At 61.5% G+C, this 110,714-nt stretch carries 108 protein-coding genes and 1 tRNA gene (2 of these 109 cut by a window edge); 57 read left to right on the forward strand and 52 right to left on the reverse strand.

Annotation, left to right across the window (positions count from 1 at the left end; translation table 11 throughout):
* The 6 genes from V7714_RS00500 to V7714_RS00525 form a co-directional block, all read left to right on the forward strand.
* Positions 1–338, forward strand: partial view of an ATP-binding protein gene (locus V7714_RS00500; protein ID WP_335387278.1) — the final stretch only. 1,522 nt of this gene lie to the left of the window's left edge; only the last 338 of its 1,860 coding nucleotides appear in the window; its start codon lies beyond the left edge, outside the window; it ends in the stop codon at positions 336–338.
* A 394-nt stretch (positions 339–732) separates the two neighbouring features.
* On the forward strand, positions 733–1,848 hold the full coding sequence (locus V7714_RS00505) for a helix-turn-helix transcriptional regulator (protein ID WP_335387279.1): 1,116 nt from the start codon (positions 733–735) through the stop codon (positions 1,846–1,848).
* Positions 1,849–2,051: 203 nt separating this feature from the next.
* Positions 2,052–2,909: a DMT family transporter gene (locus V7714_RS00510; RefSeq protein WP_335387280.1), complete on the forward strand. Its 858-nt coding sequence runs from the start codon at positions 2,052–2,054 to the stop codon at positions 2,907–2,909.
* 219 nt (positions 2,910–3,128) lie between these two features.
* Positions 3,129–3,347 carry a hypothetical protein gene (locus V7714_RS00515; RefSeq protein ID WP_284196809.1) on the forward strand — a complete coding sequence of 73 codons (219 nt, stop codon included), beginning with the start codon at positions 3,129–3,131 and terminating at the stop codon, positions 3,345–3,347.
* A gap of 90 nt (positions 3,348–3,437) precedes the next feature.
* Positions 3,438–4,277 carry a squalene synthase HpnC gene (hpnC, locus tag V7714_RS00520; RefSeq protein WP_335387281.1) on the forward strand — a complete coding sequence of 280 codons (840 nt, stop codon included), beginning with the start codon at positions 3,438–3,440 and terminating at the stop codon, positions 4,275–4,277.
* Positions 4,274–4,846, forward strand: coding sequence for a thermonuclease family protein (locus V7714_RS00525; RefSeq protein ID WP_335387282.1), 573 nt, complete (start codon positions 4,274–4,276; stop codon positions 4,844–4,846). The genes hpnC and V7714_RS00525 overlap by 4 nt, the downstream gene beginning before the upstream one ends.
* Before the next feature lie 108 nt (positions 4,847–4,954).
* Here V7714_RS00525 and V7714_RS00530 read toward each other — a convergent pair whose 3' ends face one another.
* Together V7714_RS00530 and V7714_RS00535 are read right to left on the reverse strand one after the other, a co-directional pair.
* Positions 4,955–5,386 (reverse strand): GNAT family N-acetyltransferase, encoded by a 432-nt coding sequence (locus V7714_RS00530; RefSeq protein WP_335387283.1) that lies wholly within the window; start codon positions 5,384–5,386, stop codon positions 4,955–4,957.
* A gap of 29 nt (positions 5,387–5,415) precedes the next feature.
* Positions 5,416–6,354, reverse strand: coding sequence for a LysR family transcriptional regulator (locus tag V7714_RS00535; RefSeq protein ID WP_335387285.1), 939 nt, complete (start codon positions 6,352–6,354; stop codon positions 5,416–5,418).
* Between the two features lie 142 nt (positions 6,355–6,496).
* Between V7714_RS00535 and V7714_RS00540 the strand changes: the two genes are divergently transcribed.
* Positions 6,497–7,255: an SDR family NAD(P)-dependent oxidoreductase gene (locus V7714_RS00540; protein ID WP_335387286.1), complete on the forward strand. Its 759-nt coding sequence runs from the start codon at positions 6,497–6,499 to the stop codon at positions 7,253–7,255.
* Positions 7,256–7,362: 107 nt separating this feature from the next.
* Here the strand turns inward: V7714_RS00540 and V7714_RS00545 are convergent, their stop codons facing one another.
* From V7714_RS00545 to hemN, 4 genes are all read right to left on the reverse strand, one after another.
* Positions 7,363–8,466 (reverse strand): alkene reductase, encoded by a 1,104-nt coding sequence (locus tag V7714_RS00545; RefSeq protein WP_335387287.1) that lies wholly within the window; start codon positions 8,464–8,466, stop codon positions 7,363–7,365.
* Positions 8,467–8,559: 93 nt separating this feature from the next.
* Positions 8,560–9,150: a TetR/AcrR family transcriptional regulator gene (locus V7714_RS00550; RefSeq protein WP_335387288.1), complete on the reverse strand. Its 591-nt coding sequence runs from the start codon at positions 9,148–9,150 to the stop codon at positions 8,560–8,562.
* A gap of 85 nt (positions 9,151–9,235) precedes the next feature.
* Positions 9,236–9,685, reverse strand: a complete 450-nt coding sequence (locus V7714_RS00555; RefSeq protein WP_335387289.1) for a universal stress protein — start codon at positions 9,683–9,685, stop codon at positions 9,236–9,238.
* A 45-nt stretch (positions 9,686–9,730) separates the two neighbouring features.
* Positions 9,731–11,131, reverse strand: a complete 1,401-nt coding sequence (gene hemN / locus V7714_RS00560) for an oxygen-independent coproporphyrinogen III oxidase (protein WP_335387290.1) — start codon at positions 11,129–11,131, stop codon at positions 9,731–9,733.
* 84 nt (positions 11,132–11,215) lie between these two features.
* Here hemN and fnr point away from each other — a divergent pair, with 84 nt between their 5' ends.
* Together fnr and V7714_RS00570 are read left to right on the forward strand one after the other, a co-directional pair.
* Complete coding sequence (fnr, locus tag V7714_RS00565; protein WP_335387291.1) at positions 11,216–11,962, forward strand: fumarate/nitrate reduction transcriptional regulator Fnr; 747 nt, start codon at positions 11,216–11,218, stop codon at positions 11,960–11,962.
* A gap of 299 nt (positions 11,963–12,261) precedes the next feature.
* A complete protein-coding gene (locus V7714_RS00570) occupies positions 12,262–12,915 on the forward strand; it encodes a hypothetical protein (RefSeq protein WP_335387292.1) in 654 nt (217 codons plus the stop codon).
* A 248-nt stretch (positions 12,916–13,163) separates the two neighbouring features.
* Here the strand turns inward: V7714_RS00570 and V7714_RS00575 are convergent.
* The 3 genes from V7714_RS00575 to V7714_RS00585 all read right to left on the reverse strand — a co-directional run bounded on the left by V7714_RS00575 (position 13,164) and on the right by V7714_RS00585 (position 14,865).
* Positions 13,164–13,254, reverse strand: a tRNA-Ser gene (locus V7714_RS00575).
* Between the two features lie 60 nt (positions 13,255–13,314).
* Entirely contained in the window at positions 13,315–14,034 is a 720-nt protein-coding gene (locus V7714_RS00580; RefSeq protein WP_335387293.1) for a phosphoadenylyl-sulfate reductase, read from the reverse strand.
* A gap of 57 nt (positions 14,035–14,091) precedes the next feature.
* Positions 14,092–14,865, reverse strand: a complete 774-nt coding sequence (locus V7714_RS00585; protein ID WP_335387294.1) for a sulfite exporter TauE/SafE family protein — start codon at positions 14,863–14,865, stop codon at positions 14,092–14,094.
* 149 nt (positions 14,866–15,014) lie between these two features.
* Here V7714_RS00585 and cysB point away from each other — a divergent pair, with 149 nt between their 5' ends.
* The 3 genes from cysB (at position 15,015) to V7714_RS00600 (ending at position 18,455) form a co-directional block, all read left to right on the forward strand.
* Positions 15,015–15,950: an HTH-type transcriptional regulator CysB gene (cysB, locus tag V7714_RS00590; RefSeq protein ID WP_335387295.1), complete on the forward strand. Its 936-nt coding sequence runs from the start codon at positions 15,015–15,017 to the stop codon at positions 15,948–15,950.
* Between the two features lie 212 nt (positions 15,951–16,162).
* Entirely contained in the window at positions 16,163–17,038 is an 876-nt protein-coding gene (locus V7714_RS00595; RefSeq protein ID WP_335387296.1) for a head GIN domain-containing protein, read from the forward strand.
* A 190-nt stretch (positions 17,039–17,228) separates the two neighbouring features.
* The gene (locus V7714_RS00600; protein WP_335387297.1) at positions 17,229–18,455 is read left to right on the forward strand and encodes a head GIN domain-containing protein; all 1,227 of its coding nucleotides are present in this window, start codon (positions 17,229–17,231) and stop codon (positions 18,453–18,455) included.
* Between the two features lie 261 nt (positions 18,456–18,716).
* Here the strand turns inward: V7714_RS00600 and V7714_RS00605 are convergent, their stop codons facing one another.
* A complete protein-coding gene (locus tag V7714_RS00605) occupies positions 18,717–20,783 on the reverse strand; it encodes a putative bifunctional diguanylate cyclase/phosphodiesterase (protein WP_335387298.1) in 2,067 nt (688 codons plus the stop codon).
* A gap of 181 nt (positions 20,784–20,964) precedes the next feature.
* Between V7714_RS00605 and uvrB the strand changes: the two genes are divergently transcribed.
* The 5 genes from uvrB to V7714_RS00625 all read left to right on the forward strand — a co-directional run bounded on the left by uvrB (position 20,965) and on the right by V7714_RS00625 (position 29,667).
* Positions 20,965–22,983 carry an excinuclease ABC subunit UvrB gene (gene uvrB, locus V7714_RS00610; RefSeq protein ID WP_335387299.1) on the forward strand — a complete coding sequence of 673 codons (2,019 nt, stop codon included), beginning with the start codon at positions 20,965–20,967 and terminating at the stop codon, positions 22,981–22,983.
* 506 nt (positions 22,984–23,489) lie between these two features.
* Entirely contained in the window at positions 23,490–26,393 is a 2,904-nt protein-coding gene (locus tag V7714_RS00615) for a ribonucleoside-diphosphate reductase subunit alpha (protein WP_335387300.1), read from the forward strand.
* A gap of 797 nt (positions 26,394–27,190) precedes the next feature.
* Entirely contained in the window at positions 27,191–28,348 is a 1,158-nt protein-coding gene (locus V7714_RS00620; RefSeq protein ID WP_284196776.1) for a ribonucleotide-diphosphate reductase subunit beta, read from the forward strand.
* Positions 28,349–28,468: 120 nt separating this feature from the next.
* Complete coding sequence (locus V7714_RS20585) at positions 28,469–28,660, forward strand: MAE_28990/MAE_18760 family HEPN-like nuclease (RefSeq protein WP_442890282.1); 192 nt, start codon at positions 28,469–28,471, stop codon at positions 28,658–28,660.
* A gap of 683 nt (positions 28,661–29,343) precedes the next feature.
* Positions 29,344–29,667, forward strand: a complete 324-nt coding sequence (locus V7714_RS00625; RefSeq protein ID WP_335387301.1) for a hypothetical protein — start codon at positions 29,344–29,346, stop codon at positions 29,665–29,667.
* Positions 29,668–29,909: 242 nt separating this feature from the next.
* Here the strand turns inward: V7714_RS00625 and V7714_RS00630 are convergent, their stop codons facing one another.
* The 4 genes from V7714_RS00630 to V7714_RS00645 form a co-directional block, all read right to left on the reverse strand.
* Positions 29,910–30,500: a DUF6036 family nucleotidyltransferase gene (locus tag V7714_RS00630; RefSeq protein ID WP_335387302.1), complete on the reverse strand. Its 591-nt coding sequence runs from the start codon at positions 30,498–30,500 to the stop codon at positions 29,910–29,912.
* 739 nt (positions 30,501–31,239) lie between these two features.
* Complete coding sequence (locus V7714_RS00635; protein WP_335387303.1) at positions 31,240–32,052, reverse strand: GNAT family N-acetyltransferase; 813 nt, start codon at positions 32,050–32,052, stop codon at positions 31,240–31,242.
* A gap of 147 nt (positions 32,053–32,199) precedes the next feature.
* A complete protein-coding gene (locus V7714_RS00640; RefSeq protein ID WP_442890285.1) occupies positions 32,200–32,664 on the reverse strand; it encodes a Dps family protein in 465 nt (154 codons plus the stop codon).
* 150 nt (positions 32,665–32,814) lie between these two features.
* Positions 32,815–35,490, reverse strand: a complete 2,676-nt coding sequence (locus V7714_RS00645; protein WP_335387305.1) for a beta-1,3-glucanase family protein — start codon at positions 35,488–35,490, stop codon at positions 32,815–32,817.
* Between the two features lie 448 nt (positions 35,491–35,938).
* Here V7714_RS00645 and V7714_RS00650 point away from each other — a divergent pair, with 448 nt between their 5' ends.
* On the forward strand, positions 35,939–36,502 hold the full coding sequence (locus tag V7714_RS00650; protein ID WP_335387306.1) for a hypothetical protein: 564 nt from the start codon (positions 35,939–35,941) through the stop codon (positions 36,500–36,502).
* A 127-nt stretch (positions 36,503–36,629) separates the two neighbouring features.
* Here the strand turns inward: V7714_RS00650 and V7714_RS00655 are convergent, their stop codons facing one another.
* Together V7714_RS00655 and V7714_RS00660 are read right to left on the reverse strand one after the other, a co-directional pair.
* Entirely contained in the window at positions 36,630–37,022 is a 393-nt protein-coding gene (locus tag V7714_RS00655) for a RidA family protein (RefSeq protein WP_335387307.1), read from the reverse strand.
* A gap of 23 nt (positions 37,023–37,045) precedes the next feature.
* Positions 37,046–37,531, reverse strand: a complete 486-nt coding sequence (locus V7714_RS00660) for an FxsA family protein (protein WP_335387308.1) — start codon at positions 37,529–37,531, stop codon at positions 37,046–37,048.
* Here V7714_RS00660 and cutA point away from each other — a divergent pair.
* Genes cutA through V7714_RS00675 form a run of 3 tightly spaced genes read left to right on the forward strand, consistent with a single transcriptional unit; the run spans position 37,530 to position 40,191 of the window.
* Positions 37,530–37,859: a divalent-cation tolerance protein CutA gene (gene cutA / locus V7714_RS00665; RefSeq protein ID WP_335387309.1), complete on the forward strand. Its 330-nt coding sequence runs from the start codon at positions 37,530–37,532 to the stop codon at positions 37,857–37,859. The two genes, V7714_RS00660 and cutA, sit on opposite strands and share 2 nt — an antisense overlap.
* Entirely contained in the window at positions 37,856–39,640 is a 1,785-nt protein-coding gene (gene dsbD, locus V7714_RS00670; RefSeq protein WP_335387310.1) for a protein-disulfide reductase DsbD, read from the forward strand. The genes cutA and dsbD overlap by 4 nt, the downstream gene beginning before the upstream one ends.
* The gene (locus V7714_RS00675; protein WP_335387311.1) at positions 39,640–40,191 is read left to right on the forward strand and encodes a TlpA family protein disulfide reductase; all 552 of its coding nucleotides are present in this window, start codon (positions 39,640–39,642) and stop codon (positions 40,189–40,191) included. The genes dsbD and V7714_RS00675 overlap by 1 nt, the downstream gene beginning before the upstream one ends.
* A 30-nt stretch (positions 40,192–40,221) precedes the next feature.
* On the opposite strand, the gene V7714_RS00680 is transcribed toward V7714_RS00675, so the two are convergent.
* The 4 genes from V7714_RS00680 to V7714_RS00695 all read right to left on the reverse strand — a co-directional run bounded on the left by V7714_RS00680 (position 40,222) and on the right by V7714_RS00695 (position 44,997).
* Complete coding sequence (locus V7714_RS00680) at positions 40,222–41,391, reverse strand: acetate/propionate family kinase (protein ID WP_335387312.1); 1,170 nt, start codon at positions 41,389–41,391, stop codon at positions 40,222–40,224.
* On the reverse strand, positions 41,388–42,809 hold the full coding sequence (locus V7714_RS00685) for a bifunctional enoyl-CoA hydratase/phosphate acetyltransferase (RefSeq protein WP_335387313.1): 1,422 nt from the start codon (positions 42,807–42,809) through the stop codon (positions 41,388–41,390). The genes V7714_RS00680 and V7714_RS00685 overlap by 4 nt, the downstream gene beginning before the upstream one ends.
* Positions 42,810–42,832: 23 nt before the next feature.
* Positions 42,833–43,606: an enoyl-ACP reductase FabI gene (gene fabI / locus V7714_RS00690; RefSeq protein WP_335387314.1), complete on the reverse strand. Its 774-nt coding sequence runs from the start codon at positions 43,604–43,606 to the stop codon at positions 42,833–42,835.
* A gap of 155 nt (positions 43,607–43,761) precedes the next feature.
* The gene (locus tag V7714_RS00695) at positions 43,762–44,997 is read right to left on the reverse strand and encodes an MgtC/SapB family protein (RefSeq protein WP_335387315.1); all 1,236 of its coding nucleotides are present in this window, start codon (positions 44,995–44,997) and stop codon (positions 43,762–43,764) included.
* A 204-nt stretch (positions 44,998–45,201) separates the two neighbouring features.
* Here V7714_RS00695 and V7714_RS00700 point away from each other — a divergent pair, with 204 nt between their 5' ends.
* Positions 45,202–47,037, forward strand: a complete 1,836-nt coding sequence (locus V7714_RS00700) for a S8 family serine peptidase (protein ID WP_335387316.1) — start codon at positions 45,202–45,204, stop codon at positions 47,035–47,037.
* A gap of 56 nt (positions 47,038–47,093) precedes the next feature.
* Here V7714_RS00700 and V7714_RS00705 read toward each other — a convergent pair whose 3' ends face one another.
* Positions 47,094–47,483, reverse strand: coding sequence for an acyl-CoA thioesterase (locus tag V7714_RS00705; protein WP_335387317.1), 390 nt, complete (start codon positions 47,481–47,483; stop codon positions 47,094–47,096).
* A 3-nt stretch (positions 47,484–47,486) separates the two neighbouring features.
* A complete protein-coding gene (locus V7714_RS00710; protein WP_335387318.1) occupies positions 47,487–49,208 on the reverse strand; it encodes an alpha/beta hydrolase in 1,722 nt (573 codons plus the stop codon).
* Positions 49,209–49,370: 162 nt separating this feature from the next.
* Between V7714_RS00710 and V7714_RS00715 the strand changes: the two genes are divergently transcribed.
* Both V7714_RS00715 and V7714_RS00720 read left to right on the forward strand, forming a co-directional pair.
* On the forward strand, positions 49,371–49,895 hold the full coding sequence (locus V7714_RS00715; protein ID WP_335387319.1) for a peroxiredoxin: 525 nt from the start codon (positions 49,371–49,373) through the stop codon (positions 49,893–49,895).
* An 88-nt stretch (positions 49,896–49,983) separates the two neighbouring features.
* Positions 49,984–50,391, forward strand: a complete 408-nt coding sequence (locus V7714_RS00720; protein ID WP_290332477.1) for a DUF2721 domain-containing protein — start codon at positions 49,984–49,986, stop codon at positions 50,389–50,391.
* A gap of 142 nt (positions 50,392–50,533) precedes the next feature.
* Here the strand turns inward: V7714_RS00720 and V7714_RS00725 are convergent, their stop codons facing one another.
* The gene (locus tag V7714_RS00725; RefSeq protein WP_335387320.1) at positions 50,534–51,397 is read right to left on the reverse strand and encodes an endo alpha-1,4 polygalactosaminidase; all 864 of its coding nucleotides are present in this window, start codon (positions 51,395–51,397) and stop codon (positions 50,534–50,536) included.
* A 156-nt stretch (positions 51,398–51,553) separates the two neighbouring features.
* Here V7714_RS00725 and V7714_RS00730 point away from each other — a divergent pair, with 156 nt between their 5' ends.
* Both V7714_RS00730 and V7714_RS00735 read left to right on the forward strand, forming a co-directional pair.
* The gene (locus V7714_RS00730) at positions 51,554–52,708 is read left to right on the forward strand and encodes a hypothetical protein (protein ID WP_335387321.1); all 1,155 of its coding nucleotides are present in this window, start codon (positions 51,554–51,556) and stop codon (positions 52,706–52,708) included.
* A 151-nt stretch (positions 52,709–52,859) separates the two neighbouring features.
* Positions 52,860–54,305, forward strand: a complete 1,446-nt coding sequence (locus V7714_RS00735; protein ID WP_335387322.1) for a serine/threonine-protein kinase — start codon at positions 52,860–52,862, stop codon at positions 54,303–54,305.
* Between the two features lie 125 nt (positions 54,306–54,430).
* On the opposite strand, the gene V7714_RS00740 is transcribed toward V7714_RS00735, so the two are convergent.
* On the reverse strand, positions 54,431–55,951 hold the full coding sequence (locus tag V7714_RS00740; RefSeq protein WP_335387323.1) for a fumarate hydratase: 1,521 nt from the start codon (positions 55,949–55,951) through the stop codon (positions 54,431–54,433).
* Positions 55,952–56,021: 70 nt separating this feature from the next.
* On the reverse strand, positions 56,022–56,795 hold the full coding sequence (locus V7714_RS00745) for a substrate-binding periplasmic protein (protein WP_335387324.1): 774 nt from the start codon (positions 56,793–56,795) through the stop codon (positions 56,022–56,024).
* A gap of 154 nt (positions 56,796–56,949) precedes the next feature.
* Here V7714_RS00745 and V7714_RS00750 point away from each other — a divergent pair, with 154 nt between their 5' ends.
* On the forward strand, positions 56,950–58,530 hold the full coding sequence (locus V7714_RS00750; RefSeq protein WP_335387325.1) for an alpha-amylase: 1,581 nt from the start codon (positions 56,950–56,952) through the stop codon (positions 58,528–58,530).
* Here V7714_RS00750 and V7714_RS00755 read toward each other — a convergent pair.
* Complete coding sequence (locus tag V7714_RS00755) at positions 58,520–59,335, reverse strand: ferritin-like domain-containing protein (protein WP_335387326.1); 816 nt, start codon at positions 59,333–59,335, stop codon at positions 58,520–58,522. The genes V7714_RS00750 and V7714_RS00755 overlap by 11 nt on opposite strands.
* Entirely contained in the window at positions 59,335–59,607 is a 273-nt protein-coding gene (locus V7714_RS00760; protein ID WP_284196725.1) for a DUF1653 domain-containing protein, read from the reverse strand. The genes V7714_RS00755 and V7714_RS00760 overlap by 1 nt, the downstream gene beginning before the upstream one ends.
* Before the next feature lie 195 nt (positions 59,608–59,802).
* Between V7714_RS00760 and pnuC the strand changes: the two genes are divergently transcribed.
* Together pnuC and V7714_RS00770 are read left to right on the forward strand one after the other, a co-directional pair.
* Complete coding sequence (pnuC, locus tag V7714_RS00765; RefSeq protein WP_335387327.1) at positions 59,803–60,276, forward strand: nicotinamide riboside transporter PnuC; 474 nt, start codon at positions 59,803–59,805, stop codon at positions 60,274–60,276.
* Between the two features lie 3 nt (positions 60,277–60,279).
* Positions 60,280–60,810, forward strand: a complete 531-nt coding sequence (locus V7714_RS00770; RefSeq protein ID WP_335387328.1) for an ATP-binding protein — start codon at positions 60,280–60,282, stop codon at positions 60,808–60,810.
* A 56-nt stretch (positions 60,811–60,866) separates the two neighbouring features.
* On the opposite strand, the gene V7714_RS00775 is transcribed toward V7714_RS00770, so the two are convergent.
* The 5 genes from V7714_RS00775 to V7714_RS00795 all read right to left on the reverse strand — a co-directional run bounded on the left by V7714_RS00775 (position 60,867) and on the right by V7714_RS00795 (position 65,732).
* A complete protein-coding gene (locus V7714_RS00775; protein WP_335387329.1) occupies positions 60,867–62,099 on the reverse strand; it encodes a hypothetical protein in 1,233 nt (410 codons plus the stop codon).
* Positions 62,100–62,256: 157 nt separating this feature from the next.
* On the reverse strand, positions 62,257–63,408 hold the full coding sequence (locus V7714_RS00780) for a M14 family metallopeptidase (protein ID WP_335387330.1): 1,152 nt from the start codon (positions 63,406–63,408) through the stop codon (positions 62,257–62,259).
* Positions 63,409–63,514: 106 nt separating this feature from the next.
* Positions 63,515–63,967, reverse strand: a complete 453-nt coding sequence (locus V7714_RS00785) for a GNAT family N-acetyltransferase (RefSeq protein ID WP_335387331.1) — start codon at positions 63,965–63,967, stop codon at positions 63,515–63,517.
* 146 nt (positions 63,968–64,113) lie between these two features.
* On the reverse strand, positions 64,114–64,515 hold the full coding sequence (locus V7714_RS00790; protein ID WP_284196719.1) for a YchJ family protein: 402 nt from the start codon (positions 64,513–64,515) through the stop codon (positions 64,114–64,116).
* A 95-nt stretch (positions 64,516–64,610) separates the two neighbouring features.
* Entirely contained in the window at positions 64,611–65,732 is a 1,122-nt protein-coding gene (locus V7714_RS00795; protein ID WP_335387333.1) for a cupin domain-containing protein, read from the reverse strand.
* A gap of 193 nt (positions 65,733–65,925) precedes the next feature.
* Here V7714_RS00795 and V7714_RS00800 point away from each other — a divergent pair, with 193 nt between their 5' ends.
* From V7714_RS00800 to V7714_RS00835, 8 genes are all read left to right on the forward strand, one after another.
* Positions 65,926–66,402, forward strand: coding sequence for a peroxiredoxin (locus tag V7714_RS00800; protein ID WP_335387334.1), 477 nt, complete (start codon positions 65,926–65,928; stop codon positions 66,400–66,402).
* A 22-nt stretch (positions 66,403–66,424) separates the two neighbouring features.
* Complete coding sequence (locus V7714_RS00805) at positions 66,425–66,910, forward strand: FKBP-type peptidyl-prolyl cis-trans isomerase (RefSeq protein ID WP_284196716.1); 486 nt, start codon at positions 66,425–66,427, stop codon at positions 66,908–66,910.
* 1,119 nt (positions 66,911–68,029) lie between these two features.
* On the forward strand, positions 68,030–69,484 hold the full coding sequence (gene ccoN / locus V7714_RS00810) for a cytochrome-c oxidase, cbb3-type subunit I (protein WP_335387335.1): 1,455 nt from the start codon (positions 68,030–68,032) through the stop codon (positions 69,482–69,484).
* Between the two features lie 14 nt (positions 69,485–69,498).
* Entirely contained in the window at positions 69,499–70,113 is a 615-nt protein-coding gene (gene ccoO, locus V7714_RS00815) for a cytochrome-c oxidase, cbb3-type subunit II (protein WP_290332491.1), read from the forward strand.
* Positions 70,114–70,125: 12 nt separating this feature from the next.
* Positions 70,126–70,296: a cbb3-type cytochrome oxidase subunit 3 gene (locus V7714_RS00820; RefSeq protein ID WP_308447537.1), complete on the forward strand. Its 171-nt coding sequence runs from the start codon at positions 70,126–70,128 to the stop codon at positions 70,294–70,296.
* The gene (gene ccoP / locus V7714_RS00825) at positions 70,293–71,216 is read left to right on the forward strand and encodes a cytochrome-c oxidase, cbb3-type subunit III (RefSeq protein ID WP_335387336.1); all 924 of its coding nucleotides are present in this window, start codon (positions 70,293–70,295) and stop codon (positions 71,214–71,216) included. The genes V7714_RS00820 and ccoP overlap by 4 nt, the downstream gene beginning before the upstream one ends.
* A gap of 170 nt (positions 71,217–71,386) precedes the next feature.
* Positions 71,387–72,838 carry a cytochrome c oxidase accessory protein CcoG gene (gene ccoG / locus V7714_RS00830; RefSeq protein ID WP_335387337.1) on the forward strand — a complete coding sequence of 484 codons (1,452 nt, stop codon included), beginning with the start codon at positions 71,387–71,389 and terminating at the stop codon, positions 72,836–72,838.
* Between the two features lie 46 nt (positions 72,839–72,884).
* A complete protein-coding gene (locus V7714_RS00835; protein ID WP_335387338.1) occupies positions 72,885–73,415 on the forward strand; it encodes a FixH family protein in 531 nt (176 codons plus the stop codon).
* A gap of 51 nt (positions 73,416–73,466) precedes the next feature.
* Here the strand turns inward: V7714_RS00835 and V7714_RS00840 are convergent, their stop codons facing one another.
* Together V7714_RS00840 and V7714_RS00845 are read right to left on the reverse strand one after the other, a co-directional pair.
* Positions 73,467–74,363, reverse strand: a complete 897-nt coding sequence (locus V7714_RS00840; RefSeq protein ID WP_335387339.1) for an MBL fold metallo-hydrolase — start codon at positions 74,361–74,363, stop codon at positions 73,467–73,469.
* The gene (locus tag V7714_RS00845; RefSeq protein ID WP_335387340.1) at positions 74,360–75,886 is read right to left on the reverse strand and encodes an AAA family ATPase; all 1,527 of its coding nucleotides are present in this window, start codon (positions 75,884–75,886) and stop codon (positions 74,360–74,362) included. The genes V7714_RS00840 and V7714_RS00845 overlap by 4 nt, the downstream gene beginning before the upstream one ends.
* A 264-nt stretch (positions 75,887–76,150) precedes the next feature.
* On the opposite strand from V7714_RS00845, the gene cysE reads away from it, so the two are divergent.
* The 11 genes from cysE to V7714_RS00900 all read left to right on the forward strand — a co-directional run bounded on the left by cysE (position 76,151) and on the right by V7714_RS00900 (position 84,535).
* Complete coding sequence (cysE, locus tag V7714_RS00850; RefSeq protein WP_335387341.1) at positions 76,151–76,903, forward strand: serine O-acetyltransferase; 753 nt, start codon at positions 76,151–76,153, stop codon at positions 76,901–76,903.
* A gap of 139 nt (positions 76,904–77,042) precedes the next feature.
* On the forward strand, positions 77,043–77,534 hold the full coding sequence (gene iscR / locus V7714_RS00855) for a Fe-S cluster assembly transcriptional regulator IscR (RefSeq protein ID WP_335387342.1): 492 nt from the start codon (positions 77,043–77,045) through the stop codon (positions 77,532–77,534).
* A gap of 73 nt (positions 77,535–77,607) precedes the next feature.
* Complete coding sequence (locus tag V7714_RS00860) at positions 77,608–78,816, forward strand: IscS subfamily cysteine desulfurase (RefSeq protein WP_335387343.1); 1,209 nt, start codon at positions 77,608–77,610, stop codon at positions 78,814–78,816.
* A 129-nt stretch (positions 78,817–78,945) separates the two neighbouring features.
* Complete coding sequence (gene iscU, locus V7714_RS00865; RefSeq protein ID WP_284196705.1) at positions 78,946–79,329, forward strand: Fe-S cluster assembly scaffold IscU; 384 nt, start codon at positions 78,946–78,948, stop codon at positions 79,327–79,329.
* A gap of 2 nt (positions 79,330–79,331) precedes the next feature.
* A complete protein-coding gene (gene iscA, locus V7714_RS00870; protein WP_284196704.1) occupies positions 79,332–79,655 on the forward strand; it encodes an iron-sulfur cluster assembly protein IscA in 324 nt (107 codons plus the stop codon).
* An 88-nt stretch (positions 79,656–79,743) separates the two neighbouring features.
* A complete protein-coding gene (gene hscB / locus V7714_RS00875) occupies positions 79,744–80,280 on the forward strand; it encodes a Fe-S protein assembly co-chaperone HscB (RefSeq protein ID WP_335387345.1) in 537 nt (178 codons plus the stop codon).
* A gap of 165 nt (positions 80,281–80,445) precedes the next feature.
* Positions 80,446–82,308, forward strand: a complete 1,863-nt coding sequence (gene hscA / locus V7714_RS00880) for a Fe-S protein assembly chaperone HscA (protein ID WP_335387347.1) — start codon at positions 80,446–80,448, stop codon at positions 82,306–82,308.
* 106 nt (positions 82,309–82,414) lie between these two features.
* The gene (gene fdx, locus V7714_RS00885; RefSeq protein ID WP_335387349.1) at positions 82,415–82,771 is read left to right on the forward strand and encodes an ISC system 2Fe-2S type ferredoxin; all 357 of its coding nucleotides are present in this window, start codon (positions 82,415–82,417) and stop codon (positions 82,769–82,771) included.
* 39 nt (positions 82,772–82,810) lie between these two features.
* The gene (locus V7714_RS00890) at positions 82,811–83,302 is read left to right on the forward strand and encodes a YbaK/EbsC family protein (RefSeq protein ID WP_335387351.1); all 492 of its coding nucleotides are present in this window, start codon (positions 82,811–82,813) and stop codon (positions 83,300–83,302) included.
* On the forward strand, positions 83,299–83,493 hold the full coding sequence (iscX, locus tag V7714_RS00895; RefSeq protein WP_335387353.1) for a Fe-S cluster assembly protein IscX: 195 nt from the start codon (positions 83,299–83,301) through the stop codon (positions 83,491–83,493). Before V7714_RS00890 ends, iscX begins: the two co-directional genes overlap by 4 nt.
* A 178-nt stretch (positions 83,494–83,671) precedes the next feature.
* Complete coding sequence (locus V7714_RS00900) at positions 83,672–84,535, forward strand: isochorismatase family protein (protein WP_335387355.1); 864 nt, start codon at positions 83,672–83,674, stop codon at positions 84,533–84,535.
* Positions 84,536–85,003: 468 nt separating this feature from the next.
* On the opposite strand, the gene V7714_RS00905 is transcribed toward V7714_RS00900, so the two are convergent.
* The gene (locus V7714_RS00905; protein WP_335387356.1) at positions 85,004–85,399 is read right to left on the reverse strand and encodes a hypothetical protein; all 396 of its coding nucleotides are present in this window, start codon (positions 85,397–85,399) and stop codon (positions 85,004–85,006) included.
* Between the two features lie 189 nt (positions 85,400–85,588).
* Between V7714_RS00905 and V7714_RS00910 the strand changes: the two genes are divergently transcribed.
* Positions 85,589–86,188 (forward strand): YybH family protein, encoded by a 600-nt coding sequence (locus V7714_RS00910; protein ID WP_335387357.1) that lies wholly within the window; start codon positions 85,589–85,591, stop codon positions 86,186–86,188.
* Between the two features lie 148 nt (positions 86,189–86,336).
* Here the strand turns inward: V7714_RS00910 and V7714_RS00915 are convergent, their stop codons facing one another.
* The 3 genes from V7714_RS00915 to V7714_RS00925 are packed head-to-tail and all read right to left on the reverse strand — an operon-like array spanning position 86,337 to position 88,642.
* The gene (locus V7714_RS00915) at positions 86,337–86,630 is read right to left on the reverse strand and encodes a 2Fe-2S iron-sulfur cluster binding domain-containing protein (RefSeq protein ID WP_335387358.1); all 294 of its coding nucleotides are present in this window, start codon (positions 86,628–86,630) and stop codon (positions 86,337–86,339) included.
* Entirely contained in the window at positions 86,627–87,856 is a 1,230-nt protein-coding gene (locus tag V7714_RS00920) for a hypothetical protein (RefSeq protein WP_335387359.1), read from the reverse strand. The genes V7714_RS00915 and V7714_RS00920 overlap by 4 nt, the downstream gene beginning before the upstream one ends.
* 3 nt (positions 87,857–87,859) lie before the next feature.
* On the reverse strand, positions 87,860–88,642 hold the full coding sequence (locus tag V7714_RS00925; protein WP_335387360.1) for a sterol desaturase family protein: 783 nt from the start codon (positions 88,640–88,642) through the stop codon (positions 87,860–87,862).
* 89 nt (positions 88,643–88,731) lie between these two features.
* On the opposite strand from V7714_RS00925, the gene V7714_RS00930 reads away from it, so the two are divergent.
* The 4 genes from V7714_RS00930 to V7714_RS00945 are packed head-to-tail and all read left to right on the forward strand — an operon-like array spanning position 88,732 to position 92,422.
* Entirely contained in the window at positions 88,732–89,166 is a 435-nt protein-coding gene (locus V7714_RS00930; RefSeq protein ID WP_335387361.1) for a hypothetical protein, read from the forward strand.
* 18 nt (positions 89,167–89,184) lie between these two features.
* Complete coding sequence (locus V7714_RS00935; protein WP_335387362.1) at positions 89,185–90,213, forward strand: aromatic ring-hydroxylating dioxygenase subunit alpha; 1,029 nt, start codon at positions 89,185–89,187, stop codon at positions 90,211–90,213.
* The gene (locus V7714_RS00940) at positions 90,210–90,839 is read left to right on the forward strand and encodes an acyltransferase (protein WP_335387363.1); all 630 of its coding nucleotides are present in this window, start codon (positions 90,210–90,212) and stop codon (positions 90,837–90,839) included. The genes V7714_RS00935 and V7714_RS00940 overlap by 4 nt, the downstream gene beginning before the upstream one ends.
* Positions 90,836–92,422: a GH3 family domain-containing protein gene (locus tag V7714_RS00945; RefSeq protein WP_335387364.1), complete on the forward strand. Its 1,587-nt coding sequence runs from the start codon at positions 90,836–90,838 to the stop codon at positions 92,420–92,422. Before V7714_RS00940 ends, V7714_RS00945 begins: the two co-directional genes overlap by 4 nt.
* Here V7714_RS00945 and V7714_RS00950 read toward each other — a convergent pair.
* The 13 genes from V7714_RS00950 to V7714_RS01010 all read right to left on the reverse strand — a co-directional run bounded on the left by V7714_RS00950 (position 92,413) and on the right by V7714_RS01010 (position 105,588).
* Positions 92,413–93,291, reverse strand: a complete 879-nt coding sequence (locus V7714_RS00950; protein ID WP_335387366.1) for a ferritin-like domain-containing protein — start codon at positions 93,289–93,291, stop codon at positions 92,413–92,415. The two genes, V7714_RS00945 and V7714_RS00950, sit on opposite strands and share 10 nt — an antisense overlap.
* On the reverse strand, positions 93,288–94,112 hold the full coding sequence (locus tag V7714_RS00955; protein WP_335387368.1) for an SDR family NAD(P)-dependent oxidoreductase: 825 nt from the start codon (positions 94,110–94,112) through the stop codon (positions 93,288–93,290). Before V7714_RS00955 ends, V7714_RS00950 begins: the two co-directional genes overlap by 4 nt.
* A complete protein-coding gene (locus tag V7714_RS00960) occupies positions 94,102–95,106 on the reverse strand; it encodes an aromatic ring-hydroxylating dioxygenase subunit alpha (RefSeq protein WP_335387370.1) in 1,005 nt (334 codons plus the stop codon). Before V7714_RS00960 ends, V7714_RS00955 begins: the two co-directional genes overlap by 11 nt.
* Complete coding sequence (locus V7714_RS00965) at positions 95,094–95,822, reverse strand: hypothetical protein (RefSeq protein ID WP_335387371.1); 729 nt, start codon at positions 95,820–95,822, stop codon at positions 95,094–95,096. The genes V7714_RS00960 and V7714_RS00965 overlap by 13 nt, the downstream gene beginning before the upstream one ends.
* Positions 95,816–96,427 (reverse strand): phosphatase PAP2 family protein, encoded by a 612-nt coding sequence (locus V7714_RS00970; protein ID WP_335387372.1) that lies wholly within the window; start codon positions 96,425–96,427, stop codon positions 95,816–95,818. The genes V7714_RS00965 and V7714_RS00970 overlap by 7 nt, the downstream gene beginning before the upstream one ends.
* Positions 96,424–98,526 carry an amidohydrolase family protein gene (locus tag V7714_RS00975; protein WP_335387374.1) on the reverse strand — a complete coding sequence of 701 codons (2,103 nt, stop codon included), beginning with the start codon at positions 98,524–98,526 and terminating at the stop codon, positions 96,424–96,426. The genes V7714_RS00970 and V7714_RS00975 overlap by 4 nt, the downstream gene beginning before the upstream one ends.
* 39 nt (positions 98,527–98,565) lie before the next feature.
* The gene (locus V7714_RS00980) at positions 98,566–100,212 is read right to left on the reverse strand and encodes an ArnT family glycosyltransferase (RefSeq protein ID WP_335387375.1); all 1,647 of its coding nucleotides are present in this window, start codon (positions 100,210–100,212) and stop codon (positions 98,566–98,568) included.
* Between the two features lie 168 nt (positions 100,213–100,380).
* Positions 100,381–100,641, reverse strand: a complete 261-nt coding sequence (locus V7714_RS00985) for a type B 50S ribosomal protein L31 (protein ID WP_284196681.1) — start codon at positions 100,639–100,641, stop codon at positions 100,381–100,383.
* A gap of 277 nt (positions 100,642–100,918) precedes the next feature.
* The gene (rho, locus tag V7714_RS00990) at positions 100,919–102,169 is read right to left on the reverse strand and encodes a transcription termination factor Rho (protein ID WP_284196680.1); all 1,251 of its coding nucleotides are present in this window, start codon (positions 102,167–102,169) and stop codon (positions 100,919–100,921) included.
* A 267-nt stretch (positions 102,170–102,436) separates the two neighbouring features.
* The gene (gene trxA / locus V7714_RS00995; protein ID WP_284196679.1) at positions 102,437–102,778 is read right to left on the reverse strand and encodes a thioredoxin TrxA; all 342 of its coding nucleotides are present in this window, start codon (positions 102,776–102,778) and stop codon (positions 102,437–102,439) included.
* A 240-nt stretch (positions 102,779–103,018) separates the two neighbouring features.
* Entirely contained in the window at positions 103,019–104,383 is a 1,365-nt protein-coding gene (radA, locus tag V7714_RS01000) for a DNA repair protein RadA (protein ID WP_335387376.1), read from the reverse strand.
* A 12-nt stretch (positions 104,384–104,395) separates the two neighbouring features.
* Positions 104,396–105,040: a histidine phosphatase family protein gene (locus V7714_RS01005; RefSeq protein ID WP_335387377.1), complete on the reverse strand. Its 645-nt coding sequence runs from the start codon at positions 105,038–105,040 to the stop codon at positions 104,396–104,398.
* Between the two features lie 5 nt (positions 105,041–105,045).
* The gene (locus V7714_RS01010; protein WP_335387378.1) at positions 105,046–105,588 is read right to left on the reverse strand and encodes a M15 family metallopeptidase; all 543 of its coding nucleotides are present in this window, start codon (positions 105,586–105,588) and stop codon (positions 105,046–105,048) included.
* 193 nt (positions 105,589–105,781) lie between these two features.
* On the opposite strand from V7714_RS01010, the gene V7714_RS01015 reads away from it, so the two are divergent.
* The 4 genes from V7714_RS01015 to V7714_RS01030 all read left to right on the forward strand — a co-directional run bounded on the left by V7714_RS01015 (position 105,782) and on the right by V7714_RS01030 (position 110,400).
* Positions 105,782–107,212: an aminotransferase-like domain-containing protein gene (locus V7714_RS01015; RefSeq protein ID WP_335387379.1), complete on the forward strand. Its 1,431-nt coding sequence runs from the start codon at positions 105,782–105,784 to the stop codon at positions 107,210–107,212.
* A 191-nt stretch (positions 107,213–107,403) separates the two neighbouring features.
* The gene (locus tag V7714_RS01020; RefSeq protein ID WP_335387380.1) at positions 107,404–108,999 is read left to right on the forward strand and encodes a pseudouridine synthase; all 1,596 of its coding nucleotides are present in this window, start codon (positions 107,404–107,406) and stop codon (positions 108,997–108,999) included.
* A gap of 7 nt (positions 109,000–109,006) precedes the next feature.
* Positions 109,007–109,564, forward strand: a complete 558-nt coding sequence (gene greB, locus V7714_RS01025; protein ID WP_335387382.1) for a transcription elongation factor GreB — start codon at positions 109,007–109,009, stop codon at positions 109,562–109,564.
* 92 nt (positions 109,565–109,656) lie between these two features.
* On the forward strand, positions 109,657–110,400 hold the full coding sequence (locus V7714_RS01030) for a substrate-binding periplasmic protein (RefSeq protein ID WP_335387384.1): 744 nt from the start codon (positions 109,657–109,659) through the stop codon (positions 110,398–110,400).
* 18 nt (positions 110,401–110,418) lie between these two features.
* Here V7714_RS01030 and V7714_RS01035 read toward each other — a convergent pair whose 3' ends face one another.
* Positions 110,419–110,714: the end of a LysE/ArgO family amino acid transporter gene (locus V7714_RS01035; protein WP_284196671.1), read on the reverse strand. It continues 334 nt past the right edge of the window; only the last 296 of its 630 coding nucleotides appear in the window; the start codon falls outside the window, past its right edge; it ends in the stop codon at positions 110,419–110,421.

Raw genomic sequence — 110,714 nt, forward strand, 5'->3', positions numbered from 1 at the left:
TACAGAACCTGCTGGCCAATGCCTGGAAGTTCACTGCCAAGACGCTCAACGGCGAGATCAAGTTCGGCGCTACCCATATCGATGGCCAGAATGCCTTTTATGTCTCTGACAACGGCGCCGGCTTTGACATGGCCTATGCAGACAAGCTATTCGGCGCCTTCCAGCGCTTGCACAGCCCGCAAGAGTTCGAGGGGAATGGCGTGGGCCTAGCCATCGTGCAGCGCATCGTCAATCGCCACAATGGCCGTGTTTGGGCCAAGGGCGCGCTCAATCAGGGGGCCACCTTCTATTTCACACTGCCCCGCCAGGCAGACCGTGCTGCCGGTGTGGCAACCTAGCAAAGCCGGTAGGTGCGTGATGCGAGCAAACAGGCCAGCATATTGCTGGCCTGTGTTGTTTAACGCCTGGGACTACCTAATGATTGCGGGCAACCCGTAGATTGCCCGCTGTTTTATGTGTTTTGACGGTATTTGCCGGATTTTCTTTGACTTTACCCGATCAACCACCAAAACTTGCTACATGACTCGCGTTTGCACACGAGCCGGGAGTGGTTTTCCCCCCCCTCCCGAGATTTCCTCCTCCTCGGGCGGATAAGTCCAATATAAGGTCCGCCATGCAACGCCGTCATCATCCATATGGTGGATAGAGCGCATAAATGCTTGTATATGAGCGTTGGCTTGTAGAGAATGCGGTTCACAATTAAAACGCCCTGTCCGCCCAGGGAGCGGAAACATGGCTGAACTCAAAATCCGACAATACGATCTTCTGGTTACCTCCATACATGCAGTCGTTCTTGAGCCCACCAAATGGGACCATCTGCTACGCCGTATAGGCGAGGCCATCGACGCAAGCTCGGGTGGCTTCTATCTGCGCGACAAGCACGCCAGCAAGCCCAGGCAGTGGCATAGTTTTGGCCACAGCGAGCAGTCGCTGGCCAGCTATGCCGACCGCTATGTGGCGATGGACCCGTGGACGATGATCGTCAACCGTACGCCCGTGGGTGAGTGGGTGGCGGAGCATCAGCATTTCGATGATGCGTTCGTGGCGAAGAATGAGTTCTTCCAGCGCTATATGCTGCCCAATGGCTTGCGCCGGCTGATTGGTACCCGCGCCTTTGACGATGGCCGCATCGAGGCGCTGATCGGTTTTCAGCGCGGCCCAGATGCCGAGCCATTCAGCGATAGCGATACCGAACTACTGACCCGGCTCTCGCCACACCTGGAGCTGGCTTGCCGGCTGTCTACCGAGTTCTCGCGCCTGCGCATGCAGGCCGCCGTGGCACGGCAGGCGCTGGACAGGCTGGCGGCGCCCATATGGGTGCTGGATGGGGATGGCAGGGTACTATTTGCCAACCATGCGGCCGACGAAGGTGGCTTGCCAGGGATGGCAGTGCGCCAAGGCCGCCTGTTGGCGGATGCGCCGGCCGTACATGCCCGCCTTACGTCCTTGCTGACCCAGGCTACCTCGCGCACGGCGCAGAGCGGTGCACTGGCGCTGGAGCGGCAGGACGGTGGCCGTTTGACTGTGCTGGTGGCCCCGCTGCCGGCGGGCTCGCCACTGGTGGCGGATTCACAGCGCCCGCTGGTGCTGCTGATGGCCCACGACCCTAGCGCCAGCGATGCCCAGCCGCTGGATGTGCTGGCGGCGCTCTACGGCCTGTCGCCCGCCGAATGCCGGCTGGCGGCCTTGCTGCTGGAGGGGTGGACGCCTGCTGAATCGGCAGAGCGCCTACAGGTACAGGTTTCCACGGTCCGTACCCAGCTGAAATCCATGTTCTGGAAGACTGGCACCCATCGCCAGGGCGAGCTGATGAAGCTGCTGTCGGGCGCGCTGTTGCTGAAGGTTTGAGCGCTGCCATGACCTAGGCTGGTGACGCAGGCCCTGCGAGCCAGGCACGCGCCAACCCTGGCGGCAATCCTCTCACTCGGCCCTTTTCGTCGTCCCCCGGCACCTGAATATGGTGGGTTGCAGCCAGTGCTCGCGCCCTGTGGCGGGCCATATATTTGCCGGCGGGCGGCTGTAACCGGGTAGGCACCGGTAGAATCCGCGCCATGCCTCGATTGCCACACGCCTTACTCCACTCCGGCCCGTTCTGGATGCTGGTCGCCTCCGTCCTGTTCGCCTGCATGGGTGTGTTCGTCAAGCTGGGGGCGGCGCACTTCAGTACGGCAGAGCTGGTGTTCTACCGCTGTTTCGTGGGATTCCTGGTGGTGGGCGGCGTGGTACTGCTGCGTGGCGGCTCGCTGGCCACACCCGTGCTGGGCAAGCAGTTCACCCGTGCGATTGCTGGCACTATTTCCCTGATGCTGTATTTCTACGCCATTGCCCACCTGCCGTTGGCTACGGCGGTCACCCTCAACTACACCTCGCCGCTGTTCCTGGGCTTGTTGACCACCCTGTGGCTGCACGAGCGGCCGTCCTGGCAGTTGTTCGGCGGCCTGTTGCTGGGGTTTGCCGGTACCGTCATCCTGCTGCAGCCCACGTTCGAGCGAGACCAGTGGCTGGCCGGGGTATTGGGTCTATGCTCGGGTTTGGGGGCGGGCATTGCCTATCTGAATGTACGTATGCTGGGCGAAGCGGGTGAGCCTGAATGGCGTACGGTGTTCTATTTCTCGCTGATCGCCACCGTCGCTGCAGGTGGCTGGATGCTGTTTGATCGCTTCAGCCCGCTGACCTGGGGCAATATCTGGATCGTGCTGGGCATGGGCGCGTGCGCCACGCTGGCGCAATTGGCCATGACCCGGGCCTACAGCCGTGGCCGTACCCTGGTGGTGGCCAGCCTGGCTTATGCCACGGTGCTGTGCTCCAGCTTGTTCGGCATGCTGATCTGGGGGGATGCCCATGATCTTTCCAGCTGGCTGGCCATGGTGTTGATCGTCGCCAGTGGTGTGGTGGTGACGCGGAAGTAGTCCTTGGCGCCTTTTTGGGGAATCAAGTCATCCAGGACTCGCGTACATCGCAGTCCCTAACCGCATATCCGCGACATTTGCTGCTCACCCTGTCCAGGCACTACAGTGAGGCTAGAGCTGTATCGCCCATCCCCAGGCCATCAAGCCGGAATGAGGACCGCCGCCCTGCTTCTGGCAGGGCGAGCCCGCAGCCGACATGACATAGACAGGAGCCATACCATGGCAGGATTGAGCGAAGTACGCGGGATGAGCGCCAACCTATCCCAAACGCTGCAGGAGAGTACGCGGCTGGTCATGAACGATGTACAGCAGCAGGTAGACAGGCTGGATCGCAAGAAGATGGCCGTCGCGCAGCAGGGTGTCGAGCGCCTGCAGGAAAAAAATCAGATCGCCGCGCAGATTTCCCAGCATCGCGGCAAGATCGATACCTACGCTTAACGTGTCGATGAGGCCTGGCAGGCAAAAAATTTGGCTCGCCATGCGTGGCGAGCGCAAGCTTTGCGGGCGAGCGCCGTATAATCCGGCGCCATGCCAGATACCTATGCCATAGATCATTACGAGAATTTCCCGGTCGCCTCCCTGCTGCTGCCCAAGGCCATGCGCAGGCCGGTGGCCATTGTCTATCGCTACGCCCGCACGGCAGATGATTTTGCTGATGAAGGCGATCTCAGCCCGGCAGAACGCCTGACCCTGCTGAATGGCTATCTGGCCGAGCTGGATGGCCTGCAAGCCGGCATAGAGCCTCGCCATGCATTGTTCCGCGACCTGCGCGACCAGGTCATCACCCCGCACCAGGTGCCGCTGCAACTGTTCCGTGATCTGGTGGATGCGTTTGCTCAGGATGTGGTCAAGAACCGCTTCGCCGACTTTGGCGAGGTCATGCAGTACTGCCGGCGCTCGGCTAACCCGGTGGGCCGCATCGTGCTGCATCTGGCTGGTCGCGCCAGCGTCAAGAACCTGGCTTGGTCCGACGGTATCTGTGCCGCCCTGCAACTGACCAATTTCTGGCAGGACGTAGCCATAGACTGGCAAAAAGACCGGGTCTACCTGCCGCAGGATGAGCTGTCCCGGTTTGGCGTCAGTGAAGCCCAGATTGCCGAGGGCCGGGTGGATGACAACTGGCGTGCGCTGATGGCCTTTCAGGTCGACCGTACCCGTCGCATGCTGCGCAGCGGCTCGCCGCTAGGTATGGCCCTGCCTGGCCGCCTGGGCCTGGAGATACGGCTGACGGTGCTGGGCGGCGATGCCATACTCAGGAAGATAGAACAAGCTGGCTATGATGTTTTCCGCCATCGCCCCAAGCTGACAGCGCGCGACTGGCCCATGTTGCTGCTGCGCGCAGTCTTCCCCAAGGCCATACGCTCATGAGGTTGGCCCCCCTGTTTTTAAGGCTGCTCACCACCCGCAGCTGGCTTGGCCGACTCACCGCATTGGCAGCGCTGAGCATCGCCTGCTGGATGGCCTGGCAAGATCAGCAAGCGCCTAGCCCTGGCGATGCTCAAGCCCTGCGCGGCAGGGTGACCAAGGTCGCCGATGGCGATACGCTGGAAGTCATGCTGGCGAATGGCAGCACGCTGAATGTCAGGCTGGCCTATGTCGATGCGCCCGAATCCGCCCAGCCCGATGGTACGGTGGCTGGCCTGATGCTGGCCAAGCAGGTATTGGGCCGCCAGGTGTTGCTCAATCTACAGGGGCAGGACAAATATGGCCGCAGCGTTGCCGAGGTCCGCCTGGGCGAGGTGGATATCGGCTTGGCCCAGGTGCAGGCAGGCCACGCATGGCATTACGAGCAGTACGCCCGTGGCAAGCAGGCTGCGCTGGCTTATGAGCGATACCAGGCTGCCCAGTTGATGGCGCGGCAGCAGGGTAGCGGTCTGTGGGGCCGCGCCGGTGCGCAGGCTCCCTGGGACTATCGGCAGCAACAACGTGCACGCTAAGAGCCAGCGGGTCCACGCGGCACGGATGGCCAGTGCCAGGATTGCCCTGGCGCTTGCACCCCGCAAATCACCCATTCATGACTTGAGTCCATCACGGGCGCTCCCTTGCTAGGGGGCAAGCAGCACCTTGCTCATCAGATACTTGACGATGCCATCGGGAAACCCCGCCAGCTCGGCCTGCACCTGATAGCCGTGCTTCTGGTAGAAGCCGGGTGCCTGGAAGCTGAAGGTTTCCAGATAGCACAGCCGGCAACCGCGCTGGCGGGCATGGGCCTCGAATAAGGCCAGCAAGGCGCTGGCGATGCCCTGTTGGCGCTGCGCCGGATCAACCCAAAGCTGTTGCAGCTCGCAGCAGTGCCCCCAGGTCCGACCCACGGCGCCACCCACGGTAGCCTGATCGGCCGATTGCGCAAAGCAGGCCAGCGGGCGTACATCCTGCAACGGGGCGGCAGCGCTGTTGGCCAGGTCCAGCCCTTGGTCAACCTGGGCTGTGGGGGCTGCAGGCAGGGTGTCGAATACGTGAAGGGTGTGGGTATGCATGGTTGCTGCCTGGAGTGAGCGCTGCTGATCTATCGGCGCAGGGTATCTGCGGGCGTGGATGGTTTATCGAGGTAAGGCTGCAGGATGGCGGCCAACCAAGTCATGAAGGCCTGTACCCGCTTGGGTAGCTGGCGGCGGTGAGCATAGAGCAGGGAGACAGGCATGGGGGAGGCCCGATATTGCGGCATGACCTCGACCAGGCTGCCAGCCGCAAGATGATCGCGGATGCCGATCTCGGGTATCTGAACCAGGCCCAGGCCTGCCAGGCAGGCCGCCAGATAGGCATCGGCATTGTTCACTGAGATCTTGCCTGGCATGGGCAGGAAGCGGTTTTCTCCGCTGGCGGGATCGATGTACTCGAAGCCCGTTGCCTTGGCACCCAGGGTGGGCAGGTAGTGGATCAACTGGTGCTGGGCCAGCTCATGCAACTGCTGCGGCTGGCCGTGGCGGGCCAGATAGCTGCTGCTGACGCAATTGAGCAGGCGTAGATGTCCCAATGGGCGGGCGATGAGGCTGGAGTCGACCAGCGTACCTATCCGCAGGACGCAGTCGAATCCCTCACGCACCAGATCGACCCGACGATCGGTGCTGCTGAGCTCGATATCCAGCTGTGGGTGGGCTTGCAGGAATTCGGGCAGGCGCGGCACCACGATGTGCCGGGCGATGCCGCTGGACATGTCGACCCGGAGCCTGCCCGAAAGACCGCCCTGACCAAGCTGGAACATGCTTTGCAGCTCATCCATATCGGCCAGCAGATCGCGGCAGCGCTCGTAATAGGCTTGGCCGTCCGGGGTCATCTGCACCTTGCGGGTGGTGCGGTGCAGCAGGCGGGTGCCCAGCTGGTTTTCAAGCTGTTGCACGGCGGACGAGATGCTGGCCTTGGGCAGGCCCATGCTGTCGGCCGCCTGGGTGAAACTGGCGAGTTCGGCCACCCGCAGGTAGACCTGCATGGCGTGGAGCTGATCCATGGCTTGCCTTGATTGTTCGCTTTCTACGATCAGTCTAATCGCTTCTGGCTGGTTTATGGGGTTGAGTGGTGGCAATAGACTGCAATCACCCTACAGGCATGGCTGCATGCCTGCCAGTCAACCCTTTGAAGGAGCAGAGCAAATGAGCAGGAAGATCGCAGTGGTAACCGGTGGTAGCCGTGGCCTGGGCCGGAATGCAGCACTCAAGTTGGCGGCGACGGGTGTGGGCGTGATCCTGACCTATCGCCGCCAGGCCGACGAGGCACAGGCGGTGGTGGCCGAGATTGCCCGCCTGGGAGGGCAGGCTGTGGCCCTGCCGCTGGATGTGGCGGACAGTGGCAGTTTCACTGGGTTTGCACAGCGCCTGGCCGCTGCCTTGGGCGAGCATTGGGGCCGGGCGGATTTTGATTACCTGCTCAACAATGCGGGTATTGGTATCCATGCGGGTATTGCCGAAACGACAGAGGCGCAGTTTGACCAGTTGATGAACATACAGCTCAAGGGCGTGTTCTTTCTGACGCAGGCGCTGCTGCCCCTGATGGCCGATGGCGGCCGTATCCTGAATGTATCGACCGGGCTGACGCGCTTTGCCTTGCCAGGCTATGCCGCCTACGCCGCGATGAAGGGGGCCGTGGAAGTGTTGACACGCTACCTAGCCAAGGAATTGGGTGCACGCCGTATCAGCGTGAATGTGGTGGCGCCGGGCGCCATAGAGACGGATTTTGGTGGCGGCCTGGTGCGTGACAACCGCGAGGTGAACGGGTTTATCGCCGGCCAGACAGCGTTGGGGCGGGTTGGCATGCCCGATGACATAGGCCATGTGATGGCAGCCCTGCTGTCTGATGACTGCGGCTGGATCAATGGGCAGCGCATAGAGGCGTCCGGCGGGATGTTTCTGTAGGTGGGTGTGGCGGGTGGCGGTTTTGGCCAATCGCCAGCAAGAGAAAGCCCCTCGCCGATAGGAAAGGGGCAGTTCGGCAGAGCGCTGCGGGTTAAACTGGCTTGATGCTAGCCCGCCAGAGCAGGGTAGTCGGTATAGCCTTGCTCGGCGCCACCATACAAGGTGGCGGGGTCCAGCTGATTCAGCTCGGCACCCAGGGCAAAGCGGCGGACCAGATCCGGGTTGGCGATATAGGGGCGGCCAAAGGCAATGGCATCGGCGGTGCCTGCTTGTATCAGGGCCTCGGCACGTTCGGCGGTATAGCTGCCGCAGAACACCAGCGTGCCTTTGAAGGCTGCCCGTAGCTGCTGGCGGAAGGTGTCGGTCAGTGCCTCGCCGCCGGCCCAGTCGGGTTCGGCTATATGCAGATAGGCCAATTGCCGCTGCTGCAGTTGCTGGGCCAGGTAGATGGCCATAGCTTCGCCTTCGATGGGCGACATATCGCCAAACACGCCATTGGGCGACAGGCGTATGCCCACCTTGTCGGCGCCGATGGCGGCAACGATGGCATCCACGACCTCCAGCACAAAGCGGGCACGATTTTCGATACTGCCGCCGTATTGATCGGTGCGCTGATTGGCGCGGGCATCCAAAAACTGGTTCAGCAGGTAGCCGTTGGCGCTGTGGATTTCGACAAAGTCAAAGCCGGCGCGGACTGCGCGGCGGGCGCCCGCCACATAGGCGGCAACAATGCCGGGCAGCTCAGCCAACTCCAGCGCCCTCGGCAGGTCGGTGGGTTCGTTGCTGGGCGTGCCATCAGGCAGCACCACAAAGCTCTTGGCGCCTTGGGCCTGGATGGCGGAAGGGGCGACCGGGGCCTGGCCATCGGCCTGCAGCAGGTGGTGGGAGATACGGCCTACATGCCAGAGCTGCAGGGAGATATGGCCGCCGGCAGCATGCACCCGGTTGACCACCTGTGCCCAGCCGGCTTCCTGCTCGTCGGTATAGATGCCGGGCGTCCAGGCATAGCCCTGGCCCTGCTGCGAGATTTGCGTGGCCTCGGTCACGATCAGGCCGGCATTGGCGCGCTGGCTATAGTAGATGGCATTCAGTTCAGCCGGCAGATCGCCTGGCTGGGCGGCACGCGAGCGTGTCAGCGGGGCCATCCAGACACGGTTGGGGAGGGTGGTCTTGCCAACGATATGCGGGGTAAGCAGTTTGTCGATTCCCATGATGCGTTTCCTTTTGAGTAGACCGGTCGTCTAGTGTTTGTGCCAAATAAACCGGCCTTGCGGGCCGGATACTTACTACGGAGGTGCGATGAATCAGGTACTGAGCATACGTTCGGTGGCGGCACGGGCGGCATCGAGCGCGGCGCTGCCATGCTGGACCTTGGTGACCAGCGCGGCGCCCAGCCAGAGCTGGTACAAGGCAGCGGCCAGTGTCTCTGCCGGCATGCCGGGTGGCAGGGATTTATCGGCACGGCCGATAACAATAAAGGTGGTCACCCGCTCGATTATGCCGGCAATGCCTTGCTGCATCTGCCTGCGCATATCATCGGACAGGTCGCTGACCTCGCCGGTCAGCTTGACGACCAGGCAGCGCGAATTACCGCTGTTCTCGCAGGATACGCTGCACCAGCCGGCGAAGTAGGCGTCCAGCTTGGCACGGCCATTCAACTGCGGGTTGGCAACGATTTCATCGAGGATGGCGTGGTAGCGGCTGAAGAAACGCGACAGCAAGGCGACGCCGTAACCTTCCTTGGAGCCAAAGTAGTGATAGAACGAGCCCTTGGGTACGCCCGCCTGACCCAATATCTCGGCCAGGCCGACGGCGGCAAACCCCTTGCCCAGCATGATGCCCTCGCCAGTAGCAAGCAGGTGTTCGCGGGTGTCGTCAAAGTCTCGATTCAACATGGTGCGCAGTCTAAGCTCAATTAGACCGGTCGTCTAGTGTTTTATGCACGAGCATGGCCAGATCGTGTTGGGCCCTTTGCAGGCTCTAAGCAGACTGACCACGAACCAGCAGCACCGGCACAGGCGATAGCCTGGCCACCCCTTCTGCCGTGCTGCCCATGACCAGCCGCTGGAAACCCCGCAGCCCATGCGTGCCAATGACCAGCAGGTCGGCATGGGTGCGGCGGGCCTCCTGCAAGATCAGGTTGATGGTTTCGGCGGTGCGGCATTCTTCGGTGTGTACCTCGGCAGATACATCCTGCCTGGCGGCCAGGGCCTGTGCTTTGTGCAGCAGCGCCTGGCCTGCTTCACGCAGGGCATGGACATAGTCGGTCAATTCGGCGGTGCCGCTGTAGTCCATGTAGACCAGGTGCAGATCGACGACATGGAAGAGATGCAGTTTGGCACGCAAGGCGTGCGCAAGCCGGATGGCTTCTTCCAAGCCGCGGGTGGCGGTAGCGCTGCCGTCTAGGGGTACCAGAATACGTTTGTACATGGGTGGCCTCCACAGGGGGTGACGTTGGTACTCTGTCGGTGTTTGTTATATCAGGCTTGAAAACCGGGCGCTGTTGCGGGCCTCGCGCAGATGACGGTCAAACACCATGGCGATGCTGCGGGTCAGCCAGCGACCCTTGGGTGTGATCTCAAGCCCTTGGCGATGGAGTTTCAGCAAGCCTTGGCTGGCGAGTTGCTGCAATTGTTCAAGCTCGTAGGCGAAATAATGGTGGAAGTCGATCAGCCAACGGCTCTCCAGTGGCTCAAAGGCCACTTCGGATTGGCATAGCAGCGACTGGATGATGCTACGGCGGAGCAGATCGTCGGCAGCCAGTGTCATGCCGCGGGCGATGGGCAGGTGGTGGTGTGCCAGCGCATCATAGTAGTCCTCCAGCACCCTATGGTTCTGGGCGTAGCAAGCGCCGACCTTGCCTATGGCCGAAACACCCAGCCCGATCAGATCGCACTCTGCCTGGGTGGTATAGCCTTGGAAGTTTCTATGCAGCCGCCCCTGGCGCATGGCGACGGCGAGTTCGTCTTGGGGCAGGGCAAACTGCTCCAGGCCAAGATGGACATAGCCCGCGCCCTGCAACTGGGTGATGGCCTGCTGCAGCATTGCCAGCCTGTCGTCTGCTGTCGGCAGGGTGGCGGCGTCAATATGGCGCTGTGTCTTGAAGCGATCAGGCTGGTGGTTGTAGCGGTTGAGCGAGACGCGATCAGGTCGCCACATTAGCACTTGGGCCAGGGTGTCGGCCATGCTGGCCGGGGTCTGCCTTGGCAGGCCATAGAGCAGATCGATATGGATGGTGCGGTAGCCCAGGGCGCGGCCTTGCGCGATGGCGGCGGCGGTCAGGGACGCGGGCTGCATGCGATTGACGGCGAGCTGCACATCGGGGGAGAGATCCTGGAGGCTGATACTAAGGTGGCTGAAGCCATGGCTGGCAAGCAATTGCAGGCTTTGCGGCCCGATATGCCTGGGGTCGATCTCGACCGAGCATTCAGCGCCAGCAGCCAGCGGGAAATACCGCTGGAGGGCAGCCAGCAGGCGGCTTAGCTGCGCATCCTGCAGAAAGGTTGGGGTGCCACCACCCAGGTGCAGTTGGGTGACCTTGGGTGTCGCACCATAGGCCGTGCCTTGCAGGGCGATTTCCCGTTCGAGATAGTCCAGATAGGTATCGGCCTGGTTGTGATCGGCGGTGATGACCTTGTGGCTGGCACAGTAGTAACAGGCCGATACACAGAACGGCAGATGGACATACAGCGACAGGGGGCGAAGGCCACCCAGTGCGTGCGTCGCCAACGCATGGCGGTAGCGGTCTTCGTCGAAATCTTCAGAGAAGCGATCGGCGGTTGGATAGATGCCATAGCGCGTCACATCGTCATGGCGCTGCAGCAGCGGCAGATCGATCTCCAGCGGGGTCGTATCGGGTATGGCGGGGGCAGTCATTGGGTAGCGCCAGCGTAGGTCTTGGTTGCTGACACTGTAAGTAGCAGGCAGACTAATCGTATTGACCTTCATCAAGCACCAATCATGTCCGCTGCCCGCGAAATCATTCCCGTCCATGCCCTTAAAGCCGTGTGTTCGACCTGCAGCCTGCAGGAGCTGTGCCTGCCGCTAGGCCTGGCGCAGGAGGAAATGGTGCAGCTGGACGATGCTATCAACCAGCGCATGCCGGTACGGCGCGGTGAGGCACTGTTCCGCCTGGGCGACGCCTTTCGCTCGCTGTATGCAGTGCGCACCGGCTTCTTCAAGACCGTGGTGGTATCGGAGGACGGGCGCGAGCAGGTGACAGGCTTTCATATGGCCGGCGAACTGATGGGGCTGGATGCCTTCGGGACGGACCAGCACGGCTGCACCGCCATTGCGCTGGAGGACTGCGAGGTCTGCGAGCTGCCCTATCACCGCCTCGAGAACCTGGCACTGGAGATACCGGCACTCAACCGGCACCTGTATAAATTGATGAGCCGCGAAATCATCCGCGACCAGGGCGCCATGCTGTTGCTGGGCAATATGCGGGCAGAAGAGCGCCTGGCGGTGTTTCTGCTGAACCTGTCGCAGCGTATGGCGGCACGCGGCTTCTCCTCGCGCCAGTTTGTCTTGCGCATGACCCGCGAAGAGATAGGTAGCTATCTGGGCATGAAGCTGGAGACGGTGAGCCGTACCTTTTCACGCTTCCAGCAGGATGGCTGGATCAAGGTGCAGGGCAAGCAGATCGAAGTGCTGGACCTGGCGGCCATCAAGCAGCTGGTGTCGGGCTGCATAGGCTTGCAGCATTGAGATGGTGCACGTGCGGCATGGCTGAGGTTTTGGGCTGTGCGCGATGCGCCGCCCGATAGCTCTGGGCTTATCTCGGCCGGCCCTATAGCGCATGCCATGGACGCCTGAAGGGGGGGGCGCCGTCCTTCTTGGGCGAGGCGCCGGTATAGTATGATCAGCCCTTCGGCGTGATGGTCTGAAGCCGTCGTCTCGTCGTACACCTTATCCGTCCACTCACTCCTCGCCAGTGGCACGCGTGCTTTGAGCACACATGTTTATCTTCGTCGGTTTACCTCCATATCCGTTTATCAAGCAAGACCATGTCTTATATCCGAATTATCGCCAGCGCCTTGATCGCTTTGGCAGCTGTACCCAGCTACGCCAATAAGGAACCTTACTACGTTGAGGTTTGGGCCAATGTTCTCTATGGCACTGATGGCCATCCTCTTCAGTATTCGTTAGTGGATGAGGAGAAATATCCCCTTGCATTCGCTGACAACGTCAAGGCGCGGGTAGCCAAGACCAAGGTGCCACCCGCAGAGGCCGATGGCATGCCTGCAACGCTTCGAAGCGGCGTTCGGCTTGATTTTCTTGTCACCCCTAGTGCCGATGGTGGCGGACAAGTACGAATGGCGGGACTCTCGATGAGCCCAATACCGACCAAGCGCTACGCCGCGAGCTATCCTGATGACATCGCCCGATCGGGTGGCTGGGAGGGGGCTGTGGAGGCTGCCTGCACCGTTGGTATCGATGGCAAATGCCGTCTGATCGAGGTCAGGGCATTGCCAGGCATGCCGGAGAGTGTGCGTCGTTTTGCCAAGGCGTCGTTGGAGGGCTGGTCCTTCATTCCGCAAGAGCTTGCGGGGAAGCCCATCGAAGGGGAGTATGTTTTTCGAGTGCGTTTACACACCTTGGATACGTATCCAGAAGATTTCCGCCAGGATCGCTTCTTGCGGCTGCTGCACTCGCGATAACGACGCTTGTGTAGTGAATCCAAGCGAACGCACTTTCCGTGCGCTTGTTCTCATGGTGCACGACCCGCGAAAGCACAGGTAGGTCGGGCGCAGTGGACTTTAATTCCATCAAGCAGGTGAAACGCCCAGGTTTTCAGTGCTGAGCAGCTATTAGCGTGTAGCCCCACTGGGGCGGGAGGCTGAATCTGCAATGTACCGTGGTGAAAATAGAAAAGGCCCTGATCAATGATCAGGGCCTTTGCATTTCGTGGCGGAAAGGGGGGGATTCGAACCCCCGATAGGCTATTAACCTATACACGCTTTCCAGGCGTGCGACTTAAACCACTCATCCACCTTTCCGCGAAGCCGCGCATTATGCCGTAGCGGCCTTGGCTATGCAATCACCTGTACGCAAGTTTTTTATCGGGTCGGTAGCGCGCTGGTTTTGGCGTGCAGGCCGCACTCCTTGTTCTCGGGATTCTCCCACCACCAGCGGCCGGCGCGGACATCCTCGCCGGCGGCGATGGCGCGGGTGCAGGGGGCGCAGCCTATGCTGGGGTAGTGGCGGTCGTGCAGGGCGTTGTAGGGCACCTGATAGGCTTTGATATAGGCCCACACTTCTTTCTCGGTCCATTCCAGCAGCGGGTTGAACTTGGTGAGGCCGTTGGCCTCGTCCCATTCCTGCTCGGCCATATCGGTGCGGGTGGTCGATTGCTCGCGGCGCAGGCCGGTGACCCAGGCCTGCTTGCCGGCCAGGGCGCGGGCCAGGGGTTCCAGCTTGCGGATGCGGCAGCAGGCCTTGCGCGCTTCGATGGATTGATAGAAGGCGTTGATGCCTTGCTCATTGACATATTTCTCGACCGACTCGGCGCGCGGGAAGTAGACCAGCACGCGGGTGTCGGGATAGGCCTCGGCCGTGTGCTGCATCAGCTCGTAGGTTTCGGCTGGCAGGCGGCCGGTGTCCAGGCTGAAGATGCTGATGTCCAGCTGGTGCCGGGCGATCAGGTCGGTCAGCACCATGTCTTCGGCGCCCAGCGAGTTGGCGAAGACGGCGGGTGCGTGTTCACGCGCTACCTGTTGCAGCAAGGTCAGGGTGTGGGCCAGTTTGGCCTGGAGTTCGGGGCTCAGTACGGTTTCCATGGTTTCGGGTGTCCATGACGATGTTGGCGCCTCTGCGGGCGCTCATGGGGGGGTTATCTACCAGACCAGCTTGAGGCCGACCAGGGCGAGCATCAGGGCCAATGCCGGGCGCAGGGCGCCGTCGGGCACGCGGCCGGTCAGGTGGCTGCCCACCCAGATGCCGGGCAGCGAGCCGCACAGCAGGTTGGCCAGCAGCAACCAGTCTACGTGGCCGAGGCCGGCGTGGCCCAGGCCGGCGATCAGCGTTAATGGCACGGCGTGGGCGATCTCGGTGCCCACCAAGCGGGCAGTGGGGATCAGCGGGAATAGCAGGAATAGCGCGATGGTGCCGATGGCGCCTGCGCCGATGGAAGTCAGGGTCACCAGCACGCCCAGCAGCACGCCGACCATGAATGTCTTGAGGGGGAGTGAGGGCTTGCCGTCGGTGGATGTTGCTTGTTTGCCACGGGTCAGCGCCAGCAGGCGTGTCTTGAACAGGATGGCGAGGGCCGTGAGCAACAGGGCAATGCCGAGGGCGTGTTTGATCAGGGCATTGAGGGTGGTGACATCGGGATGCCAGACATGCAGCACCAGGACGGTAAGCAAAGCGGCCGGGACACTGCCTGCGGTGAGCCAGCCGTTGACCTTCCAGTCTATATTGCCAGCGCGCTGGTGCACGATAACGCCGCCGCACTTGGTGAAGGCGGCATACAGCAGATCGGTGCCGACGGCGGTGGCGGGATTGATGCCGAACCAGAGCAGTACGGGCGTCATCAGCGAGCCGCCGCCCACGCCAGTAAGGCCGACGATGAAACCCACGGCAAGGCCAGCGATGATATAGGCGAGATCCATACAGACAGTCTGGGGGAAAGCCTGCCATGCTAGCCCTACAGCCTAATAATCATTAAAGACTCATGTGTTAAGATTTTATACAACTCGGTTATTTCAATTTAGCGTTGCCCGGCAGCCTGGCTGGGCAGTGCGCAGAGTCAGGGTGGCACATGAAGCTTCAGCAACTGCGTTATCTCGTGGAAGTGGCCAAGCAGGGCCTGAATGTATCGGATGCGGCCGAGGCCTTGCATACCTCTCAGCCGGGTATATCGAAGCAGATACGCCTGCTGGAAGATGAGCTGGGGGTGCAGGTGTTTGTGCGCAACGGCAAGCGGGTGGTGGATGTGACCGCACCGGGCAAGGAGATACTGAAGATATCCGAGCGTATCCTGCGCGAAGCCAAGAACCTGAAGCGGGTGGCTGAGGAGTTTGTCAACGAGCAGGAGGGCGGGCTGGTGGTGGCCACCACGCACACCCAGGCACGTTATGCCCTGCCGCCGACCATACATGACTTCATGCAGCGCTACCCCGGGGTCAAGCTCTCGATCAAGCAGGGCAGCCCGACCCAGATCTGCGAGTTCGTGATGGATGGTTCGGCCGATATCGCCATTGCGACCGAGGGGATAGACCAGTTCCCTGAGTTGGCCATGCTTGATTGTTACAGCTGGAACCGCAGCATCATCGTGCCGGACAACCACCCCTTGCTGGATCTGAAAGGGCAGTTGCGCATAGAGGATGTGGCCAAGTACCCCATCATTACCTACGACTTTGCCTTTACCGGCCGCTCCAAGATCAATCGCGCATTTGAATCGTGCGGGCTGGCGCCTAACGTGGTGCTGACCGCCATCGATACCGATGTGATCAAGACCTATGTGGGCCTGGGCCTGGGCATAGGCATCGTGGCCAGTATGGCATTTGACGTGAAACGCGATGTCGGCCTGTTTGCCATCGATGCCTCGCACCTGTTCGAGCCTTCCACCACCCATATCGGCATACGCCGTGATGCCTACCTGCGCGGCTATACCTATTCCTTTATCGAGCGCTTTGCGCCACACCTGAGCCGTGCCGTGGTGGATGCGGCGCTCAACAACAAGGGCGAAGACTAAGCGCCTCTAACAAAACCCTTCTGGCGTTATTGTGCGAGCTTGCCGTACCCACGTACTGTCTGCTGCGCGCGCCAGCGTACGTACGCCTAGCCAGAACCGCTACGCTGGGTTTTGTTAGCGGCGCTAGGCTGCGGCCCGACAGGAGGGCGTGCATTTCCGGGGTAATGGATATAACATACCAATAAGAATGTTTACCTGAGAGGAGATGAGCAATGAAATACGGCTTGTTACTGGCACTTTGCGTGCCGCTGGCGGCTTGCAGCATCAATGTCGACAACGATGAGAAGACAGGTGATATCCGCAAGGTACACGTCTCTATCGGTGGCGTGGGTGGGATCAAGGGTAATGGTGTGGTCACCAAGGAAAGTCGCACCCTTGCGGCCGTAAAAACCGTGCAGTCTACGGGCAGCATGGATGTGGAAATCCGTATCGGCGATACACCCAGCATGGTGGTGGAGGGCGATGAGAATCTGGTCAAGCTGGTGGTGACCGAGCAGGTGGGCGACAAGCTGATCATCAAGACTGAGGGGGCTTTCTCTACCGACCGCGGGCTGAAGGTGAGCATTGTTACCCCGGCCCTGGCGAGCCTGGAGAATACTGGTTCGGGTAGCGTGGCGGTGCGTGGTCTGGCTGGCGGCGACCTGCTGGTGGAGTCGACCGGATCGGGCGAGACCAGCCTGAGTGGCAAGCTGGGCAAGTTGACGGTGCGCATGGTGGGCTCAGGCGACTTGGTTGGCGATGGGCTGTTGCCTACCGACGTGAAGATAGACGTGCTGGGCTCGGGCGAGGCCAAGCTTGGCCGTATCGAGGTGGACAGGTTCGAGGCGGCGATCAAGGGTTCCGGCGGGGTGGAGGCCAGTGGGCTTGCCAAGATGCTGGAAGGCAATGTGATGGGCTCGGGTGAATTGGACTTGCAAGGGCTGCAAAGCCAGGAGGCCAAGCTGGATCTGATGGGTTCGGGTGATATGCGGGTCCATGCCGTTGCTTCGGTGATTGCCAATGCCATGGGCTCGGGCGATATCACGATCTGGGGCAAGCCGGCCAAGCAGCAACTAAGTGGCGAGAACGCGAGGCTGGCCGCAGAGTAGGCGGCAGCATGCTGTATCTGGCACAACATGAAGCCAGCCCTAGAGGGGCTGGCTTTTTTGTTGCTGGGACTATGCCGGGTGCGGTCTGTTGTATTCATCGCATCGCCATGCCCAGAAGGTAATGCGGTGCTGGCTAACCGGCGATTTTCATATAACATACCAATAAGTATGTTTAATGATGAGGTGCGCGATGAAAAACGGACTCTGGTTGATGCTGTGCCTGCCCATGATGGCGTGTACCGTGCATGTGAATGGCGATGAAGCCACAGAGGGTGGCGGCAAGTGGCATGTCTCGGTGGGTGGTTGGGGCGGTGTGAAAGGCAATGGCAAGCTGGTGACCGAGACCCGTCCGCTGGCTGCTGTGCAAGGTGTAGAGCTGCGCGGGCCGATAGAGGTGAATGTGCGTGTGGTGGCGGGCAGTGCTGCCAGCATGACACTGGAGGGCGATGAGAATCTGCTCAAGTTCATCGTGACGGAACAGGTGGGCGACGCGTTGGTGATACGCACCAACGGCAATTTCTCTAGCACGCGGCCGTTGAAGGTCAATCTGGTATTGCCTGCCCTGGCGCGTATCAACAGCAGCGGCTCTGGCGATATTGTGGTGCAGGGCCTGGATGCGCAACGCTTTGAGCTGGAGGCATCTGGCCCTGGCGATACCCGGCTGGAGGGCAAGGTGGCCGAGCTGGATGGCAATGTCAGCGGCTCGGGCGATCTGGTGCTGGACAGGCTGGAAGCCGGCCGCGTGGTGCTGGATCAATCCGGCCCCGGCGATGTGACCTTGCGGGGGCGGGCCAGCAGCCTGCAAGCGACCGTATCGGGCTCGGGCGATCTGATGTTGGCTGGCCTGGAAGGCCCGGCGGAGCTGCGCCTGGATGGCCCAGGCAGCGCATCGGTGCGAGGCAAGGTGGCCGGATTGCTGGTGCAGAGCAGCGGCAGTGGTAGTGTGGCGGTGGATGGCATCAGCGGCGGTACGGTCAAGGTGGATGGTAGCGGCCCCGGCGATATACGGCTGGTGGGCCAGGCCAGCAACATCAAGATTGCCCTCACCGGTAGTGGCGATCTGAATGCCGGTGCGCTATCCATGCAGGATGTGGAGCTGGAGATGCACGGCCCGGGTGATGTGATGCTGGGTACCGTAGCGGCTGAGCGCTTTCACGCGCAGATGTCCGGTTCGGGCGACCTGCAAGCTGTAGGTAGTGTCCGCGATCTGCTGCTGCAGGTGGATGGCCCCGGCGAGGCGGGTTTGAGCCGCTTGGTGGCACAGAATGCCAAGCTGCAGAGCACGGGGTCGGGCGATATCAGCGCGGATGTGCGCAACCGGCTGGAGGCGCAATCTGATGGGCCGGGCGAGATACGGGTGCAGGGCAAACCGGCAGAGCGCAATGTGCAGGGCAAGCGGGTGCAGGTGCAGAGTTAGCGATAGACGGCCTTGCTGATGGATACCAATAGCCCGGTTTGATGCCGGGCTATTTGCTGGTTGGTTTGCTAAGAGCCTGTTCAAAGTCTTTTCGCCGCGCGCCGGCCCTCCGGGTTCGCAGCCTTGCCGGCGAAGGGCGGCGTTGCAAGCCGCTGACGGTACCGATACCGGAACCGGTACCGCTGCGCGGCTTGCACCTTGCCCTTCATCCGGCAAGGTTGCGAACGACGCGGCGAAAAGACTTTGAACAGGCTCTAAGGATCAAACTGGCTTTTTGCGCCACTGCGCCAGGAACTCCGGCACCTTGTCGGCGGGGATGGGCGGGGCGACCAGAAAGCCCTGCATTTCGTCGCAGCCCAGTTGCTCCAGGAAATCCAGCTGCTCGGCGGTTTCCACGCCTTCGGCAATGACCTTGAGCCGCAGGTTCTTGGCCAGGCTGACCACGGCGCCTGCAATGGCGGCGTCGTCTGGGTCGTCCAGTATGTCGATGACAAAAGAGCGGTCGACCTTGAGCTTGTCGAGGGGGAAGCGCTTGAGGTAGTTGAGCGAGGAGTAACCCGTGCCAAAGTCGTCGATGGACAGCCGCACGCCCATGCGCTTCAACGCGCCCAGGGTGAGGATGGCTTCGTTTACATCGTCCATCAGGGTACTTTCGGTCACCTCCAGCTCCAGCCATTCGGGTGCCAGGCCGGCATCCTGCAGGGCTTTGGTGGTGACGTCTTCCAGTTGCTCGGCAAACTGGCGGGCAGAGACGTTGACGGCAACCGGGGCGTGCAGCAGCCCGGCCAACTGCCAGGCCTTGTTCTGCCGGCAGGCCTCGTGCAGTACCCACTCGCCCATGGGCACGATCAGGCCGGTTTCTTCGGCCGCAGGGATAAAACGGTTGGGTGGAACCAGGCCCAGATCGGGGTGGCGCCAGCGCATCAGGGCTTCCATGCCGATGACTTCGCGGGTCTTGATATCGATTTGCGGCTGGTAGTAGAGCAGGAATTCCTTATTGACCAGGGCCTGGCGCAGATGGTTGTCCAGCAGCAGGAATTCGGCGCTGCGCTGGTTCATGTCCTGGGTAAAGAATCGGAAGGTGTTGCGGCCGGCCTTCTTTGCTGCCTGCATGGCGGTTTCGGCGTGCTGGATCAGCGTCTCGCGCTCGATACCATCGTCGGGGTAGACCGCCACCCCTATGCTGCCGGTGATGGTCAGGCTTTGCGAGCCGACCTGGTGCGGGGATGCCAGGGCCAGCAATAGGCGGCCGCACAGTGTAGAGGCCTGGTCGGGCGTATCCAGCTCGGGGTAAAGCAGCAGGAACTGGTCCGCGCCATAGCGGCAGACTGTCATCTCTATATTGGCGACATCGCGCAGGCGCTGGGCCACCGCTCGAAGCAACTGGTCGCCCTGGTGATTGCCCAGGGTGTCGTTGATGGCCTTGAAGCGGTCCAGATCGATAAACAGCAGGGCCATATGGCTGCCCATGCGCTCGGCCCGCGACATGGCCTGGGCGATGCGGTCGGACAGCAGCGCGCGGTTGGGCAGGCTGGTGAGCACATCGTAATAGACCAGCCGTTCCAGTTGCTGCTCAAAACGCTGGCGTTCGGTCAGGTCGGTGAAAATCGCCAGATAATGCTCTACCTCGCCGGCGGCATCGCGCACGCGCACTACGGTCTGCCAGGTGGGCATGAGTCTGCCGTCGCGGCGGCGGTAGATTACCTCGCCCTGCCAGGCATTGTCGTATTCCAGCGCGTGCCAGATATCGGGATAGGGGTTGGCCTCGTCCTGGCCGGATGGTGTGAGGTGTTCGGGTTGTTCGTTCAGCACATCGTCGGCGCTAAAGCCGGTCAGCTCGGTAAAAGCGGGGTTGACCAGCCGGATGCGCTTGTCCGCACCCAGTATCATCAGGCCTTCGGTGGTGTGCTCGAACATCATGACCGAGAGCCGGGCGCGCTCTTCTACCTCGGCCATTTCGGTGATGTCGCGTGCGCTGTGCATGGCGCCGGCGATATGGCCATCGGCGGTGAGGCAGGGCTCGAAGCGGAAATCAAGACAGCGGTGGCCTTGCGATGGGATATCCCGCCAGCCGCGATTGCGGGTGACCTGGCCACCCAGCGCGGCCTCCAGGGCTTTGTTGAACTTGTCTGCATGCTCGCTGGGGTAGAGCTGCATGGCGTGTTGTTCCAGCACGTCCTGCATCTGCCGGCCCAGCATTTCGGCGGCGGCTGTATTGGCAAAGCGGCAGACCAGTTCCTTGTCGAATACCAATACCGCATCCCCAAAGCGGTCGAGCAGCGCTTCTGCGTAAGACCAATCCGGCTTGGGTACTTGGGGTTCGGACATGACGAGTCTGATGCAAGGATGGTGTAAATACTTTAGCCGATTCTGTTGCTTCCGTCCGGTTTGCCTTGTGTGGCGCTACAATCGCTGGCGTTGGTAGAAAGGCTGCCCCCTTGTTTGTCCGGGCGGTGTTTTATCCGCCCTTATCTAATAGGTTCTCAATCAGGTTCTGCAAAAGGCCACCATGATCGTCACTTTTCCCGATAGCCCTTACCGCCTGCATCAGCCTTTTCCGCCTGCTGGCGACCAGCCCTCTGCGATTGATGGCTTGGTCGAGGGGCTGGAGGATGGCTTGCGTTTTCAGACGCTGTTGGGGGTGACGGGGTCGGGCAAGACCTACACCATGGCCAATGTGATTGCCCGCACCGGCCGGCCGGCCATCGTGATGGCACCTAACAAGACTCTGGCGGCGCAGCTGTATGCCGAGTTCCGGGAGTTCTTTCCCGAGAACGCGGTGGAGTATTTCGTCTCTTATTACGATTACTACCAGCCCGAGGCCTATGTGCCCAGCCGTGATCTGTTCATCGAGAAGGATTCGCAGATCAACGAGCATATCGAGCAGATGCGCCTGTCGGCCACCAAGGCCATTCTGGAGCGGCCCGATTGCATCATCGTGGCCACCGTATCGGCTATCTACGGTATTGGCGACCCCAGCGACTATCACAAGATGATTCTGCACGTGCGGGAAGGGGAGAAAATGCCCCAGCCCGAATTAGTGACCCGCCTGGTGCAGATGCAGTATGAGCGCAATGAGATCGACTTTGGTCGCGGTACCTTTAGGGTGCGCGGCGATGTGATTGATGTGTTTCCCGCCGAAAATGCCGATCTGGCAGTGCGTATCGGCATGTTTGACGACGAGATTGAGCAGATACAGCTGTTCGACCCGCTGACCGGCCATATCAAGCAACGGGTGGGGCGTTTTACCGTGTTCCCCTCCAGCCACTATGTCACCCCGCGCGCCACAGTGCTGCGCGCCATCGAGACCATCAAGGAAGAGCTGCGTACCCGGCTGGAGTTCTATCACAAGGAACATAAGCTGGTAGAGGCGCAGCGGCTGGACCAGCGGACCAAGTTCGACCTGGAAATGCTGCAGGAGATGGGCTTTTGCAAGGGCATTGAAAACTACTCGCGGCATTTCTCGGGCAAGCCGGCTGGCTCGCCGCCGCCCACGCTGATCGACTACTTGCCCGAAGGCGCCTTGATGTTCCTGGACGAGTCGCATGTGCTGATCGGCCAGGTGGGTGCCATGTACAAGGGCGACAGGTCGCGCAAGGAGAATCTGGTCGATTATGGCTTCCGCCTGCCCAGCGCGCTGGACAACCGGCCGCTCAAGTTCGAGGAATTCGAGACCATGATGCCGCAGACGGTGTTTGTCTCGGCCACCCCAGCCAAGTACGAGGCCGAGCACCAGGGCAAGGTGGTGGAGCAACTGGTACGTCCTACCGGCCTGGTGGACCCGGTTATCCATGTGCGGCCGGTCACCACCCAGGTTGACGACCTGATGAGCGAGATACGCAAGCGCACCGACGTAGGCGAACGGGTGTTGGTGACCACGCTCACCAAACGCATGGCGGAGCAGCTGACCGATTACTTTACCGAGCACCATATCAAGGTGCGTTACCTGCATTCGGATATCGACACGGTGGAGCGGGTGGAGATATTGCGCGACCTGCGCCTGGGCGAGTTTGATGTGCTGATCGGCATCAACTTGCTGCGCGAGGGCCTGGATATTCCCGAGGTATCGCTGGTAGCCATACTGGATGCAGACAAGGAAGGCTTTCTGCGCAGCGAGCGCTCGTTGATACAGACCATAGGCCGTGCCGCCCGTAACCTGAACGGCACCGCCATACTCTATGGCGACCGGATTACCGACAGCATGCGCCGCGCCATCGACGAGACCGAGCGGCGGCGGGCCAAGCAGGTGGCGTTCAACGAAGCCAACGGAATCACCCCACGGGGCGTGGTCAAGCGCATCAAGGACATTATCGACGGGGTGTATGACGAAGATGCCGCCCGCGCCGAGCGGCTGGAACGCCAGGGCCGTATCCTGCTGGAGGATATGGATGAGAAGACGCTGGCCAAGCAGCTCAAGCAGATAGAAAAATCCATGATGGAGGCGGCCAAGAACCTGGAGTTCGAGAAGGCGGCCGAACTACGCGACCAGTTGCACAAGCTGCGCGAGCGGGTTTTTGGCGCTGGTTGACGGCGTATCACCCCCGAAACAGGAGCGCCCTTGCGCAAGGCAAGGGCGCTTTTTTTATGCTGCGATTGCGGCATTGTTTGCCCGGTTTTGCCACCGTGCCGTAGTTGTCCCCAGAATTATCCACAGTCCCGCCAGGGGGCATCGGGCCTGCAAAAACGGCGGCCCTGGTGCCGATTGCGGCTGGCCTGTTGCGTTAGGCCCAGTATCTACGGGGTGGTAAAAACAACTGTTGCTTGCGGCGGGTCGCATCACTAGAATTAGTAGTCAGAGCAGTCAAAAAACACTACATATAGTGTTTTCCACATTTTCTACACAGAATTATGCACACCCCATTCCGGGCCTGCCGGAATGTACTTTTAGGGTGTGCGTTCAGGGTAGACGGGCTGAACAGGCATCTCCTGCCAGCCTACGCACCATCTGAACATCCCACCCAGCTCGGGGCCTTGGCGCGCATGGCGCCCAGGGTCTCGTAGGCAATCAACACCTAGAAAAGGGGAAGTCCTCACATGTACGCCACCACCGATACCGCCAGCACCACACGCGCCTCGTACCCACAGGGTAACGACAGCGTGGGTTCGACTGCCGCTCAGCAGGTTGCCGAGTACAAAACCATACGCCGCAACGGTGCCGTCGTGCCGTTCGAACCTATGAAGATCTCGGTTGCCGTGACCAAGGCCTTCCTGGCTGTGCATGGTGGTGCTGCTGCGCAATCGGCCTCGGTGCGCGAGACGGTGCAGCGTGTGACCGACCTGGTGGTGAACGCCCTGATGCGCCGCAAGCCTGAAGGCGGCGCCATCCACATTGAAGATATCCAGGACCAGGTTGAACTGGCCCTGATGCGCTCGGGCGAGCACGATGTGGCCCGTGCCTATGTGCTGTACCGCGAGCGCCGGCATCAGGAACGCCTGGCCAAGGGTGAGGCAGAGCATGCCCCAGTGGCCGGCATCAATATCAATGACGAAGGCGTGAGCAAGCCGCTGGATGTGGCCAAGCTGCGCGCCATTGTGCAATCGGCCTGTTCGGGCTACGAGACGGTGACCGACCCCGAGCACATCATTACCGAGACCCTGAAGAACCTGTACGACGGCGTGCCGGCCGAGGAAGTACGCAAGTCTGCCGTGCTGTCCGCCCGCCAGCTGATCGAGAAGGAACCCGCCTACAGCCGCGTGACCGCCCGCCTGCTGATGCACAGCCTGCGCCGCGAAGTGCTGGAAGAAGAAGTTACCCACGAGGAAATGGCGACCCGTTACGCCGAGTATTTCCCCAAGTTCATCAAGCAGGGTATTGAGGCCGAGCTGCTGGACCCGGAGCTGGCCCAGTTCGACCTGGCGCGCCTGGGCGCTGCCATGAAGTACGAGCGCGACTACCAGTTCGACTACCTGGGCCTGCAAACCCTGTTCGATCGTTACTTCCTGCATATCCACGGCCATCGTATCGAGCTGCCGCAGGCCTTCTTCATGCGCGTGGCCATGGGCCTGGCTATCCGCGAGATTGATCGCGAAGCCCGTGCCATCGAGTTCTACAACGTGCTGTCGACCTTCGACTTCATGTCGTCGACCCCGACCCTGTTCAACTCGGGCACCCTGCGCTCGCAGCTCTCCAGCTGCTACCTGACCACCATTGCCGATGACCTCGATGGTATCTATGAAGGCCTGAAGGAAAACGCACTGCTGTCGAAGTTTGCCGGCGGCCTGGGCAACGACTGGACCCCGGTGCGCGCCCTGGGCTCGCATATCAAGGGCACCAACGGCAAGTCGCAAGGTATTGTTCCCTTCCTCAAGGTGGTGAACGACACCGCCGTGGCAGTGAACCAGGGCGGCAAGCGCAAGGGCGCCGTGTGTGCCTACCTGGAAACCTGGCACGCCGATATCGAGGAGTTCCTCGAACTGCGCAAGAACACCGGCGATGACCGCCGCCGCACCCACGACATGAACACCGCGAACTGGATACCGGACCTGTTCATGAAGCGCGTGATTGAAGGCGGTGAATGGTCGCTGTTCAGCCCCAGCGAAGTGCCCGACCTGCATGAACTGTTTGGCAAGGCCTTTGAAGAAGCCTACGTCCGCTACGAAGCCAAGGCAGAGCGCGGCGAGATGCGCGTATACAAGAAGATCCCGGCCCTGCAGCTGTGGCGCAAGATGCTGACCATGCTGTTTGAAACCGGCCACCCCTGGTTCACCTTCAAGGACCCCTGCAATATCCGCAGCCCGCAGCAGCACGTGGGTGTGGTGCACTCGTCCAACCTGTGTACCGAGATCACACTGAACACCAACGACAACGAAATCGCTGTGTGTAACCTGGGTTCGGTGAACCTGGTCAACCACATGGTGAAGGGTGCCGACGGCCAGTTCAGCCTGGATGGCGACAAGGTGAAGCGTACCGTCCGCACCGCCATGCGCATGCTGGACAACGTGATTGATATCAACTTCTACCCGGTCAAGAAGGCACGCAACTCCAACCTCAAGCACCGCCCCGTGGGCATGGGCATCATGGGCTTCCAGGATTGCCTGCACATGCTGCGCGTACCTTACGCATCGGACGCCGCAGTCGAATTCGCCGACCGCTCGATGGAAGTGGTGGCCTACCACGCCTACTACGCCAGCACCGAGTTGGCCGAAGAGCGCGGCAAGTACCCCAGCTACGCCGGTAGCCTGTGGTCCAAGGGCATCCTGCCGCAAGACAGCATCGACATGCTGGCCGAAGCACGCGGTGGCTATGTTGAAATGGATCGCAGCGAAACCCTGGATTGGGCCACCCTGCGCGCCCGCATCGCCACCTACGGCATGCGCAACTCCAACTGCTTGGCCATCGCCCCGACCGCGACCATTGCCAACATCGTCGGCGTATCGGCCTCGATCGAGCCGAACTACCAGAACATCTTCGTGAAATCCAACCTCTCGGGCGAATTCACGGTGATCAACGAACACCTGGTGCACGACCTGAAGGAACGCGGCCTGTGGGACGACGTGATGATAGGCGACATCAAGTACTTCGACGGCTCGCTGTACCGCATCGACCGCGTACCGCAAGACCTCAAGGACATCTACGCCACCGCCTTTGAAGTGGAAGCCCAATGGCTGGTGGAATGCGCCTCGCGCCGCCAGAAGTGGATAGACCAGGCACAAAGCCTGAATATCTACATGGCCGGTGCCAGCGGCAAGAAGATGGACGACCTGTACCGCCTGGCCTGGGTACGTGGCCTGAAGACCACTTACTACCTGCGCACCCTGTCGGCATCCAGCGCCGAAAAATCCACCGGCCGTGGTGGTGAACTGAACGCCGTGCCCGTGGGCGGTGGCCAGATCGCCGCAGCCCCGGCAGCTGCCGCTAGCTATGCCGCAGGGGAGGGCGCCGCTGAGTCGGCAAAGTTTTGCAGCATTGACAATCCCGAGTGCGAAGCCTGTCAATGACAGGCTGAGCGTGAGGGATAGCGGCGAAGCCACAATCCCGGGCGGTCGTGAGACCGCCGCTGACGCAGTCGGTAGTGCAGAGTCTGTCAATGACAGGCTGAGCGCGAGGGATAGCTTTGAGGCCACAATCCCGGGCGGTCGTGAGACCACCGCCGACGCAGTCGGTAGTGCGAAGCCTGCCAGTGACGCAGTGGCAGGCTCGGCGAAAGCCGAGCTGACGCTGGGCGAGGTGCTGGCAGCTGCCCGCGCCGCCCAGCAGATGCCGACATCGCCGGGCCGGCTCAAGGCTTGGCGGGCCGCCTGGCCTAAGTGGTAGTAGTCAGTAAGTAGTTTTGAAGTCGCAGAAATGAGAAAGCCCGTGATGTTGGAGCATCACGGGCTTGATCTGAACGGCATGGTGGTGTGGGAGTCCCTCTGCCACCATTTGTGCGCATCCAAGACGAAGCCCGATGCTGGAGCCGACAAAGCAGTAAGGTAGGAAAGAAGGGTTCGGTAGAGCCCTTCCTGTTAAGCAAATCAGCTGATTGTTTGGTTTGCTTAACCGGAAGTGTTTAGTGGCTAGGCCGCGAGTGTTTTCAGCGGGAGTGCGTCCCGCAGCCGCCTTACTTTCTTTGCTTCGCCAAAGAAAGTAAGCAAAGAAAGGCGACCCGACGGTGTCGCCCGGCTGCGCCGGGTTCCCTGCTCGGCGACGCCGACGGGAGCTGGGCGCTCCGTAGCAAAGATTTTTGATCGTTCCTGCGCTGGAGCGGTCTTATTTGAAATTGATTGAGCAACGATAGAGATCGGGAGAAAACGACATGCTGTCTTGGGACGATACCCCCGCACAACCCGCCGCCAAGCCGGCCGCCCCGCAAGCCCCGGCCCAGCCGCAATATGCGTTCGCCGCCGCACCAGCCGCAGCCGACTACAACACGGCCAGCGTGCAAGCGCACACCACCAGCCGTGTCAGCGCCGTGGACAAACGCATCATCAACGGCGGCACCGACGTCAATCAGCTCGTCCCATTCAAGTACAAATGGGCTTGGGAGAAATACCTGGCCACCTGCGCCAACCACTGGATGCCGCAGGAAATCAATATGCAGCGCGATATCGAGCTGTGGAAGAACCCCAACGGCCTGACCGAAGACGAACGCCGCGTGGTCAAGCGCAACCTGGGCTTCTTTGTGACCGCCGATTCGCTGGCCGCCAACAACATCGTGCTGGGCACCTATCGCCACATCACTGCACCAGAGTGCCGCCAGTTCCTGCTGCGCCAGGCATTCGAAGAAGCCATCCACACCCACGCCTACCAGTACATCGTAGAAAGCCTGGGCCTGGATGAAGCCGAAATCTTCAACGCCTACCACGAGATCAAGTCCATCCGCGACAAGGACGACTTCCTGATCCCGTTCATCGACGCACTGACCAACCCCAACTTCAAGACCGGCACGCCCGAGGCCGACCAGCAACTGCTCAAGTCGCTGATTGTGTTCGCCTGCATCATGGAAGGCATGTTCTTCTACGTGGGCTTTGTGCAAATCCTGTCGCTGGGCCGCCAGAACAAGATGACCGGCGCTGCCGAGCAGTATCAGTACATCCTGCGCGATGAATCGATGCACTGTAACTTCGGTATCGACCTGATCAACACCATCAAGCTCGAGAACCCCCACCTCTGGACCGACGCCTTCAAGCAAAGCCTGACCGCGCTGTTCCAGCAAGCCGTGGAGCTGGAATACGCCTACGCCGAAGACACCATGCCCCGTGGCGTACTGGGCCTGAATGCCTCCATGTTCAAGGACTACCTGCGCTTCATCTGCAACCGCCGCATGCAGCAGATCGGCCTGGAACCGCTGTTCCCCGGCGCGACCAACCCCTTCCCATGGATGAGCGAGATGATCGACCTGAAGAAGGAAAAGAACTTCTTCGAAACCCGCGTGATTGAGTATCAATCGGGTGGGGCGTTGAGCTGGGATTGATTCGAAAGGCGGCCTTAGGCTGCCTTTCTTTTTACCCTTACAGAGCTGTAATAATAGGAATGTCGAAGATCTCCTGCTATCGTTAAGGAGCTAGTTGCCATGTTTTTACTGAATTATCAGATGGAGTGTCCATCTGATGAGCAGGATTTAAATATTTTACTGAGGTTTAGGAATAGCATAGCTCATGGTGATCGAAAGATGCCCATAGACTTTGATAGGATCGATAAAATTTCAAAAATTGCCATTAAAATTTCGACTGATTTCGCGGTCTCGGTTGATGAGGCTTGCAAACAAAAAATTTGGATGAAATAAATAGCTAATTTATAGATTATGGGTTGACCTGCCCGGGGATTTTCGGATCAGCTGAAACTTGAGAGGCTGGCCTCATGCAACCGGAGACTAGCAAAAGGGGGCAGGTCTCAATACTGTTCGGTTAGATTGATTTCAGCGGCCGCTGCCGCGGATGAATCAACTTGGGCTCAACCATGGCTACAGTGCAATCCAGTGGCTGTCGTCGTGGATAGCGGTGATCATGCGAGGCATACGGCGAATTGCGCCGAGTGACCTGTCGCGGCGCTCGCTGACCCAAGGTGCGCACAGCCCGCAGCTTTGCCGCAACGGCCAGCAACTCACGGAACCACTGCCTTCTTCATTTTGGCCGCCCCGGGGGGAAAGGCCTCAGACTGGGGTTGGCTGCGGCGCAGAAGCTGAACATGGCCGGTGAACGACAGTTCAGCATGAGACAGTCGATGCTCGCTGGCCACCTAGTGTATCAGCCAGCGGACAGCGTAATGCGCCAGCACCCAGCCATAGAACTCTTGGTATAGGTGAAATACGACTATCCAAACAGTATTGAGACCTGGCCCCAATTTGATCCCAATTCTGCATCTGAGATGGGAAAGTCCCTTTTATTCGTTAGAGTACATATGTCCTCCACCTACATTACTCGCTACGGATACTCCGCTTCGATCGACGAATCGAACCAGGAAGAAGTCATGTCCGAACTTCTGGAAGAGTTGAGAGAAGAGCAGTTTGATGAACCAGACGACGAACACTCCCAAGTGTCTATCGGCAATGAGCACTGGGCAGTTACTGCACAGGTATCAGGGCTCATCACCTTCGACAACATCGATCTCATAGAGGGGGTGCCTTCTGACCTCCCTGAGTGCATGTACCTTCGAAACGTCTCCGACGATACTCTCAAGACAATATGGCGCTCAATCGTCAATTCGGACGAGAAGACGCTTCTTTCATTCGCATGGGCTCAACTGAACGAACTCATGCCATACCAGAGGGATTACTACCGCAGTGCGCTCTAACCCTGCGGTCAACCGGACACCCCAACATCTGCACTTCGTTCCGCTGTCGGGCTCCCTCCGCGCTGCCTTCGTCGCGCCCCTTGGGCCATGCGGGCAGATCACATCCGCAACATCCGGGGTTGGCTTTGTGCTCGACATCATCCCAGTTCACTCCGCTAGCGCTGTGCGTCTTGACGGCTGAGGTGGCCTGCTACCACAAGATGAGGGCCGCTCCTGCACGCTTTTCTAGGAAAGGCAGTTGCTCAATCACTGGCGGCCAACCGCTTGCTTTCGATCTCGCGAGCCAAAGCGACGGCGTCTCGCAGATTAAGTTTCAGCATCGCCTGACCGCCAACATAGCCCACTAAGGCATTTGTTGCGCGACGCTCGATCTCATCTGCACAGGTCAGGCCAAGCCGCACCAAGGCGGCAATGTCATCCTTGTCGTTGTCGGCAAAGCGGGCGATTTTGCTCACCGCGAGATCGACGGGAGAAAGGACACGAACACGAATCTGATCTGTGCCGAGGTCCACCGGAATGGCGTCGTCCAAGTAATCCTCGTGCATCAGCGCAAAGGTCGAGTTGTAGTTGGTGTCGAGATAGATGACCTGCTGCGTGCCGTCCTCCAGCGTCACCTCAACCATCAGATCGTTTGGAAGGAAAACACGTGCTCCGAATTCCGCATCCACGTCAGTCGTAACGCGACTGGCCGTGTAGAGATGGACTGCCATCCCTCCGGCCAAGTAGACGTCTACCGGGCTGCTTAGCGAAAGCCGTTCCTCCAACTGCTTGAACAACTCTCGCAGACCTTCTGCCAGCGCGGTACGAGTATGAAATACGAGATTCGTCGCCATAGATTCAAGGCCCACAGAGTCGTTGGCTCAGCATGTCTCGCAGGCGAGGCAGGCTTAGAACCCAGCCCTTCCTGACGATATCTGCCGGAGCAAGTCTTTCGTTCGGGTGTGAGTCAAAGTAACGCTCGCTCGCTCGCATCAAATACATCGACTCGTTGGGAAATCGCGACTGGACGACCATCGCTGCCAAGCGGAACACATTGGCCTCGCGCTGATCTTGGGCGGATTGCGCAAGCTGCCGTGCGGCGGCAGCGCACCGGGTAAGTAGCGCAGATTCAACTTCTCTGGCAGTCATGGCTCAACCTCGGGACAACAAGAAACAACGATTTCTGATCCCCCAACTTTATAAGGAAGCGGTGAATGCTGCACCACTGTTTTGCGACTTTGGGTCGGCATGGCGTTTCCCGAATCATGGTCGGTGCCCATACACTTTACGAACAGCCAGATTTCATTCGAAGATTCCCCGTGGTTACGGGGAGAGTTGCATGAGTTGCTTCACCGCAGAGGCAAACTATTCACCGCCAGATTCGCGGTGAATAGCGGTGTATTCATCGCATTGTATGGGTGCGCGTTGGTAGAGATTGAGGAGAGATGTGCCTAGTTTTTAACGGCATTGACCACCCTGCTGGCCGCCTGCTGGCAACCGAGTTGTGCAGCTGAGCCAGTAGGGAGCAGGGGCGGCAGGCGTATGTGAGCGTGCTTCGTCGTGTTTTGATGGCGCCTTCACACTTAGTCGCCCCTACCGCAACGGCAACTTCAACGGCAGCGTGCGGTGGCTGAAGTGCTGGGGCAGCAGTGCCCTGCCATCTTCATGCTGAAAGCCCTGATGCCGGTAGAAGCCCTGTGCTTCGGTGCCTTCGGCGCCCAGGGTGATGGCGCGGGAGTTGTTGACGCGGGCGAGTTCGCGGGCGTGGCCTATCATGGCTGAGCCTACACCGGGGGTACGTTGGGGGTTTCTGATATTTCTGGGATGGGTGCCCAGAAAGCCGATGGCGGTGTTCTCGGTACGCTGCCCGGCCCAATCCAGATTGGTGCTTTGCATCAGCCCCTGTACGCGCCCACGCTTGCTGACGACGCTGAAGTCGGCCGGGAAGTTGTTCTGGGCGGCCATGGCGATGGTATCGAATACGCGGCTGGATTCCTCGAGCCGCCGTGCAGTTTGCAAATGGCCCATGACGGTGGCGCCATGAGTGGGCTGTGACCATGTGGGCTTCATGATGTCGGCCAGCCAGGCTCGCTGGGCGGCGTTGAGCGATTTGTTCTTGCCCAGTTGCGCTTCGCGGGCCATGGAGGTTGCGGCGCGGTCGACCAGGCCGCTTGCTTCGGCCGTATTGTTGAGCGTGACCGAGGTCAGCCTTTGGCCGCTTCGATTGACCATTGAGGTGCGATGGGCAACATTGGTCGGGTTGGCTGCGAATGCGCCCAGTTGTTGGGTGGCACTGCCGATGCCGCTGTTGTTGCGCTTGAAGTCGGCCAGTTGCACTCGTGTGGTGACGCGTTCCTGGTTTACCTGTTGCACCGTACTGGCAATGCCTCGATTCCGCGCGCCCATCGATCTTCCTCCAGTCATTCACTGTTTTTCTCTGCTCGGTTGACTACCACGCCTACGCTACCGGTGGCAGTCAGCCTGAGTACTATAGGCCAGCTTGGCATGGGCTGCGACCAGCCTCGTAGCAGCTATTCCGCCTGGTCGCTTGGCTTACTCTTCGAGCAGGCTACGTAGCATCCAGGCGGTTTTTTCGTGTACGTCGAGGCGCTGGGTCAGTACGTCGGCGGTGGGCTGGTCGTTGGCTTCGTTCACGATGGCGAACAGATTGCGGGCGGTACGGGCAGCGGCCTCTTGGGCTGATACGAGGTGGCGGATCATGTCGGTGGCCTTGGGCACGCCTTCCACTTCTTTGATCGAGGCGAGTTTGACGAATTCCTTATAGGTGCCCGGTGCGGGAAAACCGAGGGCGCGGATACGCTCGGCGATAATGTCCAGCGCGTTCCACTGTTCGGTGTACTGCGCCATGAACATATTGTGCAGGCTGTTGAACTGCGGGCCTGTTACGTTCCAGTGGAAGTTATGCGTCATCAGGTACAGGGTATAGCTGTCGGCCAGCAGGCCGGAGAGGCCTGCGGCGATCTTTTTGCGATTTGCATCCGAGATTCCGATATCCATGGCCATGGGCTTGGCTTTCTTTTCCTTCATGATGGTCTTTCCTTGCTAGGTGAATGGGATGACTGCGTTCGAAGTAAAAGTGTTTGAACAGGCTACGAGTGCGGGCTAGCCGAGGCTAACCCGCCGTGCCTGTTGCTACTGCTATCTGGCTCAGCTCACCTTCACCACGATACTCCCGGCGTTGTCGGCCAGGCCGGCGCCATACACATGGTTCAGGTCGTCGTTGATGCACAGATACAGCCGTCCGGTTTGCCCTGCGGGGGTGCTGGTTGGGCCATCTCCGACCAGGAATACGCCGTTGCTGCCTACCCGTGCGACCAATGCGCCCATGTTGACGCCTGTGAGGGGGTAGGCGGGCTGGGTGACGGTCAGGCCGGGGCAGCCGTTGGCATCGTACTGCTGGCCGGCATTGGTCTGTGGGTCGGCTGTCCAGGTTCCCGACAGGTACTGGATGGTTTTACCGCCGGTGGCGACGTTGACACCGGTGTCGTACCAAGCCTGGTTGGCCTGTAGCTGCACGATGCCCAGGGCGGGAGAGTCGTTGACGATGACTTCCAGCAGCACGGGCTGCAAGCCGCTGGGGGTGGGAGGCGGCGGGTTGAAGCCGATCAGCACACCGGATTCGAAGCGGTCGGTAAAGGCGAAATTGTAGGCGTTGGTGCCGCCGGCCACGTTGTAGAGCTCCCAGGCCCAGGTGTTCCAGAAACTGCTGATTGCTTGTCCGTTCCACTGCTGGCCTGCCCAGGCTGCGGCACCCCATACACCTTCGGTGTAGGGGTTGTTGCCGACAATAAACCAGTCGTCGGGCGAGTTGCCTACCGTCTTGCCGTTGGACCATTGCGCTGGCGAGCCGACCAGCCCGGCGTTGAGCGCGGCCAGCAGATCGGCAACGGCCCAGCCGAATACATCGTTCTGCAACGACAGGACATTGCCGTTCAGGCCGGCGTTGGTGCCGCTTAAGCCAGAGATGACATAGCCGGCATTGGCGCCGTAGATGCCGGCGGGCTGCGATAGCGTGGTCCAGGCGGTATTGGGCAGAAAGCTGGTGATCAGGCCGGCGCTGTTTACCTGCAGGGTGCAGCTGTCGCCGCTGGCGGGGGTGAGCGATAGGGTGGCGGGCTGGGTGGTATAGGTGGCGCTACTGAGCATGAAGGCATTACGCAGCAGGGGCATTTTTGCCAGGGTGACAGTAAAGGACTGGTTGTTGCCCAGCCCGGTGGCTGCGCTGGGGATAACCCACTGTGTTCCTTGCGCCATGGGGGATGACGTGCCGATGTCGTTGATCTGGAGGGTATTCAGGCTGCCGCTGGTGTTGGTGGTGATGATCAGTACGGCACCGCAGCTGGCTTGCTGGGTATAGGTTGCGCTAGCGGTGCAGGTGAGCCCGGTGGTGCCGGTCAGGCTGAGCCAGTCACCCTGGCCGCCTTGGTAGAGATCATCTAGCGTGTTGCTGAGCGGCTGGCTGTTCACGCTGTAGATCAGCTGCATCTGCGCCTTCCCCGAGGTCGGCACCAGGGCGGTGCCGGCGCTGTCCTGGGCCGTGACATTGACAGGGCTGTAGGTAGAGCTGGGCGCGGTGGGTGTGTTGCCTTCCAGGCTGAGCCAGCCTTGCGCCAGCGCATCGTTGGCCTGGGTGATGGTGGGGTTGGCGCGTAGGGCATAGGTGTCGCTGACCATGGCCCAGGGCAGGGTGATTTCAAAGGGGCTATCTGCGCTGCCCAGTAGGCTGGTGTAGCCACGCAGCACCACCTGGCTGGTAGGGGTGATCTGGGTGAGGTTGCCGCTGGGGTAGGTATAGCTGGCGGTTTGTATGGCGCTGAAGTCGATGGCGAGCGAGAAGGTCTGGGCCTTCAGTTGTACCAAGGTGGGGTGTTTGCCGACGCCGGCGAAGCTGCCATTCAGGGTGAACAAGCTGGCGTTGCTCCCCTGTGCTTGCTGCAGATAGCGCAGGTAACCATCCAGAAACGAATAGGGGAAGGGGTTGAGTGTGGGGTCGCTGTAGTAGCTGCCGGCAGCTGCCATGGTGGGTGCTGCCACACGGCGTGCCGAGGTGTTGCCGCCTGTGGTAGGGAAGCTGGTGCTGGGATATTGGTTGGACGGTGTATCGCCGCCGGTGGGGATCAGCAGGCTTTGCCAGATGGCGCTGCCATTGCCGCCGTTAAGGCTACTACCCGAACCGCTGCAACTGAGTGTGCCGGGTGTGCCGGTAAAGTCGTAGCTCCAGACCTTGAGCGTAACGGGGAAACTGAACCAGTCCACATCGGTGATATCGGCCAGATTGCCGGCGATGGTGGTGCTGCCCACTTGTGCGCCGATATAGGGCTCGAAGATGTCGTAGACCATGTCATAGGCCGGGTCGGTCGGGGCTGCCGGGGTAGGCTCGCCGCTGGCGCCCAACTGCAGGTTGCCGTTGCTGAGATAGACGCGGCCACCTGTGTATTGGCTCAGATACAGATTTGCGTAGGCAGTCTGGCCAGGGGAGGCCGCCTGGTTGGCAGCCCAGTTGCTAAAGGCCTGTGCCAGGCCGGTATTGCCCACGGCATTGGTGGGCAGCAATCCGGTGATGGGGCTGGCGGCATTGTTGAGTGGGTAGCTATTACCCAAGGTGAGGGTGTTGCTGCTACCGCTGCTGTAGCCATAGTACTGGTTGGCGCCAAGTTGCACGCCGTTACCGCCGGGCAGGGTCAGGTAGAAGCTGGCTAGAAAGGCCTGGTAGCTGGCGAACGCCTGCCCGCCATAGGTGAAGACGATGGGTATGTAGCCATTGGGGTTGGCGGCGTTTGTTTGAGTTGTGTCGGCCTGGGTGCCGGGGGCTGCCTGATTCATGGGTTTCCTCCTGGGTATGTGGGTGCTCAGGTAAGCAATGCAACGGCCCTTTGTTCTTCGATTGCGCTCGCCTGGGGCAAGCTGGTATGGCTGCATTGGTTCCGCTGATCAGCGTAGTCCACCGCAGGCGGCGCCGCAGAAATGCGCTGGACGGTGGGGCGGTCTCCCCCAGTTGGGTGACGTCAAGAGGCTATCCCACGAGTAGGCTTAGCGGCATAACAAAAGGTGGGTGTGTCAGGGGCAGGGCAGGGTGGCGATGGTTTGCTGCCTGGGCGCTGATTCGGGCTGGCGCAACGCTTCAGTTATTCATGTCGTTCCGCCATAGGCACAGCAATACACCTTCCTTTGCAGAAATCGGGACCGTTGGATCTCGACCCGACTGCGTGTTGCCCGCGTTTCAGGGCTCGCGCGGATATCTGTTAGGCATGTACAGCCAGGAGGAATTGACATGGCAACGATGAGTTTGGCGCTGATCAAGATTATTGCGCGCTTGCGGCCGCAAATCTGGGAGATCGTAGGGGGCGGGCCGCAAGGCTTGCGCGTTGGGGCGGTACAACAGGCGATGCAAGCTGCCCCGACGGAGATATTGCGTAGCCAGGTGCAGCAGGCCGACTTCTACCGTGGCGGCGATCCGCAGGAGGCTTGGCTGCTGAATGCGCAGCTCAGCGCGGTGGACTTGAGTCGGCGCCTGGCCGACGCCGCAGCTGTGATTTACTCGCAAGGTGGCGATCCGGCAGGTTTTTTGCGGACGACAGCGGAGGAGATGCGCGTTGAGGGCCAGCCGCCGGAACTGCGCCTGCCGGCCAAGTGGTGGTCGCTCTGGAAGGAGCCACCGCCGCGGCCGAACGATCGCGACCTGGCGTCGGTGCTTGCCACCATAGGGGTGACGTTGGCGACATTGGGCGATCAGGTCAAGGACGAGGTATTGAGCAAGGCCTTTACCCAGACAGGGCTGCATATCGTGGACAAGGCGGCGGAAAGCGGTGGCCGCCACGGCAATGCGCCACGCTAGTGGTTTGCACTGTCATTGAAATGTAGGCAGTTGTCTTGATGAAACGCTGGCGCGCCGATATGCAGTAAAGGCGCGCCAGTTTTTTGTCAGGCCCGTTTGGCCGGTTTGGCGTGAACTCCGCTGCGGTTCAGCTGTCCTTACTGACTGCCATCAGGTTCATGGTCATTCTTGCGCCCGGTTTGGGCAGGTCGGCCACGATGACGACGGTGCGGGCGGGGCGGTGGTCTCCCATGACTTCGGCGTAGGCACGGTTCATTTCGCTGAAGTCTTCCGTGTGCTTGAGAAACACGTTGATATGCATGACCTGGCCCAGGTCTGCCCCCACCGTGCTCAGCATATAGGCGAAGGATTCGACGATACGCTTGGCCTGGGAATAGGCATCGGGGCCGGCGAAGTCGCCGGTGGCGGGGTCTATGCCGGCAGTGCCCGATATCTGGATGAAGGGGCCTGCCTTGGCAATGTGGCTGTACGGCCCGATGGGTGTCATGACATCGGCGGGGGTGTAGGTTTCAACCTGCATGTAGCTTACCGTTGTTGGGTTGATTAATCTTGCGGCTGGCGTGGCAGCTTGGGGGCAGCTTCGTCTACCCGGCTGTATTCGCCTTCAAATACGCTGCTGTTTTTTGCGCCGTGGTCTGGCCGGTAGCCCGGCTGTTCGAATGGCGTCTGGCCGAATGCCGCAGCACCCATGGGTACGCTGCGGATGCCGGGCCAGGGTAGTATCAGTATCAAGCCGATCACGTCGCTGACCGGCCCAGGGAAGATGAACAGCAGGGCGGCGATCAGGGTGCGGCCTACCCAGAATAAACGGCCCAGCGGTAACTCGCCCTGACGCAGTCCGTCTACCATGGCCCAGGCGGTGGTAAGGCGCCAGCTTTTGAGTATACCCACGCCGATCAGGGCGCTGGCGAACAGCCAGAAGGCCAGCCACCAGCCTATCTGGCTGGCCAGCCAGATGCTGCTGACGAGCTCCAGCACAGGCAGGCCCAGTAGCAAGAGTCCAATAAACGGTAAAAGTCTGAGTAACATGGCTGATAAATATTCTGTCTTAGTGGTACTGTGCAACGCCCCCGATGAGGGGTGCGCAAAACAACTGGCCAAGGCGCTGATCACGCGCCAACTGGCCGCCTGTGTGAATCTGCTGGCTCCGGCTACTTCCCTCTACCGCTGGGAAGGGCGACTGGAGACGGCTACTGAGATACCGATGCTGATCAAGACCACCGCTGAAGCCTATCCAGCCCTGGAGGCGACCCTGCAAGAACTGCACCCCTACGATACGCCTGAAATCATCGCACTGCCGGTTGTTGCCGGTCTGCCTGCCTATCTGGGCTGGGTGGCGGCGGAGGTGGTGGCATGAATCGTTTCGTCTCTTTCCTCGCGACAGGGTTCCTGGCGCTGTGGGTAAATGTGGCGGCAAATGCCGAGGTAGACCCGAATGATTTGCTGCCGGTGAACGAGGCTTTCAAGCCCTCGCTGGTAAAAACAGGTGAAAACACGGCGAATCTGCACTTCGAGATTGCTGATGGCTATTACCTGTATCGCGATCAGCTGAAGTTTACCCTGCTGCCCTCTGGCGAGATCAAGGCGGAGATTCCGCCCGGCAAGAAGAAGCAGGATGACTATTTTGGCGAGGTGGAAACCTACCGGCTTGCGCTGGATATTCCGCTGACCAGCCCGGTGGCGTTCCCGCCGGATGCCAAGCTCAAGCTGGTGTCACAGGGCTGTGCCGATGCGGGGGTGTGCTACCCGCCCGAGACCACGGAGCTGTCGCTGGCGGGGGCGGTAAGTGGCGGGGCATCTGCTTCAGGCAGCAAGGCAGTCGCGGCGGTGCTGGTTGCCGCAGCGCCGGTGGCGGCTAGTGCGGCGGCCAGTGGGCCGTTTGCCGGGCTGGATGGCTGGGCGCTGCTGCTGGCATTCTACCTGGCGGGTCTGGGCATGGCCGCCACGGTCTGCATGTATCCGCTGATTCCCATCATCTCGTCGCTGATTGCAGGGCAGGGCCATAGCGTGAGCAAGCTACGCGGCTTTGTGCTGGCCATGGCCTATGTGCAGGGTATTGCGGTGGTGTATGCGGCGGTGGGGGCGGTGGCGGCACTGACGGGTTCCTTCCTGGTGGCGGCATTGCAGAATATGTGGGTGATCGGCGCCCTGGCACTGGTGTTCGTGGTGCTGGCCTTGTCCATGTACGGCCTGTTCTCGCTGCAGTTGCCGGCTGCCTTGCAGTCGCGCGTCAACGATGCGTCCAACCGTTTGGGTGGCGGCCATGTGGTGTCGGTGTTCCTGATGGGGGCATTGTCTTCGCTGATCGTGGGGGCCTGCATGGGGCCGCCGCTGGCTGCGGGCCTTGGCGTGGTGGGTGCGCGGGCTGATGTGCTGTACGGCATGCTGGCCTTCTATGTGATGGCCATGGGCGTAGGCACGCCTTTGCTGCTGGTGGGTGTGCTGGGGGGGCATGTCTTGCCCAAGGCCGGCGCCTGGATGGCGGCGGTCAAGAATGTATTCGGCACCCTGATGCTGGCTGTGGCGCTGTGGGTAGCCAGCCCGGTGCTGCCGGCCTGGGCCTATATGCTGGGTTGGGCCATCTTGGCTATCGGCGCTGGCGTGGCCCTGTCGGCCCTGGATAGCCTGCCGCGCGATGCCAAACCTGCGCAACGCCTGGGCAAGGCGGCGGGTGTGCTGCTGCTCCTGGTGGGTGCCGCACAGATTGTGGGCCTGCTGGCAGGCAACCGCGATCCGCTGCAACCGCTCAAGGGCTTGGGCGGTGCGCAGGCGGCAACCGAGGCCAAGCTGCCTTTCCGCTACGTCAATAGCAGTGCCGAGCTGGACGCGGCGATTGCCGCAGCAGCAGGCAAGACCGTGATGCTGGATTTCTATGCCGACTGGTGCGTCAGTTGCCGCGAGATGGAGCGCTTTACTTTCAGCGATGCCCAGGTGCAGCAGAAACTTGCGGGCATGGTGTTGCTCAAAGCCGATGTGACGGCCAATACCGACGACCATAAGGCCCTGCTCAAGCGCTTTGGCCTGTTTGGCCCGCCCGGCACGATATTCTTTGGCGCCAAGGGCGAGGAGATAGGGCAACGCCTGATAGGCTTTGAAGCGGCGGACGCCTTTTTGCAACGTATTGCGAAGCTGAATTGATGAAGAAAATTGCGCTGTATACCCTGGTAGGTGGAGCCGCCCTGGTGCTGGGCCTGGGCACGGCGTGGATGCGCCAAGGCCAGCAGCAGAGCCTGATTGCCGAAGCCAATGCGGCCACATTGCCGGCCCAGGCTGGCGCTGCCGGGTTATGGCAGTCTGGCTTCAATGATCTGCAAGGCAAGCCGCAAGCCTTTGCGCAATGGCGTGGCAAGCCGCTGGTGGTGAATTTCTGGGCAACCTGGTGCGCGCCCTGCCGCGAGGAGATGCCGGAGTTTGTGGCGACCCAAAAGAAGCTGGGTGACAAGGTACGCTTTGTCGGCTTGGCCATCGATAACCCGGCGGATGTGCAGAAGTTCGTCAAGGAGTTCGGTATCAATTACCCGGTGCTGGTCGGCGAGCAAGCTGCCCTGGAGCTGATGCGGGCCGAGGGCAACAAGGTAGGCGCCTTGCCCTTTACGGCCATTTACGACAGCAAGGGCAAACGGGTAGCTGCCCATGCAGGGCGGCTGGACCAGGCCAAGCTGGATGCCTATCTGAAACCACTCATCTAGGCATCCGCCATGCGCTTGCATGGCGTTTATCTATAGCAAGGCCCGGGCAGCCGTGGCGGCCATCCATTCCTCCTGGGTGGGCTCAACCACGACCTTGATACGGCTGTCGGGGCTGGATATCAAGGGGGCGTGCGCGTTGTTGGCGCTGTCGTCCAGGCTAATGCCCAGCCAGGCCAGGCCATCACAGATGCGGCGGCGTATCTCCGCGCTGCGCTCGCCCACCCCTGCAGTAAAGGCCAGCATGTCCAGCCCACCCATCACGGCGACCAGCGCGCCGCACTCCCGCACGATACGCCTGACATAGAGTGCCAGCGCCTGCCTGGCGCCAGGGTGGTCGGCTTCCTGTTGCAGCAGTACACGGGTATCGGCAGAAAGACCGGACATGCCCAGTAGACCGCTGCGCCGATACAGCAGATCGGCCAGTTGGGCGGGGCTGTAATGGGCGGTATCCAGCAGATGCAGCAGCACGCCAGGGTCCATGCTGCCGCTGCGGCTGCCCATCATCAGGCCATCTAGCGCCGAGAACCCCATGGTGGTGGCAACGCTTTGCCCTGCCTGCATGGCACACAGGCTGGCGCCGCTGCCCAGATGGGCGCAGAGCAGCCGGCCCTGGGCGGTATCACCGTGCCGTTGTGGCAGCACCTGGGCCAGATACTGGTAGGAGAGGCCGTGGAAGCCGTAGCGGCGTATGCCCTGTTGGCGCAGCTCGGGCGGTAGCGGCAGCAACTGTTCTACCTCGGGCAGGGTATGGTGGAAGGCGGTATCGAAACAGGCCAGTTGGGGTGTGCCGGGCAGCATGCCCTGGCAGTGTTCGATGGCCTCCAGCGCGTGGGGCTGGTGCAGTGGCGCCAGCGGTATCAGGCTGCGCAGGGCGGCCAGCGTGCTGCGATCCAGCCGGGTGGGGGTGACATAGCGGTCTCCGCCATGCACGACCCGGTGCACCACGCCAGCCAGCGCTTGGGCGCCCAGGTGGCGTGGCAGTTGGGCCAGGATATGCTGCAGGGCGCTCTGGATGGCTGAGGCTTGTTCTACTGGCAAGGGGTGGTCGGCCAGGCCATCCTGATAGCGTGGTTGCGGCCCATGCAGGCCACTGACCTGCCCCTGCCACAATGGGGGCATGGCCAGCGGTGTCTCTGCCAGATCGAACAGGGCGAACTTGATGCTGGATGAGCCGGCGTTGAGGGCTAGCAGCGCGCTCATGGTGGTGTGAGCCGGTAGCGGTGGGCCAGCAAGACAGCCAAGGCACAGGAGGCCAGCCGCGAGGCGAGGGAGTCGGCCCGGCTGGTCAGAACGATGGGCAGGCGGGCGCCGAGCACGATGCCGGCAGATTCGGCGTCGCCCAGGTATTCGAGCTGCTTGGCCAGCAGGTTGCCGCTTTCCAGATCGGGCACTACCAGTACATCGGCCTGGCCTGCCACGGGCGAGACGATGCCCTTGATGCGGGCCGCCGCGATGGAGACGGCATTGTCGAACGCCAGGGGGCCGTCCAGCAGGCCGCCGCTGATCTGGCCCCTATCGGCCATCTTGCAGAGGGCGGCGGCATCGAGGGTGGCGGGCATTTTGGCATTGATGGTCTCCACTGCGGCCAGAATGGCGACGCGGGGCTCTGCCACACCCACGGCATGGGCCAGATCAATGGCGTTGCGCACGATGTCGGCTTTTTCCTCCAGCGTCGGAGCGATGTTGACGGCGGCGTCGGTCAGGATGAAGGGGCGCGGATAGCTCGGCGTCTGCATCAGAAAGCAATGGGTCAGGCGGCGCTTGGTACGTAAATGGCTGCTGCGAACAATAGGGCCGAGGAATTCATCGGTATGCAGGCTGCCCTTCATGATGGCCTCCACCAGGCCCTTATCAGCCATGTCGACCGCGTGGGCGGCGGCGGCATGGCTGTGGGCGGCCTCCTCGATCTGTATACCAGCCAGGCTGCGCCCTAGCTTGTCGGCCAGGGCTTGCAGGCGGTGCAGCGGGGCGATCAGTACCGGCTCGATCAGGCCCAGCGCATGGGCATCAAGCGCAGCATTGAGGCTAATCTCATCGCAGGGGTGCACCACGGCCATGCGTATGGCGCTAAGCGGTTTGACGAATTCCAGCAGCCGGGTCGCGCCGGCACCGACATTGAGGCGTACCTCCGGCAGGGTGGCGCGGGGGCGGGCGATGCGTTCGGTCGGTGCAATTACATCGGCCTCGCCCTCGATGACGGTAACCCTTGCCTGGTTGATGCAGCGGCACGCCAGAGTCAGCCGTTTGTGCTCGGGGTCGCGGGTGGTGACTTCCACCGTGATGCGCAGTGTGTCGCCTATGCGAACCGGAGCGCGGAATTTGAGGGTCTGGCCCAGGTAGATGGTGCCAGGGCCGGGCAGGCGGGTGCCCAGCACAGCCGAGATCAAGGCGCCGCCCCACATGCCATGCGCGATAACGCCATGGAAGCGGGTAGAGGCGGCAAACTCAGGATCGACATGCTGGGGGTTGATGTCGCCGGACAGGATGGCGAAGAGCTGGATATCTTCGCGGGTCAGCGTCCGTTCTATGGTGGCGCTGTCGCCGATGGCGATTTCGTCGAATACCCGGTTGCGTATCAATCCCAGATCGTCGCTGGTATCAGGTAGGAGATTGGACATGCGTTGTCCTTTGTAACAAGGCGTCAGTTGAGTAAATGCAGGCCGCCATCGACATAGAGCGTGCCGCCGGTGATGGCCCGCCCGGCATCGCTGGCCAGAAAGGCGCATAGCGGCCCCACATCGGCGATACCCACTGGCCGATGCAGGGGGGCGCGCTGGTTGGCGTCCTGCAACAGTTGATCGAAGTGGGCGATGCCTGAGGCAGCGCGCGTGGACAGCGGGCCCGGCGAAATGGCGTTGACCCGTATGCCCTTAGCGCCCAGCTCCACGGCGAGATAGCGGGTGGCTGCCTCCAGCGCGGCCTTGACCGGCCCCATCATGCCGTATTGCGGTATGACTTCTTCCGCCCCCAGATAGCTCATGGTAATGATACTTCCGCCCTTGACCATCAGCGGCTCGGCCAGTCGTGCCATGCGCAGCAGCGAATGGCAGGATACATCCATGGCCCGGGCAAAGCCGTCGCGCGAGCAGTCCACCACCCGGCCGTGCAGGTCGTCCTTGGGGGCGAAGGCGATGGAGTGCAGCAGAAAATCCAGTTGGCCCCATTGCTGCGCTATGGCGTCGAACACCGCAGCCAGTTGGGCGTCGTCTTCTACGTCCAGTGGCAGGCACAGGCTGGCGCCCAGTTCCTGCGCCAGGGGCTCGACATGGGGCCGGGCTTTGTCGTTGAGCCAGGTGATGCCCAGCTCGGCGCCCCCCTCGCGCAATGCCTGCGCACAGGCCCAGGCTATGCTCTGGCGATTGGCTATGCCGACCACCAGGCCACGCTTGCCTTGCAGATTGATCAGGGTGTTCATGCGTAAACGTCCTGGGTAATCGTCGAAAAAGCTACTCCCAGCGATGGCGGGCGTAGGGTACGGAACGGTGACAAGCCGTTGAAAGCCGTAGTGTGACTGCTTGATACGAAGGAAATGTTGCGCTGCCGCAAGAATGCGCCAAACAGTGCCACAAGTCAGCCCGTATATATCAATAGGGCAATGATGCTGCCGAGGCCCGCCGCCAGCATGGGCCATAGCAGGCGCTTGCCGAAAGCGGCGCCGCCTATGGTGTAGGCCATGCCCAGTTTGAACAGCGTATTGGCCAGTACGGCCAGGGTGATGGCAGTGAGTGCGACTTCGCTGAGCAGCCGCTGCTGGTTGAACATGCGCAGGCTGGAGAGGGTAATGGCATCGACATCGGTCGCGCCCGACAGCAGCGCGACCACATACAGCCCGCTATTGCCGGCAATCTGGCTCAGCCAGCTGGAGGCCAGCAGGACGATGCTATAGACCAGCGCAAAGGCCAGCGCCGTCTTGAGTTCGGTCGGGTTGCTGGCGGCTGCTGCAGCGTGGGTATCAGCCTGCTTGCGCAGTTGCGGCAGGATGACCAGCAAGCCCAGCAGCAGGCCACTGCCCATGATGGTAGCCAGCGCGCCTGCCAGCGCCGGTGCTGCCACCGCACCCACGATGGACAGCCGTGCCAGTACGGTGAGGTTGGCCAGTGCCACTACCGTGGCATTGAACTGCATGTGGCTGGGGTCCTGCCTGGCTTGGCGGGCGTGGGCCAGTGTGGTGGCGGTGCTGGATACCAGGCCGCCCAGCATGCCGGCAATCAGGGTGCCGGCACGTTCGCCAAACCAGCGTAGCGCCAGGTAGCCGGCCAGCCCTACGCCGGAGATCAGCACCACCATCAGCCAGGTCTGGTAGGGGTTGAAAGCAGCATAGGGGCCGAAATCCTGATTGGGCAGGATAGGTAGTATCACCAGGCTGAGTACGGCGAACTGCAACATGCTGCGCAGATCGTCCATGCTCAGGCGCTGGGCCAGGCCGGAAAGTTCGGCCTTGAAGTGCAGCAAGACAGTGGCGGTGATGCCCAGCATGACGGCCAGGGTGCGCTGCTCATGCCAGCACAGCACACCCAGGCAGAAGCACAGTACCAGCGCGATCTGCGTGGTGGTGCCAGGGTCGTTATTGCTGGTGGGCTTGAGCAGGTAAGCACTGACGATGACCAGGGCGACGCAGAGCAGGCCGGCTGCAATCAGCCAGCTATTGCCAAGCAACTGCGCCAACAGTGCACACAGCGTGCCCAACATGGCGGTGAGGGCAAAGGTACGCAGGCCGGCGTGCGCGGCCAGGCTGCGCTCGCGCTCCAGCCCCATCAGCAAGCCCAGCGCCAGGCTGGTGATGAAGGCAGGCAGCGGCGCGAGCATTGGGTGACTCAATATCGGCATCAGTTCTGGCATGGCCGAAGTTTAGCGGGTAGCGGGATGTTTCGCCGGGCATGAGCGACCTGTCTGCATATCGCTGATGGCGTGATTCGCAGCTCGGCACACGAAAGTCGTACTTCGTCGCATCGGCTTGGTGCAGCCTGGCCTTTAGCAAGACACTGAGGGGCCCAAACAGGAGACCTGACCATGCAGAAGAAGATGTTGTGCACCTTGATTGCAACCACCATGGGCGTGATGGCGACTACCCCGCTGGTACTGGCCGATACGGCAGCAGCGCCGGTCGCCAAGCAGGCCAGGCAGGTCATCAGCAAGGCGGATGAGCTACCCCGTCGTAGCTATGTGATTTCCAAGCTGCCCAGCGAGCTGATTGAAGGCGCCAAGGGTGACATGGACGCAGTGCTGGCCGCGCTGGACAAGGACCTGGCCGATGACTTGGCGCAGTACGATATCCGCGACCGTGCTACCCGTACCGGCATGTTGTCGGCCCGGGCGCAGATAGCCACCTACCGTGGCGACTATGCCCAGGCGGCAACCTTGCTACGCGAGGTACGTGAGCAACAGGAGAAGGCGGCAGACAAGCTGCTGTCAGGTGTCTCCAGCGAGGCCATCCTGCTGGCGCGGCAACAGGGCGGGAATGACGAGAAGCAGAAAGCTGCTGTCAAAGCACGCCTTGCCGCGCAGTGGGGCGGCATGCCCTGGGATGTGGTGGGGGATAGCCTCAAGGGGGCCAAGGGCAGCCTGGAGTTGATGTCACGCAATGTTGTCATGGGCAGCATCAAGAACAGCCTGGACCCGGCTGCCAGCAACCTCAAGCTGAATGTGCCTGCCAGCGTGGTGACCGGCATTGTGTCAGTGCGCAATATGTTCGATCACACCCTGGTGTTCCGTGACGACATGGTGGCGGTACTGCAGCAGCTGGTGGACAAGAATCAGGTGGTCAAGCAGGACCTCTGGTCGCCACGCCTGGTGAGTTTGCCGGCCGAGGCCAAGGCCAGCCCGGTGGTGGTGGGCATATGGGACAGCGGTACCGATGTGGACCTGTTCAAGACGGCCAGCGTTCGTGGCATTGCCTTTGACCACGACGCCAAGCTGGTACCCGCGCTGGTACGCCCCATGGGCGAGGCGGCGTCACGCATGGGCAGCCTCAAGCAGTATATGAAGGGCTCGCTCGATATGCGTGCCGCCATCGACTCACCCGAGGCCAAGCTGCTGAAGCAGCGCATAGGGACACTGCAGCAAGGCGAGGTCAAGCAGTTCCAGGAAGATCTGGGCGCGCTGGGCATGTGGGTGCATGGCACGCATGTGGCGGGTATTGCTGTCGAGGGTAACCCGTTTGCGCGGGTAACCGCAGTGGGTATGCACTGGAGCCATAGCATCGTGCCGCAACTGCCTACCGAGGAGCGTGCCAAGCGTACGGCGGCTGCCTATCAGGCGGCGGTGGAGAGCTTTCGCAAGGCTGGGACGCGGGTGGTCAACATGAGCTGGCGTTATGGCCCTGGCGCCTATGAAGGTGCGCTGGCTTACCACAACGTGGGTAAGACGCCGGAAGAGCGCAAGCAGATGGCCAACAAGCTGTTCGAGATCGAGAAGCAGGCCTTGGAGTCGGCCATGAAGGGCGCGCCGGACATCCTGTTTGTGGCAGGTGCGGGGAATGAGGACAACAGCGCGGATTTCGCCCAGTACATACCGGCAGGGCTGGAACTGCCCAATCTGATTACCGTGGGCGCCGTGGATCAGGCTGGCACCGAGACTGGTTTCTCCAGCTTTGGCAAGACCGTTGTCGTACACGCCAATGGCTTTGAGGTAGATAGCTATATGCCGGGTGGCGAGAAGATCAAGCTCTCGGGGACTTCAATGGCATCCCCGCAGGTGGCCAACCTGGCTGGCAAACTGTTTGCCATCAAGCCCGCGCTGACGGTGGCCGAGGCCAAGGCGCTGATACTGAAAGGCGCAGAGCGCAAGGGCAGGGTCAACCTGATCAACCCCAAGGCCACGTTGGCCTTGCTGGGCCAGCAAGGTTGATGAGGTCGCAGCAAGCGATAAGCGCAGCGGGCCTGGTAGCGCGACTGCCAGGCCCGCTAGCCTTTGCGCATTGCTTCGAAGCGGGCTTGTAGCTCGCCGTCCAGAAGCAAGGGGCGTGGGCTGCTGGCCGACAGGCAGGCGACGGTCACATCGGCCATCGCCACGGTCTTGCCATCACGGCTGATAAGTTGCTGCAGCACGCCGTGGCGCTCGCCCAGTTCAATCAGTTCAGTCTCTATGGCCAATCTATCGCCCAGCTTGGCAGGCCTGACATAGCGGATATCGATGCGACTGACTACCACCATGATGCCCTGCGAGCCGAACCAGGACAGGTCGGCCAGGCTTTGGCGGGCTTCATCCAGAAATTCCAGGTAGCGGGCATTGTTGACGTGGCCGTAGGCATCGCAATGAAAGGTGCAGACGGTTTTATGCAGGATAGGGGACATGGCTTAAAGTGGCGCGCACAGTTCGGTGGCTTCCTCCAGCCAACCCTGCGCCGACAGCCTGGCAAGCTCACTGCTACTGCTGCTGAAACGGTAGTTGAGGTCGCCTCCACGGAGGTGGGCATTGTTGTAGCTGCGGCTGATCGCCAGTGTGCCACTGGGGCAGCTACCGTCTGGCCCAGGCAGGGCTAGGTAGAATGGGTGGCCCATATAGAGCCAGTCCGGCAAGGTCTTGCCCCATTCGCACAGTGCCTGGTCGGGTGAGTAGTAGAGGCTGTCGCCCCCGCCCAGTACCACCGGGCCTGCGTGGTAGAAGCGGCAGATGGCCTGACTGTTCAGTCCCTGTGGCGCTGCCTGCCAGGCCTTGAAGCGCTGGCCGGTGGCAACCCAGCCTTGGCTGGCATAGGCGGTCATCAGGTCTATCTCGGCAGTATCGATAGCAGTCAGGTAGTTGCCGGTCTGGCTGTTGACGTACTCGGTAATCAGTATCTGGCCTGGCGCTACGCTGCGTGGCAAGGTGGCATCGAGCAGCAGGCTATCGGTCTTGCCATTGGCGATGCTGGCCGTTTGTACCAGCTTGCTCAGTGCCGTGGCATCACCTTTGAGATAGGCGTCGAAGAAGGGGATGGTCCAGCCGTAGATATCGTTGGCATACTCGGGCAGGTATTGATGGGGCACGTCTCTCAGCTGCACGAAGTAACGGCTGCCACGCATCTTCTCGACCGCCTTGAGCGACATGGACAGGGGCGCTACCAGATCGGCCGTGCCGGCAATGGCCATGACGGGCCGGGTGATGCGGCTGGCGCTCTCCTGGCCACGACCGAAGGCTGGCAGGAAGCTCTGCCCGGCATAGGGCACAAAGGTGGCGACCGCCTTGATGCGGGCATCCTGCGCAACAGGGCGGGAATCCAGATTCAGATTGCGGGTCAGCTCGGCACCCAGGCTGAGCATCAATGCCTCGCCACCCAGGCTGCCGCCAAAGCCGCCTATCTGGTCGGGGTGGATACGGTCGCGATAGCCAGGTCGGTTAAGCAGGTCGGTAATGGCGGCGCTGATCGCGAGCGGCCGCAATGCCTGTAGTTCCACGTATTCGTCGAAGTTGAAGATCAAGTCGCCCAGATCGGAGAGGTCTTCGATTTCCACCTGCTTGATACGGGTATCACCATGAAACGGGTTGATGACCACATAGCCGTGGCTGGCAAAGCGGGTAATGCTGCCCAGGGCATGCTCATTGAGCGGACTGCCGCCCATGCCGTGGGAGTACATGATCAGGGGGTAGCGGTTGTTGTCTGGAAACAGGGGCAGTTCGCCCGCGCCATCCATATGCGGTATGGCCCTGCCATCAGGCAAAAGGTAATCCGGCCGGGGATTGTTGGCGGTGGTGGGGTAGCACACCAGCGAGACCATGGGCAGGGCAGTATTGGCAAATCGGGGATACAGGCTGTAGTCGCCTGGGACAGCCAGATTGAAGTTGATGGCCGCCTGTGGCTGGGCTAGTACCTCGGTGAGGTAGCGCATCTGGCCGTTGATAATGGCGCCGTCCCATAGCTGATCAAGGCTGACACCGGCCTGGGCGATGGCGGCCGTATCCAGCGCAAGATTGCTGCAGGCAACAGGATAGGGGCCGGTCGCAGCAGGCGTGGGCATGACACGCGCGTGGTTGCCTGTGGCGCTGGCCAGGTTGGCAAACAGGCTCAGCATCAGGGCAATCATGGATTTGATGGGCATGGGGTCGCTAGGCAAGGAAGTGGAACGGTGCAGCGGTATTATCCACCGACTTGGGTTTGGACAGTACTTTTGCCACCCGGTTCTGCAGATGCTGCCGCAGGCGGGGGAACCTGCTACTCTGCCGGGCATCCAAGTTGGGTTGTTTTGGCAGGATTGAAGAAGATGATGAAGATCAGGACGTTTTTGGCCTTTTTGCTGCTGGCGGTGGGCATGTTGGCCCGCGCCGATGTCAGCCCCGGCGACGGCATGCCGGCATTTGCCTTGACCGACCAGACGGGCAAGCTGCGCAGCAGTGACGAATTCAAGGGCAAATGGCTGGTGCTGTACTTTTACCCCAAGGCCGATACCCCCGGTTGTACCGAGGAGGCTTGCAGCTTCCGCGATGATATCGTGCTGCTGCGGGCGCTGGGCGCCGAGGTGGTGGGCGTGAGCACGGACGACGTGGCAGCGATCAGGGAGTTTGGCCGTAAACATGAACTCCCCTTTACCCTGCTGGCCGACCCTGATGGCAAGACGGCGCAGAAGTACGGTGCGTTGGTGAACCTGGGGGTGATGAAGTTTGCCAAGCGCCATAGCTTCCTGATTGATCCGGATGGGCGCATCGTCAAGCGCTACAAGGACGTGGATACCAAGGACTACGCCAAGACCATTCTGGTGGACTTGCGGGCGCTGAACAAAAAGAGCTGAATCGACAATTGCTGGGCTGTCCTGCCGCTTGGACAGGACAAACTGTGTCGTCTAAATCACCCAAATCGTATTGCGAAGGCTGTCCTGCATGGAAATCAGTGTTCCTGCCCTGCTGTTCCCTGCCATATCCTTGCTGCTGCTGGCATATACCAACCGTTTTCTCGGCATCTCCAGCGTCATACGCAAGCTCTACGAGGATTACAAGACCGCGCCTGATCCCAAGATCGTGCGGCAGATTGCCAACCTGCGTAAGCGGGTAACCCTGATACGGCGCATGCAGGTGGTGGGGGTGGGTAGCCTGTTCCTGTGCGTGCTGTGCATGTTCCTGATTTTCTTCGGCCTGGCGACGGCCGCCCATACCGTGTTCGGTATCAGCCTGATCTGCCTGCTGATTTCGCTCGGTTTGTCGATCACCGAGATAGGCATGTCCAGCGAGGCCTTGAATATCCTGCTGGCGGATATGGAAGAAGACTTGGCTCGCCACGATGGTGAGTAGGTGACGTTTATGGGTGGCGCGGCGGTATGAAGTTGTTGAGTCTACGCGGCCAAGGATGAGTAAAAACAGCCCCCGAGGGGGGGCTGTTTTTATTGGTGCTGGCAGCGCAGTAGAGGTGCTTCGCTACTGAGCCTAGCGGCGTTTAACAGCCTTGGCGGAATGCGCCCAGCTCCAGCCGCTTGATGATGGCCGTCAGCCCCAGCGATTGGGCTGTAGGGCAGACCTTTTCGGGGGTCTGGCCCTCTTCGACATACTCCAGTGCAAACACGGGTCGATTGCTCTGCAGGTAGGCATTCATATCGCTGCACCAGCCCTGCTTGACGCATTGTTCGACAATGGCGAAATCGTAATAGCCTTGCAACTGGGCGGTAAGCGCCTGCACATTCTTCTGGCCCACGGCCAGGCCACGGGCATGGGCCTCGCGGGCAATCCAGCGGTTATAGGCCAACTGGTCGGTCTGGGTGATGGGGAAGCCGGTGTCCTGCAGGTAGTTGTCCAGGTTGTCGGGATCTATGCCGTCAAAGCCCTTGCTTTTGCAGAGGTCCATGCGGGCGCGCATGATGGGCGCCAGAGTGGCGTACTGGCGTATGTCCAGCCACTTCTCGCCGGCCCAGCCTGCATAGTTCTTACCCAGCACGGCGGCCGGGAAGGCGTCCTTGTCACTGCGCCAGTTTTCCCAGGCACCCACGTTGATGTAACACAGCAGGCGCCGGCCCTTGGCCTTCAGGTTGGCGATGGTGGCGGCGTCTGTGTCGTATAGGTCCAGATCGTAGACCTCGGCATTGACGTTGGTATCGATCGTGCCATCGAACTGTATCTGGAAGCTGACGCCACGGGCGGGCTTCCACCAACTGGCTGCTGCTGGCGGGGCAGGGTAGACCGGTACTGGGTCGACTGGCTCGGGATTGGTGCCACCACCGCCGCTGTCGCCACCGCCACCACAGGCAGCAAGCATGAGGGTCAGTGTCAGTGTCAGAGGCAGGGCAACTTGGCGTAGGCTGGGCATGGGGTGGCTCAATGAAATTATCGCGGCATGATGGCTTGCCTGACCTGTACAGGCAAGTGCGCAGGATTCTCCTATGATCAAGCATTGCCTGCCTGGAGAAACAACACCATGAAGCATGCCTTGCTCCCCATTCCGATGCTACTGGGACTAGCAGCAATGCCAGCATGGGCGGCCAGCCCGGCACCACAGGCGCAAGCCTGGATGGATCTGGCTACCTATAGCGGCGGTATGCCCGGCATGCCGGGCGGTGGTGGCATGCTGGGTTCGCTGTTGGGCCGTGGCAAGGGCGGTAATGTGTTTGGCAATACCCAGACGGGGCCGGCAGGGCGTTGGATGGATGTGACCCTCTACAGCCGCAGCAAGCCTGACCTGCGTGAGGCCACGCAGCAGGTGCCGGAGAGCAGCCGGCTGGCGCCTGTGCTCAAGCTGCTTAGCCCGGTGGAAGGCAAGCCGGTGCCACTGGGGACGCCGGACGAAGTGACCGAACAACCGGAGTATCACAAGCCCAAGGGCAAGATTTTGCTGTATTGGGGGTGCGGCGCCGAGGTACGCAAGGGCCAGCCCAGGGTAATGGATATGGCCAAGGCCAACCCGGCCGAACTGGCAAAGTTCTTCCAGAGCCGGCGAGCGACCACGCGTGGTGCCCATAGCACGCCGGGTCGGCCGATCTGGCCCAGCAAGCCGGACAACCGGCTGATACCCGAGGGGGCATCGCTGGTGGGGGAGCATGGTTTCAGTGGCGACGGCGTGCCGGAAGGATTCCGCTTTACGCTGGGTGCTGCTCACGATTTGATGCCGGCCATCGTCTTAAAGCAGCAAGACCAGGGTAGCGCCTGGGCGTTGAGCTGGCAGCCCATGGCGCAGGCACAGGCGTGGTTTCTGGCAAGCATGAGCATGCGGGGCGAGGATGAGATGGTGGTCTGGACGTCAAGCGAGCAGGCGGACATGGGATTCGGCCTGCTGGACTACCAGCCCAATGCGGCTGTGCAGCGCTGGCTGAAGGACAAGGTGTTGCTAAAGCCGGCCACCACCGAATGCAGTGTGCCCAAGGAGGCCATGGGTGAGGCTGGTATGCTGCGGATAATCGCCTTCGGCGAGGAATTGAACCTCGTCCACCCGCCTCGGCCCAAGGATGTGAAAGCACCGTGGCAGCCGATCTGGGCGGTGAAACTGCGGCTGAAATCGGTGGCTACCAGCATGCCGGGGATGGATATGGGCAAGATGATGAAGGATGCCGCCAAGCAGGAGGCGGAGGATACCAAGCAGGCGCCCGGTGCAATTGACTTGCTCAAGGGCATATTCGGCAAGTAAGCTGCGAGTCCTTGACTGTTAGGACGTTGCCATAATGAGGGTGAAATACGTCAGGGTTATAAGCGGCAGTAAAATTTCTTGCTTGGCAAGAGTTTCTAACTGGTCGTATTCCGCAACATGGAAGTCGTGATAGCCGAGCTAAAATACACAGATGGATAAACTCGGGCACTACCGTATCGACGCTACCCTTGGGCAGGGGGCCATGGGCGTTGTTTATCGCGCTGTTGACGAGCGGCTCGATCGCACCGTCGCGCTCAAAGTCTTGCGCCTCAACCTGAGTGCGGAAGAGCGGGCGGAGTATGCGCCGCGTCTGCAGCAGGAGGCCAAATCTGCCGCCAGGCTCAACCACCCCAATATCATCACGGTCTACGACTGCGGCGATGTGGATGGACAGACCTATCTGGCCATTGAATATGTGGAAGGCAAGACCCTGCAGCAGTTGCTGGAGAACGGGGTCAAGATTTCCAATGGCCGGGTGCTCAAGCTGGCTGGCCAACTGTTCGGTGCGCTGGCCTATGCCCACGAGCATGAGGTGGTGCACCGCGATATCAAGCCGGCCAACCTGATGCTGACCGCCGACGGCCGGCTCAAGATTACCGATTTCGGCATTGCCCAACTGCCTGCCAGTGATTTGACCCGTGCTGGCACCCTGGTGGGATCGCCCCGCTATATGGCGCCCGAGCAGATCGAAGGCAAGAAACTCGATGGTCGCGCCGACATCTTTGCTGCAGGCATTGTGTTGTATGAAGTGCTGACGGGTGTGCGGCCGTTTGATGGCGAACATGTGGCGACCATTGCCTACCGCATACTGCATGAGCAGCCGACCGATATTCGCAGCCTGAACCCGGAAGTTTCGCCCTGGTTGGCCGAGCTGGTGATGCGCTGCCTGGAGAAAGACCCGGCCAAGCGCTTCCAGACAGCACGCGAGGCCCGTAGCGCCCTGCGCGAGCAGGCTAATCAAGCCAAGACGGGTGCGCACCCCGAGTTGGCGGATACCAATCCGAGCGCAGCTGCTCCTGAATTACCCGCAGCGCCAGAGGTGGCGGCGACACCGTTGCGCCGCTATGCCCCCTGGGCGGCCGTGGCCACCATCGTGCTGGTGGGTGGCATCAGTGCGGCAGTATTGCTGGGCCGTGGAGCAGGTAAGGACGCGGCTGCAGCAGATGCCGCCGCTGCCAAGGCCATGGTGCAGACCGAGGTACTGGAGCCGCCTGGCGCCCCTGGCTCATTACCTGCCAAGGCCGCCATGCCGGTGATAGACCGGACGGCAGGGCAGGGCGACAGCGTAGCAGCTACTACGCCGGCACCCACAACGGCACCGGCGACGACGGTGCCTGGCAAGCCCATCGAGGTTATTACACTGAGCGATGACGGCAAGGTCAAGACCACGGCGAACAAGCCCAAGCCCAAACCCAAGCCGGGCGATGCCACGGTGGCCGAGCCCGTGCGCGTAACGCCTGTACCCAGGCGCGAGTCCCCGCCGGATCGCGGCACCGAGGAGAAGCCCCGTACCGAAAACCGTACTGCGGCGGACAAGGCAGCTTGCAAGGATGGCGCAAACTGCGCCAAGCCCGCACCATTTAAGCGTGATCGCTGAGCGGGTGCTCATGTGACAAGCCAGAACCGCTAAACGAGGTTGATGGCGGCGCCAATTGCCGCGCCCTTAAAAAAAACGCCCCATCGGGGCGTTTTGTTTTTGGGCTGTCCGGTGGGCAGTGCGCCTTATTGCACGGCCAGCGGAATCTTGCCTATGCGGGCTTGCCATTCGGCGGGGCCGGTCTTGTGCACCGAGCTGCCCACAGAATCTACGGCCACGGTCACGGGCATGTCCACCACGTCGAATTCATAGATGGCCTCCATGCCCAGGTCGGCAAAACCCACCACCTTGGCGCCCTTGATGGCCTTGGATACCAGGTAGGCGGCACCGCCTACGGCCATCAGATAGACCGACTGGTGCTTCTTGATGGCATCGAGGCCGGCAGGGCCGCGCTCGGCCTTGCCCACCATGCCCAGCAGGCCAGTGGCGGCCAGCACCTGCTCGGTAAACTTGTCCATGCGGGTGGCGGTGGTGGGGCCGGCTGGGCCGACGACTTCGTCACGTACCGGATCAACCGGGCCGACGTAGTAGATAAAGCGGTTCTTGAAATCCACCGGCAGGGCTTCGCCCTTGTTGAGCATGTCTACCATGCGCTTGTGGGCGGCATCGCGGCCGGTCAGCAGCTTGCCATTGAGCAGCAGGGTCTGGCCGGGCTTCCAGCTGGCGACTTCTTCGCGGGTGACGGTATCGAGGTTGACACGGGTCGCCTCGGCCGAAGGCGTCCAGGTCACTTGCGGCCAGTCTTCCAGCTTGGGGGCTTCCAGCTGGGCAGGGCCGGAGCCATCCAGCTCGAAGTGCACATGGCGGGTGGCGGCGCAGTTGGGGATCATGGCCACGGGGAGCGAGGCCGCGTGGGTGGGGTAGTCCAGTATCTTGATATCCAGCACGGTGGCCAGGCCGCCCAGGCCTTGTGCACCTATGCCCAGGGCATTGACCTTCTCGAACAGCTCCAGGCGCAACTCCTCCACCCGATTTTGCGGGCCACGGGCAATCAGGTCCTGGATGTCGATAGGTTCCATCAGCGACTTCTTGGCCAGCAGCATGGCTTTTTCGGCCGTACCACCTATGCCTATGCCCAGCATGCCTGGTGGGCACCAGCCTGCACCCATCAGGGGGACGGTCTTGAGCACCCACTCGACGATGCTGTCGGAGGGGTTGAGCATGACGAACTTGGATTTGTTCTCGGAACCACCGCCCTTGGCGGCAATGTGCACTTCCACGGTGTTGCCCGGCACGATCTCGAAATGCGTGATGGCGGGGGTATTGTCGCGGGTGTTCCGGCGGGCGCCAGCCGGGTCGGCCAGTACCGAGGCACGCAGCTTGTTGTCCGGGTGCAGATAGGCCTGGCGGGTGCCCTCGTTGACCATATCCTCAACGCCCATGGTGGCGTCGGCCCAGCGTACATCCATACCAATCTTGACGAAGGCGCAGACTATGCCGGTGTCTTGGCAGATGGGGCGGTGGCCTTCGGCACACATGCGGCTATTGGTCAGTATCTGCGCAATGGCGTCCTTGGCGGCTGGCGACTGCTCCAGTTCGTAGGCGCGTCCCAAGCTCTGGATATAGTCCTTGGGATGGTAATAGGAGATGTACTGCAGGGCATCGGCAATGCTGTCGATGAAGTCCTGCTGACGGATGATGGTCATGGCGGGGCTCCGTGAGGGGCGATCGGGGGAATAGGCAATTATACCGGATGCAGGCGCCAGGGCCGAACGCTCACGGTTGCCGCATGGCAGCCTCGGCCCGCTTGTAGTCGGCAGAGTCGCGTACCGTGGGCAGGGCCTGCCAGATTCTTTGGGCCAGCGCCTCGTCCCGGGCGTAGAAAGACTTGGAGAAAAGCAGGTAATAGGCGCGCTCGGTCAGCGGCGGGTAAAGCCGTTCTATGCGTGCGCTGAACTCCGGGTTGGCTGCAATGGAGGCATCGCCTTCGCTGCTTAGCAAGGCTACGGCTACAACCCGGCCCAGCAGGAGCTTGCGCAGATTGTCATCGGCGCTGGCCGCGCCGGTGTCCACGCTCAAGCCGGCGGTCTTGAGCTGTTCAACAATGGAGTAACCGGCCTGTGCGCCGACATTGCCCTCTATCCCGCTAAAGCGCTTGCCGTCCCAACTGGGTGTGCTGCCCTTGAGCCGGAACAGGCTGTAGCTCTCGGCACGCATGCGCAGGTTGGTGTCCGGCACACTGCCGACCATGGGGTAGACACCTACTTCCATGCGCTCGGGCCGGAAGCTGGCAGCGACGGCGCCATCATGGCGGTTTTCGCCCAGTTCCAGCAGACAGCGCTTCCAGGGCAGGGCCTGCAGCTCGAAATGCACATTGACGCGCCCTTCCAGCAGCTTGAGCAGGGTGAAGTCCAGCCCTTGGCCACCCTTGACGCGCCAGGGGTAGACGTCTTCCTGGTCGTAGCACAGCCGCACGGTAGCAGGTGGTGCGGCCTGTGCCGTAGTCAGCAGCAGGCTGGTCAGCAGGGTCAGCAGGCTTGAAAGGCGCATGGCGGGGCCGTGGAGAGAGCTATTGCTCTCTTTGTAGACGTTTTCGCGGGTAGTCGGTTCGGTTTGACTACCTAATCGGCTGCCCGGATGATCGGCGGTCTGAACTGTTCCTCGATGGACAGTCGTGCAAAACATAATGAGATCGGAGTGACCTGTGTTTGAGCAAAATCGTCGTTATCTGGCCTGCCTGGCCGCCCTGAGCCTGGCTGCCTGTGGCGGAGGTGGTGGCGGTGGCGGTGGCGGTGGAGATGGGGGTGGCACCACTCCCCCACCCACCACCCCAACCCGCCCGGTGCTGGACCCTACCTACCGCGCCAGCGGCCGCGCTGCTGCTGGTGACACCTTTGTCCACCTGTTTGAATGGAAATGGACCGATATCGCCAGCGAGTGCGAAACCCAGCTGGGGCCCAAGGGTTACAAGGCAGTGCAGGTGTCGCCGCCGCAGGAGGACATACAGGGCAGCCAGTGGTGGACCCGATACCAGCCGGTGAGCTACAGCATAGGCCTGAGCCGCTCGGGCAGCAGTACCGAGTTCGTTGATATGGTGAACCGCTGCAAGGCTGTGGGTGTGGGCATCTATGTGGATGCCGTGATCAACCATATGTCGGCCGGTAGCGGTACCGGTCGCAATGGTACGGTCTATAGCAAGTACAGCTATCCGGGCCTCTATACCCAGGCGGATTTTCATCCGGCCTGCGGCATCAACAACTACCAGAGCGCCGCCAATGTGCAGGATTGCGAGCTGGTAGGCCTGGCCGATCTCAAGACGGACTCCGCCACCGTGCAGCAAAGGATTGCGGACTATCTGCTGGCGTTGTCACGCCTGGGCGTTGCCGGTTTCCGCCTGGATGCCGCCAAGCATATTCAGCCGGTGGAACTCAACGGCGTGATCAGCAAGGTCAACCAGGCGCTGGCGGCAGAAGGCCGGGCCTTGCCCTACTACTTTGCCGAGGTGATCGATTACGGCGGTGAGGGGGTGGCAGCCCGTGATTACTTTGGCCTGGGTTACAGCACGGCTGGGGCCGTGGATATCACCGAGTTCAAGTTCCGTGGCATAGGCGACAAGTTCCTGGGGACTGGAGGCCAGAAGCTGGCGCAACTCAACCCCACTGGCGCCAGCGGCAGCCAGTTCTCCGAGACCGCCTGGGGGTTGATGCCGGCTGACAAGGCGGTGGTGTTTGTGGAGAACCACGATAGCCAGCGAGAGGGTGGGATTTCCTACCGGGACGGCACGGCTTACCGGCTGGCTAATGTCTGGATGCTGGCGCAGCCTTACGGCTATCCGTCGGTCATGTCCAGCTATGGCTTTGACCGCAACAGCCAGGCTGGGCGCGATGCGGGCCCACCGGCGCCGGCCGCCTGCGCCAGTGCGCTGGAAGCCGCCAGCGTGGGTAGCTGGGTGTGCGAGCACCGTGACCCGATGATTGCCAATATGGTGGCTTTCCGCCGCGCCGTTGCCGGCACCCCGGTGGCAAACTGGTGGGACAATGGTGGCAACGCCATTGCCTTCTCGCGTGGCGACAAAGGTTTTGTGCTCATCAATCGCGAAACGACCGACCTCAACCGCAGCTTTGATACCGGCTTGCCGGCTGGCAGCTATTGCGATGTGCTGGCGGGTGGCAAGCAGGCGGGCACCTGCCTGGGCCGGGTTGTGGTGGTGGGGGTGGACGGCAAGGCCAGCCTGAATCTTGGCGGCAATGCGGCTGTGGTGCTGCAGGCCGGTATCAGGCTGTAGTGCTGCGCCCTGCGTAGTCGAGCAGGGCGTTGAGTTCTGCCATCTCGAAGCCCGCCTGCAGGCGGGCTTCGACATTCAGTTCGCCTATGCTGCGCGAGATGTCGAAGTCCTCCAGGTATTGGCGGAAGGTGGCGATTGGGTCCAGCCCGCGCTGCGCGCAGGCCCAGCGGAACCAGCGATTGCCTATGGCCACATGGCCCACTTCGTCGCGGAAGATGATGTCCAGTATGGCGACGGCCCTGGGGTCGCCTGCTGCCTGCAGGCGGGCCTGCATGCCTGGGGTGACATCCAGTCCACGGGCTTCGAGCAGGCGCGGCACCAGGGCCATGCGGGTCAGCATGTCGCCAGCTGTCTTCTCGGCCATGGTCCATAGGCCGTTATGTGCCAGGAAATCGCCATAGCGATGGCCCAGCGTGGCCAGGTGGTCTGCCAGCAGACCAAAATGGCCTGCCTCCTCGGCAGCAACCTGCAGCCAGTCCTGGTAATACGCGCGGGGCAAGCCAGGAAATCGACAAGCCGCATCCAGTGCCAGATTGATGGCATTGAACTCGATATGGGCTATGGCATGGATCAGCGCGGCGCGGCCCGCGACCGTACCCAGGCGGCGGCGCGGAACATCCAGTGGGGCAACCAGTTCTGGTCTGGCAGGCCTGCCTACCGTTGCGGGTGGCGCTTGGTGGGGGCCGTCGTGATCCAGCCGCCCACCCTGCCAGTCTGCCCACAATGCCTGGGCCATGCGGGCCTTGGCATAGGGGTCGGATTCCGCCAGGGCAGCGTGGAGGGCAGGGTAGAGCGATGCCGCCATCAGCCGGCCTTGGCAGCCCGCCGCTTGGCCTTGGCCTCATCTACCGCCGCCTGTGCCGCAGCCCGGTCGCCTTGCATGGCGGTAGTGACTTCGGTGGCCGAGATAGGCGTGAAGCGGCTCTCGAATTCCTGCCGATCACGTACCCACAGGCCTTGCTCAAAGGGCCAGAGGTGTTCGTAGACGACCACGTCGCCGGTGGTATCGGCCGAGCGGGCGTGGGCGACAAAGCGGTAGAGGCCGCCATCGGTATGGCGATAGTGCAGATGGGACATGATATGGACCTTGGGGCAAAGTGCCGCATTTTATCGCTTGCCGTGGTATATGGTGCCGATCTTGCGATAAAGAAAGGTAGCTATGGGTTTGCTTGAGCAACTGCAGTCCATGACCCTGGCCGAAGTGGCGGGTTTTGCGCTGACCCTCTCAGCCATCTGGCTGCCCGCAACCATAGGCTGACCTGGCCACTGCAGATGCTGGCTGGCGTGCTGTACATCTGGCTGTTCTGTAGCGTCAACCTGTTTGGCGAGGCCGCCCTGAACGGCCTGTATGTGGTGTTAGCCGCCTATGGCTGGCGTGCCTGGCGCCGTGGCGATGCGACGCCCGTCCTGCCCATCACACCCATGAACCGGCGAGATTACGCGATGCTGCTGGGCCTGGGCGGTGCGGGTACGGTGCTGGTGGCGCAGCTGCAGCTGAGCTTTCTGCCTACCGATCTGCCTTGGCTGGATTCCACCGTCTTTGTCTTTGGCGTATTGGCTCAATGGCTGCAAGCCCGGCGCAAACTGCAGAACTGGCTGCTATGGATAGCCCTGGATATCCTGGCTGCGGGTATCTACCTCCATAAGGATCTGCATATTACCGCCTTGCTGTATGTCCTGCTGGCGGGGTTGGCGGCCTATGGCTGGCTTGATTGGCGCAAGCGCCTGGCACAGGGCGGCGTGTGAGCCATGCGCAAGATTGCGGTGGTGGGCGCCGAGTCATCCGGCAAAACGACATTAAGCCAGGATCTGGCACAGGCACTGGGTGCGGCCTGGCTGCCTGAGTATGCGCGGCACTATCTGGCGACACGCGCAACTGTCGCTTATGGCCTGGCGGATATCGTGGCTATTGCGCAGGGGCAACTGGCTGGCGAGGCTGATCCGCTGCGTTGGCAGGCCAGCGGCGGGAGCGATTGGCTGGTGTGCGATACCAACGCCTTGGTCTGCATGATCTGGGCCGAGGTGCGCTTTGGGCATTGCCCGGCAGCGATTCGAGCCTGCTGGCAAGCCGATGACTATGTGCTGCATGTGCTGCCCACGCCCGATATCGCCTGGGAGCCCGACCCATTGAGGGAGAACCCCGAGGACAGAGAGGCCTTGTTTGTACGCTATCGCGATGCCTTGATGCAGGCTGGCGCCGCCCATGTCGTGGTACAGGGCAGCCCGGCGGCGCGCTTGCAGGCCGTGCTGGCTGCCTTGGGGCTACCAAGCCCAGGCTAGGGTTGGCAGCCCCCTGGTTGCATTGCACAGGGTAGGGGGCTGTCCAGGAGGTAGTATCAGAACCAATAGCCAAAGCTGAGGCTGAAACCCTTGGCGTGAGGTGCGCGGATATAGCTCAGGCCGCCGCGCATGCTGCTGGTGCGGGCATTGGCTGCCCGCTTGCTGCCAAAGGTGACGCTGACCTCCTGTTGATTGCGGTTGAACAGGCGGGTGCCGGTATATCGGGTATCGACCAGGGCGTATTCCCAGGTCACAGGCTCGTCACCCAGCATCATGGTGGTGTTTTGCTCGATCAGCACCCCGTTGCGGAATACCGTGTTGCGTATGTCGGGGTCGTAGGCGACATCGTTGACCTTGAGCTTGAGCGCCTTGTAGAAGCCCACCATATTGCCGATGGTGAAGCTGAAGTCCTTGCCCGGTATCACATAGCTGCTGGTAATGGTGGCATTGCCCATGGCCACGCCAGAGCCCAGATCGGGCGAGCCGGTGGCGCGCAGGCCACCCGTGAAGGCCAGATACCATTGCTCCGATATCGGGCCGCGATAGGTCACCGACATACCCACATCGTAGGCCTTGGCACCTTCCACATCGGTCTGTGCCAAGGGCACGTAGATGGTCAGCTCACGACCCGGTGTTTCAAACTGGCGTGAGTAGGACAGCGGCAGGCTGGCCGCATCGCTATCCATATCCCGTGGATTGCTCACGCCATTGGCCACCAGCTTGGTATAGCTGGGCATGAATCCCACCAGCCCACTGGGCTTGTCGGCCTTGCCACTGGCCTGGCTGGGACTGACCAGGCCCAGGCCGTAGTCTTGCGCCGCACCCCGGCTCATCATGCTGTTGGGGTTGCCGGCCACCGGGTCTACCGGCGAGGTTTCGACCAGAGCCCGCTGCAGCCGTGACAGCAGATCCGGGTTTTTCTTGAAGTAATCCTTGAGCAAGTCCTCGCTGGCATCGCGGCTCGCCCCCTGGAAGGTCTGGCTGAGGTTGAGCACGGGGATATCCAGTCGCAGCAGGGTACTGCCCTGGGTCGGATAGGCCAGCAACATGTTCACGCCACGGAAATCCAGCTTCAGGCTGGCCGTTTCGGTGCCGTTGTAGTTGGCGATCAACGCGCGCATGCCGGCATCGGTCGTGGCGGCCAGGGCATCCTCGGCCGTATCGTACTGGCGGGATTGAGTCTGGCCATTCACGGTAGCGGTGATATCGAATACCCCGGCCCAGGCGGCAGGGGCTGCCAGTGCCAGGCCAAACAGGCAACTGCGGACGATACGACGGTGTTTCTCCATGATATGCCTCCTGCTGCAGTGTGGTTATTGGATAACACCGGTATGGTCGAGCGCCAATGGCGATGGCAAGGCCGATTTGGGCTTAAGGCGATGATCGGTAGCTGCTTGTTGCGCAAAAGAAAAAGCGGCCCGTAGGCCGCCCTGTGGGTTTGCGGTATCAGCGCACCTGGTCTAGCACGGCCAGGATGGGTTGCAGCACCGATGCCCCCAGCTTCTTCGAGCGCTCGCCGCTCCAGCCGTATTCTTCGTCCGGCAGGTTGGCGTTGTCCTTGAACGGCATTTCTATGGTGTAGGACAAGCAGTCGAAGTTTTGTCCCACCCAGTTGGTCGCCAGGGTGAGATTGCCTTCGCCGGCCTTGTCGCGCTCGTAGCCGAACTTGTCCTGGAAGTCTGGGCTGGCGTTGATCCAGGCTTGTTTGAAGGCATTTTCCAGCGCTTCCAGCCGGGGTGTGTAGCCAGGGTTGCCTTCGCAGCCGGCCACGAAGTTGTAGGGCAGGGCTTCGTCGCCGTGGGCGTCCAGGAAGAGGTCGACGCCGGTGGCCTGCATCTTCTGGCGTACCAGCAAGACCTCGGGCGAGCGTTCCAGCGTGGGGTTGCCCCATTCGCGATTGAGGTTGGCACCGGCGGCATTGGTGCGCAGGTTGCCTCGGGCGGCGCCGTCGGGGTTCATATTGGGCACCACATGGAACACACATTGGCCCAGCAGTACCCGGCTGACTGGGTCGTCACTGTCCAGCAGGCGCTCCAGGAAGCCTTCCACAAACCACTCGGCCATGGTCTCGCCTGGGTGCTGGCGGGCAATCAGCCACACCTTTTTCTTCTGCGCCAGCGGCGTGGTGCTTTCCTCGTCGGTGATGCGCAGCAGGGTCATGTCGCGGCCATCCAGCGTCTGGCCCAGGTGCTCGACCTCGACCTTGTCCGATTCGGTGGCAAAGCCGATCAGATCGAGGTGGCGCTCGTACGAGTAGGGTTCGAAGTAGGCAAAGTAGACGCTTTGTGCCAGCGGGGTGAGCTGGGTGGTCATTACCTGGCCATCAAATCTGGTGGGCAGGCGGAACCAGTGCTGGCGATCGTAGCTGGCCACTACGCGGTAATCGGGCCAACCCTTGGGATAGGCACTGCTGCCTGCATTGAGAAAGCGCATGCTGACGGGCAGGCCAGTGGCGCCCTGCAGGCGGAAGTGGAACCACTGGGCGAATTCGCTGGCGTTGTCGGGCTTGATCTTGAGCTGGATATCGCGATGATCGGCCAGGCTGACCACCTCGATGGCGCCGGAATCGAAAGCGGTGGAGATATGCAGTTGGGTCATGGGCGTACTCTGGGCTATGCCGCCGTAGCGGCAGGTTGGACGCGCAGAGTTTAGCGATTACCGCGACGAATTGCTTTTTATATCGTTTGGCCCAGTGCCTTGGCCATCAGATGGCATCGCTGCGGAAATTGCGCCGGTATTTCACGAATCCGCGCTTGCGCTCACCATCGTAGCCCTGCGCGGCAAAGAAGCGATGGGCATCGAGGCGGCTGGCGGTGCTGAGTAGCATGATCTTGGAGCAATCGCGCGCCAGGCAGCGTCGCTCTACCTCTGCCAGCAGCAAGGCGCCTATGCCCTGGCCGCGCGCGCTGGCGGCGACCACCAGGTTCTCCAGCAGGGCATAGGGTTGGCGGGCGTACATGGTGTCTGGGCAGAACTGCAGGTGGACAGTTGCCAGCAGGCTATCCTGCTGCTCGACCACCAGCAGGGCCTGGTCTGGGTTGGCGGCCAACTGTTCTATCTGTTCCGGTAGTACCGTGATGGCAGGGTCGTCTACCAGCTCATGGTAGAGCGAGGCGATGGCGCCGGCATCGGCGGCTTGGGCTAGGCGTATGTGCATGGTAGTGGGGGGCGGTGTAACCGTGCCGGTGGAGTGGCAGGGAGCATATCGGGCCCAGGAGGCAGGCACGCCGGTATAGGGTCGGCCAGCGCCTGCATGACATCGGTGCGCTGGCCTGTTGTGCCCGCAGTTGCGAGGCGCAGTATTTACTCTTCTACCTTGCCATCCAGGTAGACCCAGCGGCCCTTGTAGCGGACGAAACGGCTTTTCTCGGCCACCTTGGCGGCCTTGCCGCCTATCTTGTACTTGGCGACGAATTCCACCGTACCTTCTTCGTCATCCGGGCCGCCGGCTTCGCTGCCCTTGATGGTCAGGCCTACCCATTTGGCGGAGTCATCCTTGAGGTTGAGGTCGTCCGGACGGGTATCGGGGTGCCAGCTATAGAGCAGGTAGTCGGCCTTTTTCATGACATAGGCGCTGTAACGCGAACGCATCAGTGCCTCGGGATTGCGGGCGCCTTCTTTTTCCATATGGAGCATGAAGCAGCATTCCTTGTAGGGCTTGCCGCTACCGCAAGGGCAGTCTGTGGGGAATTCGTGTTTGGACATGATGCATTCCTGATGGGTAGTGCACGATGACGGTGCGGTGGTCATCGTGTCGGGTAAGGTGGGCGTGGTGTTGCTAGGGGCGGCTCTGTGGTGGCTCAGCCTGCGCCCAACTGCAAATAACCGTAGTTGTAGCACTCATACAGCGCTGCCAGTACCGACTCCTCATACTTGCCGGGCGGCAGTTTGCGCTGGTTGGCCAGTTGCCGGAGTACGGCGTGGGCTGCCTGGCCTGCCTCCAGGGTGTCGCCATTGATGTAGATATGCTCGTCATCGAACAGCATGACGGATTTGAGATCCAGCGCGACACCCTGCTTGGCGACGGCTTTGGCAAACTTCGCCTCACCCAAGTCATCGTCCGGGCCATCGTAGAACACATGGGCCTTGGGCTCGCTGAAGTAGCGGCCGACAAAATCGCGCACGATGGTTTCATCCCAGCGGATGCCCTGCAACATGCCAGCTACCTGCCGGACAAAGTCGGCGTGCAGGCGTGCCGGGTCGGCCGGCAGGGTCAGGCCTGGGTCGGTATAGATGCCATCGAGTTCAATACGGTCACGCAGGAAGTCGAGAAAGGCACCGCCCAGCTCCTGTGCCGTGGGGGCGCGGAATCCCACCGACCAGGTCTGGCCGGGCTCCAGCGCCACGCCTTCATGGGCATAGCGGGGTGGCAGGTAAAGCATGTCGCCATGCTCCAGCACCCATTCCTGCTCGTGCTCGAAATGCTGCAGCACCTTCAAGGGGGCATCCTCGACCAGGGTCAGGTCGGTCTGCGATGAGATGCGCCAGCGCTTTTTGCCGCCTACCTGCAACAGGAACACATCGTAGCTGTCGAAGTGAGGCCCCACGCCGCCACCGGCCGGGGCGTAGCTGATCATCAGGTCATCCAGCCGAACATGGGGGATGAAATCGAAGCGATACAGCAGTTGTGCCGCGAAAGGGATGTGATGGTTGACGTTCTGTACCAGTACCGTCCAGTCCGCCTCCGCCAGCTTTTTGAAACGGGATGGCCGGAAAGGGCCGGACTCACAGGTCCAGCGACCTTGTTTCTGTTCGATCAGGCGCGATTCGACGTCTTCTTGTTCTGCGAGGGCAAGCAGGTCGGGCAGTTCAGGCAGCCAGTCGAATTGGGTGACGGCCTGGCGTATCAGCAGCGGCTTTTTCTGCCAGTAGTCGGCCAGAAACTGCTCGGCCGTCAGATTGCCGAGTGGCGGATTGGGCATATGGGCTATATAGAAAAAAGTGGTATGGGCCGGATTATCTCACCCGGCGCCGCGCTGTGCAGCAGCAGCTGTGGGAGGGTAGCCGCATGCCCTGATGCTGTTCGAGGCCGAGGGCGTGTAGACAAGGCACAGGCGGGGTCTGGATTGGTATCGCTACGAGGGTTGGATGTGAGTTCGTTCAAGACGGGGGTGCATGCATATGCTTGAAGCCGGCGGGCCTGCGCCCGATTTTGAACTGCCCGATGCCGCCATGGACATGGTCAAGCTGTCGGATTTTAAGGGCGACAAGACGGTAGTGCTGTATTTTTATCACCGTGACGATGACCCTGGCTGTACGCGCGAGGCCATCGAGTTCTCGGATCTGGCCGACCGTTTTGCCAAATCCAATGCCGTGGTGTTGGGCGTGAGCCTGGATGACCCGCTCTGCCATGAGGTATTCCGCGACAAGCATGGCTTGATGGTGAGGCTGTTGTCGGATTCTGAAACAGAAGTGTCACGTCGATATCACACACTGCGGGAGATGGAACGCAATGGCGTGGTAAAATTCGGTACCGTACGGTCGACATTCATTGTTGATCGCAACGGCACGTTGCGTCATGCGCTCTACAACGTTACTCCGCGTGGCCATGCCGCAGACGTGCTCAAACTTATTCAGCAACTCGACGCTTAGGCGTCGTCCAAGGAAAGCCCTCATGGAAATCGTCAAGAATTCGGTTGTCTCGCTGCACTATGAAATGTTCGACGCAGCAGGCGAACTGCTCGACCAGACCCAGGCCGATGAGCCCATGGTCTATCTGCACGGTGGCTATGACGGCATTTTCCCTGCCGTTGAAGAAGCCCTGCACGGCAAGAAGGTCGGCGACAAGATCGATGTCTCGATGGAGCCTGATGATGCCTTCGGCGAGTACGATGCCGAGCTGGTTCGTATCGAGCCGCAGGATGTGTTCCCTGAGGAAATCGAAGTCGGCATGATGTTCGAGGCTGATGATCCTGAGACCGGCGATGTGATGTTGTTCACCGTGACCGAAATTGCCGATGGCAAGGTGGTGGTGGATGGCAACCATCCTCTGGCCGGCAAGCGCCTGCGTTTTGTCGCCACCGTCTCGGAAGTGCGTGCCGCCAGCGCGGAAGAGCTGGATCATGGCCATGTGCATGGTCCGCATGGTCATCACCACTGAGAGCCGCATGACCGTAGTGGACCGCAGCGCGTAAATTAGCGCAGCGAGGGAACCCGGGAAACCCGGGTTCTTGCACATTGGGGGTGCTCTGGCAGCGGCTCTCCCCTGATTGAGCCCCACCCCTACGCCCCGCCCGCTGGCGGGGAACCTCGCTACGCTCGACGGGCCGCTTTGCCGCAGCAGACCGCAGCGCGTAATTAAGCTCAGCGAGGGAACCCGGGAAACCCGGGTTCTTGCGCATTGGGGGTGCTCTGGCAGCGGCTCTCCCCTGATTGAGCCCCACCCCTACGCCCCGCCCGCCGGCGGGGAACCTCGCTGCGCTCGACGGGCCGCTTTGCCGTGGTGGACTGCAGCGCGTAAATTAGCGCAGCGAGGGAACCCGGGAAACCCGGGTTCTTGCACATTGGGGATGCTCAAGCAGAGGCTCTCCCCTGATTGAGCCCCACCCCTACGCCCCGCCTGCCGGCGGAAGGCTCTCTGTGTGTTTTGGGCTTGGTCTCTCTGTTGTCGTAAGTCCGTCGCGGACGCTAAGCATTTGATGCGGCAACAAGAAACGGCGAGCGTTGCTTGCCGTTTTGCTTTGTAGGCTGTCCGCTTGCCGTCTATTGTTCAAGACAATGGCACCCCAGGCAGGGTGTCGGGCTAACGGGTGGCGGGCGAATTGCTGCAGGGCGATGATGGCTGAGAGGGGTTCTCGTTTTATATCTTCAATACGGGAAAACCTATGCTGTATGCGGGCTTCAGAGCAAAAGCTCGATTGCCCACACTGCCGTCATGGCGGTAAAATTGGTGCGTTGCAGCAGCTTTCTACGATTTCTTGCAGGTGGTTGTCCGCCACTGGGGCGTATTTGACGACCGCTTGACGCATATCAATAGAGCCGGCGGACGGAGTTTGCATACTCCGCCTGCCAGTCGCCTGCTGATGGCCCGGTAGCCTGCGTAGCCATGGGTATTCCATGGCCTGCATTGCCAGGGTAAACAGCATCAGAGGCTGGATAACCAGCCCTTACAAGAATATGTGCCAGACCGGCGCGGAGAGAAGAACACGGCGACACGTTTCGTCGTGAGCTGACCCGTTTTTGCGGTCGAACCGGATTTTTTGCGTTCTCGGAGAGTTTCATGCAGGCCAATTCTGCGCTTGAGCCCCATGGCGGGGTGGAGACCTTCAACTATCGGGTGGTGCGGCAGTTCAGCATCATGACGGTGGTTTGGGGGATAGTCGGTATGCTGGTGGGGGTGATCATCGCCGCCCAGATGGCATGGCCTGAACTGAACTTCGGTCCCTATTTCCATTTCGGTCGCCTGCGCCCGCTGCATACCAATGCGGTGATCTTTGCTTTTGGTGGCTGCGCGCTGTTTGCTACCTCCTATTACGTGGTGCAGCGTACCTGTGGGGTGCGGCTGATATCCGACAAGCTGGCGGCCTTTACCTTCTGGGGCTGGCAACTGGTCATTGTGGCGGCCGCCATTACCTTGCCGCTGGGTTACACCTCGGGCAAGGAATACGCTGAGCTTGAATGGCCCATCGATATCCTGATCACCGTGGTGTGGCTGTCCTACGCCTTTGTCTTCTTCGGCACCATTGCTCGCCGTACCCAGAAGCACATCTACGTGGCCAACTGGTTCTACGGAGCCTTTATCCTGGCTGTGGCGCTGCTGCATGTGGTCAATAGCATGGCTATACCGGCCGGTGCCTGGAAATCCTACTCGGCCTATGCCGGCGCCGTGGATGCCATGGTGCAATGGTGGTACGGCCACAATGCCGTGGGTTTCTTCCTGACCGCTGCCTTCCTCGGCATGATGTATTACTTTGTGCCCAAGCAGGCTGGCCGTCCGGTTTACTCCTATCGATTGTCGGTGGTGCACTTCTGGGCGCTGGTGTTTACCTATATGTGGGCCGGTCCTCACCATCTGCATTACACCGCACTGCCGGACTGGACGCAGAGCGTGGGTATGGCGTTCTCCATCATCCTGCTGGCGCCAAGCTGGGGCGGCATGATCAACGGCATCATGACCCTGTCTGGCGCATGGCATAAGCTGCGCACCGACCCCATTCTCAAGTTCATGATCACCGCACTGTCGTTCTATGGCATGTCGACCTTTGAAGGCCCGATGATGTCGATCAAGACAGTGAATGCGCTGAGCCATTACACCGACTGGACCATAGGCCATGTGCACTCCGGTGCCTTGGGCTGGGTGGCGATGATCTCCATTGGTTCGATCTACTACCTGATTCCGCGCCTGTTCGGCCGCGAGAAGATGTACTCGACCAAGCTGATCGATGTGCACTTCATGATGGCGACCATAGGCGTGGTGCTGTATATCGCCGCGATGTGGATGGCCGGTATCACCCAGGGCCAGATGTGGCGCCAGACCAATATGGACGGCACCCTGACCCACGCCTTTATCGATAGCGTGAAGGCAACCTATCCGTACTACTACGTCCGTGTGCTGGGTGGTGCGCTCTATCTGGGTGGCATGTTCCTGATGGCCTACAACATGGCTCGCACCATCATGCAGGGCAAGGCATTTGATGCGCCCGTGCCCGCTGTGTCGCAACACGCCCACGCCTGAGCCTAGGAATCGTCATGGATAAGATTCAGAAACTGATCGAAGAAAACGTCGCCTACCTGATCGTGTTTACGCTGCTGATCATCAGTGTGGCCATGCTGGTGGAGATACTGCCGTTGATGTTCTCCAAGTCCACCACCCAGCCCACGCCGGGTGTGAAGCCCTATAACGCGCTGCAGCTGGCTGGCCGCGATGTCTATATCCGCGAGGGCTGCTACAACTGCCACTCGCAGATGATCCGGCCTTTCCGTGCTGAAACCGAGCGCTATGGTCATTACTCAGTTGCCGGCGAATCGGTGTATGACCACCCCTTCCAGTGGGGCTCCAAGCGTACCGGCCCGGATCTGGCCCGCGTGGGTGGCCGCTACTCCGATGAATGGCATGTGGTGCACCTGATGAACCCGCGTGATGTGGTGCCGGAATCCAATATGCCGGCCTTCCCGTGGCTGGCGGTGAACAAGGTGGACCCCGCCAAGGTGCAGGCAGGCATGACTGCGCTGACCAAGGTGGGCGTGCCCTATACCAAGGAAGAAATCGCCAAGGCGCCGGAGATGGTGGAGGGCAAGACCGAGATGGATGCGGTGGTGGCCTATCTGCAGGGCCTGGGCTTGGCGCTCAAGGGCATACGCTGAGGAGTGACGGACATGGATATCAATATCCTGCGTGAAATTCTCACCGTGGCGGGCCTGACCTGCTTTGTCGGCATCGCCCTGTGGGCCTATGGCAAGCCGGCCAGCCAGCGCTTCGATGAAGCGGCCATGCAGCCTATCAATGACGACGACCTGCCGCATGAGCAGGCCGGGAGTAAGCAATGAGTGATTTTTTCAGCGAATTCTGGGGCTATTGGGTAGCCGGCATTGTTGTCGTATCCCTGGTCTGGCTGACTTATCTGCTGATTTCGCAGAGCGTGGTCAAGCTGCCCAAGGGACAGCAGGCCGATGTGACCGGCCATAAGTGGGATGGCGACCTGGAGGAGTACAACAATCCGCTGCCGATGTGGTGGATGGGTTTGTTCTATCTGACCATCATCTTCGCCGTGGTGTACTTGGCCTTGTACCCTGGCCTGGGCGCTTACCAGGGTAGCAAGGGCTGGACGGCCGTGGGGCAGTATGAGCAGGAGTCGGCCGCCAAGGACAAGGACGTCAAGCCCCTGTACGACAAGTATCTGAAGGTGGATGTGGCAACCCTGGCCAAGGATCCGGCGGCACAGAAGTCGGGCCAGAGCCTGTTCCTGACCTATTGCATGCAGTGCCATGGCTCGGATGCGCGTGGCGCCAAGGGCTTTCCCAACCTGACTGATGCTGACTGGTTGTATGGTGGTAAGCCTGAGCAGATTCTGGAGACGCTGAACGCCGGTCGTGCAGGCCAGATGCCTGCCTTTGGTGTGGCTTTTGGCGAGGAGAAGGTCAAGGATGTGGCCAACTACGTGCAAAAGCTGGCCAGCAAGAAGTATGACGCGGTGCGCGCTGCCCGTGGTCAGGCCACCTACCAGCAGGTGTGTGTGGCTTGCCACCAGGCGGATGGCAAGGGTAGCCAGCTGATAGGCGCGCCCAACCTGACGGATACGGTCTGGCTGTATGGCGGCAGTGAGCGTGCTATCACCGAAACCATCACCAATGGCCGCAAGAACCGCATGCCGGCCTGGAAGGATGCGTTGGGTGAAGGCAAGGTTCATCTGCTGGCGGCCTATGTCTACGGTTTGTCGGACAAGCCTGAAGCGGGCGCCAAGCCCTGATAAGACATCCCGCCTGCGACCATCGGTCGCAGGCGGGATGCTGCTGCCATCCGGCACAATGCATTGCGGTGCAGGACAGCCATAGCGCCCCTGCCGATAGCGACAGCCGCTCCCCTGCAGACGTTTGCCGAAAGCACCGCGCTTTCGAGAGATGTTTGAGAGCCTAAGCCATGTCCAAGACCTTCAAGACCATACCCATCAAGGTGGTGCCTGCCACCCCGGCCGATAGCCCGGTCGAATTGGAGGAGGTGGTACTGTACGAGAAACACAAGAAGGTCTATCCGCGCTGGGTGACCGGGCGGTTTACCCAGTGGCGCTGGTTCTGGCTGGTGGCCACCCAGTTGTTCTTCTATGGCATGCCCTGGCTGCACTGGGGTGACCGGCAGATGTTGCTGTTCGACCTGGTGCATCGCAAGTTCTACATCTTCGGTTTTATCTTCCTGCCGCAAGATCTGATCTACCTGACGGCCCTGTTGCTGGTCAGCGCCTTTGGCCTGTTCGTCTGGACCTCGATAGGCGGGCGGCTATGGTGTGGCTATTCCTGCCCGCAAACCGTCTACACCGAGATATTCCTGTGGGTGGAGAAATGGGTGGAAGGCGATCGCCTGGCTCGTATCAAGCTGGACAACGGCCCCATGAACCTGCGCAGGCTGCGGCTCAAGTACACCAAGCACGCCATCTGGATAGTCATCGCCCTGTGGACCGGCTTTACCTTTGTGGGCTATTTCACCCCCATACGTGAGCTGGCCAGCAAGGTACTCATGCTCTCGACCGGCCCATGGGAGACCTTCTGGATACTGTTCTACGGTTTTGCCACCTATGGCAACGCCGGCTGGATGCGTGAGCAGGTATGCAAGTACATGTGTCCCTACGCCCGCTTCCAGAGTGCCATGTTCGACCCGGATACCCTGATCATCAGCTACGACGCCGAGCGGGGTGAGCCGCGTGGCAGCCGCAAGAAGACGGATGATTACAAGGCTGAAGGCAAGGGCGACTGCATCGATTGCAAGCTGTGCGTGCAGGTTTGCCCGGTAGGTATCGATATCCGGGATGGCCTGCAGTATGAGTGTATTGCCTGCGGTGCCTGTATCGACGCCTGTGACAGCATCATGGACAAGATGGGTTATCCGCGTGGCTTGGTGCGCTACACCACTGAGAATGCGCTGGCGCATAAGTACCCGGAAAAAGAGATCGCCAATCACATACTGCGGCCTAGGGTGATCATTTACAGCGCAGCCTTGTTCCTGGTGTTGGCCGCAGTGGCGGTATCGCTGGTGCTGAAGTCGCCCATCAAGGTGAATATCCTGCGCGACCGTAATGCCTTGGTGCGAGAGACGGACGAGGGGCTGGTGGAGAATAGCTATAGGCTGCAGATTGAGAACACCGATGAGAAGCTGCACCGCTTTGTCATCCGTGCCGAGGGCCTGCCTGATCTCAAGGTGTTGAGCGACCAGGGCGATATCGTCGAGGTGCCGGGGAATGGTTCGGCCGTGGTGGGCATCCGGGTGCAGGTGGAACCGCAGCTGGTTACGCGGGGTTCCAAGAAGATCTACTTTGTGGTGCAGGCAGCGGACGACCTGACGCTCAAGGTGCGCGAGAAGTCGAGCTTCATCGGCCAGTAACAGACCGGGCCCGACCGGGTCCGGTATTTCATTGCGGGTTTTTGCCATGTCTGATTCCAATCGCTGGTATCGCCAGCCTGTCGTACTGCTTTTCCTGGGCTTGCTGCTGGTGACGGTGCTGGCTTGCATACACCTGATCAAGGTGGCCATACAGAGCAATGATGGCCTGGTGGTTGACGACTATTACAAGCGTGGCAATGAGATAGGCATGGAGATGGCCCGCGATCGGCAGGCCAGCGCCTTGGGTTTGTCGGCGCAGCTATTTATGGCCGAGGATGGCCAAAGTGTGCGCGTGTTACTGGTGCCCCTGCCGGCAAGCCCTGCGCCCTTGAAGTTGCGGTTTGCCCATCCCACCCGATCTGGCTTGGATCAGGTGGTGACCTTGCAACCGGCGGATGGCGCCATGCTGGCCGGTCGTCTGGCGAGCCCCCTGGTCAACCAGCGTTGGTTGGTACAGCTGGAAGACGAGGCGGCCAAGTGGCGCTTGCGGGCCGAAGCCAAGGTAGGGCCGGGTGCGACGCTGGGCCTGAGCAGCACGCCCGCGTCTGCGGCGCCTGTAGCTGCACCCGCGCAATAACATCAGCGCACCAGTGCGGCTGGTGGGTGGTGTAGTCCTGACTTGACCGCGCTAGGGCGTGGCCGTGGGGCAAAGACTGGGCTGCTTGCTTGGCGGTTCATCCACCCAGTTGGGGTAGTAGCCCAGTTTTTCCTGCACGGCAGCGTCGTGGGCGGGCACGATCTGCAGCTGTGGCATCTCGCTGGCCATTTGGGCCAGTTGGCGTATCTGGACCGCCGTGGCGTCGCGGTCGTTATCGGCCAGTTGCCGGGCAAACCAGGATTTTTCCTTGGCCCCGTCCAGCGCCTGCGTGGTCCAGATGGTATCCCCTACAAAAAACAGGCTGCGGCCCGAAGCCAGTCGGGTGAACAGGCCGACGGAGCCTGGCGTGTGGCCGGCCATGGGTACCAGCACGGCGCTACCATCCCCAAACAGATCCAAGCTGAGTGGATACCCCAGCCAGGCCTGGGGCGCGAAGCTGTATTCGCGCCATTTGATGGGCGGCACATGCACCTGTGAAGGGAAGATGGTCGGTGGTGTGCCGCTGGCAATGAACTGACGCTCGGCCGAGGTGACCCAGACTTCGCTGTCGGGGAAATCAACCAGGCCGCTGACGTGATCCCAATGGGCGTGGGAGAGGATGATGCGGGGAATCTTGCGCCCGGCCAATTGGCGGACGGCAGGGCAGGGCTGCTGGTAGCGCAGGAAGGGGCCTGCCCACCAAGGCATGTCAGCATCCACCTGGGCGTCGACCTGGGTGCCGAGCCCCGTATCGAACAGCAGTTCACCTTGCGGGTGGGACACCAGCACGGCGGTGTGCACCAGCGGCAGTTTGCCCCAGCTGCCGCCCGCCACCGCTAGCATGCCCCGTGTCTCTGCATCGGCCGTCTTGATCAGCGCGACTCTGACCGAGGGGGCAGCCTGGCCGGCCAGGCTGCAGAGCAGGAGCAGCCAGTGGATGGATTTCATGCGGCGGCCTCGTCATCGGCCATCACGGCGCGTTCCTGAGCCCATTCGCGCATGGCGGCGATGCGTTCGGCCATGACCAGTGATAGGGGGCGGGTGCGTGCCAGCTCAGCCAGCAGGTGTGCTTGAGTCAATGGCTGTCCTTCGGTTTTGGCTGCAAAGCGGCTGGCTACGACGGCTTGCTCGATCTCGGCACCTGAATATCCCTCGCTGGCATCCAGCAGCTCAGACAACTGTGCAGGTGTGAGGCTCTCGTTACGCTGGCTGAGGTGGATGCGCCAGATTTCCTGTCGTGCTTGCTGACCGGGTAGATCGACAAAGAAGATTTCATCCAGCCGGCCCTTGCGTATCAGCTCGGGAGGCAGGCTTTCGATATCGTTCGCCGTTGCTACGATGAATACCGGGTGCTTGCGCTCGGCCATCCAGGTCAGCAAGGTGCCCAGCACCCGCCGGGAGACCCCGCTATCGGCGCCTGTGCTGTCTGTGCCCAGGCCTTTTTCTATTTCGTCTATCCACAGCACGCAGGGCGCCATGCGATTGGCGGCTGCCAGTGCACTACGTAGGTTGCGCTCGGTCTCGCCAAAGAACTTGTTATAGAGCACGCCAAAATCAAGCCGCAGCAGCGGCAGGCCCCAGCTACCCGCTACACATTTGGCGGCCAGGCTTTTGCCGCAGCCCTGCACGCCGGTCAGCAGGAGGCCCTTGGGGCTGTCCTTGGGATTCTGGGTATCGCCAAAGGCATGCTCGCGCAGTGCCAGCCAGCGCTTCAAGCCGGCCAGACCACCCAACTCTGCAAAACGGCCGGTGTCAGCCTCAAAACTGAGCATGCCATCCTGGTTGAGGATATGGTTCTTGGCCTGGGCCACATGGCGGAGATCGGCTTCGGTCAGCATGCCGTCGTCGTCTATGACTTCACGCACCAGGCGATGTATGTCGTCCATGTTCAGGCCGGCCAGCAGGCGTACCAGTTGCTCCAGTATCTCGCTGGAGGCCTTTACCCTGGCACCACCACGCAGCTTGGCGTAGACCTGGGCCTCCTGGTGTATCAGTTTGCGGATGTCGTCTGGCGACGGCGGGGATAGCGTAAAGGTGGTCGAGAAGCGTTTCAGTTCGCCTGGCAGATCGACATCGGGCCCAAAGAAGATCAACGTGCGCTGGGTTTGATGGCGTTGATGCACCAGCGACTTGATCAGCCTGATGGTGACGGCATCGTCCAGGAAGGGGTGGGCGTCAAAAAAGACAAACACGCCATTCTGCGGCGACTTGTATAGATGTCGCAGGGCATGGTGCAACTCGTAGGTATCGGTCGGGCGCTGCGTTTCGGCGGTGATACGGCGTATCAGGCCGTCTACGGCTGTCCATGAGAACAGCGGCAGCTCCTGGCGCCGTGCCAGTTGTTCTATCAGGGCCAGGAAGCGCGGCTCTTCGTCGCTTTCTACAGTGATGATGGGGTGTCTTGCATGCAGCAGCACATCAAGCTGATGCTGCTCGGAAGGCTTGTCTTGGAGGTCGAGTGCGGGAAACATATGCGCATTCTAGCCACCAGCCCACACTAAGAGCCACTGACAAAACCCTTCTGGCATTGTTATGCGAGCTTGCCGTACCCACGACTGTCTGCTGCGCGCCTTTGCACGCACGCCTAGCCAGAACCGCAACGCTGGGTTTTGTTTGTGGCGCTAACTGCAGCATATTGCGCAGCGCTGGCGGCCGATAGGCTGGGGCGGCTTCCGCGCTGCACAATAGTCGAGTAAAATAGTCGGCCTTTTTCCATGCTTCCCAGAGCCTACCGAATGTTCGCACGCCTACGTGAAAACATTGCCGTCGTGTTCGACCGCGACCCCGCAGCCCGCTCGACCTGGGAAGTGATGACCTGTTACCCCGGCTTTCATGCACTGACCTTTCACCAGTTGGCGCATGGGCTTTGGCGTGCCAATTTCAAATGGCTGGCCAGGCTGGTATCGCATTTCAGCCGTTTTGCCACGGGCATAGAAATCCACCCTGGCGCCACTATAGGCCGCCGGGTGTTCATCGACCATGGCATGGGCATCGTGGTGGGCGAGACGGCCATCATCGGTGACGATTGCACGCTCTACCACGGGGTGACCCTGGGTGGCACCAGCTGGAACAAGGGCAAGCGCCATCCCACGCTGGAGCGTGGCGTGATCATCGGTGCCGGGGCCAAGGTGCTGGGGCCGATTACCCTGCATGCGGGTGCCAAGGTGGGCTCCAATGCCGTGGTGGTGAAGGATGTGCCGCCCAATGCCACCGCTGTGGGCATACCGGCCCGCATTGTGGCGGATGATGTGGCCCAGGCGCGTGAAGCCAAGGCGGAGAAGATGGGCTTCTCGGCCTATGCGATCTCCAGCAAGATGGACGACCCCATGGTGCAGGCCATACACGGCCTGGTGGACCACAGTACCAATATCGATGCGCGCATCGAACTGATACTGCGCCGACTGGAGTCCTTAGGGGTGAATTGCGCCGAGGAACGGGCTACGGCAGACAAATTTGATGCGAACTATTTGAACCGTATTGTTGACTAATTTAGTAGGATAAAATCTTGACTAAAAAAGTCGGGTATTTTATCCTTCGGGCTCAATCAAGGTCGCTCGCCAACCCACCAGACACCGCCTCTGCCCAGCGGCGCGCTTGCCCGGGCAGACAGTACAAACAGGTACACCCATGCGCTTGACCACCAAAGGTCGCTTTGCCGTAACCGCCATGCTGGATTTGGCCCTGCGAGAGCAGAAGGGGCCGGTGACGCTGGCGGGTATCTCCGAGCGGCAACAGATTTCGCTGTCCTATCTTGAGCAGCTTTTCGGCAAGTTGCGCCGCAACAGCCTGGTGGACAGCGTGCGCGGCCCCGGTGGCGGCTATTGCCTGGCGCGGCCTGTGGCCGATATATCGGTGGCCGACATCATCACGGCGGTGGATGAGCCGCTGGACGCCACCCAGTGCGGCGGCAAGGAAAATTGCCTGGAAGACAACAAGCGTTGCATGACGCACGACCTGTGGTCTGACCTGAATCGCACCATTTATGAATACCTGGCCTCGGTAACGCTGGCCACCCTGATAGAGAAGCAGCGCACAGCCTGTGCCAGCACCCAGGCCACCACTGAGTGCGTACTGCACGACAAGCGCAAGAGCACGCAAGAACACCAGGCCCTGGCCTGAAACTGTTGACACACAGAGGCCATAAGGCCCGCCTGACCGACTGGGCGTTGATGCATCGTATGGAGCGTAGTAAATGAAATTGCCGATTTACCTCGACTATTCCGCCACCACCCCGGTGGACCCACGCGTTGCGGAGCAGATGATTCCGTGGCTGACCGAGCAGTTTGGCAACCCGGCCAGCCGTTCGCACCCCTTCGGCTGGGCTGCCGAAGAAGCCGTCGAGGCCGCACGTGAGGAAGTGGCCAAGCTGGTGAACTGTGACGCCAAGGAAATTGTCTGGACCTCGGGCGCGACCGAATCCAACAACCTGGCGATCAAGGGGGCGGCACATTTCTACAAGGACAAGGGCAAGCACCTGATCACCATGAAGACCGAGCACAAGGCGGTGCTCGATACCATGCGTGAGCTGGAGCGCGAAGGCTTTGAGGTGACTTACCTCAGCCCGATGGAAAACGGCCTGCTTGATCTCGAGCTGCTCAAGGCCACCCTGCGCGATGACACCATCCTGGTGTCGGTGATGGCGGTGAACAATGAAATCGGCGTGATACAGCCTATCGCGCAACTGGGTGAGCTGCTGCGTGAGCGTGGCATCCTGTTCCATGTCGATGCGGCGCAGGCCACCGGCAAGATTGCCCTTGATCTGTCCAGCCTCAAGGTGGATCTGATGAGCTTCTCGGCCCACAAGACCTATGGCCCCAAGGGGATAGGCGCCTTGTATGTGCGGCGCAAGCCACGGGTGCGCCTGGAAGCCCAGATGCATGGTGGTGGCCATGAGCGCGGCATGCGCTCGGGCACCCTGGCGACTCACCAGATCGTGGGCATGGGCGTGGCGTTCAAGCTGGCGCGCGAAGAGATGGCCACCGAACTGGAACGTATCCGCATGCTGCGCGATCGCCTGTGGCATGGCGTGTCGGGCATGGAAGAGGTCTATCTGAACGGTGACATGGATGCGCGCGTGCCGCACAACCTCAATGTCAGCTTCAATTATGTAGAAGGCGAATCGCTGATCATGGCGCTGAAGGACCTGGCGGTGTCGTCGGGCTCGGCCTGTACCTCGGCTTCGCTGGAACCCAGCTATGTGCTGCGCGCCTTGGGCCGTAATGATGAACTGGCTCATTCGTCCATACGCTTCACCATCGGCCGCTTTACCACGGTTGAGGATATCGACTACGCCATCAAGCTGATCCACGAAAAGATAGGCAAGCTGCGCGAACTGAGCCCGCTGTGGGACATGTTCAAGGAAGGCATAGACCTGAACACGGTGCAGTGGGCTGCGCACTGACAGGTGCTGAAGGATGGCAGCCGGTAACCTGGTTTTCCCGGCTGGTAGCAATGGTTTCTAGGGTGGCTGTTGAGCATCAGCGAGGACTTCCCGCCTCGTACTCCACCACCCCTTACAGGAGTAAACGACATGGCATACAGTGACAAGGTCATCGACCATTATGAAAATCCGCGCAACGTCGGCGCCTTCGACAAGGGCGACGAGTCGGTAGGCACCGGCATGGTTGGCGCACCTGCTTGTGGCGACGTGATGAAGCTGCAGATCAAGGTGGGTGAAGGCGGTGTGATTGAAGACGCCAAGTTCAAGACCTATGGCTGCGGCTCGGCCATTGCCTCCAGCTCGCTGGTGACGGAATGGGTCAAGGGCAAGACGCTGGATCAGGCCCTGAATATCAAGAACACCCAGATTGCTGAAGAACTGGCACTGCCACCAGTCAAGATACACTGCTCCATCCTGGCTGAAGATGCCATCAAGGCAGCGGTAGCCGATTACAAGGCCAAACACGAGGGCTGATCATGGGACTGTCGCTGTCTGAAAGCGCTGCCAAGCACGTCGCCAAATACATTGCCAAGCGCGGCCGTGGCGTAGGTGTGCGCTTGGCCGTCCGTACCTCGGGTTGCTCGGGCATGGCCTACAAGCTGGAGTTTGTGGACGAGGCTGCGGCTGAGGATCTGGCGTTCGAGAGCTTTGGCGTCAAGATATTTACCGATGCCAAGAGCCTGCCCTATATCGACGGTACCGAACTCGACTTTGTGAAGGAGGGCTTGAACGAAGGGTTCAAGTTCAATAATCCTAACGTCAAGGACGAATGCGGTTGCGGCGAGAGCTTCAATACCTGAGGCCTGAGCCGCACCGTAGGCTAGCCGGGCACCGCCATGCGGTGCCTTGCTTTTCGGTCGGTACGCTTTGCCACGATGGCTTCCCACCATGAACCACTTCGATTTCAGCCACGACCACTTTACCCTGTTTGGCCTGCCTCGCGCCTATAGGCTCGATATGGCCACCATGGAGACAGCGTTTCGTGGGCTGCAGACGCAATACCACCCGGATAAGGCCGCTAGCCTGACCGACGCCGACAAGCGTATGGCCTTGCAGGCGGCAACCAGGGTGAACGAAGCCTTTCAGACCCTGAAGTCTCCCCTGGCACGTGCGCGCTACTTGCTGCTGCTGGCTGGGGTGGATACCCAGGAAGAAACCAATACGGCCATGCCGGTGGATTTCTTGATGCAGCAGATGGAATGGCGTGAAGCGATTGCCGATGCCCGAGCGGCCGGCGATGTGGATAGCCTGGAAGCGTTGGGTCGTGAGTTGCGGGGCGTAGGGCGTGCCATGGAAACCGAGTTGGGATTGCTGTTGGACGAGCAGGCCGCCCATACCCAGGCCGCTACCGTGGTGCGCAAGCTCAAGTTCATGGAGAAGCTGGAGCAGGAAGTGGGCGATGCGATTGAGCGTCTGCTGGATTGAGCGGATAACTCTCCTGCCTGCTACTGCACAGCTGAGTTGAGTACGAGTTGAATGTCTATGGCACAGGATGCCAGCATTCGGCCCGCAAGCATTAATCGAAATGCCGGAGTAAACCGGCTTTAGCCCGGTGCGCTGCTTTTGCTTGGCGTGCCAGAGTGGACTGACATGGCTCTTTTCCAGATCGCCGAACCCGGCCAAGCTGCCGAACCCCATCAACACCGCCTGGCAGTGGGGATAGACCTGGGCACGACCAATTCGCTGGTGGCGACAGTGCGCAGTGGTTCGGCCACCGTATTGGCCGATGAGACCGGCGCTACGCTGCTGCCCTCGGTGGTGCACTATGCTGCCGATGGCCAGACCACGGTCGGCTATGCTGCCCAAGTGCGGCAGAGCGAAGACCCGCGCAATACCATTGTTTCGGTCAAGCGCTTCATGGGCCGGGGGGTGAAGGATCTGCCCGATTCAGCCGCGACACCTTACCGTTTTGTCGATGCGCCAGGCATGCTCAAGATCAAGACCGTCGCGGGGGAAAAAAGCCCGGTCGAGGTGTCGGCCGATGTGCTGCGCCACCTGAAGCAGCGTGCAGAGGCCAGCCTGGGCGGCGAGCTGCTGGGTGCGGTGATTACTGTGCCGGCCTACTTTGACGATGCACAGCGCCAGGCCACCAAGGACGCGGCCACGCTGGCCGGACTGAACGTGCTGCGATTACTGAATGAGCCTACCGCAGCAGCGGTAGCCTACGGTCTCGATAATGCTGCCGAAGGCATCTATATCGTCTACGACCTGGGCGGCGGCACCTTTGATGTGTCCATACTCAAGCTGACCCGAGGGGTGTTCGAGGTGCTGTCTACCTCGGGCGATTCGGCGCTTGGTGGGGATGACTTCGATCAGCGCATCTACTGCTGGGTGGTGGAGAATGCAGGCCTCAGCCTGCTGGGCGATCACGACACCCGCCTGCTGCTGACCCACGCGCGCGAAGCCAAAGAGGCGTTGACTGATCATGCCGAAACCCGCATCACTGCCAAGCTGGCCGATGGCGAAGTGGTGGATCTGGCGTTGAGCGCCGAGGTGTTCCAGCAGATTACCGCCCCACTGGTGCAAAAGACCATCAGCCCGGTACGCAAAGCGCTGCGTGATGCCAAGCTGGGCATGGACGAGATCAAGGGCGTCGTGATGGTGGGCGGTGCCACCCGCATGCCGCATGTACGCCGCGCCGTGGCTGATTTCTTTGGCCGGGAGCCGCTGACCAATCTGGACCCGGACAAGGTGGTGGCGCTGGGCGCTGCCATGCAGGCCAATGCCCTGGCAGGCAACAAGGGCGATGACGAGTGGCTGTTGCTGGATGTGATCCCGCTTTCCTTGGGCCTGGAAACCATGGGGGGGCTGACGGAGAAGGTGATTCCGCGCAACAGCACGATTCCTACCGCACGCGCACAGGACTTCACCACCTATAAGGATGGCCAGACTGCCATGGCTATTCATGTGGTGCAGGGCGAGCGTGAGCTGGTGGCAGATTGCCGCAGCTTGGCACGTTTCGAATTGCGTGGCATACCACCCATGGTGGCGGGTGCTGCCCGTATCCGGGTGACCTTCCAGGTTGATGCAGATGGCCTGCTGGCGGTATCGGCACGGGAGCAGTCCACCGGCGTAGAGGCCAGCATTGCCGTGAAGCCATCCTATGGCCTGGCTGATGATGAGATTGCCCGTATGTTGCAGGATTCCATGCAGCACGCCAGCGAAGATATGCTTGCGCGCACCCTGGCCGAGGCACGGGTGGAGGCAGAAAGCCTGATTGCGGCGACACGTGCGGCGCTCGCCAGCGATGGCCAGTTGCTCGATGCCGAGGAGCGTGCCGACGTGGAAGCGGCGCTGGCTCGCTTGCAGGCCGCTAGCGCGGGTGAGGCTGCTGCCGAGATTCGGGCGCAAACCGATGCACTGAACCAGGCGACCAGTGAGTTTGCTGCCCGCCGCATGGATGCCGCAGTGAAACGGGGCCTGGCTGGGCAAAAGCTCAGCGAGCTGGGATAAATAGACCAAATACCAGCGTGGGCGGGGCAGCGGTAGTTGCCGCTGCCACCTGCGCTGCCTTCGCCCCCATGCGGGATGAAGCCAACCAAGACAGAGGCGTAGCACCATGCCCATCATCACCGTACTGCCGCACGACCAGCTTTGCCCCAAGGGTGCCACCTTTGAGGTGGATACGGGCATCACTGTTTGCGATGCCTTGCTCAACCACGATATCGCCATCGAGCATGCCTGCGAGAAATCCTGCGCCTGCACCACCTGCCACGTGATTGTGCGGCAGGGCTTCAACAGCCTGACGCCCAGCGAGGAAGAGGAAGACGATCTGCTGGACAAGGCCTGGGGCCTTACCAGCGTGTCGCGGTTATCGTGCCAGGCCGTGGTGGCCGCCGCTGACTTGACCGTGGAGATTCCCAAGTACACGATCAATCATGCCCGTGAGCATTACGACAAGGACTGGGATATCTGATATCCGCCATACCACCCGCCTACAGCGAGAAAGCACGCCGTGAACCTGCCACTGAGTAGCCAGCAACGTGTCGAGGCCGCCCTGGCGGCCAAGGGCGTCAATATCGATATCAAGGTTTTTCCGGCGGGTACCCGTACCGCCGCCGATGCCGCCGCCGCCATAGGTTGCCAGGTGGCCGAAATCGCCAAGTCCATCGTGCTGCGGGCAGTCAGCTCGGACAGGGTGGTGGTCGTGGTGGCCAGCGGCAGCAACCGGGTGGATGAACACAAGGTCGCCCAACTGCTGGGTGAGCCACTGGCCCGCGCCGATGCGGACTTTGTCCGCCGCAAGACTGGCTTTGCCATTGGTGGCGTTGCACCGGTAGGGCATCTGGAAGCGCCCTTGCTGTTGCTCGATCAAGACCTGCTGCAGTATGACCATGTATGGGCGGCTGCCGGTACCAGTGACAGCGTATTCCGCCTGACACCCGCCGAACTACAGTTGCTGACGGATGCCCCGCTGGCGGACATCAAACAGGAGAACGAAGCATGAAATGGGTAGACTCCCGCGATATCGCCATCGAACTGGCAGAGAAGTTTCCGGATACTGACCCCAGGACGGTACGCTTTACCGACCTGATGCAATGGGTGCTGGAGCTGGAGGGCTTTGATGATGACCCTGCCCATTGTGGTGAAAAGATACTGGAAGCCATACAGCTTTGCTGGATGGATGAGGCGGAGTAAACCAGCACATCATGGCTGTGTTGCCTTGTTGCAAACCAGCTAAGTGACTGTTTGATAATCGGTTGCGGCTTGGCGTGCACTTGCTGAGTACTAAAGGGCGTAGCAATACGCCCTTTTGCTTTTTCAGCCGGGCGCCTCGCGGTACGATGGTGTTACAGATAACCATAAGGAGACGCCCATGCTGATGCACCCTGATGCCTGTACTTTGCTGGTGGTAGACGTGCAGGAGAAACTGGTGGCTGCCGTCAATGATGCACCGCGGCTGGTGGCCTCGCTGAAGTGGCTGATCAGTGCGGCACGCCTCAATGGTGTGCCGGTGGTGTTCTCCGAGCAATACCCTCAAGGCTTGGGTAGCACCTTGCCCGTGCTGAAGGCTGCGGCGGTGGACGCCCCGACGGTGGACAAGACCAGTTTCTCTTGTGTGGCGGCAGACTGCCTGAAGGGTACGGCTGCAGAGACGCGGCCACAGGTTGTGGTGTGTGGGATGGAGGCGCATGTTTGTGTGCTGCAGACAGCCTTGGAAATGCAGGCTGCCGGCAAGCAGGTATTCCTGGTGGCGGATGCCATCGGGTCGCGTAGCCGGGACGACAAAGCGGCGGCGATTGCGCGCATGACTGCGGCGGGTGTGACGGTTGTCACCCGTGAGATGGCGCTGTTCGAATGGATGCGCGACAGCCGCGTACCGCAGTTCCGTGAGGCCAGCAAGCAACTGTTGCAGACGACACCCAGCCTTACCTTCCCGGAGGTGCTGGCCTGCCTGCCGCGCATAGACCACCTGGGTGGCATGCAGCTTTGGCGTGAGGGCAAGCTGGAGGCCATCATCGAGAACCGGCCTGGCCAGACGGGCTCGCTGGCGCTTTACCACGCCTTGTATCGCGATTTTGGCGCCATCACCCCCAAGGCTGCCCGGCTGGGGCAATGGCTGTATGCCGAACATGCGGAGGATGCTCGTAAGCATCCTGGCAAGCACCCCAATATAGACAGGCTGTTCTCGCTGGAGGTGTTGGGGGGCGGCTACGGTGTGCGCTTGATGCCGCATTGATCGTTACCGCGCGGCCATCAGCATGCGTTAGCCCTGATTGCACAACTACCCGTTGGTACCGGTGGGTACGCTAGGCCAGGGTAGCGTGGGTGTGGGGCCTGCGGTGTTGGAAACAGGCCACCTGTGCAGGTGGCCTGTTCCGTTCAAGCCTGGTGCTTTAGCAGCAAGGCAGCTCGCAGCATATCGACACGCCACAGCAACTGGCGGCATAGGCCAGGCTGGGCAAGCTGAGTGCGCAGGCGATGATCAGGAGTTTGCGTTTCATAGGATGTCCTTTCAGGAGCAGGCCCATGCAGACCCGGCATGGGCAAGCGGTATCGTGGGAGTAGGTCTGCTGCGCCCGATATCGGTGCCTGTGCCTGGCCGTATGGCAGGCATGGCTCAGTGGCGCACGGCAATAACAAGGCGCGGCCAGGATGGGCGGCTATGGCAAGACCTAAGGTAAAACCTAAGGTAAGACGAGTAGGGTCAGATCAGCCGGGGTGGCCGGTCAGGCGTGGGGAGGTAGGTGTCGCTGAAATTGTCGGCCAGCGAGCGAGGTTGGCAGCCGGGACGGCTCTCAAAGAAATCGAACAGCAGCCCCAGGCTGCCGAGCTTGCCGCATTGATTGCCGCATCTGGCAGTGCAGTCGCTACTACCGCCAGCCGCACAGCAGTCTGACTTCTTGGCAACCTTGGGTGCGGCCTTCTGCGCCTGTTTGGCGACGGTCTTGGCATCGATATGGCAGGGTACCCGCGACTGCGTCATGGCATCCATGCGTGACGGCGGTACACCGCGCGGCTCTGCCTGCGCCGGTACAAGCAGCATCAGCGCTGCAATGAGCGCGGGCCACAGCTTGTAGAGGGAAGACATGAGAGCGGACATGGGTGGATTTTAGCCGAGCAATTCGGGCTAGGACTAGTCCGTTGGGCGCCAAGTTCCCTGCCATCGCAAAGATGGGCGGGAATACCACAGGCGGGTAGCTGAAATGGTGCATGACAGGGGCTGCATGGGGTGCAATCGTGCCATCCAGGCACTAGGCTGTAGTGGTTAGCCCACCTGGATGGAGTTGCGATGAAACGGTTATGCCTGATGTTGCTGCCCTTGCTGGCGCTGTTGGTTTGCGTGACTGCGCGAGCTGAGGAGCGGCATGCAGACCATGAAGCGCTGCGCAATATACTGAAGACCGGCACACAGGCGCTGAACAGCGGCAAGCTGGATGCAATGGCCCCGTTGCTGCATTCCCAGTTCACCATCATCACGGTCGATAACCAGAAGTTCAGTTCATTGGAAGCCTTCAAGGCCTATTGGGATAGCTTGTTCCAGGGTGAACACAGGCTGCTGGACAAGCTGGAAGCCGCACCAGTGGCAGATGAGCTGACCCAGTTTCTCAGCGAGGATGTGGGTCTGGTCCATGGTGTTTCCAATGACGTCTACACCTTCCGCGATGGTAGCGTGCGCACCATGCCCACCCGCTGGACGGCAGTCGTGGCCAGGGAGGGGGGCAGCTGGAAGCTGGTGAAGCTGCATTTCTCGGTCAATCTGCTGGATAACCCCATGCTGACGGCAACCAAGGAGTACGCCCTGCGCGGCGTCCTGGCCGTAGGCGTGGTGTTGCTGTTGCTGGGCGCGATACTGGGATACTGGCTGGGGCGGCGGCGTAGCAGGGTGTAATTGCCGCGACAAACCTTCTCTGGCTGTGCGAGTCTGCCCTGGCCACGTACTGCCTGTTCGCGTGCCCGTCAAAACCACTACGCTGGGCTGGGTTGGCGACTCACTGTGTCGCCAGCAAGGCTGTGGCACCGAGGTGCTACGGCCATGATCACAGTTTGCGTATGCGCATATCGCCGGTGACGTGTACCTGGCAGGCCAGGCGGGCAAGCGGTTGGTCGGGGGCGTAGATCTCCAGGGCCTCCCTTTCGTCGGCGCCTGCGGGGGCGATGCTGCCCTCGGTGCCTGGCTGCAGCTCTATCAGGCAGGTGCCGCACAGGCCGGCGCGGCAGCCGAATAGCAGGGGCGAATTGAGGGCGGAGAGCTGCAGCGACAGTGCGCTGCCCTCGGGCAGCTGGATGCTGGGATGGGGGCTGTCGGGAAAATCCAGGGTGTAGTGCGTCATGCGCGGGCGGTCTGCAGAAGATTGTGGGTGCGCTCCAGCGCGGCTGCCTGGCCTTTGAAGCGGGCATAGGCCTGGCGGTTGGTGCGTAGATAGCGCTGGGTATTGTTGCCGGCCATGTGGCGCATTTCGCGATTGCTGGCGCTTAGCCAGCTGATGGAATCGACAAACAGGCGATAGGACGCCACCGCCTCACTATGTGTCTGGGCGGCGGCCTGTACGCCTTCGGAGTCCTCGCAGAAGCTGCGGTGCAGCATCTGCATGGCGCCACCATGGTCCAAGCCAAAGGTAGGTGAGCGCAGTACCTGGTAGATGGGGCGGTACAGTGCCGGGTCGTACCAGAAGATGCCATTCACCGCGCTGGAGAAGTGGTAGTGATCGCGCTGGCAGCCCGCCACTCCCTGATTGACCACCCAGCGCTCGAAGGCGGTGGGCTTGGGTAGCACGCGGGGCACCTCCACACCCACCAGGCGGGAGGTGTGGAAGTGAAAGCTCTCATCCGAGAAATGGTACCAGCTGATGGCAGCGGGTATGGGGGCGTTGGCCTGATCCGGATGGTGCTCGTAGTACTGGCTGAGCTTGTGCTGCACGATCTTGCCATTGAGGGTACGCAGGCCTCGTATCAGCAGATACTGGCTACCCAGAAAGGGGTTGCCGGCCATGGCGGTGAAGGCCCTTAGTTGTATGCCTTTCCACCAGGTTCTGAGGCCATTGGTATCGGCAAACACCATGGTTTCGGTCATGGGGTGGCGCATGGGGTAGGTGAAGATGCGGCGGCCGAACAGGCGGTGCTCCACGTCCTCGCCTATGGTCTTGAAGGCATGGATATGGGCGCGCTCCTGGCGCGTCTCGAGATCCAGGCTATCGCAGATGGGACGAAAATCCTCTACCGCATAAAGCCCCGCAGCCGAGACCTGGTTGAGGAAGATGGTGGCAATCTCGGCAGACATGATCTGGCTGTAGTAGGCCACCCAATACAGTTGGTTGAGTAGACGGCGCTGGCTGGGGCTGGATTCATGCCAGAGCGCGGTGCCCCAGAGCAAGGCGTATTGCTCGGGGTTCCAGGCGCTGTGCTGGCAGTCTTCGAAGCGATAGGCCGCAACGGCGGCTTCCATGGCCTCGGTGGCATCCTGGGCGCGATTACGTTTGAGATTGAGCGCTACCTGCTTGCCCAGTTGCGGGTCGTCCAGCAGGGAGTGGGGCAGCGATTGTTCCAGGCCGCGATGCATGTTCTAGCTTTCGTCCGGCTTGTGATGCCAGGGGGTAAGGAGTTGTTGCCAGGCACTTTGCCGTGTCCTGGCGCCATAGCGCAAGGGGTAGCCTTGTGGTGGGGCGTAGCTGCCGAACAGCCTGTCCCAACAGCTGAGATTGGCGCCGAGATTGATGGCGGTGTTACCGGCCGCGTGGTGCAGGTGGTGGCTGGCTGGGGTGATCAGCAGCCAGCTGAGCCAGGCATGGCGCTGTTGCAGCCAGTGCGGCCAGCGTATGGCGCTATGGCGCCATAAATCCAGGCTGGCCGTCAGCAGGGTGCCGGCCAGATAAGCCTGTTTGTCCTGGCACAGCAGCGATAGCAAGGCACTGGGCAGTACGTAGACAAACAGTGGCTGCAGCCACAGCGTATTGCGGGCACTGGCCCAGGCGCCCAGTTGCTGGCTGCTGTGGTGTGGCAGGTGCAGCCACCAGGCATGGCTGTGCAGGTAGCGGTGCTGGGCGTAATAGAGCAGGTCCAGACCGACAAAGCTGAGCAGAAAGGCACCCAGGGTACCCGGCAGGATGCCGTTCAGGCTGGGTAGCTGCATGGCCAGTTGCTGCCCCAGCCAGAGTGATAGCAAGGGTATGAGCAAGCCCTGCGCCAGCAGGCCGCTGCCGTTGAGCAGCCAGTCCCCGCAGCTGGCCTGGCCCGTATGCAAGGGTCGCAGGCGCTCCAGCACGAGCAGTAGTACAAAGGTGCAGAAGGGCAGGCTGGCCCAGAACACCAGCGCTGGCGACATGAGCGGAAAGGCAAGCTGACTCATGCCAGCCATGATGCCCGGTTTGACCGGTGCGTGCCAGCAGGGGCCATATGCCCTATATTCCGGCTGTCCATCGTGCCGGGAAGAAAACCATGCTCCACCGCCTTGCCCTGTTGCTCGCTGCAGCCATTGCCCTGTTCGGTGCTGTTATCCATTTTGTTGCTCCCCTGTTCGGGCCGGGCTGGTATGCGTTCTTTGGGGCGCCGCCACAGGTGGTGGCCTCGGCCGTGGCTGGCAGTTGGCTGGCACCGGTCAGCACCCTGGCGATAGGCGGGTTGATGCTGCTGGCAGGGTTGTATGCGTTTTCGGCAGCAGGTGTGATGCGGCGCCTGCCCTTGACCGGTGCAGCCCTGTGGGTGCTGGCGGTGTTGTGTACCTTGCGCGGTTTTATCCTGGTGCCGGTATGGCTGTGGGCGCCGCAGTTGCTGACGACCTTCGAGGTGGTAGCCGCCCTGGTCTGGCTGGTGGCTGGCCTGGGTTATATCGCCGGCGTGCTGGTGGCGCGGCGCCCTCCGCAGCCGGCTTGATCGGCGGAATACACCTGCATGCCGCATTTTCGCTGCTTTTGGTATATCGCTGCCGAATCCAGGGCGCTGGGCCAGCAGCCCTTGCGTTGCAACGTGCTGGACGAAGAGCTGGTGCTTTGGCGGGCTGAGGATGGCCGTGCCATTGCCATGCTGGATCGCTGCCTGCATCGCTGTGCGCGGCTCTCCAGCGGCAGGGTAGAGGGAGGACGGCTGCATTGCCGCTATCATGGCTGGGGTTATGATGCTGCCGGCCAGGTGGTGCATATTCCGGCTGAGGGGGGCTGCCCAGCGGGTGGGCGCAAGCTGGAGAGCCCGCCGTTCGAGACCTGCGAGCAGGATGGCTATGTGTACGTGAGGCTGGCCAGGCCCGCTAACGCCGCCCGTGATGTGCCCCCCTTTGCCATGCCGCACTGGCAAACGCCGGGCTGGGGGCGGGTCAGGCTGGTCAACCGCTTCGATGCCGATGTAGCGGACTGCATAGAGAACTACATCGACGTGCCACACACGGCCTTTGTGCATGCCAAGCTGTTCCGGGTAAGCCAGGGTGAGCGTATTGCGGCTACGGTGATACGCGAGAACGGCATGGTACGGGTGGTGTATCACGGCGAGCGCGGCAATCTGGGTTTCTGGCGGTATTTCCTCAACCCCGGCAATGCGCCGGTGGTACATGAAGATCACTTCTATCAGCCCAATATCACCTCGGTGCGCTATCACCTGGCCAATGGCTATCAATTCATCATCACCTCGCAATCTGTGCCCTCGCAGGGCCGCCAAACCCTGGTTTACACCGACCTGAGCTATCGGTTCGGCTGGTTTACCGCGCTGGCGCGGCCTTTTGTGCGGCGGGCGGGGCAGCAGGTGATAGACCAGGACATCGATATCCTGGCGGAGCAGGGCGAGGTGGTGGCTCGCCATGGACGGCACTATCGCTACTCCGCGCCTGACCGCATACATCGCTGTGTGGACGAGATACGCGATGCCATTGCCCGTGGCGAGGATGCACGCTGCTTGCCGCCGCAAACCTTCGAGATCGAGTTCTACGTATGACCTGGCGCAGCCGGATATTCTCGCTTTTCCCCACGGTTTTCCTGTTGCTGGCGCTGGCATGCCTGGTCTGGCTGTTGCTGGCGCCCGGCATGCTGCCGTTGCTATGCCTGCTGGCGCATCTGTATCTGCTGCCCATGCTGTGCTACCGCTTGCACCAATATTGCTGGCCGGTGCGAGAGGGGGTGAGCCGGCTGGACCTGCCCGATACCTATGTGCCCTGGTGGGGCGGCCATATGTGCCAACTGCCATATGACGCCCTGCCGCAGCTGGAGGCCTGCCTGCGCTTGGTGCCGGGGCTGTACAGCCTGTGGCTGCGTGGCTGGGGCGCGCGTATCGGCCGGCAGGTGTACTGGACACCGTTGGTGGAGATTACCGATAGGGCCATGCTGGATATCGGTGACTACGCCGTGATAGGGCATAAGGCCGGTTTTTATGCCCATGTGGTGTCGCGCAAGAACAACGGCGAATTACGCCTGTATGTGCGGCGCATACGCCTGGGCAGTGGAGCGCTGATCGGAGCTGGATCGCGCTTCGGGCCGGGTGCTCGGGTGGCGGCGGGGGCGCAGCTAAATGCCCTGACCGACAGGTGGGCGGGGGGCCGGCCGCCACAGCAGGATGCCGAATGAGCTGGCTGCTGCTGCCGGTACGATGGGCGCTGACACAGCTGAGCCGACCTGCCTGGCACCGTATGCAGCAGCAATTGCAGCAGCCCGAGCAGACCCAGCGGCAGGTGCTGGCGCGCTTGTTGGCGGCGGCGGGCCGTAGTCGCCATGGCCAGCGACTGGGCTTATCTGGACCGGGGGCGATGGCGGCATTCGAGCAACTATCGCCCATGGCCTATGAGGCGTTGCGCAGTACAGTCGACGCCGATATGGCGACAGGTGGCAATAGCTTCTCGGCCCAGGCGGTGCGCTACTACGAGCGGACCTCGGGCAGCAGCGGAGCCGCCAAGGCCATCCCCTACAACCGCGCGCTATTGGGCAGCTTTGACCGGCTGTTTCGCATCTGGGCCTATGATCTGCTGCAGGCCGGGCTGACGCTGAATAGTGGCAAGACCTTTATGAGCGTGTCGCCACCCCTGCTGGGGCAGGGCGCCACGCCGCATGGCGTGGCCGTGGGCAGCCAGGACGATACCGACTATGTCAGCGGCGCCATGGCGGCGCTACTGCGGCCTTTTCTGGTGGCGCCGGCTGCGGCATTGCGCCTGACTGCCGCCGAGGATTTCAAGGATGTGCTGGCGGTACACCTGCTGGCCGAGGACAGGCTGGAGGTGGTGTCGGTGTGGAACCCGACTTTCTGGTTGTTGCTGCTGGAGCATATGGGGCAGTCGCTGGACAGGCTGGCCCCGGCCCTGTTGGCCGGCAAGCTGGAGCGTGGTGGCCTGGTGTTCCGTTTTGCCCCGCTGGCCCCGGCAAGGCTGGCAACGATTGCCCAGGTGCATAGGTATGGCTGGCGGACAGTCTGGCCGCAGCTGCAGTTGATTTCCTGCTGGGATGAGGCAACTGCGACAAGGCCGGCAGGCCAACTGAGGGACCTGTTTGCCGGGGTGATGGTGCAAGGCAAGGGCCTGCTGGCGACAGAAGGACCCATGACGGTGCCGCTGCAGGGGGCACCTGCCCCTGTACCGCTGCTGGGTGAGGTGTACCTGGAGCTGCAGATGGCAGACGGTAGCCTGCGGCCACTATGGCAATGGCGCGAGGGCGACGAGGGTGAGCTGGTGGTGAGCCAGGCTGGTGGCCTGATGCGCTATTGCCTGCGCGACAGGGTGGCCGTGGCTGGCCTCTATGGTGCTACCCCCTGCTTGCGCTTTCTGGGCAGGGCTGGCAGAGGCGTAGACCTGGTGGGGGAGAAGCTGTCGGAGGCGTTTGTCCAGCAACTGCTGGCGGAGACAGGCTCGCGCGCCGGCCTGCTTTGCCTGTGCCCATTGGAGCGGGCCAGCCCTGCCTGTTATGCCTTGTTGTCTGATGTGGCCGAGGCCGGCCTGGCCGAGCGCCTGGATGCAGCGTTGATGGCCGCGCCGCATTATCGTCTGGCCCGCGCTCTAGGGCAGTTGGGGCCGCTGCGCGCCATCTGCAGGCCTGATATGGCTGCATTGCTGCATGGCGTGCAGCAGGCGCGTGGCATGCAGGCAGGCAATATCAAGGATGTGGCGCTGTTGTGCGACCTGGCGCTGGCCCAGCAGGTGGCGCTAGCCCTGGCTCAACCGTAATAGCACAGGCCCATCTCGGCTGGCATGGGGCTAAGCAGGCCTTCTGCGGCCAGCCAGTCTGCCTCGGCCTCCATGCCGTTATGGCGTATGTAGCGCGCCAGTTGCTGCAGCTTTTCCTCGGTCTGGGCCGGGTCGGCCAGCGCCACAAGCGTTCGCAGCCGCGTAGCCTCGTCGAAGCCGCCAGCCACGGTCTCCACCACCCCCAGGACGCTGAGTGGCCCGCAAGCCAGCATGGCGCACAGTTCAGCCAGGGCGGCACGGATAAAGCCTCGCTCGGCCTCATCCAGGCGCGCGGCATCAAAATGGGCCACCCCTGCTGCATAGTGCAGCGCCTCATCCTGGGCAATGCCATTCATGACGGCACTGACTGCAGCATCGTTGGCGTGGCGGGCCAGGCGCTGATAGTGATGGATGCCCCAGCCCTCGAGAATGATCTGCAGCAGATAGGATTGGACCTGGGGGCTACCCTCGGCCACCAGCCGCTGCAGAAAGCGGGTAAAGCTGTCCGGCTCAGCCGCAATGCTGGCCGGGTCGGCAATTGAACATAGCCAGTGGTAGTGGCGCGCTTCATCGGCGCCGGTCAGGCTGTAGACCTGTTTTTCTAGCGCATCTTCTGTCGCCAGTACCCGGCGGGCACAATAGTCCATGGCGGTACGTTCTATGCCCAAGGCCTCGCGCAGCAGCGCGCCGGCGCAGTGGTGCAGCAGCTGATCATGCTGCGCCGCCGTGGCCTGCTGCCAGAACGCAGTGGCTGGCAAGCGAAAGAAGTCGGCTGGCCAGAGCGTAGCCAGGGAGGGCGCCTGAGTGGCCACATGGTTGGCCGGCAGGCGTGTGGCCAGTTTGCGGCAGACCTGTTCCAGCGTACTCATGATTGCTCCTTGGCCGGCAGGTGCAGCAGCTTGCGTGCCAGCAGGCGATTCAGCGCGATATATAGCGATGACGGCAGGCATGCCAGCAGCAGCCCCGCCAGGCGGGCGTCGGTTCCCACCAGTTGGCGGAAGGGCGCGCGCCGGGCCTGGGCCGTCCGTACGATTGCCCGCGCAACTTTCTCGGATGGCTGGGCGCGGCCCGCCAGGCGCTGACGCAACTGGGCAAAACGCAGGGCAGTGGCGGTATAGGGGGCGGGGGCCTGCCGTATCTGCAGCATATTGGCGCCAAACTCGCTGCGCGTGGTGCCGGGCTCGATCAGGTGTACCCGTATGCCCTGGCCCTGGGTTTCCAGCATCAGGGATTCAGTCCAGCCTTCCATACCGAACTTGGCGGCGCAGTAGGCGCCCTGCCAGGCATAACTGGTACGCCCCAGCACCGACGAGACATTGATCACGCAGCCACGACCCTGGCGCAGCGCGGGCAGCAGTGCGGCGGTCAGCAGGGCTGGCGCAATCACATTGGTCTCGAGCTGGCTGCGCCAGGCGGCCTCGTCCAGCAGCTCTACCGGACCGCTTTGGGCATAGCCGGCATTGTTGACCAGGCAATCGAGCCGGCCGCCGTAGTCACGCGCCAGGAGTTCGACTAGGGCGGCACGATCGGCAGCCGAGGCTGGGTCCAGCTGTATATGCCGCAAGCCTGCGGTGGTGGCCGGCTGGCGGCTGGCGGCCAGTACCTGCCAGCCGGCGGCGGCAAAGGCGAGGGCGGTGGCCTTGCCTATGCCGCCTGATGTTCCGGTGATCAGGACCAGCCTAGGTGTCATGGTGTTCCCAGTTGATACGGGCTTGTTGCTCATAGTGGCGGATGAAGGCGATGACCGAGCGATCGGCCGGTGTGGGGTTGCGGAAGTCAAAGCGTATGGTCTGGAATACCCGTGTATCGCCCAGGGCAAAGTACCGGGCGCCTACGCGGGTGATCAACAGGGCCAGCTGGTCGCGCAACCAGCCCAGCGGGCCGGCGTGGCGACGGGTCAGTGCGATGGCCCAACCTTCGGTCTTGCCTTCCTGGGTCCGGCGTAGCGCGAACATCACATGCAGGTGGAGGAAATCCGGGCCGAAGCTGGCTACACCGACATGGCCATACCAGTAGGTGGTCTCGTAATACAGTGGGCCGCGATAGAAGCGTCCCAGCAGGCGCCCCAGCCAATGATGGCGGGGTAGGGTGCCGGTATTGCGAAAATGCAGGGTGTGCTGGCCCTGTGGCGTGGCCGCCAAGGACAGGATATGGCCGGGCAGCTTGTGTACGGTCTGGAAGTGGTGCTCGTCGATGGCATTGACCATCACCACATTGGGGTGACAGCCCTTGATGAAGTGGTTGCCTAGCTGGTAGCGCAGGGGTTGTGCAGCTAACTCTGGCGGGACGGGTAGGAAGGGGCCGGCCTGGGTGCCGGGCCAGATCCAGATCAGCCCGTAGCGTTCCTCAACCGGCCAGGATTGTGCACGGATGCCACCACCATCACGCTTGAGGCAGGGAATGTCGGCACAGCGGCCATCGGCCTCAAAGCGCCAGTTATGAAAGAAACAGCGCAAGGACTCGCCCATCACCCGGCCCTCGGCCAGGTGGGCACCCATATGGGGGCAGTGGGCGTCGAAGGCATGGACCTTGCCGCTGGCCGATCGCCAGACCGCCAGTTGCTTGCCGGACAGTTCGACCGCTTTGACCTGGCCTGGCTTGAGCTGGTGCGAGGGCAGCAGCCAGTACCAGCCCTCGACCAGCAGGGGCTGGTTGAATTGCTTCAGCTCGCTCATGCCTGACATGGCTTGCTCGCTCCTTTGTGCAGCAGGCGCTGTGCCAGTGGCCGCAGGTTGTCGGGCGCCAGTTCGCACAGGCAGCATAGTTCGTGGCCTTGGGCATAGCCGGGGTTGCGCTCCAGAAAGAAACGCACGGCTGGATGGTGCTGCTCCCGTATGCTGACCTGTGCAAGGTCATCCTGCAGGTGCCCCAGCGATTGCGGAAAGCGCACAATGCCCTGTTCGGCCTGGTAGTGCGCGCCAAACCGGTCTTGTGCCAGCCGGTGCAGCAGGCTGGCTTCGAAAGCCGGCGTGGGGTGTTGCCAGTGCGGATAGAAGCAGCGGGCAAATGCCGGTAGATAGCGATAGGTACGATGGCCCTTGGAGATAAGGAACCAATACCAGCGCGCCTGGGGTGCTTGGCTGCGCAATTGGCCTGCCAGCCGCAGCCAGTTGAAGGCCAGCCCCTGCTCGCCCCAGTGGGCTCGGTCTATCACGGTATCGCCGGAGTAGACGATGCGGCAGTCCCTGTCCTGATGCATGACAGCGTAGACATGCAGCGTGGAAAAGCCCTGCAACTGCGCCTGTGCATCGGTCAGCAGCAATACCCACTGCTTGGCCGCCAGATCCTGCTCGAACCGTTGCCGGTCGGTGGCGGCGTAGTGGCGGGCCAGCAGGGCATACATCTGGTCGCGTGTGGTATCGTCCAGTGTAGCGACGTCGTGTAAGCGGCAGCTCAGCATGCCAGCCTCGGCTTGGTATCAGCCAGGCGTAGACATAGGGCAGCCACGCATAGCCCACCCAGTACATCAACAAGGCGGTGCTGTCGGGTAGTAAGTACCGACAGCATGATCAACGCCGCCCAGCCGGGAGCCAGCAGGCGCCAGACACCGCCACGGCCCGCCAGTAACCAGGCGGCCAGGCTGGCCAGCGACACATGCAGGGAGGGAAAGCAGTTGCCTGCGACATCCAGCTGATAAAACCAATGCCATGCCTGTTGGGTCCAGCCGCTGATTGCCCGCATTTCCTGGCCCACCGTGGTGGGCCAGGCCAAGAAGATGGTGCAGCTGATGAGGGTGGCGGCCAGCATGGCATAGTAGGCGCGGCTGAGCCTGAGGCTGTCGCGCTCCAGCATGAAGGCCAGCGGCAATAGCAGGAACTGCGACAGGTAGAGCCATAGGCTGGCAGGCCAGGCGGGGATCAGGGCGTCCAGCGCGGTGAGCGGCAAATAGTTCGCGCGCGCGTATGACAGCGCATGGCTGCCCAGATAGCACAGGCAGAATAATAGATAGCCCAGGCCCAAGGCGGCCAGGCGATTGCCGGGGGTGATGGCGGGCAGGGATATCATGGCTTTACCTTGGCCTGGACACGCGCCAGCTCGGCCGCGTAGCGGCCGCTGAGTGCCAGCGCCGCCAGCTTGAGCAGGGCGTGCATGGCGCGCCATGAAAACAATGCGTCGCGGCCATCCACATGGCTGGGCTCGAAGCGGGCGTGTCCAAACTGGCCCAGCAGGTTGGAGAGCGGCACACCCAGCAGCCACCAGGGGTTCAGGCTGAATACGGCAATCAGGGCCGAGCCATACATGAGGATGACAGCCAGCACATGCAGCCAGATATTGGGCCAGCATTGGTGCTTCATGACAAAGATATCCCAGTACTGGTCCAGGCCGTGGTCGTACTGCAGATCGCTGATGCGATCGCGATAGCGTTGCTGCACGGCGGCGCGGCCGTGGATGGGGGTACGGGGGCGCAGCAGTTGGCCGGCCGGCTCGCGGCCTAATGCGGGTAGGGGTTTACCTTGTTCCAGCAAGGGCTTGCCGGCTACCCAGACTGCCCTGACTGGTGAGGTCTGTTCACGGTTGACCATGCGGGGCATGCCACCCAGTTCATCGGCCTGCTCCAGCAAGGGCTCGGGCCGCGCCTGTGCCAGGGCGGCGGGATCCAGCAGGGCAAGGTCGGCACGCTTACCGATGGCCAGTACGCCGACATCGAGATTGAGCCAGGCAGCGGGCTCGCCCGTGACACGGGCGACTGCGCGCTCGACAGGCATAAAGCCGGTTTGCACGGCTTGCCTGAGCAACGAGACGGCACCATCAAAATAGGCCAGGTTGGCGCCATGGGCACCCGCATCAGTGAAACCAGGCAGGATGTAAGGCTGGGACATCAGCTGCTGCCGTATGCCGGCGCGGTTATTGGCGCCGGAGGCCTGCCAGCGGAAGGCGGTGTCGGCCTCGCTTAGTAGCTCGATGAACAGCGTCATGGCGGGCATGCCCAGCTCGGCTGCCACGGCCGCCACCGTCTGGCCCTGCCAGGCAGCCTGTGGGGCGGTAACTATCAGGATGCGGGCAAAATCACGGTGGAAGGTCTTGATGCCGGGGCGCTGCCAGTCGGCGGCAAACTGTGCCTTGAAACCTGGTGTCTGCCATAGCGCCCGGCGTTGTGCCGGGGTATCGGTATTGTTGAGCTGCACCCCGCTGGGGAATTCTTCGAACAGCGGGGTGATGGGCCCGTCGGAATACAGGGTGAACGGCTCGGTCAGCGTCTGCATGCGCAGATTGTTGCCGAGCAGGCGGTTGTAGCACCATAGCAGCGGCGCATAGAGTCGCCACAGCAGCGGCTGGGTGTCGATATCGAGCGCAGACAGCAGTGTCATGCGCAGCGGTGGCCGGCGCCAATGGCCGGCGCCTAGCCGCAGTATGTGCCAGACCGATTGCTGTCGTTCCGGATTGGGCGTGACCTGGAACACCGCATCACGCTCGCGGCAGGCATCGGCCAGGGCGGCGTATTCGGCGTAGTCAGCATGGTGCGAGGGCAGGGCGCGGCCGGCCCAGGCGCCATGCACCTTGTGCCAGTGCACCATATCAACCGACAGACCGCAGAAGCCGGCCGCCAAGCCTTCGTCGGCCAGGGTGCGCATGGCGGAAATTTCGGCGGGCGTGGCATGGGCGCTGACGCTGCGCGCCAGCCCCATGACCTTGACCCGCAATGCGCTGTGGCCGAGGAGTACGGCTACATTGGGGCCCAGTGGCAGTTGCGCCAGGTGGTCGAGATAGCGGCCCAGGCTGGTCCAGCTGGCAGCTTGCGCCAGCCAGCGCTGAATCAGGGGCCGAGGCAGGGTTTCCACACGCTGGAAGATGTCTGCCAGGTCGGCCGGGTCGCCGCAGGCGACAGACAGGCTGCAATTGCCCATCAATACCGTGGTAACACCATGCCGTACCGATTCAGCGAGGCCTGGTGCGACTTCCACCTCCAGATCGTAATGGGTGTGGATATCGACAAAGCCGGGCGTGAGCCACAGGCCATCGGCCTCCACCACCTGCCGTGCCGGCGCGCTGATGGCGGGCGCCAGTTGGCTGATCTTGCCCGCCAGTATGCCGACGTCCAGCTTTTGCGGCGCATGGCCCCGGCCATCGAAAACCAGGGCATTGCGTATCAGGACATCAAGCATGGTGTGTGCGGGCCAGGATGGGCTGCAGACGGGCGCACGTCACGGTGCATCCTGGCGATATAGATAGAAGCGCTCCTTGCGATCGCCAGGCCGGTTTCCCTGCCAGACCAGTTGCCAGCCGGGCGGTGGATTGAGGGCTTCGCTGCCGCCCTGGCGCAGCAACCAGTCGCAACCATGATTGGGGTGTGTCTCGCGGCGCAGGGTGGACAAGCCCAGGTAGTAATGCAGGATGGCACGCTGGCTGGCTTGCAGGTTTTCGCTGGCGATGCAGCCGGTTTTGGGCAGCGCGGGGGCAATGGCGTGGGCGAAGTCGCGGTAGCTGGTGCGGGCATTGACCCAGTTGCCGGCAATCAGCACCGCCAGGCCCCAGCACAGGGTAATGCCGGCTGCCCAGTTGGTGACCGCTTGCCGGCCCACCGGGCGGCGGCGCGATACGGCCCATAGCCAGGCCAGGGTAAAGCCCAGGCAAAGCAGCAGGGCCAGGATGCTGAAGGTGGGGCTGAAGCTGGGTGCCAGTTCCTGGATACGACCGCTGAGCCGCACCGGCAGGCCGAAATGCATGGCCAGCCAGCAGACCCACAGGAACAGGGCCAGCAGGCCGAAGGTCATGACGCCGAACCAGTTGACGAAAGCCGAGGCCCCGCGCCGCAATACGTCCAGCCCTACCGCACCTATCCAGGCCAGAGGGGGCAGCAGCAGCAGGGCGTACCCAGCCCGGCCGCTATTGGAAAGCAGCAGGCATAGCAGTGCCAGGGCGGCTGCTACCAGTGGCAGCTGGAAGCGCGGTTGCATCAGTCGCTCACGCTGCATCCACAGGGTCGCCGCCGCGAGGAACCAGGCGGGCCAGGCAAACCAGGGTAGCAACCGCAGGTAGTAGCCAAAGGGGTGGCCTAGCTGCACCTGCGCAAAGCCGCCAAAGAAGCCCAGGGCATAATGATCACGCCACTGGTCGTAGGCTGCGCCGGAGGCATGGCTGAGGGCCAAGGGCCAGGCAGCCACCAGTGGTAGCGCAATAGCCAGCGCGATCAACAGGACAAGGCCATAGCGGGGAAAGCGCCAAGCGCGGAAGAGCGGCAGCAGCAACGCCAGCAGGAGCAGCATGGCGGGTTCGGCTAGACTGCCGGCCAGACCACAGGTGACCAGGGCTGCACCCAGTATGGCGGCGGCCGGGTAGGGGCGACGCGGCGCCAGCGCCAAGGCGTAACCACCCCAGCACCAACCGGCCAGGACGGCCACATCGGTCGTCAGGGCATGGCCAGGCAGCAACAGCCCCGCGCAACCTATCAGTATCAGTACGGCACTACGGCCATGCCGGCGGCCGATCAGCTCGCGCGCCGTCATGCCGGTTCCCCATAGGGCCAGGGCCATAAAACAGCCTGTGGCCAGCCGGGCGCCTTCATGCAGGCTGAGCCCTAGCCACTGGCCCAGCCAGGCAAAGCCTGTGGCGACCCAGTAGAACAGGGGCGCGCGTTCCACCCAGGCCTCGCCGGCCAGCATGGGCAGGCTGAGTGGGTGACCATCGATAAAGTGCCGGACGATATCGGCGACGATGGGCTCATCAGGCTTGAGTGGTTCCAGGCCCAGCAGGCCAGGCAGCAGCCAGGCCAGGCATAACAGCAGCAGCAGCCAGGGTTTTTCGGTGGCAGGCGGCAGATCCTGTTCGTGAGGCGGGGTATAGGTCAGCATGGTGCAGCGGGTTGGGGCAATGTGCGCAGTCTAGCAGGGAGCACAAAGCGTGAGGCGTATCGCTTGGTGGGTGGCGGGTGCAGCCACAGTGCCGATAGGCTGTTGAGAGTGGCCGGCTGAAAAACAAAAAAGGCAGCCTGGGCTGCCTTTTTGCATGCGTAGCAGGAATTACTTCTTGCTGTACATGGAGAACTTGTTGTTGAACTTCTCGATACGGCCGGCGGTATCGACGATCTTTTGCTTGCCGGTGTAGAAGGGGTGCGATTCGGACGAAACGTCCAGACGAACCACGGGGTAGTCCTTGCCGTCGGTCCACTTCATGGTTTCGGCGCCACGGGCCTTCATGGTGGTACGGGTCAGGAATTTGAAGTCAACGCTTGCATCAAAGAAGATGATTTCGTTGTATTCGGGGTGAATGCCAGCTTTCATTTCGGGAGTCCCTTAGCTAAAGGTGGGCCTGGGTTGTGCAGTGCCCGGTCTTACGTAGAAAAGTCCATGATTATGCGACATAGCCCTTTGATTGGGCAAGGTAAAACTTAGCCGCTGCTGTGGTGTTCCAACCAAATCAGCTGGTTGGTGATGACTGGGTTAAGTCGCTGCTGCGAGTCGCGGGGCTATGAAGTCGTGCGGCTGTGACATGCAAAGTGCTGCAAGCCCAATAAAAAAGCGGGTGACGCTGTCACCCGCTTTCTGAACCTGCGACGCCTTAGCGGCGCATGGAGTCGAAGAAATCGTTGTTGTTCTTGGTCTGCTTGACCTTGCCCAACAGGAAGTCCATCGCCTCCAGTTCGTCCATCGGATAGAGTAACTTGCGCAGCACCCAGATTTTTTGCAGCTGTTCCTGCGGGATCAGCAGCTCTTCGCGGCGGGTGCCGGAACGGTTGACGTTGATGGCCGGGTAGATGCGCTTCTCGGCCATGCGGCGGTCGAGATGTAGTTCCATGTTGCCGGTGCCTTTGAATTCTTCGTAGATCACGTCATCCATACGGCTGCCGGTATCGGTCAGGGCTGTCGCAATGATGGTAAGCGAGCCACCTTCTTCAATATTGCGGGCAGCGCCGAAGAAACGCTTGGGCTTTTGCAGGGCGTTGGCGTCCACGCCACCCGTCAGTACCTTGCCGGAGGCCGGGATGACGGTGTTGTAGGCGCGAGCCAGACGGGTGATGGAATCCAGCAGGATGACCACATCCTTCTTGTGCTCGACCAGGCGCTTGGCCTTCTCGATGACCATTTCGGCCACCTGCACATGGCGGGTAGGTGGCTCGTCAAAGGTCGAGGCCACCACTTCGCCGCGCACGGTACGCGTCATCTCGGTCACTTCTTCCGGGCGCTCATCTATCAGCAGGACGATGAGAATGACATCCGGGTGGTTCGAGGTGATGGCGTGGGCAATATGGGTCAGCATCACCGTCTTGCCTGACTTGGGCGGGGCGACCAGCAAGCCGCGCTGTCCCTTGCCTATGGGGGCAATCAGGTCGATGACGCGACCGGTGATGTTCTCATCAGCCTTGATGTCACGTTCCAGCGTCATGCGCTCGGACGGGAACAGCGGCGTCAGGTTTTCGAACAGGATCTTGTTCTTGGTGGCTTCGGGCGTGTCGTTGTTGACACGGTCCACCTTCACCAGGGCGAAGTAGCGCTCGCCATCCTTGGGCGTGCGTATCTCGCCTTCGATGGTATCGCCGGTGTGCAGGTTGAAGCGACGTATCTGGCTGGGGCTGACGTAGATGTCGTCGGGGCCTGCCAGGTAGCTGGTGTCGGGGCTGCGCAGAAAGCCAAAACCATCGGGCAGCACTTCAAGGGTGCCATCGCCGAAGATGCTCTCGCCTTTCTTGGCCTGGCTTTTCAGCAGGGCGAAGATCAGGTCTTGCTTGCGCATCCGGTTTGCACCGTCGATGTCGGTGGCCATATCGACCAGTTCGGACACGTGTTTGTGCTTGAGATCGGACAAATGCATGTGCGGGTAGACTTTCCAGTCTTGGTGGAGGGAGTTTGTTTTTTGGAGGTAAGGATAGATCGGCTGGGAGCCGGAATCGCCGGAATGGGTTCATCGGCGATTGAACAGGTTTGAACGCAGCTTAGTTGCGGCTTGTGCTGCTGTCAATGCTGAATGCAGGTTCTTGCAACAACGCCGCTGCTTGTGTTGCACAAGTAGCGGCGTTTGAGCCAGCTTGTGGGCCTTCCGGCCACCCCATCAGAACGCGGGTGGCGGCATGGGCCTCACTCAGGCTGCGGCTTGCAGGTGGCTGTCGATAAAGGCAGTCAGTTGCGACTTGGACAGGGCGCCCACCTTGGTGGCAACCACTTCGCCGCCATTGAACAGCATCAGGGTGGGGATGCCACGGATGCCGTACTTGGGGGGGGTAGCCTGGTTCTCGTCGATATTGAGCTTGGATACCTTGAGCTTGCCGCTGTATTCGTTGGCCACTTCATCGAGGATGGGGGCGATCATCTTGCAAGGGCCGCACCATTCGGCCCAGTAGTCAACCAGCACGGGGCCGGCAGCCTGCAGGACTTCGGCTTCAAAACTGGCGTCAGAGACGTGGTGGATCAGTTCGCTACTCATGGATTTTCTCCGATTCGTTGGACGTGGCCGGTGCGAATCCGGCGATGGCTGCATCGTACCCGATTGGGTACTCAACCGAAAAGCGACAGCTGATTGATTGTTTGTATGGGGGCGATAGCGGGGTGAGCAGGATCAGTGGAACGCCTGCTGGTTCGGGTTGCTTCGGCGTCTAGCGCCAGGGCTTCCCTGGAGTCTGTTCCAGCGTCATCAGCCAGCTATGAGCTGAGTGCATAAAGGCGCTCAAGCCTCGCGCAGGGCACCCACCGCCTGCTCCAGCCGCTCCACTGCGATGACGGTCATGCCTGCAATAGGCCCCTTGGGGGCATTTGCCTTGGGGATGATGGCGGTGGTGAAGCCCAGTTTGGCGGCTTCCTTGAGGCGCTCCTGGCCGCGCTGTACTGGCCTGACCTCACCAGCCAGGCCCACTTCGCCAAACACCACCAGCTTGGCAGGCAGCGGCTTGTTGCGTAGCGAAGAGACGATGGCCAGCAGTACGGCCAGGTCGGCGGCGGGCTCGGCAATGCGTACACCACCGACGGCATTGACGAATACATCCTGATCGAAGCAGGCCACACCAGCGTGGCGATGCAATACCGCCAGCAGCAAGGCCAGGCGGTTGTTTTCCAGCCCCACGGCCAGGCGCTTGGGGTTGGGGGCGTGTGCTTCGTCCACCAGGGCCTGTATTTCTACCAGCAGGGGGCGCGTGCCTTCCTGGGTGACCAGTACACAGGCGCCCGGTACTGGCTCGGCGTGCTGCGACAGGAATAGCGCGGAGGGATTGGTCACCCCGCGCAAGCCCTTGTCGGTCATGGCAAACACGCCCAGTTCGTTGACGGCACCAAAGCGGTTCTTCTGCGCCCGTATCAGACGGAAGCTGGAGTGGGTATCGCCTTCGAAGTACAGCACCGCATCGACGATGTGCTCAAGCACACGCGGGCCGGCGAGGGCGCCATCCTTGGTGACATGGCCAACCAGCAGGATGGTGGTGCCACTGGTCTTGGCGTAGCGAGTCAGCTGGGCTGAGCACTCGCGTACCTGTGCGACTGAGCCGGGGGCTGATTGCAGCTGCTCGCTATAGACCGTCTGGATGGAGTCGATGACCACCATATCGGGTTTTTCAGCCGCCAGCGTCGCCAATATGGTTTCCATATTGATCTCGGCCAGCAGGCGGACGGGGCCGGCTTCAACGGCCAGGCGGCGGGCGCGCAGGGCGATCTGCTGCGCCGACTCCTCGCCGGACACATACAGCACCTTGTTGTCCTGGCCCAGGTGGGCCAGCACCTGCAGGAGCAGGGTGGATTTGCCTATGCCAGGGTCGCCACCTATCAGTACGACGGCGCCGCGCACCAGGCCGCCGCCCAATACGCGGTCAAATTCCTCGCTACCCGTGGTGGTGCGCGGGGCTTCGGCGGTTTCCACCTCGTTCAGTGCCTGCACGCCGCCGCCGGCAGCCAGTGCCTGGAAGCGGCTGCTGCCGGCACGGGGCTCGGCTACGATGGATTCGGCCAGGGTGTTCCAGGCATTGCAATGGGGGCACTGGCCTTGCCATTTGGGGTTACTGCCACCACAGGTGGCGCAGATATAGACAGTTTTGGGCTTGGCCATCAGCAGGGGATATCAGAGTTCGTCAAAGGCTTCGGTTTCAAGATGGGCGATATCGCCCCATTGCTCGATATGGAAGCGGCCGCCGCCCAGGCGTACCCGGTTGATGCTGGCGTTGTGCAGGCTGTGCTCGCGCTTTTGCGATAAAGGCATGTTCATGGCAGCACGGTAGATGCAGTCGAGCACGCCGCCGTGGGCGACCACGACGACCTGCTGGCCGGCATGCTGTTCGCCTATCTCAGCCAGGGTATCCAATACCCGGGCGTTGAAGCCCAGCAGGCTTTCGCCGCCAGGCAGGATATGGTCGGGCTGGCGCAGTTGCCACAGGCGGAAATCCTCCGGGTGCTGGGTCGCCATCTCCTCAGGCGTCAAGGCCGACAGCACGCCGTAGTGACGCTCACGCAAGCCGGTGTGCTGTGCCAGTGGCAGGTTGATCTGGTTGATGATGGCCAGGGCGGTGTCGCGAGCACGGCTCAGATCGCTGCTGAAGACGGCGCTGAATGGGGAATCCCTGTGATCGGCACGCAGTCGCTCGGCCAGCAGTTGGGCCTGCTGGCGGCCCGTGGCATTGAGGCCGATATCGGTGTGGCCTTGAAAGCGGCGCTCGGTGTTCCAGGCTGTTTCGCCGTGGCGTATCAGCCAGAAAATGGTGTCGGGCATGGTTGTCAGATCCGGGAGTTGGCCGGTGCGTGATAGCACCAGTGCCAGGGTTCGTAGGCAATGCCGGCAGGGTTGTCGCGCGGGTAGCTCATGGCAAAACCATGCTCATGTGCGTGGCCGATCAACCAATTGAATGCGGCGCTCAGTTCAAATGTTTCTTCCAGTACGGCCTCGCCAGGGGCGGTAATGTCCAGTGCGCGGCCGGTATGGTGTTCGCTGTAGCCGGGGGCGGCGCTGACGGCCAGTATGGCTTCCATGGCCAGGCCTTGATCCAGCTTGCGACGTATCAGGCCAGCCTGGTAGGCCACACTGCGGAAGGCTGAAACCAGTTGCAGCACGACACCGTCCGTCAGGGCGGCGGCCTGCATCGTGCGCCAGGCAGCTGCGGTGGCCGGCTCGGCAAACTGATCACGTCCCAGGCAGTCCAGCCCCAGCGGCACCAGCAGCCTGGCCTCTTCCTGCACGGCCAGGCCGCGGCGGTAGCCATAGTCGGTGGGTATGCCGAGTTCGGTATGCAGCAGCGCGAGGGGGTGGTCAGCGGTCATCATGTCGCCGCAGTGTAGCGCGTGTCCGCTTGCTTGGGGGAGGGCTTGCAACTGTACTGGTACTTCGCTACCTGGCTAGCATCTGCCCGCTTATGCGGTCTAGCTGTGATAAATCGCACTGGCGCCTTGCCCTTGCTTGCAGGACAATCACCTGACAGTGCTGGACAGTTTTGTCCGGTCAAGCCGGAGCGTGCAGATGCAACCCTTTATCGTGGACCATGACCTGGCGCAGCCGCTGGTTGAGCAGATAGTCGAACAGTTTATTGCCCGTATTGGCGACAAGAGTCTGCGGGCTGGTAGCCGCCTGCCTTCCATACGGGGCTTTGCGGCCGAATATCATGTCTCCAAGTTCACCGTGGTGGAGGCTTACGACAGGTTGGTGGCGCTGGGTTATGTGCAGTCGCGGCGTGGGGCGGGATTTTTTGTGGCGACCCGCATGGAGGCGCATGCCCACACGCCGATACGACGCGAACCCCCTTTGCGCCGCTGTGTGGATAGCCTGTGGCTGCTACGACAGGATGCGCTGACGGCGGACAACGGCATACTCAAGCCTGGTTGTGGCTGGCTACCGGCTGACTGGATGCCGCAGGCTGAGTTGGAAAAAGCCTTGCGCGACCTGACACGCCGGCCCAATGCTAGGCTGACCGCCTATGGCGAGCCGTTTGGCTATCGGCCCTTGCGCCAGCAACTGACGGTACGCATGGCCGAGCTGGAGATCGAGGCTGAGCCTGAACAGATCGTACTGACCAACGGCGCCATGCAGGCGCTGGATCTGATCGCCCGCTATTTCGTGGATGAGGGCGATGCGGTGCTGGTGGATGAGCCGGGGTTCTTCAATGTATTTGCCAACCAGAAGCTCAACGGCGCACGGCTTTATGGTGTGCCGCGCACGCCCAATGGCCCTGATGTGGCGGTACTGGAGGCCTTGCTGGCCGAACACAAGCCCAAGCTATTCATCACCAACAGTGTGTTGCACAACCCGACCGGAACCAGCCTGAACCGGGCGACGGCGTTCCGCATCCTGCAACTGGCGGAGAAATATGATCTGACCATTGTCGAGGACGACATCTACAGCGATTTCCAGACCGGCCCTGGTGAGCGCTTGGCGGCGCTGGATCAACTCAACCGGGTGATCTACATAGGCAGCTTCTCCAAGACCCTCTCGGCCAATCTGCGGGTAGGTTTTATTGCGGCGGATGCCAAGCGGGCACAGGACCTATGCGATCTGAAGCTGCTGACCGGGCTGTCTACCTCTGAGGCGGCAGAGCGGGTGATACATGCCATGCTGACCGAAGGGGCTTATCGCAAGCATATGGAGCGGGTAAAGAGCCACCTGAAGCAGGCCGCCGACCAGGTTTTGCCCAGGCTGGAGAAGCTGGGTTTCAGCTTATGGGCGCAGCCCAGTGGCGGCATGTTCTGCTATGCCCGCCTGCCGCATGTGGAGGACACCGCGCCGTTGGCGCAGGCTGCACTGATGGAAGGCCTGATGCAGGCGCCAGGGGTATTGTTCTGCCCGCAAAGCGGCGCTACACCTTGGTTGCGCTTCAATGTTGCACACATGCAGGACCCCCGAGTTTGGGACTGGCTGGAACGTGTGGCGGCAGGAGAGCCCGCTCGCGCGCTATAATGGCTGTAGTCTATACCTCAGGCGGTGCCGAAAATCACCGTTCAGTATGCCGGGATCGACACTCGGCCTACCTCGCACGCCGCTGCGGCGAGGTGGTTCGCACCCTCTGGGGCTGCTGCCACTTTAGGTATGTCATCTTGTCAGTAGTATGAACGGCGGGTTACTCCGCCGTTGTTCATTGGAGTTCCAACATGGCCCCGCCACGCAAACCTGCCCCCAAATCTGCTGCATATGACGGCGCCCCACGTAGTGGTGGACGCGGCCGTCCACCCCAGGGGGATGCTGGCCAGGGCCGCAATGCACCATCTGAGCCCGGCCGTGGCCGTAGCGCCACCGACAGCAAGCCACCACGCGGGCCGCGCAGCGCTGCCCCGGCGGGACGTTACGAAGAGGCGCCACGCGAAGGTCGTCGTGGGGCACCGGGCGAGCCGGGGCGTGGCCGCGCCGGCAGTGATGCCCAGGCGCCACGCGGACCACGTAGTGCTGCGCCGGCCGGGCGTTATGAGGAAGCCAGCCGTGAAGGCCGCCGTGGCGCGCCGGCTGAGCAGGGGCGTGGCCGTGCGGGTAGCGATGCCCAGGCGCCGCGCGGACCGCGCAGTGCTGCACCGGCAGGCCGTTACGACGAAATGCCGCGCGATGGCCGCCGCGCAGCGCCTGCAGACAGCAAGGCCCCGCGTGGTCCGCGCGGTGCGGCCCAGGCGGGGCGCAATGCAGATCAGCGTAATCCGGAAGGTCGTACCGCCACCGGTAGCCGCGTGCCTCGCAACGCGCCTGCCGCCGCAGGTGGCGACGACCTGCGCAGCCATGGTTTTGGCAGCATAGACAAGCAGCGCCACCCAGGTGCTAGCCAGCCCCAGGACGCCGAGGCGCGCCGTGAAGCCCGCAAGGCCGCTGGGCGCAAGCCACCGGTCAATATCGCCGAGCTGCCGGTGGAGCCGGCCAAGAAGCTGCGCATGCGGCACGGTAGCGAGAAGCACGAGCGCCAGGCGCTGGAGCTGCGCGAGAAGCGGGTGGAAGCACGCCATATCGGCGAGCTGCGGATACAGAAGGCGCTGGCCTTGTCGGGCGTGGGTTCGCGCCGTGATTGCGATGAATGGGTGTCGGCCGGACGGGTCAGCATCAACGGCGAGATCGTGCAGCCCGGTGCCCGTGTGGCACCTGGCGACCGCGTGCTGTTTGATGGCAAGCCCATACTGATCAAGTGGCCCGATCGCCTGCCCCGTATCGTGCTGTACCACAAGCAGGAGGGTGAGCTGGTCAGCCGTGATGACCCGGCCGGCCGCACGACGGTGTTCGAGCGCCTGCCCAAGGTACAAAGCTCGGCCTGGATTGCCGTGGGCCGGCTGGATTTCAACACCTCGGGTCTATTGATCTTCACGACCTCGGGTGACCTGGCTAATCGCCTGATGCATCCCCGCTTCGAGGTGCAGCGCGAGTACGCCGTGCGCATCTTGGGGCAACTGAGCGACGAGCAGAAAAAAGAGCTGGTGACGGGGATCGAGCTGGAGGATGGTACCGCCCGCTTCGAAGTGCTGGAGGATCAGGGTGGCGAAGGCATGAACCACTGGTATCGTGTCATCTTGAAGGAAGGCCGGAATCGTGAGGTGCGACGGATGTTCGAGCATTACGAACTGACGGTGTCGCGCCTGATGCGGGTCCGGTTTGGCATGCTGACGCTGCCCTCGCGGCTCAAGCGTGGCCAGTACTATGAGCTGGACGAGCCTGAGGTGCTGGCGGTGCTGAAATGGGCCGGCCTGAGCCTGACTGGCCGGGTGCCTACCCGCTGAGGCTGCCATGAACAAGGCCTTTACCAGGGAGAGTGACGGCGACGAGGACGATGCGCTACCCGAGCATCTGCAACTGCCGCACTCGACCAAGAACTACATGACGCCGGGTGGCTGGAATCGGATGCGGGTGGAGCTGCATGATCTGGTCACCAAGGAGCGGCCGGCGCTGACCCAGATGATCAACTGGGCGGCAGGCAATGGGGATAGGTCGGAGAACGGCGATTACATCTATGGCAAGAAGCGTTTGCGCGAGATAGACCGGCGCATCCGTTTTCTGACCAAGCGCATGGAAAATGCCGAGGTGGTCGACCCGGCAATGCGAGAGGCGACTGACCAGGTGTTTTTCTCGGCCACGGTGACGGTATTGCGCGGGAACGGCGAGGAGCAGACCGTCAGTATCGTGGGCGTGGATGAGCTCGATCTGGACCGCGGCCATATCAGCTGGATATCGCCACTGGCCCGCACGCTGCTGAAAGCGCGTGAAGGTGAAACCGTCGTCTTGCGTGGCCCTGCTGGCGCCGAAGAGATAGAGATACTGGAAGTACGCTACTGCGATCTGGGTTGACGGTTTCGGCATGCCTTTGGGCGCAAGCCTGATGACCTTGGTTGCGGCCTGACTATTATGTAGTCATTCTGGGGCGTGGCGGGGGGTCTTGCATGTCTGGCTTGCGTGCGTTTCTGTTGGGTTTGCTGGCGTTGTCCTGCAGCGCTGCCGACCTTGACTTGCCCATAGCCACTGGCGAGTGGCCGCCCTTTGTATCGCAGAAACTGCCGGGCCACGGGCCCGTGGCGCAGCTGGTCAGTGCAGTCTGTGCGGAGATGCAGATCAAGCCACGGTTCATCTTCACCAGTTGGCCTCTGGCCGAACGCATGGTGGAGCGTGGTCAGGTATTTGCTGCCTTTCCCTATACCATGACGCCAGATCGGCACCAGCGCTTTGATTTCAGTGCCAGCCTGTTCGACACCCGCAGTGTGCTGTTCTATGACAGGCAGCACTATGCCAGCCCGCCGGTAATCAACACCTTGGACGAGTTGCGCAGCTACCAGGTGGGTGCCATCTACGGTGAGTGGTATGTGGATGAACTGCAGCGGGCCAAGGTGCCGCTGGACATGGGCAATGCCTATGAGCAGTCGCTGGCCAAGCTGTTGGCCGGTCGGGTAGACCTGGTCCCCATGAGCGACCGCTTGGGCCGCTATTACATTGCCAACCACTTCGCCGCACAGGCTTCCCGTTTTGGTGCCATCAGCCACCTGCAGGCACCGAATCCCATTACCAACCATCTGCTGGTGTCGCGCCAGTACAGCGGTGCCAAGGCCAGGCTGGCGGCTTTCAATGCCGCCATGGCAAGGCTGCAGCAGCGTGGTGAACTGGAGGCCCTGCTCAAGGCAGCGGGGCTGTAGCCTGTGCCGATTGCCTGGTCAGGCCAGGATACGGGCCGCCAGTGTCGCTGCAATACCCCACATGGTCAGGCCGATCAGCACGTCCAGCACGCGCCAGGCTGCCGGTTTGGCAAACAAAGGTGCTAGCTTGGCAGCGCCATAGGCCAGGCAGAAGAACCACACGAACGATGCCATGATGGCGCCGAATCCAAACGAGACGCGTGCTGCACCGGCAGGAAACTGGCTGCCTATGCTACCCAGCAGGACCACGGTATCGAGATAGACATGGGGATTGAGCAGGCTGAAGCCCAGGGTGGTGACGATCACCTTCTGCC

Source organism: Chitinimonas sp. JJ19 (genome assembly GCF_036961565.1).
Classification (GTDB): domain Bacteria; phylum Pseudomonadota; class Gammaproteobacteria; order Burkholderiales; family Chitinimonadaceae; genus Chitinimonas.

Excerpts from the sequence above, each read along its gene's own strand:
- V7714_RS00545 (WP_335387287.1), bottom strand. The coding sequence starts at position 8,466 with ATGGGAATCGACAAACTGCTTACCCCGCATATCGTTGGCAAGACCACC.
- V7714_RS00935 (WP_335387362.1), top strand. The coding sequence starts at position 89,185 with ATGCCGCATTTTCGCTGCTTTTGGTATATCGCTGCCGAATCCAGGGCG.
- V7714_RS00625 (WP_335387301.1), top strand. The coding sequence starts at position 29,344 with ATGTCCGAACTTCTGGAAGAGTTGAGAGAAGAGCAGTTTGATGAACCA.
- V7714_RS00630 (WP_335387302.1), bottom strand. The coding sequence starts at position 30,500 with ATGGCGACGAATCTCGTATTTCATACTCGTACCGCGCTGGCAGAAGGT.
- V7714_RS01030 (WP_335387384.1), top strand. The coding sequence starts at position 109,657 with ATGTCTGGCTTGCGTGCGTTTCTGTTGGGTTTGCTGGCGTTGTCCTGC.
- V7714_RS00985 (WP_284196681.1), bottom strand. The coding sequence starts at position 100,641 with ATGAAAGCTGGCATTCACCCCGAATACAACGAAATCATCTTCTTTGAT.
- V7714_RS00720 (WP_290332477.1), top strand. The coding sequence starts at position 49,984 with ATGGAAATCAGTGTTCCTGCCCTGCTGTTCCCTGCCATATCCTTGCTG.
- V7714_RS00905 (WP_335387356.1), bottom strand. The coding sequence starts at position 85,399 with ATGTCCGCTCTCATGTCTTCCCTCTACAAGCTGTGGCCCGCGCTCATT.
- V7714_RS00785 (WP_335387331.1), bottom strand. The coding sequence starts at position 63,967 with ATGCACATACGCCTAGCCCAAGCCGCCGATGCCGGCGCCATCGCCTCG.
- hscB (WP_335387345.1), top strand. The coding sequence starts at position 79,744 with ATGAACCACTTCGATTTCAGCCACGACCACTTTACCCTGTTTGGCCTG.
- dsbD (WP_335387310.1), top strand. The coding sequence starts at position 37,856 with ATGAATCGTTTCGTCTCTTTCCTCGCGACAGGGTTCCTGGCGCTGTGG.
- V7714_RS00920 (WP_335387359.1), bottom strand. The coding sequence starts at position 87,856 with ATGCATCGCGGCCTGGAACAATCGCTGCCCCACTCCCTGCTGGACGAC.
- V7714_RS00860 (WP_335387343.1), top strand. The coding sequence starts at position 77,608 with ATGAAATTGCCGATTTACCTCGACTATTCCGCCACCACCCCGGTGGAC.
- V7714_RS00805 (WP_284196716.1), top strand. The coding sequence starts at position 66,425 with ATGGAAATCGTCAAGAATTCGGTTGTCTCGCTGCACTATGAAATGTTC.
- ccoO (WP_290332491.1), top strand. The coding sequence starts at position 69,499 with ATGGATAAGATTCAGAAACTGATCGAAGAAAACGTCGCCTACCTGATC.
- fdx (WP_335387349.1), top strand. The coding sequence starts at position 82,415 with ATGCCCATCATCACCGTACTGCCGCACGACCAGCTTTGCCCCAAGGGT.
- cysE (WP_335387341.1), top strand. The coding sequence starts at position 76,151 with ATGTTCGCACGCCTACGTGAAAACATTGCCGTCGTGTTCGACCGCGAC.
- V7714_RS00925 (WP_335387360.1), bottom strand. The coding sequence starts at position 88,642 with ATGAGTCAGCTTGCCTTTCCGCTCATGTCGCCAGCGCTGGTGTTCTGG.
- V7714_RS00635 (WP_335387303.1), bottom strand. The coding sequence starts at position 32,052 with ATGGGCGCGCGGAATCGAGGCATTGCCAGTACGGTGCAACAGGTAAAC.
- ccoP (WP_335387336.1), top strand. The coding sequence starts at position 70,293 with ATGAGTGATTTTTTCAGCGAATTCTGGGGCTATTGGGTAGCCGGCATT.
- V7714_RS00730 (WP_335387321.1), top strand. The coding sequence starts at position 51,554 with ATGCCAGCATGGGCGGCCAGCCCGGCACCACAGGCGCAAGCCTGGATG.
- V7714_RS00960 (WP_335387370.1), bottom strand. The coding sequence starts at position 95,106 with ATGTCAGGCATGAGCGAGCTGAAGCAATTCAACCAGCCCCTGCTGGTC.
- V7714_RS00675 (WP_335387311.1), top strand. The coding sequence starts at position 39,640 with ATGAAGAAAATTGCGCTGTATACCCTGGTAGGTGGAGCCGCCCTGGTG.
- V7714_RS20585 (WP_442890282.1), top strand. The coding sequence starts at position 28,469 with ATGGAGTGTCCATCTGATGAGCAGGATTTAAATATTTTACTGAGGTTT.
- V7714_RS00930 (WP_335387361.1), top strand. The coding sequence starts at position 88,732 with ATGCTCCACCGCCTTGCCCTGTTGCTCGCTGCAGCCATTGCCCTGTTC.
- V7714_RS00570 (WP_335387292.1), top strand. The coding sequence starts at position 12,262 with ATGTCTTATATCCGAATTATCGCCAGCGCCTTGATCGCTTTGGCAGCT.
- V7714_RS00660 (WP_335387308.1), bottom strand. The coding sequence starts at position 37,531 with ATGTTACTCAGACTTTTACCGTTTATTGGACTCTTGCTACTGGGCCTG.
- ccoG (WP_335387337.1), top strand. The coding sequence starts at position 71,387 with ATGTCCAAGACCTTCAAGACCATACCCATCAAGGTGGTGCCTGCCACC.
- V7714_RS00970 (WP_335387372.1), bottom strand. The coding sequence starts at position 96,427 with ATGATATCCCTGCCCGCCATCACCCCCGGCAATCGCCTGGCCGCCTTG.
- V7714_RS00915 (WP_335387358.1), bottom strand. The coding sequence starts at position 86,630 with ATGACGCACTACACCCTGGATTTTCCCGACAGCCCCCATCCCAGCATC.
- V7714_RS00615 (WP_335387300.1), top strand. The coding sequence starts at position 23,490 with ATGTACGCCACCACCGATACCGCCAGCACCACACGCGCCTCGTACCCA.
- V7714_RS00790 (WP_284196719.1), bottom strand. The coding sequence starts at position 64,515 with ATGTCCAAACACGAATTCCCCACAGACTGCCCTTGCGGTAGCGGCAAG.
- rho (WP_284196680.1), bottom strand. The coding sequence starts at position 102,169 with ATGCATTTGTCCGATCTCAAGCACAAACACGTGTCCGAACTGGTCGAT.
- iscA (WP_284196704.1), top strand. The coding sequence starts at position 79,332 with ATGGGACTGTCGCTGTCTGAAAGCGCTGCCAAGCACGTCGCCAAATAC.
- fnr (WP_335387291.1), top strand. The coding sequence starts at position 11,216 with ATGTCCGCTGCCCGCGAAATCATTCCCGTCCATGCCCTTAAAGCCGTG.
- hpnC (WP_335387281.1), top strand. The coding sequence starts at position 3,438 with ATGCCAGATACCTATGCCATAGATCATTACGAGAATTTCCCGGTCGCC.
- V7714_RS00705 (WP_335387317.1), bottom strand. The coding sequence starts at position 47,483 with ATGTCCCCTATCCTGCATAAAACCGTCTGCACCTTTCATTGCGATGCC.
- V7714_RS01015 (WP_335387379.1), top strand. The coding sequence starts at position 105,782 with ATGCAACCCTTTATCGTGGACCATGACCTGGCGCAGCCGCTGGTTGAG.
- V7714_RS00975 (WP_335387374.1), bottom strand. The coding sequence starts at position 98,526 with ATGCTTGATGTCCTGATACGCAATGCCCTGGTTTTCGATGGCCGGGGC.
- V7714_RS00555 (WP_335387289.1), bottom strand. The coding sequence starts at position 9,685 with ATGTACAAACGTATTCTGGTACCCCTAGACGGCAGCGCTACCGCCACC.
- V7714_RS00530 (WP_335387283.1), bottom strand. The coding sequence starts at position 5,386 with ATGCATACCCACACCCTTCACGTATTCGACACCCTGCCTGCAGCCCCC.
- V7714_RS00645 (WP_335387305.1), bottom strand. The coding sequence starts at position 35,490 with ATGAATCAGGCAGCCCCCGGCACCCAGGCCGACACAACTCAAACAAAC.
- V7714_RS00900 (WP_335387355.1), top strand. The coding sequence starts at position 83,672 with ATGCTGATGCACCCTGATGCCTGTACTTTGCTGGTGGTAGACGTGCAG.
- V7714_RS00800 (WP_335387334.1), top strand. The coding sequence starts at position 65,926 with ATGCATATGCTTGAAGCCGGCGGGCCTGCGCCCGATTTTGAACTGCCC.
- V7714_RS00950 (WP_335387366.1), bottom strand. The coding sequence starts at position 93,291 with ATGAGTACGCTGGAACAGGTCTGCCGCAAACTGGCCACACGCCTGCCG.
- trxA (WP_284196679.1), bottom strand. The coding sequence starts at position 102,778 with ATGAGTAGCGAACTGATCCACCACGTCTCTGACGCCAGTTTTGAAGCC.
- V7714_RS00840 (WP_335387339.1), bottom strand. The coding sequence starts at position 74,363 with ATGAAATCCATCCACTGGCTGCTCCTGCTCTGCAGCCTGGCCGGCCAG.
- V7714_RS00510 (WP_335387280.1), top strand. The coding sequence starts at position 2,052 with ATGCCTCGATTGCCACACGCCTTACTCCACTCCGGCCCGTTCTGGATG.
- iscR (WP_335387342.1), top strand. The coding sequence starts at position 77,043 with ATGCGCTTGACCACCAAAGGTCGCTTTGCCGTAACCGCCATGCTGGAT.
- V7714_RS00770 (WP_335387328.1), top strand. The coding sequence starts at position 60,280 with ATGCGCAAGATTGCGGTGGTGGGCGCCGAGTCATCCGGCAAAACGACA.
- V7714_RS00740 (WP_335387323.1), bottom strand. The coding sequence starts at position 55,951 with ATGACCATCATCCGTCAGCAGGACTTCATCGACAGCATTGCCGATGCC.
- V7714_RS00940 (WP_335387363.1), top strand. The coding sequence starts at position 90,210 with ATGACCTGGCGCAGCCGGATATTCTCGCTTTTCCCCACGGTTTTCCTG.
- V7714_RS00745 (WP_335387324.1), bottom strand. The coding sequence starts at position 56,795 with ATGCGCCTTTCAAGCCTGCTGACCCTGCTGACCAGCCTGCTGCTGACT.
- V7714_RS00715 (WP_335387319.1), top strand. The coding sequence starts at position 49,371 with ATGATGAAGATCAGGACGTTTTTGGCCTTTTTGCTGCTGGCGGTGGGC.
- V7714_RS00965 (WP_335387371.1), bottom strand. The coding sequence starts at position 95,822 with ATGCTGAGCTGCCGCTTACACGACGTCGCTACACTGGACGATACCACA.
- V7714_RS00710 (WP_335387318.1), bottom strand. The coding sequence starts at position 49,208 with ATGCCCATCAAATCCATGATTGCCCTGATGCTGAGCCTGTTTGCCAAC.
- V7714_RS00680 (WP_335387312.1), bottom strand. The coding sequence starts at position 41,391 with ATGAGCGCGCTGCTAGCCCTCAACGCCGGCTCATCCAGCATCAAGTTC.
- V7714_RS00650 (WP_335387306.1), top strand. The coding sequence starts at position 35,939 with ATGGCAACGATGAGTTTGGCGCTGATCAAGATTATTGCGCGCTTGCGG.
- hscA (WP_335387347.1), top strand. The coding sequence starts at position 80,446 with ATGGCTCTTTTCCAGATCGCCGAACCCGGCCAAGCTGCCGAACCCCAT.
- radA (WP_335387376.1), bottom strand. The coding sequence starts at position 104,383 with ATGGCCAAGCCCAAAACTGTCTATATCTGCGCCACCTGTGGTGGCAGT.
- V7714_RS01020 (WP_335387380.1), top strand. The coding sequence starts at position 107,404 with ATGGCCCCGCCACGCAAACCTGCCCCCAAATCTGCTGCATATGACGGC.
- cutA (WP_335387309.1), top strand. The coding sequence starts at position 37,530 with ATGGCTGATAAATATTCTGTCTTAGTGGTACTGTGCAACGCCCCCGAT.
- iscU (WP_284196705.1), top strand. The coding sequence starts at position 78,946 with ATGGCATACAGTGACAAGGTCATCGACCATTATGAAAATCCGCGCAAC.
- V7714_RS00695 (WP_335387315.1), bottom strand. The coding sequence starts at position 44,997 with ATGCTCGCGCCGCTGCCTGCCTTCATCACCAGCCTGGCGCTGGGCTTG.
- greB (WP_335387382.1), top strand. The coding sequence starts at position 109,007 with ATGAACAAGGCCTTTACCAGGGAGAGTGACGGCGACGAGGACGATGCG.
- hemN (WP_335387290.1), bottom strand. The coding sequence starts at position 11,131 with ATGACTGCCCCCGCCATACCCGATACGACCCCGCTGGAGATCGATCTG.
- cysB (WP_335387295.1), top strand. The coding sequence starts at position 15,015 with ATGAAGCTTCAGCAACTGCGTTATCTCGTGGAAGTGGCCAAGCAGGGC.
- V7714_RS01010 (WP_335387378.1), bottom strand. The coding sequence starts at position 105,588 with ATGATGACCGCTGACCACCCCCTCGCGCTGCTGCATACCGAACTCGGC.
- V7714_RS00580 (WP_335387293.1), bottom strand. The coding sequence starts at position 14,034 with ATGGAAACCGTACTGAGCCCCGAACTCCAGGCCAAACTGGCCCACACC.
- V7714_RS00735 (WP_335387322.1), top strand. The coding sequence starts at position 52,860 with ATGGATAAACTCGGGCACTACCGTATCGACGCTACCCTTGGGCAGGGG.
- ccoN (WP_335387335.1), top strand. The coding sequence starts at position 68,030 with ATGCAGGCCAATTCTGCGCTTGAGCCCCATGGCGGGGTGGAGACCTTC.
- V7714_RS00600 (WP_335387297.1), top strand. The coding sequence starts at position 17,229 with ATGAAAAACGGACTCTGGTTGATGCTGTGCCTGCCCATGATGGCGTGT.
- V7714_RS00780 (WP_335387330.1), bottom strand. The coding sequence starts at position 63,408 with ATGACCCAACTGCATATCTCCACCGCTTTCGATTCCGGCGCCATCGAG.
- V7714_RS00980 (WP_335387375.1), bottom strand. The coding sequence starts at position 100,212 with ATGCTGACCTATACCCCGCCTCACGAACAGGATCTGCCGCCTGCCACC.
- V7714_RS01005 (WP_335387377.1), bottom strand. The coding sequence starts at position 105,040 with ATGCCCGACACCATTTTCTGGCTGATACGCCACGGCGAAACAGCCTGG.
- V7714_RS00955 (WP_335387368.1), bottom strand. The coding sequence starts at position 94,112 with ATGACACCTAGGCTGGTCCTGATCACCGGAACATCAGGCGGCATAGGC.
- V7714_RS00775 (WP_335387329.1), bottom strand. The coding sequence starts at position 62,099 with ATGGAGAAACACCGTCGTATCGTCCGCAGTTGCCTGTTTGGCCTGGCA.
- V7714_RS00685 (WP_335387313.1), bottom strand. The coding sequence starts at position 42,809 with ATGTCCAATCTCCTACCTGATACCAGCGACGATCTGGGATTGATACGC.
- V7714_RS00760 (WP_284196725.1), bottom strand. The coding sequence starts at position 59,607 with ATGTCCCATCTGCACTATCGCCATACCGATGGCGGCCTCTACCGCTTT.
- V7714_RS00655 (WP_335387307.1), bottom strand. The coding sequence starts at position 37,022 with ATGCAGGTTGAAACCTACACCCCCGCCGATGTCATGACACCCATCGGG.
- V7714_RS00525 (WP_335387282.1), top strand. The coding sequence starts at position 4,274 with ATGAGGTTGGCCCCCCTGTTTTTAAGGCTGCTCACCACCCGCAGCTGG.
- V7714_RS00835 (WP_335387338.1), top strand. The coding sequence starts at position 72,885 with ATGTCTGATTCCAATCGCTGGTATCGCCAGCCTGTCGTACTGCTTTTC.
- V7714_RS00595 (WP_335387296.1), top strand. The coding sequence starts at position 16,163 with ATGAAATACGGCTTGTTACTGGCACTTTGCGTGCCGCTGGCGGCTTGC.
- V7714_RS00725 (WP_335387320.1), bottom strand. The coding sequence starts at position 51,397 with ATGCCCAGCCTACGCCAAGTTGCCCTGCCTCTGACACTGACACTGACC.
- V7714_RS00505 (WP_335387279.1), top strand. The coding sequence starts at position 733 with ATGGCTGAACTCAAAATCCGACAATACGATCTTCTGGTTACCTCCATA.
- V7714_RS00945 (WP_335387364.1), top strand. The coding sequence starts at position 90,836 with ATGAGCTGGCTGCTGCTGCCGGTACGATGGGCGCTGACACAGCTGAGC.
- pnuC (WP_335387327.1), top strand. The coding sequence starts at position 59,803 with ATGCTGGCTGGCGTGCTGTACATCTGGCTGTTCTGTAGCGTCAACCTG.
- fabI (WP_335387314.1), bottom strand. The coding sequence starts at position 43,606 with ATGAACACCCTGATCAATCTGCAAGGCAAGCGTGGCCTGGTGGTCGGC.
- V7714_RS00755 (WP_335387326.1), bottom strand. The coding sequence starts at position 59,335 with ATGGCGGCATCGCTCTACCCTGCCCTCCACGCTGCCCTGGCGGAATCC.
- V7714_RS00540 (WP_335387286.1), top strand. The coding sequence starts at position 6,497 with ATGAGCAGGAAGATCGCAGTGGTAACCGGTGGTAGCCGTGGCCTGGGC.
- V7714_RS00845 (WP_335387340.1), bottom strand. The coding sequence starts at position 75,886 with ATGTTTCCCGCACTCGACCTCCAAGACAAGCCTTCCGAGCAGCATCAG.
- V7714_RS00795 (WP_335387333.1), bottom strand. The coding sequence starts at position 65,732 with ATGCCCAATCCGCCACTCGGCAATCTGACGGCCGAGCAGTTTCTGGCC.
- V7714_RS00515 (WP_284196809.1), top strand. The coding sequence starts at position 3,129 with ATGGCAGGATTGAGCGAAGTACGCGGGATGAGCGCCAACCTATCCCAA.
- V7714_RS00585 (WP_335387294.1), bottom strand. The coding sequence starts at position 14,865 with ATGGATCTCGCCTATATCATCGCTGGCCTTGCCGTGGGTTTCATCGTC.
- V7714_RS00910 (WP_335387357.1), top strand. The coding sequence starts at position 85,589 with ATGAAACGGTTATGCCTGATGTTGCTGCCCTTGCTGGCGCTGTTGGTT.
- V7714_RS00605 (WP_335387298.1), bottom strand. The coding sequence starts at position 20,783 with ATGTCCGAACCCCAAGTACCCAAGCCGGATTGGTCTTACGCAGAAGCG.
- V7714_RS00620 (WP_284196776.1), top strand. The coding sequence starts at position 27,191 with ATGCTGTCTTGGGACGATACCCCCGCACAACCCGCCGCCAAGCCGGCC.
- iscX (WP_335387353.1), top strand. The coding sequence starts at position 83,299 with ATGAAATGGGTAGACTCCCGCGATATCGCCATCGAACTGGCAGAGAAG.
- uvrB (WP_335387299.1), top strand. The coding sequence starts at position 20,965 with ATGATCGTCACTTTTCCCGATAGCCCTTACCGCCTGCATCAGCCTTTT.
- V7714_RS00640 (WP_442890285.1), bottom strand. The coding sequence starts at position 32,664 with ATGGATATCGGAATCTCGGATGCAAATCGCAAAAAGATCGCCGCAGGC.
- V7714_RS00535 (WP_335387285.1), bottom strand. The coding sequence starts at position 6,354 with ATGGATCAGCTCCACGCCATGCAGGTCTACCTGCGGGTGGCCGAACTC.
- V7714_RS00550 (WP_335387288.1), bottom strand. The coding sequence starts at position 9,150 with ATGTTGAATCGAGACTTTGACGACACCCGCGAACACCTGCTTGCTACT.
- V7714_RS00700 (WP_335387316.1), top strand. The coding sequence starts at position 45,202 with ATGCAGAAGAAGATGTTGTGCACCTTGATTGCAACCACCATGGGCGTG.
- V7714_RS00820 (WP_308447537.1), top strand. The coding sequence starts at position 70,126 with ATGGATATCAATATCCTGCGTGAAATTCTCACCGTGGCGGGCCTGACC.